Origin of the sequence: Castellaniella daejeonensis (genome assembly GCF_039523555.1) — a bacterium.
Lineage (GTDB): Bacteria > Pseudomonadota > Gammaproteobacteria > Burkholderiales > Burkholderiaceae_B > Castellaniella > Castellaniella daejeonensis.
In genome coordinates this window covers 1-109,795 of sequence record NZ_BAAAFN010000009.1, presented here as the reverse complement: position 1 = coordinate 109,795, position 109,795 = coordinate 1, and the positions used below count along the sequence as shown (strand labels likewise).

Sequence of the window (109,795 nt, the reverse complement as noted above, 5' to 3'; positions counted from 1 at the left end):
TCTTCTTTGGCTGCATCGGCTTACACCGCCGCCTGGCCTTCTTGCTACGCTGTCCGTGTCCGTACAACAAGGAGAACGAGATGCGTACAGCAACGCAACGGGCCGCCCTGTCGGCGGCGATCGGCAGCCTGGCGCTCCTGACGGCCTGCGCCAACATGACGCCCCAGGGCCAGAACACGGCGGTCGGTGCCGGAGCAGGCGCCGCGATCGGCGCGGGGCTGGGGGTGCTGATCGGCGACAGCAGTCAGGCGGCCCTGATCGGCGCTGGCATCGGCACCGTGGTGGGCAGCGTCGTCGGCTACAACTGGAAGACCGTCAAGCAGGACGTCGAGAAATCCGGCGCATCGGATCTGGGGATCGCCGTGATCGAAATGCCCGACGGCACCCTGAAGGTCAACATCCCCAGCAACGTATCGTTCGACACCAACAAGGCCGTGCTGAAGCCTGAACTGCTGCCGGTCCTGGACAGCGTGGCCCGGGCCCTGAGCCAGCATCCTGAACTGCGCGCCAAGGCGATCGGCTATACGGATTCCACCGGGACCGATGCGATCAACGTACCCCTGTCCCAGCGCCGGGCCGGCGCGGTGACGCAGTACCTGGCGGGGCAGGGCGTGGCTGCCGACCGGCTCATGGCCGAAGGCCGCGGCGCCGCCAATCCGGTGGGCGACAACGGCACGGCCCAGGGCCGCGCCCTGAACCGCCGGGTGGAATTGTTCCTGTACGCAGTGAAATAGGCGCGGGCCGCGTCCGGGCGGCCCGGCGGCGCCCCGGATTTCATCCGGGGCGAGCCGGCATCCCGCGCCCGGGGCCTCATGCCTTCTGGTAGATCTCCGCGCCCTGGCTGATGAATTCGGCCGACTTCGCCGCCATCCCCTGTTCCAGGGCCGCGGCTTCGTCCAGCCCGTTTTCCCGGGCATAGTCGCGCACGTCCTGCGAGATCTTCATGCTGCAGAACTTGGGTCCGCACATGGAGCAGAAGTGCGCCACCTTCATCGAATCCTTGGGCAGGGTCTCGTCATGGAAGGCGCGCGCCGTGTCGGGGTCCAGGCCCAGGTTGAACTGGTCTTCCCAGCGGAACTCGAACCGCGCCTTGGACAGCGCGTTGTCGCGGATCGCCGCGCCCGGGTGGCCCTTGGCCAGATCGGCCGCGTGGGCGGCGATCTTGTAGGTGATGATGCCGTCCTTCACGTCTTTCTTGTTGGGCAGGCCCAGGTGTTCCTTGGGGGTCACGTAGCACAGCATGGCCGTGCCGTACCAGCCGATCAGGGCCGCGCCGATGCCCGAGGTGATGTGGTCGTAGCCCGGCGCGATATCCGTGGTCAGCGGCCCCAGGGTGTAGAACGGCGCCTCGTGGCAGTGCTTGAGCTGCAGGTCCATGTTTTCGCGGATCATCTGCATGGGCACGTGGCCCGGCCCTTCGATCATCACCTGCACGTCGTGCTTCCAGGCGACCTGTGTCAGCTCGCCCAGCGTGCGCAGTTCGGCGAACTGGGCCTCGTCGTTGGCATCGTAGCCCGAACCCGGCCGCAGGCCGTCGCCCAGCGAGAAGCTGACGTCATAGGCCTTCATGATCTCGCAGATGTCCTCGAAGCGTTCGTAGAGGAAGCTTTCCTTGTGGTGCGCCAGGCACCACTTGGCCATGATCGAGCCGCCGCGCGACACGATCCCCGTCATGCGGCTGGCCGTCATGGGGACGAACGGCAGGCGCACCCCCGCATGGATGGTGAAGTAGTCCACACCCTGTTCGGCCTGCTCGATCAGCGTATCGCGGAAGATTTCCCAGTTCAGTTCCTCGGCGATGCCGCCGACCTTTTCCAGCGCCTGGTAGATCGGCACGGTGCCGATGGGCACCGGCGAGTTGCGGATGATCCATTCGCGCGTCTCGTGGATGTGCTTGCCGGTGGACAGGTCCATCACGGTGTCGCCGCCCCAGCGGATCGCCCAGGTCATCTTCTCGACTTCCTCGCTGATGTCCGAACGGATGGCGGAATTGCCGATGTTGGCGTTCACCTTGACCAGGAAGTTGCGCCCGATGGCCATGGGCTCGACTTCGGGGTGGTTGATGTTGGCCGGGATGATGGCGCGGCCCCGGGCGACTTCGTCGCGTACGAACTCGGGGGTGATCCGCTCGGGGATGGCGGCGCCGAAGGACTGGCCGGGATGCTGGCGGGTCAGGCGTTCGGCCAGGCGGTCGCCGTCGGGGCCGCTCCGGCGCAGCGATTCGATGTACTGCTCGCGGCGCAGGTTCTCGCGGATCGCGACGAATTCCATTTCGGGCGTGACGATGCCCCGGCGGGCATAGTGCATCTGCGTCACGTTCGCGCCGGCGCGGGCGCGGCGCGGGGGGCGCTTCGTGTCGAAGCGCAGCGCATCCAGCTCGGGGTCGGCCAGCCTGGCGCGGCCGTACTGGCTGGTGAGCCCGGACAGTTCTTCGGTGTCGCCGCGTTCCAGTATCCAGGGCAGGCGTGGGGCAGGCAGGCCCTTGCGGATGTCGATGGCGGCATCGGGATCGGTGTACGGGCCGCTGGTGTCGTAGACGGTCAGCGGGGGATTCGATTCGCCGCCGAACAGGGTGGGCGTGTCGTCCTGCCGGATTTCCCGGAATGGCACGCGGATGTCGGGCCGGGAGCCGGTTTCGTAGATTTTCCGGGATTGCGGCAGCGGTTCGACGGCGGCCAGGTCGACGGTGGCTCGGGCGGCCAGGAATTGCGGATTGGTGTTCAAGGTATAGCTCCAGGTTCGAAAAGGATTTCGGAAGTGGAGCCGAGTCGGGGAGGGAAAAAAGCGCGTTCCGGGGGATGGTTCCGGTATGGATTGAAACCGCGGTGGAAACAGCGCACGCTCCCAGCATCGGCATTATCCGTACTGGTACGAAGGGCCTCTCTCAACACGCCGGCCAGGCCGGCGAGTACCCCTGCGTGTGGAAGCAGTATACCGCCTGCGCAGCGTGGAGGCGGACTATCCTTTCGAAGTCAGCAGGCTGTCGATCAGGGCGCCGACGGCTCTTTCCACCATCAGGCGGTCCTTGCGGGTCAGGGACCAGAATTGCCGGGGCTCGATCGAAGGAAATGGCCAGGCGTGTTCTGCCGGCGCCCCGGCGGCGGGGGACGGCGCCATGCCGCCGGTGCCCCGGCTCAGCCAGTAGATGTCCACTCCCAGGGCCTGGGCCAGGTTCAGCAGTTTCGTCGGCGATTGGCGGGTGCTGTTCTCGTAGCTGGAGATGGCGCTTTGCGACAGGCCGCAGGCGCGTGCCAGGGCCTCCTGCGACAGGCCGCGCAGGAGCCGGGCATGCCGGAGGCGTTGTGCAAAGGTTTCCACGCGCCCATTGGACTAAAAATGATGATCACTATGGTGTTTATGAAATAATACTTTCGTGATATCAAGGGGTTCGCCGGGGGAAGTACATGCGAGACCGCCTGCTCTGGGCGTTGGCGCCGAACGACAATGCCGACCTGATGTACCTGCGGAAGGTGGGGTGCCGTGTGCGGCGCTATGCATCCATCGAGCACGCCGATCGGGATACGATCCGCGCAGACATGCTGGCGTGCGACGCAGCGCTCCTGATGGCGGATCCGGCCGCCAACTGCCGGGCGGCCTGGCTGGCGCGCGACATGGGCCAGCCCCTGGACCTGGTGGCTATCGTGGATTCCCCGCGCCATGGCGAATTGATGGCGCTGCTGCAGGTCGGGGTGGATTGGATCATGCAGCAGGACGATCCGCCGGCCATGCTGGCTTCCGCCCTGCGGGCCCTGCGCCTGCGCCGCCTGGAATACATCGATGACGCGGCAAGCCCGGTGCATGGCATCGGCCCCTGGGTGCTGGAGGCCGAGTGCTGGATCCTGCGGCACCGCGACGGCGCCTCGCTGCGCCTGTCGGTTTCCGAGCGCGCGATCCTGACCTGCCTGTTCGAGGCCCCCGGTCATGTCGCCAGCCACGACATGCTGGACCAGGCCCTGTTCCATGCCTGGCGGCATGTCTCCGAGCGTGCTTCGCACGATCCCAGGCCGTCCGGCATCATCAGCCGCCTGCGCCGGCGGGGGCGGCAGGCCGGCATGGACCTGCCGCTCGAGCCCCTGCGCGGCTACGGCTATGTCTGGGAAATCTGAACCGGCCGCAGCTCAGCGGTAGCGCTGGACGCCCAGGTCGTCGTGGCGGATGTCGGTCGGCTTTCCGGACACGATGTCGGCGATCAGCCGGCCGCTGCCGCAGGACATGGTCCAGCCCAGCGTGCCGTGACCCGTGTTCAGGAACAGGTTGCCCAGCCGGGTCGGCCCCACGATCGGCGTGCTGTCGGGCGTCTTGGGCCGCAGTCCCGTCCAGAAATGCACGTCGCCCGGCGCGTAGCTGCCGGGGAACAGGTCGTTCAGCACCATTTCCAGGGTTCGCTGGCGGCGTGTATCCAGGGCCGTGTCGTAGCCCACGACCTCGGCCATCCCGCCCACGCGGATGCGTTCATCGAAACGGGTCAGGGCAATCTTGTAGGTTTCGTCCAGCAGGGTCGATACCGGGGCGCGTTCCGGATCGGCGATGTCCACCGTGATGGAATAGCCTTTCATGGGGTAGACCGGGATATCGACCACGTCGCGCAGCAACAGCGGCGAATACGATCCCAGGGCGACCACGTAGGCATCGGCCTGCCGCAGCCCCGAGACGCATTGCACGCCCGTGACCCGGTCGCCCGCGATCTGCAGGGCCTGGATCGTCTCGCCGTACTGGAATCGCACGCCTTCGGCTTCGGCCAGCCGGGCCAGGGCCTGGGTGAACAGGCGGCAGTCGCCGGTTTCGTCATCCGGCGTGCGCAGGCCGCCGACCAGCTTGTGGCGCACCTGGGCCAGCGCGGGCTCGTATTGGGCCAGGCGGTCGCCATCGACCAGCTCGTGGGCGATGCCGGCGTCGCTCAGGGCCTGTACGTCGCGCTGTGCGTCGTCCATCTGCTTCTGGGTGCGAAAGACCTGCAGCGTGCCTTGCCGCCGGCCTTCGAACTGGATGCCGGTATCGGCCTGCAGCGCATGCAGGCACTGGCGGCTGTAGGCCGACAGACGCAGCATGCGTTCCTTGTTGACGGCGTAGCGGGCCGGCGTGCAGTTGCGCCACATGTCCAGCATCCAGCGCAGCTGGAACAGACTGCCGTCGGGCCGGATCGTCAGTGGCGCGTGCGGCGTGAACAGCCATTTGAGGGCCTTCAGCGGGATGCCGGGCGCGGCCCAGGGCGAGGAATAGCCGAAGGACAGCTGGCCTGCGTTGCCGAAGCTCGTTTCCTCCGCCGTGCCGTTCTCGCGGTCGATCACGGTGACTTCATGCCCTTGTCGGGCCAGGTAATAGGCGCTCGTGACGCCCACGACGCCCGCCCCTAGAACCAGAACCTTCATGATGAATTCCCAGCGAATTAATTTTTCATGATGATAGGCAATATACCCAGATAAATTTTTATGAAAAAATAAGATTTTCGTGAAAATATACGATCAATGGCTGGCACGGATCCAGGCGCGCAGGACAAAATCCTGGTGCGCCGCATCGAATCCGCGCCACCCGGCAAATCAGCGGGTTTTACGCGGGCGGCATGGCGTTCGATCGTCGGGCAGGCTGCCCGCCCGGGGCGCCGTCACCCAGGAGAATGATCATGCGCGTGCAGAAGGAATCCGTCCATGCCCTGGACAAGATCGACCGCCGCATCCTCGATCTATTGCAGCAGAACGGCCGCCTGTCGATGACCGAACTGGCCGACGAGGTGGGGCTGACCGTGACGCCCTGCATCGAGCGGGTGCGCCGCCTGGAGCGTGACGGCGTGATCATGGGCTACCACGCGCGCGTGTCGCCCGTCGCCCTGGACGCCGGCCTGCTGGTGTTCGTGGAAATCAGCATGTCCAGCAAGTCCGGCCGCACTTTCGAGGAGTTCCGCCGGGAAGTGCTGTGCGTGCCGCAGGTGCTCGAATGCCACCTGGTGTCCGGGGACTTCGACTACATGATCAAGGCGCGGATCAAGGAAATCAGCCAGTATCGCAGCCTGCTGGGCGAGATCCTGCTGCGCCTGCCGGGAGTGACGCAGACCAAGAGCTGCGTGGTGATGGAGGAAGTCAAGGAAACCCAGTTCATCCCGGCGCAGCGCTAGGACGCGGGCGGCCCGGCCTGCGGGCCGCCCGCCACGCGGTTCATTCGGGCGCGCGCTGGGCGCGGGGCCGCGCCACGATCATGTTGTCGCGGTGAATCAGTTCGGGATCGGACAGATGGCCCAGGATTTCCGCGATGCGGGCGCTGGGCTGGCGCAGGATGCGTGCCGTGTCGGCGGACGAATAGTTGATCAGGCCGCGGCCGCATTCCACCCCGTGTTCGTCGACGCAGGCGACCACGTCGCCGCGCTCGAACTCGCCCTCGACGGCGATCACGCCGATGGGCAGCAGGCTGCGGTGTCCCTGGGTCAGTGCGCGCACGGCGCCGGCATCCAGGGTGACGCGCCCACGCAGGCGCAGGTGGTTGGCCAGCCAGCGCTGCCGGGCCGAGCGCACCGGCATGCCGGCGCGCAGTTCGGTGCCGATCGGCTCGCCTGCCGCCAGGCGCTGCAGCACGGCGGGCTCGCGGCCGGAAGCGATGATGGTGTGGCCGCCGCTGTTGGCGGCGCGCCGCGCAGCCAGCACCTTGGTCAGCATGCCGCCGGTGCCGATGGCGCTGCCCGAGCCGCCGGCCATGGCTTCCAGCGCGGGGTCGCCCGCCTGGCCCTGGTGGATGAAGCGCGCGTCCGGATGCTTGCGCGGATCCGCGCTGTACAGGCCCGACTGGTCGGTCAGGATGATCAGCACGTCGGCCTCGATCAGGTTGGTCACCAGGGCGCCCAGGGTGTCGTTGTCGCCCACGCGAATCTCGTCGGTGACGACCGTATCGTTTTCATTGACGATGGGCACCACGCCCAGGGCCAGCAGCGTGTTCAGCGTGCTGCGCGCGTTCAGGTAGCGGCGCCGGTCGGCCAGGTCTTCGTGCGTCAGCAGGATCTGGGCGGTGCGCACGCCGTGGCGGGCGAAGGCAGCCTCGTAGGCCTGGATCAGCCCCATCTGGCCCACGGCGGCGGCGGCCTGCAGCTCGGACATGAGCTTGGGCCGCCGGGGCCACCCCAGGCGCGCCATGCCTTCGGCGATGGCGCCGCTGGACACCAGCACCAGTTGACGCCCCGAGGCATGCAGGCCGGCGATCTGTTCGGCCCATTGCGCGACGGCGTCCAGATCGATGCCCCGGCCTTCGTTGGTGACCAGGGAAGAACCGACCTTGAGGACGAGGCGCTGGGCGTCCTGGGCGACGGAAGGAGAAAGATCCGGACGGGTCATGATGTGGCGGGCGGGACGGGGAACGGGGCGGCGTCCTCAGCGTGCGAAACGCGGGTCGTCCGGCTCATCGGCATCCGGCGCGTGCCCGGCCGTGTCCGCGCCGGGGGATGCGCCATCACGCGTGAAGCGGGGGTCTTCGTCGTGGGCGTGGGCGCTGCGCCGCTGCTCGTCGAGCCAGGACTGCAGCGCGCCGGTCAGGGCCTGGGTGCCGTCTCCGGTCAGGGCGGAAATGCCGAAGACAGGGCCGGTCCAGCCGAGTTCGCGGCACACGCGGTCCTGGACGGCGGCGGGATCCTCGACCATGTCCAGCTTGTTCAGCACCAGCCAGCGCGGCTTGGCGGCCAGGTCCGGGCTGTAGCGTTCGAGTTCGCGCACGATGGCCCGGGCATCTTCCACGGCCTGGGCGCAGGCGTCGATGTCGGGGTCGGGCGAATGCACGTCCAGCAGATGCAGCAGCACGCGGGTGCGGCTGAGATGGCGCAGGAACAGATGGCCCAGGCCGGCGCCTTCCGAGGCGCCTTCGATCAGGCCGGGAATGTCGGCGATGACGAAGCTGTGCGACGGCGAAGTGCGCACCACGCCCAGGTTCGGATGCAGGGTGGTGAAGGGGTAATCGGCGATTTTCGGGCGGGCGTTGGATACGCGCGTGATCAGGGTGGACTTGCCCGCGTTGGGCATGCCGAGCAGGCCCACGTCGGCCAGCACCTTCAGTTCCAGGCGCAGGCGGCGTTGCTCGCCTTCGCGGCCGGGGGTGCACTGGCGCGGTGCGCGGTTGGTGCTGGATTTGAAGTGCAGGTTGCCCAGGCCGCCCGCGCCGCCGGCTGCCAGCGTGACCTGCATGCCGTGGCGGTCCAGGTCGAACAGCATCTCGCCGGTGTCGGCATCGTGGATCATGGTGCCCACCGGCATGCGCAGGACGATGTCGGGTGCGCCCGCGCCGTACTGGTCGGAGCCCCTGCCGTTTTCGCCATTCTTTGCCCGGTGCAGCCGGGCGTAGCGGAAGTCGATCAGGGTGTTGATGTTGCGGTCGGCCACGGCCAGGACCGATCCACCACGGCCGCCATCGCCGCCGTCGGGACCGCCCTTGGGGATGAATTTTTCCCGGCGGAAGCTGGCGACGCCATTGCCGCCCTTGCCGGCGATGACCTCGATGGTGGCTTCGTCTACAAATTTCATGGTGGATACATTCTAATGAAAAAAAAGACCCTGCTGGAAAGCAGGGCCTTTTGCGGATTGCGCAGCGATCAGCTTGCCGCGTTCACCGATACGGTGCGCTTGTTCTGCGCGCCCTTGATGGAGAACTGCACGACGCCATCCACCAGGGAATACAGCGTGTGGTCCTTGCCGATGCCGACGTTGACGCCGGGGTGGAACTGGGTGCCGCGCTGACGGACGATGATGCCGCCGGCCAGGATCTGCTGGCCGCCGTAGACTTTCACGCCCAGTCGTTTCGATTCGGAATCGCGGCCGTTGCGAGTCGAGCCGCCGCCCTTTTTGTGTGCCATGATGAGCTCCTAAATACGATGACCGGATCAGGCCGCAACGGCGTCGATGCGGATCTCGGTGTAGTTCTGGCGATGGCCCTGGCGCTTCTGGTAGTGCTTGCGACGGCGCATCTTGAAGATCTTGACCTTGTCGTGACGGCCTTGTGCAAGAACGGTGGCTTTGACCGCGGCACCTTCGACGAAGGGCGTGCCGATCTTCAGCGTTTCGCCTTCGCCGACGGAAAGAACCTGGTCGAGCGAGATTTCTTGCCCAATGTCAGCCGGTATCTGTTCGATTTTCAGTTTTTGGCCGGCGCAAACGCGATACTGCTTGCCGCCGGTTTTTATGACCGCGTACATGGGGATTTCCTGTGAGAATGCCCGGCGTGGGATGGGATCGGGGGCGGGCAAAAGCCATGCACCGAAAGGCCCCAAAAAGCCCTGGCCGGGTATGCCAAAAAAGGCCAAATCCAATACGGATAAGGCCAAGCCACACATTTTACGCAGAAATCCTTTTGTAAATCAAGTGGTTTCTGTGCGGCAGCCCGTTACGACCGGTAGTCCGCATTGATGCTGACGTATTCGTGCGAGAAATCGCAGGTATAGACCGTGTCGGCCACGTCGCCCCGGCCCAGGGCGACTCGTACCAGGATTTCGGGTTCCGCCATCACGCGCTGGCCGTCTTCCTCGCGGTAGCCGGGATCGCGGCCGCCCTGGGATGCCACGCGCACGTCGCCCAGCCACAGCGTCAGCCTGGAGACGTCCAGGTCTTCGATCCCCGCATAGCCGATGGCCGCCAGGATGCGGCCCAGGTTGGGGTCGGAAGCATAGAAGGCGGTCTTCACCAGCGGCGAATGGGCGATCGCGTAGGCGACCTTCAGGGCTTCGTCCGTCGAGGCGGCCTGTTCGACGCGGATGGTCATGAATTTTGTCGCGCCTTCGGCGTCGCGCACGATCTTCTGCGCCAGATCGCGAGCGGCGGCCGTCAGGGCTTCGGCCAGGGCGGCGAAGCGCGGGTCCTGCTCGGATTCGATGTGCGCGCCGCTGGCGCCGGTCGCGATGAGGATGAAGGAGTCGTTGGTGGATGTGTCGCCGTCCACCGTGATCCGGTTGAAGGACTGGTCGGCGATGCGCCTGGCCAGGCTGCGCAGCAGCGTGGGCGGCAGGCCGGCGTCGGTGCCCAGGAATCCCAGCATGGTGGCCATGTTGGGGCGGATCATGCCGGCGCCCTTGCTGATGCCGGTGATCGTGACCGGGGTGCCGTCCAGGTCGATCCGGGTGGAGTGGATCTTGGGCTGGGTGTCGGTGGTCATGATGCTGTGGGCGGCCTGGAACCAGTGGTCCGGGCGGGCGTCGTCCAGGGCGGCCGGCAGGCCGGCGATCAGGCGGTCCACGGGCAGCGGTTCCAGGATGACGCCCGTGGAGAACGGCAGGATCTGTTCCGGTGCGACGCCCAGGTGGCCGGCCAGCGCGCTGCAGGTGCCGCGGGCGGCCTGCAGGCCGGGCTCGCCGGTACCCGCGTTGGCGTTGCCGGTGTTGATGACCAGGGCGCGGATGCCGGCGCCAGCGGCCAGGTGCGCTTCGCAGACCTGGACCGGCGCGGCGCGGAACCGGTTGCGCGTGAAGACGCCCGCCACCGACGCGCCTTCGTCCAGCAGGATGACGGTCAGGTCGCGTCGTCCCGCCTTGCGGATGCCCGCTTCGGCCGTGCCGATACGAATGCCGGAGACCGGGTGGATGGCGTCTTGCGCCGGGATGATCAGGTTGATGGCCATGGCGGGCGGATCCGTAGCAAAAAAACAGCCCCCATTCTATGCCGAATGGGGGCGTGAAGGAGGGCGCGGACCGGGTGTCAGGTTGCCGGCAGGCGCGCGTAGGCGGATTGCTTCAGGTCGCCCAGCAGGTCGAACAGCGCGGTGCGTGCGGACGGGGCCATGCCGCCCAGCAGGGACTGGATCCATGAGGCGTGCGCGCGCTGCATGCGGCGGTGGTAGCGGCGGCCTTTCAGGGTGAGGCGGATCAGCGAGCTGCGGCGGTCGGCGTCGTCTTTCAGGCGCTCGACCAGGCCGTCTTTTTCCAGCTGGTCGGTGATGCCGGTGATGTTGCCGTTGGTGACCATCATCAGGCGCGACAGTTCGCTCATTTTCAGGCCCTTGGGGGCGTGGGTGAGCTGGGACATCAGGTCGAAGCGCGGCAGCGTGGTCTGGAATTCGGCGCGCAGACGGCTGCGCAATTCGTTTTCGATCAGCGTGCAGCAGCTGAGCATGCGCAGCCACAGGCGCAGATCCTGGGGTTCCTGGCCGGTGACCTGGGTTTCGAGATCCGGCACCGGAGGGGTGACGGAAGGGTGCTGGGTAGCGGCGTATTGGGTGTAGTCGGTCATGACGCGCCTCCTGGCGGACTTGATCAGAGCGTACCCAGTGTAGGAAACCGGTGCAGGCCTGTCCTTGTCCTGCGTCAAGAAACTTGAAGTCCGGATTATTGAGGCCGTGGGGGACTTTGGGCCGGGGCCGCGCGGAACCCGGCCGGGCCCCGCGCGGCGCGCACGCGCTACAGGTGGGCGAAGACCCGGTCGGCCGCGTCCAGCGTGGCCTGGATGACGGCGTCGTCGTGGGTGGCCGAGACGAAACCGGCCTCGAAGGCGGATGGCGCGAAATGCACGCCTTCGGACAGCATGCCGTGGAAGAAGCGCTTGAAGGCTTCGGTATCGCTGGCGGAGACCTCGGCCAGGGTGGTCGGCACGGTGTCGCGGAAATACAGGCCGAACAGGCCGCCCTGCCAATCCCCGCTGAAGGCCACGCCATGGCGCCGCGCGCGTTCGACCAGCCCCTGGATGAGCAGGCCGGTCTGCCGGTGCAGCGAATCATAGAAGCCCGGCTCGGCCAGCCGCCGCAGCGTGACGCGCCCCGCGGCGACGGCCACCGGGTTGCCCGACAGCGTGCCCGCCTGGTAGACCGCGCCCAGCGGCGCGATGCCGGCCATGATGTCGGTGCGGCCGCCGAATGCGCCCACCGGCATGCCCCCGCCGATGATCTTGGCCAGCGTCGTCATGTCGGGCGTGACGCCGCACAGGCCCTGCATGCCCTGCGGGCCGACGCGCAGCCCGGTCATGACCTCGTCGAAGATCAGGATGGCGCCGTGGCGGGAGCACAGGGCGCGCAGGCCTTCGAGGAAGCCGGGCGCCGGGCGCACCATGTTCATGTTGCCCGCGATCGGCTCGACGATGATGCAGGCGATGTCCTCGGGGTAGCGGGCGAAGGCGGCCTCGACGGCGGGCAGGTCGTTGTAGTCCAGCACCAGGGTGTGCTGGACGAATTCGGGCGGCACCCCGGCCGAAGTGGGGTTGCCGAAGGTGAGCATGCCCGAACCGGCCTTGACCAGCAGGCTGTCGGCGTGGCCGTGATAGCAGCCTTCGAACTTGATGATCCTGGAGCGGCCGGTATGGCCGCGCGCCAGCCGGATCGCCGACATGGTGGCCTCGGTGCCGGAACTGACCAGGCGCACCTGCTCGATCGAGGGGATGCGCTCGATGATGGCTTCGGCCAGATCGATCTCGGCCTCGGTCGGCGCGCCGAAGGACAGGCCGTCCGTGGCGGCGGCCTGCACGGCGGCGACGACTTCGGGGTCGGCGTGCCCCAGGATGGCGGGCCCCCAGGAACCGATGTAGTCGATGTAGCGGGTGCCTTCGGCATCCCACAGATAGGGGCCCTGCGCGCGCTGGATGAAGGGCGGCGTGCCACCCACGGAGCGGAAGGCGCGCACGGGCGAGTTGACGCCGCCCGGGATGGCGCGGCAGGCGCGTTCGAAGAGTTCGGTGTTGCGGGACATGACGGAATTCCGGTTGCTGCGGGGTTCAGGAAAGCCCGGTGCAGGTGCATCCGGGCGGGAAGCGTGGCCCCCGCGCCGCGCCTTCGGCTGTCGTGCCTGGGGCGGCCCGGCGGCGAAAAGGGCTCATGGTGGCGCTGCGTCGAACAGGGCGGTGCAGCGCTGCGCGGCGGCGCGGATGTCATCGGCCTCGAACAGGGCGCTGATGACGGCGATGCTGTCGGCGCCCGCCCGGATCACGGGGGCGGCGTTGCCGGGGGTGATGCCGCCGATGGCGACCACTGCCGCGCGCGGATGCCGGATTTCCCCGGCCGGACCATCGGCGGCCCGGCCTTCGGCCAGACGCCGGCCATCGCGGACATGGTCCAGCGTGGCGCGCACGGCATCGGGCTTGACGCTGGAAGGATACATGGCGCCGAAGGCGATGTAGTCGGCGCCTTCGCGCAGCCGGCGGGCGGCCAGTTCGGGCCGGTCGTAGCAGGAACAGCCGATCAGCTTGCCGGCGCCCAGCGCCAGTCGCGCCTGGGCGATGGAGCCGTCTTCCAGGCCCAGGTGGGCGCCGTCGGCGTCCAGGTCGGCCGCCAGGCGCCAGTCGTCGTTGATGATCAGGGCCAGGCCCAGCCGCAGGCACAGGTCGCGGACCGCCTGCGCCTGGACGCGCAGGCCGGCCGGGGCGCCGTGCTTGCGGCGCCACTGCAGGGCGGTCATGCCGCCCGCGTGAGCCAGCTCGATGGCCGCCAGCAGGCGATCGGTATCGGCCCAGTCCGGCGTGACGCCATACAGGCCGCGTGGGAAGCGGGGTGTGTCCGGCGTGCTCATGGCTGGGCGTGCAGCAGGATGCGCTGCCCCATGCCGGGGTGGAAGTGCCGTTCCAGCAGGGCGGAAGAGGCCGCCACAGCCTGGGGGATGGCCTGGTCCGGGTCGAGGCCACGCGCCAGCAGGCAGCACAGCACCGTGGCCAGCAGGCTTTCGGCGTCGCCCGTGCGCACGCGCGGAGCCGGCCAGGGCCAGCGGCGACCGGCCTGGTCGCGCGCATGCAGCACCAGGCCGTTCAGGCCCGTGCCGAGCGCCGCGTTGCAGCACAGGACGAGCGGCGCGCCGAATTCATGCAGGGCGCCGATCGGGTCGTCGGCCCGGGCGGAGGACAGCAGGCCCTGGCTCGCCCATTGCTCGGGCAGGCCGGCATCCACGACGACCAGGTGCGCCTGCGGCACCAGCAGTTCGAGCAGCGCGCCGATGGTTTCCTCGGGGTCCAGGTCTTCCAGGTCGGGTACGGGCGGGGGCGCGCACAGCTGCAGCACCAGGGGCAGGGAGCTGTAGTCGGCCGCGATCTGCGCCAGTGTCGAGATGGTTTCGGGGTCGTACTGCGGACCGATCTTCAGGGCGCCGATGGCCATGTCTTCCAGCAGGCAGCGGGCCTGGTCGTCGATCAGTTCCGGGGACAGCCGCTGGATGGTCTCGGTGCCGGCGGTGTCCTGGACATGGATGGCGGTGGCCACGGATCCCGCGTGCGCGCCCAGGCCCGCGCAAATGACCGCGTCGATCGGCAGGTGACTGGCCCCGCTGGGGTCGAACGGGCCGAAAATCAGGGGCAGGGGAACGGCAGGTGACTGGGGCGCGGGCATGATGGCGGAAAGGAAAGCCGGTCGCCATGGCCGGCGGTTTGTGTACTATAAGCATCCATTCTAATGGATGAGGCAGGACACAGGTCAGTCCCTGCGGATTGACCTGTGTCCTGCCTCAGCCGAGTGCCTTGCAAGGCACGAGGTGGAAATATTAGGGAATTTCATTGTCATGCGAACCTGGATGTGCCTGATCTGCGGCTGGATCTATGACGAGGCGACCGGCTTCCCGGAAGACGGCATCGCGCCCGGCACGCGCTGGGAAGATGTGCCGCCGAACTGGGTCTGCCCCGAATGCGGCGCCCGGAAGGAAGACTTCGAGCTGGTCGAGATCTGAACCCCGCCGGATCGTTCGTGATTCGGCCCGTTTCTGATACTCTAGCGTCATGGGCCACTGGGCCGGACTACAGGAGATTGCCATGACGAAAGTGCCGCATGCCGACGACACCGGTTCGCGCATCGACTTGTCCCGGCAGTTCCTGCTGGCCATGCCGGGAATGGTGTCGGGTGAACTGGCCAATACCGTGATCTATGTCTGCGAGCACACCGAGCACGGCGCGCTGGGGCTGGTGATCAACAGGCCCACCGATCTCACGATCGGCGACCTGCTGCAGCGCATCGACCTGCCCTTGTCGCTGGAAATCGGTCCGGTGCGCGAATCGCCGGTTTTCTTCGGCGGTCCGGTGCAGACCGACCGCGGCTTCGTGCTGCACGTGCCGCGCGGCAAGTACAGCTCCAGCATCGAGCTCGGAGACGACGTGGCGCTGACCACGTCCCGCGATGTGCTGCAGGACGTCGCGGCCGGCCATGGCCCGGCGCGGCTGCTGGTGACGCTGGGCTATGCCGGCTGGGGTGCCGGGCAGCTGGAAGACGAACTCGCCCGCAATGCGTGGCTGAACGTCCTGTCGTCCAACGACATCCTGTTCGATACGCCCGCCGAGGACCGCTACGACGCCGCCCTGGCCCAGCTGGGCATCCGCGCCTCGATGCTGGCCAGCGACGCGGGCCATGCCTGAAACCGAGCAGACGCTGCTGGCCTTCGATTTCGGCCTGAAGAAGATCGGCGTGGCGCTGGGCAACACCCTGACGAACCAGGCGCGTCCGCTGTGCATCCTGACGCCGGCCACGCGCGAACAGCGCTTCGCCCAGGTCGGCGCCCTGCTGGCCGAATGGCAACCCGACCGGGTGATCGTGGGCCTGCCGCTGACCTCCGACGGGGGCGAGCAGCCGGCCTCGGGGCATAGCCGCCGGTTCGCGCACCAGCTCGAGGGCCGTTTCCGCGTACGCGTCGTGCTGGTGGACGAACGCGGTTCCAGCCTCGAGGCCCAGCGCATCCTGGGCACCCACGCCCCCGATGATGCGGTGGCCGCCGCCGTGATCCTGCAGCGCTATCTCGACGACCCTGCTGGCGCGGTCGTGGCCGCCCCGGGCTGAACCCGGGGGCACCGGCCACCTGCCCGCCGGCCGGGTATGATGGGCGCCATTGCCCATGCCGCGCGGAGGATGTCGGTGGCGCTGTTTCTCTTCCTGTTTCGTTCCGTCTTCGTGTCGGCCTGGATCCTGCTGGGTCTCGCGATCGAGCTGCTCGTGTTTCCGCTCCTGAGCCGTGCGGGCAGGCGCCGGGTCGTGGGCGGATGGTCGCGCGGGCTGCTGCGGCTGTGCGGGGTCCGCGTGCGCTGCATGGGCGAGCCGGTGAAGCGGGGGGCCGTCCTGTGGGTGGCCAATCATGTGTCCTGGGTCGACATCTTCGTGCTCAACAGTGTGCGCACGACCTCCTTCGTGGCCAAGAGCGATATCCGCCGCTGGCCGGTGATCGGGCTGCTGGTGGCCTGGGCCGGCACGCTGTTCATCGACCGGCACCACCGGCACGCGGTGCGTGATGCCGGCCGCCAGATGCGCGGCTGCTTCGACCAGGGCGATGCGGTGGGGCTGTTTCCCGAAGGCACCACCACGGACGGCTCGGACGTGCGGCCTTTCCATGCGGGGTTGTTCGATGCCGCGGTGCGGGCGGGCGTACGGACCCAGCCGGTGGCCCTGCGGTTCCTGAAACGCGGCCGGCCGGCGCCTGAACTGGCTTTCGTCGGCGAGCAGACCCTGGTGGCGAACCTGTGGTTCCTGCTCGGTGCCCGGGGCGTGTCGGTGGAATGCATCTATCTGCCCCCGATCCCGGTGGCGGCCGTCCAGGCGCGGGGCGAACTGGCGCAGCGCGCGCATGCCGCCATCCGGGCGGCCGTGCGCGGCGAATGATTCCGGGCCGGTCCCGGATGAGCCAGGGCCGTGTCGTCCCCAGAGTTCAACGGCAGGCGGTGCAGTCCTGCTGGATGATGCGGCGGTCGCGCAGCCGCAGCGCAGTCAGCGACCGGCCCCAGACGCAGCCGGTGTCCAGGCAGATGACGTCCGGCCGGATGTGCAGCCCCAGGGCGGACCAGTGGCCGAAGACCACCGGCTCGGCCGGATCGCGCCGCCCGGGCAGCTCGAACCAGGGCACCAGGCCCGGCGTGGCGTAGGGTTCGCCTTTGTGGTGGAAGTCCATGCGGCCGTCTTCGGCATGGCAGACCCGCATGCGGGTCATGGCGTTGACGATCACCCGCATGCGGTCGCGTCCCTGCAGGGCGTCGTCCCATTGCAGGGGTTCTTCGCCGTACAGGTCGTGCAGGGCGGAGTGCCAGTCGGGGCGGCGCAGGGCGGTCTCGATTTCGCCCGCCAGGGCCTGGGCCAGGTCCAGTGTCCAGGCGGGCAGGATGCCGGCATGCACCATGACATGGCCACGGTCGCGCACCATCATCGGCCGGTGACGCAGCCAGTCGATCAGCTCGGCGGCGTCGGGCGCGGCAAGGATGTCCTGGAATGTGTCCGATTTGCCGGGCGGGCGCACCCCGGCCACCACCGCCAGCAGGTGCAGGTCGTGGTTGCCCAGGATGGCGCGGGCGCGGGAGCCCAGGGACTGGATCAGGCGCAGTGCGCCCAGGGAATCGGGGCCACGGTTGATCAGGTCGCCGGCGAACCACAGCTCGGTATCGGGGCGGGAGAGCTCGGGATGGGCCAGCAGTGCACGCAGGGCGCCGGCGCAGCCCTGGACGTCGCCGATGACCCAGACATCGTTCGATGGCGCTTCCGGAAGGGTCATGCGGGACTCCGCTGGAGCCGGCGCTGGCGCAGCCACAGGGACAGCGGATGACGGTGCTCCATGCCCACCAGGGCCAGCAGGGCAGCCGCCTGGCCGACCAGGCTGGGCACCAGGGCGGTGGCCCAGGGCGGCCAGTCGCCCAGCATGCCGGCATTCAGGGCCAGCTGGTTGAGCATGAAGAAGCCCACCCCCAGGATGATGCCGGCGAAGACCTTCAGGCCGACCCCGCCCCGGCGCGTCTGCATGAAGCCGATCGGCGCGGCGATGGTGACCATCACCAGCAGGGTGAAGGGATAGGCGATCTTGCGCCACAGGGCGACTTCCTGGCGGTCGGCTTCCAGCTGGTTGTTCTTCAGGTAGCGTATGTAGTCCAGCAGGTCCGAGATCGCCATGCGCTCGGGCGTCAGGATGCGGGCGATCAGGCGTTCGGGCGTGAGCGAGGTGGGGACGCTGCGCTGGTCCAGGTGGACGAGTTCGCTGATGGGCGCATCGGGGATGCGGGCATCGGCCAGGGCGTTGGCGGATTGTGGATGGATGCGGGTTTCGGTCAGGTCGCGCAGCACCAGGCGGCCCTGTTCGAACTGGCCGTTGGCGGCCTGGACGACGTCGCGCAGCGTGGCGTCGGGCGCGAATTCGTAGAGAACCACGTCGTCGACGCGGCCCTGGCCGGTGAGCTGGCCGATGTTGATGATGCGGGTGCCACCCTGCTCGTCGGCTTCCTTGAACCAGTAGCCGCTGGACAGGCGGCCGCCGTCGGTTCGGCCCAGCAGCGCCAGGCGGGATTCGCTGCCGCGCAGTTCGGCTGCAGGCGTGATGAATTCCGACAGGATGAAGGCGCCCAGCACCAGGGGAATCGTGATCAGCCACAGGGCGCCCAGCAGGCGCATGCCGCTGACGCCCGAAGCCCGCAGGATGGTGAGTTCATTGCGTTGCGCCAGGCCGGCGAGCGCCAGCACCGCGCCGATCAGCAGGCCGATGGGCAGCAGTTCGTACAGGTGGTTGGGCAGGTCCAGCGCCTGCAGGTAGAACAGGTTCAGCAGGGTCAGGCGCTGGCCGACCTTGTCCAGGCCTTCGATGAGCGCGAAGAACATGAAAAGGCCCACCAGGGCCACCAGGACGACGGCGGTAGAGCGGTAGATTTCGCGGGCGATGTAGCGTCGTGCCGTGCGCATGAGGGGCAATGCGGGGAAAACCTCAATAGTACCTCGAACGGCGGCGAAGGCCGGCGGCGCGGGCTGGTGGCCCCGCGCGCGCGCCGGCTAGGGCACCGCGACCTGGCTCATGCGGGCGCGCACCGTGGCTGCGTGGGATTGCAGGTAGGTGGTGACGCCATGGCGGTCGTAGTAGGCCGGATTGGGCAGCATGGCCGCCAGGCGCGCGGCCTGGCTGGACGACAGGCGTGCCGCGTCCGTGCGGAAGTAGTGGCGGGCCGCGGCCTGGGCGCCGAAAGTGGCGGTGCCCCATTGGGCCACGTTCAGGTAGAGCTCCAGGATGCGGCGCTTGCTCATGACCGCCTCGATCATGTAGGTGAGGATCAGCTCCTGGCCTTTGCGCAGATAGTTGCGTGAATTCGACAGGAACAGGTTCTTGGCGAGCTGCTGGGTGATCGTGGAACCGCCGCGCCGCCGCGAGCGCCCCAGGTCGGCCTGCCGCTGGTTGTAGCTCCAGGCCTTGCGGATGGCGTCCCATTCGACCCCGTCGTGGTCGACGAAGCCACTGTCCTCGGAGGCGATGACGGCGCGCTTCAGGTGGGTGCTGATGCGTTCGTAGGGCACCCATTCGTACGCCAGCCTGGCATCGGGGTCTTCGGCGCGCAGGGCATTGAGCGTGTCCTGCATGATGGGTGTGTTGGACGGGTCGCGGAAATTGAACCAGACCACCATGCCCAGCAGGCCGATCTGATACAGGAAGGCGGCGCACAGCGCCACCAGCAGGGCGGTCGTGATCAGCCTGCGGCCCGGCACGCTCATGATGCCCCCTTGGCGCTGCGCGCCGTCCCCCCGGGGGGGGGCATGAGCGTTTGGGATCGGCCCGGCACGCTCATGGCTTCCCCATATCCAGGCCGCCGCGGGTGAAGTGCCAGGTCCGGGTGATGGCCAGGATGTCGGTGTGACGCGCCAGTTCCGGGGGCAGCGGGTCGAAGGGCGCGGCGAGTTCGACGATGCGGCGGGCGGCGCTGTTCAGCACAGCCTTGTCCGAGGGCCGGTCGAACTGGATGTGGTCCAGGCTGCCGTCGCGCCGGATGTAGACGGTCAGCTGCAGGTCGCCGTAGATGCGGCCGCGCGCCTCGGGCGGGTAGTGCTGCGTGCCGATCAGCTCGATGCGCTGGCGCCAGGCCTCTACGTACTGGGCGTCGTCGGATGCCCGGGCGGAAGGCGCCGTGAAGGTTTGCCGGGGCAGGGCGTTGTAGCGTTCGATGCGTTCCTTCAGGGCCGCGATGCGGGCGCTGAGCACCAGGCTGTCCTGCTGGCGGTCGTCATCGCCGGGGTCGGCGCTGCGGCCCAGCAGTTCCTGAGACGGCCGGGCCGCCCGGACTGTGTCCAGGGATTCCAGCTGGGCCAGCAGGCGGCGCTGTTCGGCTTCGAGTTCGGCCTGCCGCCGCCGCAGCGCGGCCAGCACGGTTTCTTCGGCGCTGCCTTCGGTGGTGCGGGGCAGGGGAGACGAGGCCATGCCGCGCACCTGGTCGCCGCCGCCGTCCAGGTTCTGCTGGGCCAGCGCCTGGGGATTCAGGGGCGCCTGTTCGCTGCGGCTGTTGACCAGGGTGACTTCGAGCGTGGATGTCCGGGTTGCCGGCTGCGGGGGCAGGAAGCGCCAGGCCAGCAGCGCCGCATGCGCCGCCAGGGACAGCAGCAGGGCCACCGCCATGCGGCTCCGGCCTTCGGGCCGAGGCTCCAGCAGTTGCAGCGGCAGCGTGTCCATGCACTCTCCTCAGCCTGTTTCCCGCAGGCGGAAATCGACTTCCAGGCCGATCTCGTCGTAGCCCAGGATGTCCAGCCGCACCTCGGCGCCGCGCTCGAGTTCGGGCAGGCCGTTGATGCGGGTGACGAAGGGGGCGCAGGCCAGCCTGACCAGGTTTTCCCGCAGCACGTGGGCGCTGACTTCCTTCAGGCCCTGCTGTTGCAGCCAGCGGATGCACCAGTAGCGTTCCATGGCGGACTGGAATTCGCCCCACAACGTGTATTGTGAATCGAAGGCGCCGATCAATGCGTACAAGTCCGCGTCCTTGGGCTTGAAGGGCGCTGCCAGGCGGGCGGAGACGCCGTGTTCGGCGGCGGCCAGGATCTGGCCCTGGTTGATCAGGTCGACGTAGCGGCGCAGGGGCGAGGTCGACCAGATGTACTGCGGCACGGCGATGGATTCATGCGGCAGCGCCTGCGTGGACATGCGGGTGCGGCCCATCTGCTGGGACCGGTAGATGCCGGGCACGCCGTGGCGGGCCAGCAGCGCGCCCCATTGCGTGTTGGCCAGGATCATGTATTCGGCCACCAGCCGGTCCAGCGGGGCGTTGCGCTGGCGGGGCACCAGGCGGACGATCGAGTCCGGGTCGTCGGGCGGGCCGTCGATCTCGAAGCCGTATTCGATGCGGTCGTTGTTTTCCGGCTTGCCGCGCGCGCGGTCGCGCACGGCGCACAGCGCCTGGGCGAACTGCCACAGGGGGCGCATCCAGTGGCCATACTGCAAGGGCGCGGCCGGATCGGCCAGGATGGCTTCGGTGACTTCGCCGATCTGTCCGTGCCGCAGATTGGCAGTCACGCGGATGCGTTCCAGGCGGGTCTCGGTGTCCAGGATCTCGCCGTCGGCGAGGCGTCCGGTGACGTACAGGGACAGGGCCGGGCGCCACTGGCCCTCATCCAGGGAAAATGCGGCGATCAGGCCGGGCGCCAGCATGGGGATCTTGTCGCCCGGCATGTAGACGGTGGACATGCGCGCGCGAGCGAGTTCGTCCAGGGTGCTGCCGCGCGTCACGGCCAGGGCGGGCGCGGCGATGTGGATGCCGACGCGGATCGTATCGGGCGTGGGGGTCGAGACCGACAGGGCGTCGTCGATCTCGATGGTGCTGGCGTCGTCCAGCGAGTAGGCCTCGATCTCGGCCTGCGGCAGGTCTGCCCCCCAGTCCTGGATGTCCACCGGCGGCCAGTCCGTGCCGCGGGGGAAATGGGTCGCCAGGAAACGCTCGCGCATCATGGCCAGGGGATGCGGCCAGACGCCCAGCGACAGCAGCAGCCGTTCGGGACTGGTGCCCGACTGCTGCACGGCGGCATCGAAGGCCTTCCATTCCAGGGTGTTCTTGTCGGGCCTGTCCAGGAAGGTCGAGGCAACGGGGCGCAGGGCCTCGGGCAGCGTGCCCGCCAGCATGGCCTCGGTCCATTCGCCCTGCAGCTCGGCCTGGCGGCGTTTCTTTTCGATGGCGGCCAGGGCGGCCTTCAGGATGTCGGGCGGGGCGGGGCGGAAGGCACCCTTGCCGCGCCGGTGGAAGTAGGCCGGCGCTGCCGACAGGGCCAGGATGGTGGCGGTCTTTTCCACTGCGTCGGGCGCGTGGCCGAAGTAGTCTTCGGCCAGGGCGGCGGCCTCGAATTCCTGTTGCGGCGCGCATTCCCACAGGAATCCCGCATCCAGCGTGGCCGCCAGGGTCTCGGCCGCGGGCAGAAGATTCTCGGGGGCAGGCTGCTCGAAGGTGAACAGCACGGCGTTGCGCTTGATCTTGCTGCGCTTGCCGCTGGCCGATTCGACCTGCAGCGAGGTGTCGGCTTCGGAAAAAATGGTTTCGGCCTTGAGCTTGCCGGCGTCTTCGTAGAGAACGTGCATACAGGAAATGGGGCAGCGGGTTCAGTGAGGGGACCGGGGGCGTCGGCGCGCCAGCCGGTCGAGCAGGGTCTGGTGGATGCCGCCGAAGCTGCCGTTGCTCATGACGAGCACCTGGTCGCCGGGCTGCGCGGCGTCGCAGACGGCGTCGGCCAGCGCGTCCAGGTCATCGCCTGCCCACAGGCGTTCGCCCAGGGAAGCCAGCACCTGGCCGGGGTTCCAGCCCAGGGCGTGCCGGCCCCGGGTGGCGCCGTAGCAGAATACCCGGTCGGCGCCGGCCAGCGCTTCCGGCAGCCGGGCGGCCATCGTGCCCAGCTTCATGGTGTTGGATCGCGGCTCGATCACCGCCAGGATCCGGGTCTGCGGGCCGACGCGTCGGCGCAGGCCGTCCAGGGTGGTGGCGATGGCGCTGGGATGGTGGGCGAAATCGTCGTAGACGGCCACCCCATCCTGCGTGCCGCGCAGTTCCAGGCGGCGGCGCACTCCCTGGAAGCGGTTCAGGGCCGCAATGCCATCTGCCGGCGCGATGCCTGCGTGCCCGGCGGCCGCCAGGGCGGCCAGGGCGTTGGCCTGGTTGTGGGCTCCGGCGAGCGACCAGTCCAGTATCCCGACCGGCTGGCCGCGCAGCAGGATGCGGCAGCGCCGGCCGTCGTCCGTTTCGGGTTCCGCTCGCCAGTCGCCGCCGGGACCGAAAGTTTCGACCGGCGTCCAGCAGCCGCGCGCCAGGACACGGTCCAGGGCGTCGCTGGCCGCCGGCCGGACAAGATGGCCCGCCGCCGGGACGGTGCGCACAAGGTGGTGGAACTGGGTTTCGATCGCGGCCAGGTCGGGGAAGATGTCGGCGTGGTCGTATTCGAGGTTGTTCAGGATGGCGGTGCGGGGCCGGTAGTGGACGAATTTCGAGCGCTTGTCGAAGAAAGCCGTGTCGTATTCGTCGGCCTCGATCACGAAATGGCGGCGTGCCGGGTCGTAGCGGGCCGACACGCCCAGGTCCGGCGCCACGCCACCGATCAGGAAGTTGGCCGGCTTGCCGGACTGCTCGAAGATCCAGGCCAGCATGGCGCTGGTCGTGGTCTTGCCGTGGGTGCCCGCCACGGCCAGGACATGCTGTCCGCCCAGGACATGGTCGGACAGCCACTGCGGGCCGGACGTATAGGGCAGCCCGAGATCCAGGATGGCTTCCATCAGCGGGTTGCCCCGGCTGACGACGTTGCCGACCACGTACAGGTCCGCGCCCAGGCCGGTCTGGCTGGCGTCGAAGCCTTCGATCAGGTCGATGCCTTGTTCGCGCAGCTGCGTGCTCATGGGCGGGTAGACGCCCGCGTCGCAGCCGGTGACCTTGTGGCCCGCCGCGCGGGCGATCAGGGCGAGACCGCCCATGAACGTGCCACAGATTCCCAATATATGTACGTGCATCGCATCCTCCGGCCTGTATTGTAAGGAACCTCTGGACGCGCCGTCGCGCCGTGCGCATCCGCCGATGTCCGGAGACTGGCTCCCCGGGTCCGATGCTATGATGGCCGATGGGTAAGGTCAGCTGGATGGACGGCGTTTCACATGGATAGGCGGAATTTCTTGCGCACGGCTTCCCTGGCGGCGCTGGGGCTTGCGGCTGCGGCGCGCGGCGCGGGGGCCTCGATCCTGCCGGCCAATCCGGTGTTCGGCCGCACGTTCACCGACCTGCAGGGCCGTGACCAGGCCCTGTCGGCCTATGTGGGGCGGCCGGTGCTGATGAATTTCTGGGCCAGCTGGTGCGCGCCCTGCGTGCGCGAGATGCCCCTGCTCGAAACCCTGCACCAGCGCTATCCCGATCTGGCCCTGCTCGGGCTGGCGATCGACACCCAGGCCAACGTCGAGCGGTTCCTCCAGAAAGTCCAGGTGTCCTACACCCTGCTGCTGACCGGCACCCAGGGGATTCCGCTGATGCGCGAACTGGGCAACAAGGGCGGCGGCCTGCCGTTCACCCTGCTGTTCGACCGCAGCGGACGTGTGGCCGATTCGATCATGGGTGAACTCGATCCGGACGATATCGAGCGGCGCCTGGGGCAGATACTTTAAGTTTCAAAAATAGCCCCACCGGCTCTTTCCGAGCCCATTTTTATGGACAAATCGGCGGTTTTAGCGTAAAAAGGCGCTTTGAAGGGTACCCCCTCATACCCAGGATCAGGCGGCTTCGGGCAGCACCGAGAGCTGCCCGCTGGCAGCAGCATCACATGTGGCCGTCGTGGATTCTCCCCGCAGCGTCGGGGCCGGACCGACGGCGCATTTGTTTCTGCCGTCCGGATCCGATCATCGAACGGCCCCTCACGATTGGGCCAGCACACAGGAATTTATCGTCATGGATCTCCGAAAACTGAAAACGCTGATCGACCTGGTGGCCGATTCGGGCATCGCCGAACTGGAAATCACCGAGGGTGAAGGCAAGGTCCGCATCGTGAAGTTTTCCCAGGTTGCCGCGCCCGCCCCGGTCGCCGCTGCCGCTGCCCCCGCCCAGGTCGTGGCTGCGCCCGCCGCCGCGCCCGCTGCCGCTGCCGCCCCGGCGCCCGCCGTTCCGCAGGGTCACCAGGTCAAGGCGCCGATGGTCGGCACCTTCTACCGCGCGCCCAACCCGAACGCCCCCGCCTTCGTCGAAGTCGGCCAGGCCGTCAAGGAAGGCGATCCCCTGTGCATCATCGAGGCGATGAAGCTGCTGAACGAGATCGAGGCCGACAAGTCCGGCGTGATCAAGGAAATCCTCGTCGAAAACGGCGAACCGGTCGAATACGGCCAGCCTCTGTTCATCATCGCCTGAACGCCATGTTCGAAAAAATCCTGATCGCCAATCGCGGCGAAATCGCCCTTCGGATCCTGCGTGCCTGCCGCGAACTGGGCGTCAAGACCGTGGTCGTGCATTCCGAGGCCGACCGCGAGGCCAAGTACGTGCGCCTGGCCGATGAATCCGTCTGCATCGGGCCCGCCACGCCGCGCGACAGCTATCTGAACATGCCCGCGCTGATCTCGGCCGCCGAAGTCACAGACGCCGAGGCCATCCACCCCGGCTACGGCTTCCTGTCGGAAAACGCCGATTTCGCGGAACGGGTGGAAAAGAGCGGTTTCGTCTTCATCGGACCGCGTCCCGAAAGCATACGCACCATGGGCGACAAGGTCAGCGCCAAGCAGGCGATGATCGCCGCGGGTGTGCCGGTCGTGCCGGGCTCGGGCGGCGCGCTGCCCGACGACCCCAAGGAAATCATGCGCATCGCCGCCGACGTCGGCTATCCGGTCATCATCAAGGCCGCGGGCGGTGGCGGCGGGCGCGGCATGCGGGTGGTCTATACCGAGGCCGCCCTGCTCAACGCGGTGGCCATGACGCGCACCGAAGCCGGTGCCGCCTTCAACAACCCCGAGGTCTATCTCGAGAAGTTCCTGGAAAACCCCCGGCACATCGAGATCCAGGTGCTGGCCGACGGCGAGGGCAAGGCTGTCTGGCTGGGCGAGCGCGACTGCTCCATGCAGCGCCGCCACCAGAAGATCATCGAAGAAGCGCCCGCGCCCGGCATCGACCGCGCGCTGGTCGAGCGCATCGGCGAGCGCTGCGCCGAAGCCTGCCGCCAGATGCGCTATCGCGGCGCCGGCACCTTCGAATTCCTGTACGAAAACGGGGAATTCTTCTTCATCGAGATGAACACCCGTATCCAGGTCGAGCACACGATCACCGAAATGATCACCGGCATCGACCTGGTCCAGCAGCAGCTGCGCATCGCAGCCGGCGAGAAATTCACCCTGCGCCAGCGCGACATCCATCTGCACGGCCATGCGATCGAATGCCGGATCAATGCCGAGGACCCCTACAAGTTCACGCCCAGCCCGGGCAAGATCACCAACTGGCACACGCCGGGCGGCCCGGGCGTGCGCATGGACTCGCACGTGTTCACCGGCTACACCGTGCCGCCTTTCTATGACTCGATGATCGCCAAGCTCATCGCTTACGGCGACGACCGCCACCAGGCGATCATGCGCATGGACATCGCCCTGTCCGAAATGATCGTCGAGGGGGTGCATACCAACATTCCGCTGCATCGCGAGTTGATGCAGGATGCCCGGTTCGTCGCAGGCGGCACCAGCATCCACTATCTCGAACAGAAACTCGCTGCGCGCACCTGAGGTCCGGCATGCGAGAGTTGGTGCTCAACTGCGTGGAAAGCCAGGCCGAGGCCTGGTCGGACGCGCTCCTGGAAGCCGGCGCCCTGTCGGTGTCGGTCGAGGATGCCGACGGCGATACCGAACACGAGCAGGCGCTGTTCGGCGAACCCGGCACGGAACCCGAGGTCCAGGCCTGGCGGCGCAACCGCCTGGTGGCCCTGCTGGCCGACGGCGACGATCCGGCCCATCTGCTGGCCTCGCTGGACGGCCTGGCCGGACCGGCGCCCGGGCAGGACGACTGGTTCCTGCGCGACGTGCCCGATGCCGACTGGGTGCGCCTGACGCAGTCCCAGTTCGGTCCCATCGTGGTCAGCGAACGCATCTGGATCGTGCCGAGCTGGCACCGGGACGACGCCGGGCTGCCCCCGGCCGGCGCCCGCGACGGCATCGTGCGCATCGAGCTCGACCCCGGCCTGGCCTTCGGCACCGGCAGCCATCCCACCACGCACCTGTGCCTGGAATGGCTGGCGGCCCATCTGCAGGGCGGCGAGACCGTGCTGGACTACGGCTGCGGTTCCGGCATCCTGGCGATCGCCGCGCGCCTGCTGGGGGCCGGACCGACCCAGGGCGTGGACATCGACGAGCAGGCGGTGCTGGCCACGGCCCGCAACGCGGCCGCCAATGGCGTGGACGTGCAGGCCTGCCTGCCCGACGACCTGCCCGCCGGCACCAGCCGGGTGGTGGTCGCCAACATCCTGTCCAACCCGCTCAAGATCCTGGCCCCGATGCTGGCCGCCCGCGTGGCGCCCGGCGGCTGGCTGGCGCTGTCCGGCGTGCTGGAACGCCAGGCGGATGAGGTCTGCCAGGCCTACGCACCGTACCTGCCCTTGCGCGTCTGGGAGGCCCGCGACGGCTGGGTCTGCCTGACGGGACGCAAGGCCTGACGGAGCGCGGCGGTGATGGACCTGACCACGCGCTGCCCGAAATGCGGGACCGTGTTCCAGGCGGGCCTGTCGGATCTGCAATTGCGCAAGGGCTACATCCGTTGCGTGCAGTGCGCCCATATCTTCGATGGCTATGCCGAGGTGGTCTCGGATGCCTCCGCCGCCCCGGCCGCCGCTCCGCCGCCACCGCCCGCCAACGTCCCCGAACCGCCGGCCGCTCCCGCGCCCCAGGTGATCCGCCCCGGCCGGTCCCCGGCCCCGCCGTCCGAGTTCACGCCCGCGTTCCGCATCGGCGTGGCGCCCTGGCCAGACGATCGGCCCGAGCCCCGCATCGGGGAACCGGCCGTCCGCGCGGGTACGCGTCCCGTCGAGGAAATCCTGGCCGATGAAGGGTGGGTGCCCGATGCAGGCGGTGCACCCGATGATGCGGGCATGGACGATCCGCCCGCCCAGGAGGCCCCCTTCGTGGTCGAACCCAGGCCGGGACATCGCAGCCAGGGCGGGTCCGCGGCGCCCCTGCTGCGCGACGAGGACGCCTACGGCTGGTGGGATGCCCTGCTGAGGTTCTGTGCCCGGCTGCTGTTCGTCCTGCTGCTGATCCTGCTGGCCGCGCAGGCCGTCTATGTCTATCGGGCCGACATCGCCCGCATGGTGCCGGCCCTGAGACCCGCGCTCGAGCGGGCCTGCGAGCCGCTGCGTTGCCAGGTGCCCTATGCCAGGGACATCGCCCGGATCGCCATCACGGGGTCTTCGCTGAAGGCGGCCGATGACGGCGCCATGGCCGACAGGCCCGCCGACCAGGAACCTTCCGAGCAGCATTTCGTGCTGCACGTGACCCTGCGCAACCTGGCCGAACAGCCCCAGGAATGGCCCACCCTGATCCTCGACCTGAAGGATGCGGCCGGCACCCTGCTGGTGCGCCGCAATCTTTCGCCGGCCGAATACCTGGGGGCGGCGCGCGCCGCCCAGCCCTTTGCCGCCCGCGGCGAAGTCCTGGTGCGCGTGCCCCTCACCCTGAGCGGTATCCGCATCAACGGCTACCAGCTCGATCTCTTCTATCCCTGAAGGAATTCCATCCCCATGTCCAAGGACGTCCTGATCTGCGGTTCCATCGCCTTCGACACCATTGCCGTGTTCGAGGGCCGCTTCCGCGACCACATCCTGGCCGACAGCATCAAGTCTCTCAGCGTCTCGTTCTTCGCGCCTTCGCTGCGCAAGGAATACGGCGGCTGCGCGGGCAATATCGCCTACAGCCTGAAGCTGCTGGGCGGCCAGCCCGTGCCTGTCGGCACCGTGGGCCAGGATGCCGACGGCTATCTGCAGCGCCTGCGCGACCTGGGCATCGATACCCGCCTGGTGCGCGTGCTGCCGGATACCTACACGGCGCAGTGCCACATCATCACGGACCAGGAAAACAACCAGATCGCCTCGTTCCACCCCGGCGCGATGCTGCGTTCGGCCGAAAACGACCTGAGCGGCAACGCCGCATGCTGGGCCATCGTCTCGCCCGATTCCAAGGACGGCATGTTCAGCCATGCCGAGCGCCTGCGGGCCGAAGGCATCCCCTTCATCTTCGACCTGGGGCAGGCCATGCCCCTGTTCGACGGCGGCGATCTGCAGCGCATGCTGGGCATGGCCAGCATCCTGACCGCCAACGACTATGAAGCCAGCGTGATCGAAGAGCGCATGGGGCGGTCCGTCCAGGAACTTGCTGCCGGCCTGCAGGCCGTGGTGGTGACCCGGGGCGGCGAAGGTGCCTCGCTGTTCGTCGGCGATGAGCGCACCGACATCCCGGCCCCGCCCGTTGAGCGGGTCGTGGACCCGACCGGATGCGGCGACGCGCACCGCGCCGGCCTGCTGTACGGCCTGGCGAATGGCTGGTCACTGCGGGATGCCTGTTGCTTGGCGAACGTCATGGGGGGCTTTAAAATCGCCCATAGAGGTCCGCAGAATCACAGCCCGTCGCGTACCGACATCGCGGCGGCGCTGCAACAGCATTACGGCATCGATGCGGGCATGCTCGCCTGATCCGGATACGGCCCCCCTTTTTCACTCCAGGAGTCCAGCCATGGCGATCCTCACGCATGCTCTTTCTTCCCGCGCGGCGCGCCTGACCGCCGCCGCCGGTGTTTCCCTTTCGCTGCTCGTCCTGGCCGGCTGCGCCAGCCAGTCCGCTTCCAGCTCCGTCTACACCTACGGCCAGGCCCAGCAAGAACAGATCGTGCGCTACGGCACCGTGGTGTCCGTGCGGCCCGTGGTCATCCAGTCCGACAAGTCCTCCGGGGTCGGCGCGATCGGCGGCGCGGCGCTGGGCGGGGTGGCCGGCAGCGCCATCGGCGGCGGCCGCGGTCAGATCCTCACCTCGATCGGCGGCGCCCTGCTTGGCGGCCTGGCCGGCAATGCGGTCGAAAACCAGGTCAACAAGACCAACGGCCTGGAAATCACGGTACGCCTGGACAACGGCGAGACCCGCGTGATCGCCCAGGCGGCCGACGTGGCGCTCAGTTCCGGCCAGCGCGTCCAGGTCATCAGCGGCGGCGGTCCCACCCGCGTGGTGCCGATGTAATCGATCCGGATTCCGGATGCACAAAGGCCCGGCGAATGCCGGGCCTTTGTCTTGGTGCCGCGGCGCCGGATCGGCATTCAGTCCGATCACAGCGTTGGTTCGCCTCGCCGTGCAACAGCACTGTCTTCGGCTTCCCGCCTTGTGATCGGACTGAATGCCGATCCGGTCAGGCGCCGAAGGTCGTGAACACCAGGTGGTTCAGCACCATCATGGCGATCTGCGCCAGCACCAGAAGCACCAGGGGCGACAGGTCCAGCCCGCCCATGCGCGGCAGCAGCCGGCGGATGGGATCGAGCAGCGGCGCGGTCAGGGTGTAGAGCACCGGCATGATGGGCGACAGGGGGTTGATCCAGGACAGGATGGCCTGGATCAGCGTCACCCAGACGATCACGTTGAACAGCCACTTCAGGCCGACCAGCAAGCCGGACAGCAGCAGGGGGCCGATGGTCGAGGCGGAAGGCATCAGGCCGCCCATGGCGACCAGCCAGGTCAGCAGCAGGTACAGGACCGCCGTGATCCAGCAGGCCAGGATGCTGGGCCAGTCGAACCGGCCGCTGCCGGGCACGATGCGCCGGATCGGCTGCACCAGCCAGTCGGTGGCGCGCAGGATGGCCTGCGAGAACGGGTTGAATGGATGCAGGCGGATGGCGAACATCCAGGCCCGCAGGATCAGGCCGATGCCGAAGAGCTGGAAAACAATGTCGATCAGGAATTGCAGGATGTCTTGGGCCATGCGGTGCTCGTGAACTGCGGAAAAGAAGCGGTCATTGTCGCATCAAGCGCCCTCGTCTGGCGAATGCAAGACCGGCGAATGAACAGGCCCGGCGGATACCGCCGGGCCTGAGGTGTGGAAGGCCGTTCCCGCCCCGGGCGGGGCGGGTGCGATGCGCTCAGGGGCGCTTCGCGGTGGGGAACGGCCAGGAGCCTGCCGGGTTGACGTCCGTGCGGGCTTCGGGTGCCGGAGCGGCAGGCTTGCTCGGGGCAGGCTCGGGCTTGGCGGCTGCAGGCTTCGGCGCTTTTTTTGCAGGCGCCTTGGGCGCGGCCTTTGCGGGCGACTTCTTGGCGGTGGCTTTTTTCGCCGGCGCCTTTTTCGCGGCGGCGGTTTTCACCGTGGCTTTCTTGGCGGCCTTTTTCGCCGGTGCCGCCTTTTTCGCGGGCGCGGCTTTTTTGGCTGCTGCCTTCTTGGCCGGTGCCGCTTTTTTGGCGGGCGCCTTTTTCGCCGGTGCCGCCTTTTTGGCTACGGCCTTTTTGGCTACGGCCTTTTTAGCCGCGGCCTTTTTGGCGGGTGCTGCTTTTTTTGCCGGTGCCGCTTTCTTTGCGACCGCCGTCTTGGGCGCCGCTTTCTTGGCTGCAGTCTTCACGGCGGTTTTCTTGGCCGGTGCGGCTTTCTTGGCCGGTGCGGCTTTCTTCACGACCGCCTTTTTCGCGGGTGCTGCTTTCTTGGCAGCGGCCTTCACGGGCGCGGCTTTCTTGGCAGCGGCCTTCTTGGCGGGAGCGGCTTTCTTTGCGGGGGAGGTTTTCTTGGTGGCCGGGGCGGACTTCTTGGCGGCCGGTTTGGATGCGGACTTCGGGGCTGCGGTTTTCTTGGCCGGTGTGACAGAGGCCTTTTTGGCGGTTGCCATCGTCATGCTCCTTGGGATCGAAGAGAGTGTCCACCCATTTGATATGACCCCCGCCGGATGCGCGGCTCATCTCAAATGGCGCAGGCGTGCAATATCACGAATAATGCACGCCTTCAAGTCTAGCGTAAGCCATGTCGCGTTCCAAGCATTATTCCCGGTGCGGCGCGCAGCGGGATCGATATTCGATCGTGCCTGTCTCGAAAAAGACGCGTTCTTTTTACTGGCGACGTGCCTACCAGTGCAGGTAGAACATGGCTTTGGCGAGGAATACGATCAGGATGACGTGGCAGAAAACACTCAGGTGAATGATCTGAAAATGGCGGGACTTCAGTTTGCCGGTGCCGCTGAGTGTCATTGCGGTAATGAAATGCCCCAGCACGCTGAAGGCCAGGATGATCTTGATCCACAGCAGCGTGGCGAAGCTGCTGGCGAAGGGATGCGCGAGCGCTTCGCGGAATTGCCAGGCCATGCCCAGGCCTGCGCCGAACAGCACGATCATGGCAAAGGGCATGATGCGCCGCGCCCGGCGTCCGATCGCCAACTCGACGTTGCGCATGGCTTCGCGGCCGAGCGGCTTGCGGATGCCTTCGAGGATGAGGACTTCGAAGAACACCGTGCCGACGAACAGGATGGCGGCAAACAGGTGCAGCGTAACGAGTAGTGAGTGGCTCATGTCGGTAGAATGGTGACTTGCCCGCGGAACGCGTGCGCACCGGGAAATTGTAGGCCTGAAGTCCGGCACGCCGGCCTGCGCCCCTGCGCCGATCCCGGGTATCAAATGACATTTGTCATGGATGGGAATCAAGCAATGGATCGCATTCGTATTCATGCCTGGGCCGCGTGCGCGGCCGTTCTGGGCACTCTGGCCGCCTGCGCGCCGATCAAGCCTGCCCAGCCGCCGGCCGAACCGGCGACCGCACGACCTTCCTGCGTGGCGGCGGTGGCGGGGGATCCTCTGGTCGGCAACTGGCTGTCGGTCAGTTCGCAGAAAGGCGTTGCGGGCGCACTGCGCACGCTTTACACGCTGAATCCCGACGGAACCATGAGCTATGTCGAGCAGATCAAGCGTCCGCGCGCGCCATCGCAGGGGCTGTATGAATCCGGCTGCTGGTCGCGCGACGGGCAGACGCTGATCCTGCGCACGCTGGAATCGAACGGCTCGCCCGTCAACCTGGATGATCCGATCTACACCAACCGCTATCGCGTGGACCGGGCCAATGCGACGGAACTGCGCCTGCAGGGCCCGGACGGCGCCGTGAAGGCGCGGCGCATGTCGCCGGGCTACCGGCTGCCTTTCTAGGTCTCAGGGCCGGTCCAGGCGGCCCAGCACGGTTTCCCGGCCCAGTAGCGCCAGCACGGCGCCGATGGATGGTGTGTGCTTGTGGCCGGTGACCGCCACTCGCAGGGGGATCGCCAGCTTGGGCATCTTGGCCCCGTGGTCCTTCAGGATGGCCTTGATCAGGCCATCGAGTTCGGCCTCGGTCCAGTCCGGCAGGGCACCGGCCCGCTGGCGGAAGTCGTCCAGCAAGGTCTTCGCCGTGTCGTCCATGACTTCCGCGCGCAAGGCATCGTCGGCCGGCGTGTAGGGGCCGCAGAACAGCATGGCGCCTTCGGCCAGTTCTTCCAGTGTCTCGCAGCGGTCGCGCAGCAGCGACACGATGGCCGGCAGATCGGCCGATGCGGGATCGCCGCCCCGGCGAACGATGCGCGGCGCGACGCGGCCGGCCAGGTCGGCCAGGTCCAGCGTGCGCATCGCGTGGGCGTTGACCCAGTTCAGTTTCTTCGGATCCCACTGGGCTGCCGAGCGGCTGAGATTGCGCGGATCGAACCATTCCACGAATTGCTCGCGCGTGAAGAGCTCGTCGTTGCCGTGGCTCCAGCCCAGCCGCGCCAGGTAGTTGACCATGGCCTCGGGCAGGTAGCCCATGCGGTCGTATTCCATGACGCTGACGGCGCCGTGGCGCTTGGACAGTTTTTCGCCGTCCGGGCCCAGGATCATCGGCACGTGGCCGTAGCGGGGCAGTTCGCCACCCAGGGCGCGCAGGATGTTGATCTGGCGCGGCGTGTTGTTGACGTGGTCGTCGCCGCGGATGACGTGGGTGATGCGCATGTCCCAGTCGTCGACCACGACGCAGAAGTTGTAGGTGGGCGTGCCGTCGGGGCGGGCGATGACCAGGTCGTCGAGCTCGCCGTTGTCGAAGCTGATGGGGCCCTTGACCAGGTCGTCCCAGGCGGTGACGCCGTCCTGCGGACTGCGGAAGCGCACCACGGGCTTCACGCCGGCCGGGATCGGCGGCAGGGTCTTGCCGGGCTCGGGGCGCCAGGTGCCGTCGTAGCGCGGCTTGGCGCCGATGGCACGCGCACGCTCGCGCATGGCCTCGACTTCCTCGGGCGTGCTGTAGCAATAGTAGGCCGTGCCCTTTTCGAGCATGTCGGCGATCACCTCGCGGTAGCGGTCCATGCGCTGCATCTGGTAGAACGGCCCCTCGTCGGCCTTGAGATCCAGCCATTGCATGCCGTCCAGGATGGCCTGCACGGCTTCGGGCGTGGAGCGTTCCAGGTCCGTGTCCTCGATGCGCAGCACGAAGGTGCCGCCGTAGTGGCGGGCGAAGGCCCAGGAAAACAGGGCGGTGCGGGCGCCGCCCAGGTGCAGGTAGCCGGTGGGAGACGGGGCAAAGCGTGTGCGCACGGGGCGCGAGGAAGATGCGGTCATGGCGATGTATCGGATGGGGTTGGTGCAGTGCAACAAAATGCCGGGGAACCCCTGTAGAATCGGAAGGTCGATATGCTATTTTAAGGGACGACCCATTCGGGGGCGTCCGGAGCCTTTTCCATGCTGCGCCACCGCCTGGCGGCTTTGTTCGAGCCGCGTTCACTGCTGATCCTGAGTTCCCGCGAACTGCCCGTCGTGCGGACACCACCGGCCCTGCTCAAGGGACGGATCGCCGACGTGCGGATCGGGGACGACGGCCGTTGGCAGATGCCCGGCCGTCTTGATTTCCTGCAGGAAGACCAGCGCCTGGACATGGCGTTGCTGTGCCTGGACCCGGCCCATCTGCCGGCTGCCCTGGGGGCGCTCAAGCAGCACCGGCCGCGCGCCCTGGTGCTGTTGCCGCACCCGACGCCGGCCGACGATCCCATCGAAACCCGCGCCTACTGCCAGTCCTGGGGGCGGATGAACGGTTGCCTGGTGCTCGGTCCGGGCGCCCTGGGCGTCCAGCGCCCGCACCTGGGGCTGAATCTCGGACTCGATCCGAACGGGGCGCCCGTGGGCCGGGTTGCCCTGGTGGCCCAGTCCCGCATGGTGGCCGCCGCCGTACTGGACTGGGCGGGCGACATCCAGCTCGGCTTTTCCGCCGTGGTGTCGGCCGGCGACGCCGACGGCGTCACCGTGGCCGAGGTCCTGGAATACCTGTCGATGGATCCGCGCACGGACAGCATCGTGCTGTACCTCGAAGAGGCCGATTCCTCGCGGCGCTTCACCAGCGCGCTGATGGCGGCCGCGAGCGTCAAGCCGGTCATCCTGCTGAAGGCCGGCCGCTCGGACAAGGACCCGGCTGCCGATGCGGTGTTCGACGCGCTGGTGCGGCGCACCGGCGCGGTGCGGATCCGGTTCTTCGTGCAGCTCTTTTCGGCACTGAAGGTACTCGTCCATGCCAAGCGCCAGCGGGGGCGCCGCATCGCGCTGTTTTCCAATGGCTACGGCGCAGCCCACCTGGCGCTGGATGTGGTCGGCGGCAGCGGCCCGGTGTCTCGGGCCGAGCTGTCCATGCAGACGCGGCGCGACCTGGCCGCGATCCTCGAGCCGGGCGCGGCCCTGGGCAATCCCGTCATCAGCCATGCGCCGCTGGATCCGGCGCGGCTGCAGCAGGCCCTGGGCGTGCTGGCGGGCGACACCAATGTGGACGGCGTGCTGGTGCTGATCGCGCCCGATGCCCTGTCGGACATGGATGGCGCCGCCGAAGCCCTGGCCCGGTTTTCCGAGGCTTCCGCCAAGCCCATCATCTCCTGTTTCCTGGGCGATGCCTCGATGCGTTCCCAGCGCCATCGGCTGGATTCGGTCGGGCTGCCAGCCTTCCGCACGCCGGAATCGGCCGCCAATGCCTTCGGCATCATGGCGTCCTATCAGTACAACCAGACCATGGCGCAGCAGACGCTGCCGCCGGAAATGCTCAGCCGGCCCCCGCGGCTGGACGAGGCGCGGGCGCTGCTCAACGACGCCATCATGTCGGGCCGCTCCGAACTGGACCAGTCCAGCTGCCGCTGGCTGCTGGACTGCTTCCATGTGCCGATCCGGCTGGACGAACAGCCTGTGCCCGACGACGCCCGCGAACGTGTGCCCATGGCCATCCACGTGCGCCAGGACGCCCGTTTCGGTCCGTACATGCAGTTCGGCCCGGGCGGCGATGCCGCGCGGCTGGCATCCCCCCACCGGGAAATCGAGCTGCCGCCGTTGAACAACTACCTGGCGCGCCAGCTGATCCAGCGGGGCAAGTTCTGGTCGCGCGTGCTGGAGCGCGACCTCAGCCCGGCCGCCTTCGAGCAGTTGCGCGAAGCGCTGGAGCGGATCTCCGAGATCGTCAGCGAACTGCCCGGCATCCGCACGCTGTCGATCGATCCGATCTGGTGGGATGACACCAGCCTGTATGTCGGCGGCATCCGGGTCGGGCTGGATCCGAACTACGATGGCGAGCGCCCCGAGAACCGCGCCTATCGCCACATGGCGATCCATCCCTACCCGCGCCGCCTGGTCCAGCCGATGGTCCGGAACGACGGGCAGGAATGGCTGCTGCGGCCCATCCGTCCCGAGGACGCCGTGCTGCTGCAGGAATTCGTGCGAGACCTGTCCGACGAATCTCGCTACATGCGGTTCGTGTCGATGCTGCGCGAACTGACCCCGCGCATGCTGGCGCGCTACACCCGCATCGACTACGACCGGGAAGTCGCGCTGGTTGCCACCACGCAGGTGTCCAATCCGGAAAACCGCGGCCTGCTGCGCGAGCGCATCGTGGGTTTCGCGCACTACCTGCGCAACGCAGACGGCCAGGGCGCGGAATACGCCCTGGTGATTGCCGACGACTGGCAGCGGCGAGGCGTCGGCGCGGCGTTGATGCACAGCCTGCTCGACGTCGCGCGCCGCCAGGGCCTGGGTTACCTGGAAGGCATCGTGCTGGCGACCAACCGGCCCATGCTGGGCCTGATGACGTCCCTGGGCATGCGCAACGATCCCGACGAGTCGGATCCCGGCATGCGCCGGCTCTGGATGCCGCTGGACGCCTGAACGCCGTTGCGGCGCCTGAAGCGTCCGGTTCTGACGGACGTCTCAGGCGCCTGTCACCCGTGACAGGAATGCCCGGGTGTCGTCGAGTTCCTGCGGGTGCAGGCCATGCGGCATCGGATAGGTGTGCCATTCCACCTGCTGTCCCTGCGCGGTCATCGCATCGCGGCTGGTTTCGGCATAGGTGATGGGCACCACCATGTCCATCGTGCCGTGCGCCATGAAGACCGGCGTGTCCGCATTGGCGGGGTGGCGTTCCGCGGGCAGGGTGTTGCGCAGCGGCAGATAGCCCGACAGGCCGATCAGGCCGGCCAGGCGCTCCGGATGGCGCAGGCCGGTGTACAGGGCCATTGCGCAGCCTTGCGAGAAGCCCGCCAGCACGATGCGTTCGGCGGGAACGCCGCGCCGGTTCTCGCGTTCGATCAGCTCGGTGACTGCATGGCGGGCGGCCCGCAGGCCGTCGATGTCTTCGCGCGCGTCGCGGTCCAGGCCGTACAGGTCGTACCAGGCGCGCATCGGCAGGCCCTGGTTCAGCGTCACCGGCCGCACCGGCGCGTGTGGGAACACGAAGCGCAGCGCCGGCAGCCCCGGAGGGGAGAACTCCGGCACGATGGGCTCGAAGTCATGGCCATCGGCACCCAGGCCATGCAGCCAGATCACGCTGTGCGTGGGTTCGGGCCCTGTCGTGCGTTCGACGGTTTCCAGTTCCGGGGCCGTGGTCATCGTGCGGTCTCATCCTCGAAATTCAGGGTTTTCAGGGTCTGGAACAGGGCGCGGTAGTGCTTGCGCGCCGGTTCGCGGCCCTGGGGCAGGGCGGCGTTGTCGCGGGCTTCCTTGCGCGCGGAGCGGATCTGGGCGCGCAGGGCCTGGATGTCCAGGCCGGGAAAGCGTTCCAGCAACTGGGTCAGGGCGTCGTCGCTGTCGATCAGGCGGTCGCGCAGATCCTCGAGCCGGTGCATGGCGCGGGTTTCCTCGCGCGATCCGTTGGCCCATGCGTCGAGCTGGGCGCGCAGGGCCTGGGCGTCGGCCTGGCGCATCAGCTTGCCGACGTAGTGCACCTGGCGGCGGCGTCCTTCGTTGCTGTGGATGCGCTGCGCCAGGGCGATGGCCTCGCGCAGCGGCTCTTCCAGCGGCAGCTGGGCCAGCTTGGCGGGGGGCAGGGCGATCAGTTCGCGGCCCAGGTCCAACAGGGCGTGCATGTCGCGCTTGATCTGGGATTTGCTGGGCCGCCGGCTGTCGGAAAAGTCGTCCGGCGGGGCGGACAGGGGCGTGTCGTCCATGGGTTCGGGCATAAAATGGTCCGTGATTGTCTATGATAACCGTCTCGAATAACCGTCTCGACCCCAGCGGATTTTGCATGAACCAACGACCCGACGATTTCCTCGATGTCCCCGCCCAGCAGGCCCAGTTCCGCGAGCTGGTCGGCGATGCGCTGCGCCACGCGAAACAGGCCGGCGCCACGGATGCCGCCGTGGAAATCTCCGAAAGCAGGGGGCTGTCGGTTTCGGTCCGCCATCGGTCGATCGAAACCATCGAGCAGACCCGCGACCGGTCGATGGCCGTCACGGTCTTCGCCGGCCAGCGCCGGGGATCGGCCTCGACGTCCGATTTTTCGCCCGATGCCCTGCGGCGCACCGTGGACGCGGCCTGGCACATTGCCCGCTACACGGCCGAAGACCCGGCCGCCGGCCTGCCCGAGCCCGAGCTCTTCGCCCTGCATTATCCGGATCTGGACCTGCATCACCCCTGGTCCATTGATGCCCAGGGGGCGGCCCGCCTGGCGATCCAGGCGGAACGCGCCGCACTGGCGACCAGCCGGCAGATCACCAATTCCGAGGGCGCTTCCCTGGACACCATGGAAGGCCACTTCGTCCTGGGCAATTCGCGCGGCTTCCTCGGGGGCTATCCCTATTCGCGCCACAGCCTCTCGGTGGCGCCCATCGCCGGCAGCGGCGATGGCATGCAGCGGGACTACTGGTACACATCCGCGCGCCGGTCCGGCGATCTGGCCGCCCCGGCCGAGGTCGGCCGCTACGCGGCGGAACGCGCCCTGTCGCGCCTGGGTGCGCGCCCGGTCAAGACCGGTCAGTACCCGGTGCTGTTCGAGGCACCCCTGGCCGTCGGCCTGCTGGGCGCGCTGGTCCAGGCCGCCAGCGGCGGCGCGCTCTACCGCAAGGCCAGCTTCCTGCTGGATGCCTTGGGCAAGCCCGTCCTGGCCGATCACCTGGACGTGGTCGAGAATCCCTACATTCCCGGTGCCCTGGGCAGCTCGCCGTTCGATGCCGAAGGCATCCGCCCGCAGGCCCGCCGGGTAGTGGACCAAGGCGTGCTGACGGGCTATTTCCTGTCCACCTACACGGCGCGCAAGCTGGGCCTGTCGACCACCGGCAACGCGGGCGGCTCGCACAACCTCAGCCTGCGCTCGCGCCTGACCCGGCCCGACGACGACCTGCCCGCGATGCTGCGCCGGATGGGCACTGGCCTGCTGGTCACCGAGCTCATCGGTCAGGGGGTCAATTACGTCACCGGCGATTATTCGCGCGGGGCCTTCGGCTACTGGGTGCAGGATGGCGTCATCAGCCACCCCGTCCAGGAAATCACCATCGCCGGCAACCTGGCCGAGATGTTCCGCCAGATCGTCGCCGTGGGTGCCGATGTCCATGCGCGGGGCGCCAAATCCACCGGCTCGGTGCTGATCGAGCGCATGTCCGTCGCCGGGCTTTAGACCACGCGGTTTTCCGTGCGGTGCCGCGTGCAGCGCGGGGGCGCGCAGTGTAATATCCAGGGGCTGGGTAGCACTCGATACCAAATATTCCAACAGACAGGAGATCCTTCATCATGCAGCGTCGCGCATTTCTGAAAAAGGCGGGTCTGGGCGCGGTGGCAGGCACGGCGGCAGTGGCCGCCCCGGCCATCGCCCAGTCGGCCCCCCAGATCAACTGGAAGATGACCTCGACCTACGGACCGTCGCTGCCGCCGCTCTTCTCGACGGCCCAGATGTTCTGCGACATGGTCAAGGAAATCACCGACGGGAACTTCAACATCCGGCTGTACCCGGCCGGCGAGCTGGTGCCGGGCTATGGCGTGATGGATGCCGTCGGCAACCGCACCGTGGAATGCGGCCAGACCGCGTCCTACTACTACTATGGCAAGGACCCCTCCTTCTGCTTCGACACGGCGGTGCCCTTCGGGCTGAACGTGCGCCAGATGAACGCCTGGATGTACGAAGGCGACGGCCTGAAGCTGATGCGCGAACTCTTCGCGCCGCGCGGCATCGTCAACTTCCCCCTGGGCAATACCGGCACCCAGATGGGAGGCTGGTACCGCAAGGAAATCAAGTCGGTCGAAGACCTGAAGGGCCTGAAGATGCGCACGGCCGGCTTTGCGGGCGAAGTCCTTTCTCGCCTGGGCGTGATTCCCCAGCAGATTCCCCCCGGCGATATCTACCCGTCCCTGGAAAAGGGAGCGCTGGATGCCGTGGAATTCGTCGGCCCCGTGGATGACGAAAAGCTGGGCTTCCAGAAGGTCGCCAAATACTATTACTACCCGGGCTGGTGGGAAGGCTCGGCCCAGGTGTCGCTGTACGTCAACGACAAGGCCTATGCCGAACTGCCCAAGGCCTACCAGCGTGTCATCGACGTCGCCTCGCGCGCCGCGGGCGCGAAGATGGTCCAGGACTACGACGCCCACAACCCCGAAGCCCTGCGCCGTCTGATCGCTGGGGGCGCCGTGCTCAAGAGCTTCCCGCGCGAAGTCATGGACGCGTCGTTCGAGGCCTCCAACCAGGTCTACAAGGAATTCTGCGACAAGGATCCCGGATTCAAGAAGATCTTCGACAACTACATGGCCTTCCGCGACAACATCGTGCCCTGGTTCCGTGTGGCCGAAGGTTCCTACGACAACTACCTGGGCGCGGCCCTGGCCCGGAAGAAGTAATCCTCTCCGGCTGCCCGGAAAAGGGGGGGGCTCCGCTGGGAGCGCCCCCTTTTTTCATCTTCGCGAAGCTGCGGGTGCCGGCGTCTCATCCAGCCGGCCCGCCCCTGGGCCTGGCGATCCGGATCCCGGCGGGTTTGTATGCACTGCCCGGTCCGTGTACAATGGTAGGATTTTCGTTTTGGTTCATCACCGTACGGGCTACGGATCCGGTCTTTTCCGGGCTCTTCATAAAGCCTTGGCGGGTCAAGCGAAAATCCTTTCATTCATTTCATCAGGAACACCATCATGAAGACCTTTGTGGCCAAGCCGCATGAAGTCAAGCGTGACTGGTTTGTGATCGACGCCAAGGGCAAGGTCCTGGGCCGTGTGGCCAGCGAAGTCGCACGCCGCCTGCGTGGCAAGCACAAACCGGAATTCACGCCGCACGTGGATACGGGCGATTACATCGTCGTCATCAATGCCGCCGATATCGTCGTCACGGGCGCCAAGGCGCAAGACAAGCGCTACTACCGTCACTCCACCTATCCGGGCGGGATCACGGAAACCAACTTCCAGAAGATGCAGCAGCGCTTCCCCGGCCGTGCCCTGCAGAAGGCAGTCAAGGGCATGCTGCCCAAGGGTCCTCTGGGCTACGCCATGGCAAAGAAGCTGAAGGTCTATGCCGGTGCCGAGCACCCGCACACCGCGCAGCAGCCGCAACCCCTGGACTTCTGAGGATAGGCCATCATGATCGGTAACTGGAATTACGGCACTGGCCGCCGCAAGACGTCTGTGGCGCGGGTGTTCCTGAAAAAAGGCACGGGCAAGATCATCGTCAACGGTCGCCCCGTCGATGAATACTTCGCGCGCGAAACCGGCCGCATGGTCGTGCGTCAGCCGCTCGAAGTCACCAACCACCTGGAATCGTTCGACTTCCACGTCAACGTCCATGGCGGTGGCGAATCCGGACAGGCCGGTGCCGTGCGTCACGGCATCACGCGTGCCCTGATCGACTACGACGAAACCCTGAAGTCGCCGCTGAAGCAGGCGGGTCTGGTCACCCGCGACGCCCGCGAAGTCGAGCGCAAGAAGGTCGGCTTCCACAAGGCTCGTCGGCGCAAGCAGTTCAGCAAGCGCTGATCCGGCATCCGGGCGGCTTGCCGCTCGGCATGCAGTGCAGGAAACCCTGGCCTCGGGCCGGGGTTTTTTGCTTGGCGCGCCGGCATGCCGGGCCCCGGACCGCTATCGGGGCCGCAGCGTGCGTGCGCGTGCCATAATTCAGGGAAATCCCCCAGTCCGCCTTGCGGCCGGCGGATCATTTTCCGGATAGTCAACAGGATTCCATCGCATGACCACGAATTCCGCATCGCGCATCAAGGCCGGCATCGTCGGCGGGACCGGCTACACGGGCGTGGAACTGCTGCGCTTGCTGTCGCAGCATCCCGGCGTCCAGCTGCATGCCATCACGTCCCGCAAGGAATCGGGGATGCCGGTGGCCGACATGTTCCCCAATCTGCGGGGGCACGTGGACTTGCGCTTCCAGACGCCCGAAGAAGCCGCGCTGGACCAGTGCGACGTGGTGTTCTTCGCCACGCCGCATGGCGTGGCCATGGAACAGGCGCACGGCCTGCTGGAACACGGCGTGCGGGTGATCGACCTAGCGGCCGATTTCCGCCTGCAGGACGTCGATACCTTCCAGCAGTGGTACAAGATGCCTCACAGCAGCCCCGACGTGCTCAAGGAAGCCGTCTACGGCCTGCCCGAACTGGACCGCGACCGCATCCGCCAGGCGCGTGTCGTGGGCAATCCCGGCTGCTATCCGACCACGGTCCTGCTCGGGCTGGCCCCGGTGCTGCAGGCCGGCCGGCCCCTGGTCGACACCACGCACGTCATCGCCGACTCCAAGTCCGGCGTGTCGGGGGCGGGGCGCAAGACGCAGGTCGGCTCCCTGTTTTCCGAGGCCGCCGACAACTTCGCGGCCTACGGGGTGGCCGGACACCGCCATCATCCCGAAATTTCCGAGTGCCTCGCCCGTATCGCGGGCGCGCCGGTGGGCCTGACTTTCGTGCCGCACCTGGTGCCCATGATCCGCGGCATGTTCTCCACCCTGTACCTGCGCATCCTGCCGGAAGCCCTGGACACCGATTTCCAGGCACTGTACGAGCAGCGCTACGCCGGCGAGCCCTTCGTGGACGTCATGCCGGCGGGCAGCCTGCCGCAGACGCGCTCGGTGCGTGCCTCGAACATGCTGCGCATCGCCGTGCACCGGCCTGCCGGCGGCGACACGCTGGTTGTCCTGGTGGTCCAGGACAACCTCGTCAAGGGCGCTGCAGGCCAGGCCGTGCAGAACATGAACCTGATGTTCGGCCTGCCGGAAACCACCGGCCTGCAGCACGTGGCGGTGCTGCCCTGACCTTCCCGGAGATGCCCGCATGACGCAATCCTCTGCGGCGCGCGGCGGCTTCAGCTTCTGGCTGGTGCGCGTCCTTTCCCGGCTCATGCTGCTGGCGGTGGTGTTCGTCATTGGCGCGCTGGCCATGCATTTCGGCATGCATTCCGGGGATCGCGAGGCGCTCGTAGCCCTGCGGTCCCAGGTCGAATCCCTGCAGGCCGATCTGGTCGGGGCGCAGACCGATCTGGCGGCCCTGCGCAGCCAGGCCGAGGTCCAGGCAGGCACCCAGCGCGTGCTCCAGGACAAGAACGCCGAACTGCAGCAGGAGCTGGGCCGCACCCGCAACCAGCTGGCCTTCTACGAGCAGTTGATTCCCCCGGGTCCGGCGGGCGCCGTGGCGGTGCGGGCCTTCGATATCCAGGCCGATGGCGAATTCCTGCGCTATCGGGTGCTGCTGACGCGCAACGCCGCGCCCCAGGCCGAGCCCTTCAAAGGCCGCATGCGATTCGTGGCCAATGGCCGTTCGCAGGGCAAAGCCGTTAAAATCGAATTGAGCCCGCCGGTGGCCCCTGCCGCCGGCGAGACCACAGCATCCGCCCCGGGGGCGGATCCGCTGGCCCTGGTCTTCGACCAGTTCCAGCGCAGCACGGGCGTCCTGCAGCGTGTGCCGGATCTCGCCATCCAGTCGGTCCGCCTCGAAATCCTCGAAGGCGACACGGTCCGGGCTTCCCAGGATGCCGACTTGAATCGCGCGCCACCCGAACGCGCAGGAGTTTTGCCTTGAGCACCATCGAACACGCGGATCTCGACGTTCCGCCCAGCCCTCTGATCTTCACCGACGCCGCCGCCGCCAAGGTCCGCGAACTGCTGATCGAGGAAAACAACCCCGGTCTGAAGCTGCGGGTCTTCGTCCAGGGTGGCGGCTGCTCGGGATTCCAGTACGGCTTCACCTTCGACGAGGATGTCGCCGAAGACGACACCACCATCGAGCGCAACGGCGTCCAGCTGCTGGTGGACCCCATGAGCTTCCAGTACCTGGTCGGTTCCGAAATCGACTACAAGGACGACCTGGAAGGCTCGCAGTTCGTCATCCGCAATCCCAACGCCAACACCACCTGCGGCTGCGGTTCCTCGTTCTCGCCCTGACCCGGCCCGCCGCGGCGGCTTTTCAGGCGGGATACAGGCAGCCTGCGATGGTTGCGTGCCGCGCCCCCGTGACGGCCGGCAGGCAGGCGGGGCGCCCCTGGATGTGCGCTTGCGCCAGCCAGGCGAACGCCAGCGCCTCGACGTCCTGGGCAGGCACGCCATAGGCGTCCGTGGTCGTCAGGCGGCAGGGCAGGGCCCGCGACAGGGCGGCCATGAAAACCGGGTTCCGGGCGCCACCGCCGCAAGCCAGGATTTCCCGCGTGTCCGGCGCATGGCGGCGCACGGCGCCGGCGATCGAATCCACCGACAGGCGCAGCAGGGTGGCCTGGATGTCGGCCGGCTGCGGCCGGTCGCCGTCGGGCATCCGACTGATCCGGTCATCCAGCCATTCCAGGCTGAACAGATCGCGCCCGGTCGATTTCGGCGGCGCGAGTTCCAGCCAGGGTTCGGCCAGCAGGCTGGCCAGCAGGCCATCGTGGCAGCGGCCCTGCGCGGCCCAGGCGCCATCCTGGTCGTAAGGCCGGCCCTGGTGGCGCCGGATCCAGGCGTCCATCAGCATGTTGGCCGGCCCGGTATCGAAGCCGCGCACCGGCTCGGCCAGTACGGTCAGATTGGCGATGCCGCCCAGGTTCAGGACGGCGCGGCCTTCACCCTGGCCGAAGCGCGCGGCATGGAAGGCCGGCACCAGCGGGGCGCCTTGGCCGCCGGCCGCCACGTCGCGGCTGCGGAAATCCGCAACGACCGCGATGCCGGCCCGTTCCGCCAGCCGCGCCGGCGCGTTGATCTGAATGGTATAGCCGGACTCGGGCGCATGGCGCACTGTCTGCCCGTGGGCACCGATCGCGCGGATGCGGCCGGCGCGCAGGCCGGCTTGCGCCAGCAGGTCGCGCACGACGTCTTCATAGCAATCGGCCAGGGCATTGGCGGCCCGCGCCGCCCGAGCCAGTTCGTCGGGGCCGGGGGCGTTCAGGGCCAGGAGTTCCTGGCGCAGGGTGTCCGGCAAGGGGCGGCCGGCACTGGCCAGCACCCGGATGGCGTCGCCGGTCAGGTCCGCCAGCACGCCGTCCACGCCGTCGGTGCTGGTGCCCGACATCAGGCCGATATAGATCTCGGCCGGCCGGTCGGGAGCCATGGGGCGGCGTCCCTTATTGCTGGGCGATCTGGATGCGGCTGTCCTGCAGCCGCGCCATCAGTTCGATCTGCGGACGGTAGAGGGCAACCACGTCCTGGAAGGCCTTGCGATCGGCCGGCTCCAGCGTGCGCGCCACCGGCAGGTCCACCGCAAGCGGGTCGACCGGTCGATTGTCGATGCGGAACTCGTAGTGCAGGTGCGGCCCGGTGGCCCAGCCCGTCGAGCCCACGTAGCCGATCAACTGGCCCTGCTGGACGCGGTCGCCCTTTTTCAGGCCCTTGGCGAAACGGCTCTGGTGGGCGTACAGCGTGGAATATTTGCCGAAGTTCTTCAGGATGATGACGTTGCCGTAGCCGTTCTGGCGGCCGATGAATTCGACCGTGCCGTCGGCCGTCGCATGGATCGGCGTGCCGGAGGGCGCGGCATAGTCCACGCCCTTGTGGCCGGTCCAGTGCTTGTGGATCGGGTGCATGCGCATGCCGAAGCGCGAGCTGATGCGGGTGAACTTGATGGCGGTGCGCAGGAAGGCGCCTTTCAGGCTGGCTCCCGAGAAATCGTAGTAGCCGCCGGATTCCTGGCCTTTCTGGAACCAGACGGCGCTGTAGGTCTTGCCGCGGTTGATGAATTCCAGCGCGCGGATGTGGCCGGTGCCGACTTCTTCGCCGTCGTGCATGTAGGCGTCGTAGACGATGCGGAAACGGTCGCCCTTGCGCAGGTCTTTCAGGAAGTCGATGCGGCTGCCCAGGATGTCCACCATTTCCATGGTGATCGCATCCGGGATCTGGGCCTGGTCGGCAGCGCCGAACAGGGAGCTGGTGATTTCGCCTTCGGCGATGCGGGTTTCGCGGATGGCGGCGGTGGTGCGTTCCTGGGCGGAGAAACCACCGTCGGCGGGCCGGACTTCGAGCCAGGCGGAAACGAGGCCGGATTTTTCGGTGGTGCCCGGCGTATGGGTATAGCGCAGCCACACCATCCGGCCCTGTTCGTCCAGGGCGGCCTGCACGGTGCGGCCGGGGTAGAGCTTGTAGATGGACCGTGCCCGCTCGTCGTGCGTCAGGAAGGCCAGCAGGCCGTCTTCGTGCACCCCCAGGCGGTTCAGCAGGTCGGACACCGTGTCGCCGCGGCGGATGCGGGTCGAGGCGATGTAGGGCGCGGCCTTTTGGTCGCCCGCGACATGCTGGGGCGGCAGGTCGAGCGTCTGGCGGGCCTGGAAGATGGGTTCGGGAGGCGTGGAAGGCTGGACGACGGCCAGTGCAGCGGCAGTCAGGAACAGGCCGCCGGCGGCGAACAACAGACTGCGGGTGACGTGATGGCGGCGTTGTTGCGGGGTGGCCTCAGGCATCATGGGTGGAATGGGTCCGGTGGATTCGGGCTGTGCGCATCCTGGGCGAGAGAGGGGTTCTGCTAACATGAGACCCCGCCGCCCGGATTGGCGTCGAATGTGTTGTACAGAAGCTGCGATGGCACGTTATGCTAGCGCATACCTGTCGTTTTTTCGAGCAGTTTTTCATTTTTCTCTGGTAAAAGCGTATATCATGTCGTCCCCCTCCGACCCCGTCGACCCCCGGATCGCCGAAGATCTGCGCGTGGCCCAGCGGGGTTGCGACGAATTGCTCGTCGTTTCCGAATTCGCCACCAAACTGGCGCGCAGCCGCGCAAGCGGCACGCCCCTGCGCATCAAGCTCGGCCTGGACCCCACCGCGCCCGACATCCACCTGGGCCATACCGTGGTGCTCAACAAGATGCGCCAGCTGCAGGATCTGGGCCATACCGTGATCTTCCTGATCGGTGACTTCACCGCGCAGATCGGCGACCCCAGCGGTCGCAACGCCACCCGCCCGCCGCTCACGCCCGAGCAGATCCGCGAAAACGCCAAGACCTACTACGCCCAGGCCAGCCTGGTGCTGGACCCCGACCGCACCGAGATCCGCTACAACTCCGAATGGTGCGATCCGCTCGGCACCCGCGGCCTGATCCAGCTGGCCTCGCGCTACACCGTCGCCCGCATGATGGAACGCGACGACTTCACCCGCCGCTTCAAGGGCGGTGTGCCGATCTCCGTGCATGAATTCCTGTATCCGCTGCTGCAGGGCTACGATTCCGTGGCCCTGAAGGCCGATCTCGAGCTCGGCGGCACCGACCAGAAATTCAACCTGCTGGTGGGCCGGGAACTGCAGAAGGAATACGGCCAGGAACCCCAGTGCGTCCTGACGATGCCGCTGCTGGAAGGCACCGACGGGGTCGAGAAGATGTCCAAGTCCAAGGGCAACTACATCGGCATCACCGAGTCGCCCGACTCCATGTTCGGCAAGCTGATGTCGATCTCCGACACGCTGATGTGGCGCTATTTCGAGCTGCTGTCCTTCAAGTCCCTGCAGGAAATCGGCGCCTTGCAGGCAGAAGTCTCGGCCGGGCGCAATCCGCGCGACGCCAAGGTCCTGCTGGCCCGCGAGATCGTCGACCGGTTCCATGGCGCCGGTGCGGGCGAGCGCGCCCTGGAGCAGTTCAATGCCCGGTTCCGCGACGGCGCGATCCCCGACGACATGCCCGAAATCACCGCCGGCGCCGCGCCCATGGGCATCCTGAAGGTGCTGCGCGAATCGGGGCTGGCGGCTTCGGCATCCGAAGCGCAGCGCAATATCGAGCAGGGCGGCGTGCGCATCGATGGCGACCGCATCGAAGACAAATCCCTGCTGCTGCCGGCAGGCACCTATGTCATGCAGGTCGGCAAACGCAAGTTCGCTCGGGTCACGCTGACCTGAGCCCGAGGCACCCACGGAGGACCCCATGAAACTGCACAGCGAATCCTTCCCCGACCAGGGGGTCATTCCCGAACGCAACGCCTTCGCGCGGGTCGATCCGCAAACCCACGTCACCCTGGCCGGCAACCGCAACCCGCACCTGGCCTGGTCCGACGTGCCCGATGGCACGCGGTCCTTCGCGGTTCTGTGCGTCGATCCCGACGTGCCGACGCGGCCCGACGACGTCAACCAGGAAGGCCGCGAAGTCCCGGCCGACCTGCCGCGCACCGACTTCTTCCACTGGGTCCTGGTCGACGTGTCGCCCGATACGCGCGCCATCGCCGAGGGTGACTATTCCAACGGCATCACCCCGCGCGGCAAGGCCGGCCCCCTGGCCCTGGACGGCACGCGCCAGGGCCTGAACGACTACACCGGCTGGTTCGCGTCCGACCGCGACATGAACGGCGATTATTTCGGCTACGACGGCCCCTGCCCGCCCTGGAACGACGCGCTCGTCCACCGCTACGTCTTCACGGTCTACGCGCTGGATGTCGCCGAGCTGGGCGTGTCCGGCCGCTTCACCGGCGCGCAGGCCCTGGAGGCCATGCGCGGCCACGTGCTGGCCCAGGCGTCCCTGACCGGAACCTACACCCTGAATCCCCGCCTGCACGCCCTGTAGGCGCATGCATGTAGGCTGGCGGGGGTTCGCGCTAGAATGACCCGATTTCCCCGATCTTTCTGATCTTTCTGCCTCCAGGACTATTACTTCCCATGTTTGACCGTTCCCGCACCCTCGATCAGGCCGACCCGGACATCTGGGCCGCCATTCAGCAGGAAAACGCCCGCCAGGAACAGCACATCGAGCTGATCGCCTCGGAAAACTATGCCAGCCCGGCCGTCATGCAGGCCCAGGGCACGCAGCTGACCAACAAGTACGCCGAAGGCTATCCCGGCAAGCGCTATTACGGCGGTTGCGAATACGTGGATGTGGTCGAACAGCTGGCCATCGACCGCCTGAAGGCGATCTTCGGCGCCGAGGCCGCCAACGTGCAGCCGAATTCCGGTTCCCAGGCCAACCAGGGCGTGTACATGGCCGTGCTCAAGCCGGGCGATACCGTGCTGGGCATGAGCCTGGCCGAAGGCGGCCACCTGACGCACGGTTCGCCGGTGAATGCTTCCGGCAAGCTGTACGACTTCCATTCCTACGGCCTGGACGCCAACGAAGTCCTGGACTACGACAAGCTCGAGGAACTCGCGCGCACTCTCAAGCCAAAGCTGATCGTCGGCGGTGCCTCGGCCTATTCGCTGCGCATCGACTTCGAACGCATGGCGCGCATCGCCCACGACAACGGCGCCCTGTTCATGGTGGACATCGCCCACTATGCGGGCCTGGTGGCCGGCGGCGTCTACCCGAACCCCGTGCCGCATGCCGATTTCGTCACCTCGACCACGCACAAATCCCTGCGCGGTCCGCGCGGCGGCGTGATCATGATGAAGGCCGAATTCGAAAAGGCCATCAATTCCGCCATCTTCCCGGGCATCCAGGGCGGTCCGCTGATGCACGTCATCGCCGCCAAGGCCGTGGCCTTCGGCGAAGCCCTGCAGCCCGAATTCAAGGCCTATGCCGCCCAGGTGGCGGCCAATGCCCGCGTGCTGGCCGACACCCTGGTCAAGCGCGGCCTGCGCATCGTGTCGGGCCGCACCGAAAGCCACGTGATGCTGGTCGACCTGCGTGCCAAGGGCATCACCGGCAAGGCCGCCGAGGCGGTCCTGGGCCAGGCCCACATCACGGTCAACAAGAACGCCATCCCGAACGACCCGGAAAAGCCCTTCGTCACCAGCGGCATCCGCCTAGGCACGCCGGCCATGACCACGCGCGGCTTCAAGGAAGCCGAAGCCGAACTCACCGGCAACCTGATCGCGGATGTGCTCGACAATCCGAACGATGCCGACAACATCGCCCGGGTGCGCGCACGGGTCAACGAGCTGACCGCGCGCTTGCCGGTCTATCGTTAAACCAACCGGAACGGGCGCCTGCGGGCGCCCGCAGCGCAGATGAAGTGTCCGTTCTGCAGTTGTGCCGATACGCAGGTCGTGGATTCCCGGGTCTCCGAGGAAGGTGACACGATCCGGCGCCGCCGACGCTGTACGGCATGCGATCGCCGTTTCACCACCTACGAGCGGGTCGACCTGATGATGCCCGCCATCGTCAAGCGCAACGGCACCCGGGTCGATTTCGATCCGGCCAAGTTGCGCGACAGCATGGCCCTGGCGCTGCGCAAGCGCCCGGTCAGCGCCTCGGCGGTGGATGCGGCCGCCGCGCGCGTCCAGGAACGCCTTCTCACCAGCGGCCGTCGCGAGGTTCCATCGGATTACATCGGCGAGCTGGTCATGTCCGAATTGCGCCAGCTCGATCCGGTGGCGTATGTGCGCTTCGCCTCGGTCTACCGCAGTTTCGAGAACATCCGTGAATTCGTCCATGCGATCGACGAATTCCGCCGCGCGGACGATGCCGATGACAAGGACTGATTCTTCCCTTGATTTGCCGGGCCGCCCCGACGCAGCGGGCGGCGTGCCGCAAGCGCATCGCGGGGGGGCTTTCCCGTCCACCGAGGATCATCGCTGGATGCGGCGCGCCCTCCGGGTGGCCGAGCAGGCGCAGTTCGTCAGCAGCCCCAACCCGCGCGTCGGCTGCGTGCTGGTGCGCGACGGCCGCTGGCTGGCCGAAGGCAGCACCCAGCGGGCGGGCGGCCGCCACGCCGAGGCCCAGGCCCTGCACGAGGCCGCACTCCTGGGGGTGGACGTGCGTGGCGCCACGGCCTACGTCACCCTGGAACCCTGCAGCCATACGGGCCGCACGCCGCCGTGCGCCGATGCGCTGGTCGCGGCGGGCGTTGCCCGGGTCGTGGTCGGGCTCCAGGATCCCAATCCCAAGGTGGCTGGCCGCGGAATCGAACGTCTGCGCGCCGCCGGCATCCAGGTCGACGTGGGCCTGTTCGCCGAAGACGTCCTGGCCCAGAATCCCGGCTTTTGCGCCAGGATGACGCGCGGCACGCCCTGGCTTTGGCTGAAGTCGGCGTCGTCCTTCGACGGGCGCATGGCCTTGCCCGACGGGCGCTCGCAGTGGATCACGGGGGATGCCGCCCGCGACGACGGGCACCGCTGGCGTGCCAGGGCCTGCATGGTGCTGACCGGCATCGGCACGGTGCTGGCCGACGACCCCATGCTGGATGTGCGTGCGGTCGAGACGCCGCGTCAGCCGGTCCGCGCCGTGCTGGACACGCAATTCGTGCTGGGCGAGCAGGCCCGGATCATCAACGGCGATCCGGTGTGGGTCTTCACCACGCGCCCCGATGCGGGCAAGGCAGCCCGCCTGGCGGCCCGCAACGTGCGCGTCATCGTGCTGCCCGCCGACGAATACGGCGGCCTGTCCCTGCAGGCCCTGGTGCGCTGGCTGGGAGACCACGAAATCAACGAGGTCCACGTCGAGGCCGGCGCCCGCTTGCAGGGGGCGCTGGTCCAGGCCCGGCTGGTCGACGAATGGGTGAGCTATCTGGCGCCCAGCGTCCTGGGCGACGGCCAGAGCCTGGCGGCACTGCCCACGCCCGTGGCCAGCCTGGACCAGGCCTACCGGTACGAATTCCTCGACGTCCTGCAGCTGGGCCGGGACATGCGCCTGCGGCTGCGGGATCCGGCACGCTGGCAGGCGTTGGTCGAAGCCTGCGGTTTGAAAATAGGATAGCCCCATGTTCACTGGTATCGTCGCGGCCGTGGGCCGCATCACCGAAGTCCGCCCCCTCGGGAATAGCGAAGACGCGGGCGTGCGCCTGTCCATCCAGGCCGGCGGCCTGCCGCTGGCGGCGACACGCCTGGGCGATTCGATCGCCATCCAGGGGGCCTGCATGACGGTCGTCGCCCTGCATGGGGATGCGTTCGAAGTCGATGTCTCGCGCGAAAGCCTGGATCGCACCTGCGGCCTGGACCGTCCCGGCGAGGTCAACCTGGAGCATGCCCTGCGGCTGGGCGACAGCCTGGACGGACACCTGGTTTCCGGCCACGTCGACGGTGTGGGCCGCGTGACCTGCTTCGATGCGGTCGAGGAATCGACGGAACTGCGCATCATCGTCCCGGCCCACCTGTCGAAGTATCTGGCCTACAAGGGCTCGATCACGGTCAACGGCGTCAGCCTGACGGTCAACCGCGTGGACGACCAGGAAGAAGGCACGGAAATCTCCATCAACCTGATCCCCCATACCGTGCAGGTCACGACGCTGCGCAACCTGGAAGTCGGCTCGCCCGTCAACCTGGAGATCGACCTGATCGCCCGCTATGTCGAGCGCATGGTGGGCGGCATGGGGGTGGCCGTTCCCGTGGGCCTGGGCGCCGCCTGATCCGTCGGGCGGGACACGGTTTACCGGCGCATGCCGGCCCGTGCGGGCGCGCTGTCGAATCTTGCATTCTTCTGTTAGAATAGCGGACTTCGCCTGCCGCCATGGCGTGCAGGCATGCAGGACAGGTGGCCGAGTGGTTGAAGGCGCACGCCTGGAAAGCGTGTATACGTGAATAGCGTATCGGGGGTTCGAATCCCCCCTTGTCCGCCAAGATTCAAGCCCCTGGTTCCGTCCGGAACCAGGGGCTTTTTCAATGGCGACGTCTCTGGGCCGGGCCCGGGCGCCGACGGCGGCATCCGGGCCGGGGCCGCGCGGGCGGATCTCAGTCCATGCCCGGCACGGTGTTGGAAAAGCCGCAGTCCACGTGCAGGATCTCACCGGTGATGCCGCTGGCCAGGTCCGACAGCAGGAAGGCGGCGGCGTTGCCGACCTCTTCGATGGTGACGTTGCGTCCCAGGGGAGATTGGGATTCGACGTACTTCAGCATGTTGGAGAAGTCGCGGATGCCGCTGGCCGCCAGGGTCTTGATCGGGCCGGCGGAAATGCCATTGGCGCGCAGGCCCTTGCGGCCCATGGAACGGGCCAGGTAGCGCACGCTGGCTTCCAGGGATGCCTTGGCCAGGCCCATCATGTTGTAGTTGGGGATGGCCTTTTCCGCGCCCAGGTAGGTCAGGGTGAGGACTGAGCCGTTGCGGCCTTCCAGCATCGGCAGCGCGGCCTTGGCCAGCGCGGGGAAGCTGTAGGCGGAAATGTCGTGGGCGATGCGGAAGTTCTCGCGCGTCATGCCGTCCAGGAAGTCGCCTTCCAGGGCTTCGCGCGGGGCAAAGCCGATCGAGTGGACCAGTCCGTCCAGGCCGTCCCAGTGCTCGCGCAGGGCGGTGAATGTCGCCTCGATCTGGGCGTCGTCGGAAACGTCGCAGGGAATGACGATGTTGCTGCCGAGTTCTTCGGCGAAGCCGCGCACGCGGCCTTCAAAGCGTTCGCCGACATAGGTGAATGCCAGTTCGGCGCCCTGGGCGCGGCAGGCATGCGCGATGCCGTAGGCGATGGATCGGTTCGAAAGTACGCCGGTGATCAGGAGGCGTTTGCCGTTCAGAAAGCCCATGTTGTGTCCTGTTGATGAAATTTTTACCCTTGCACCTCGGTCCCCGGCACGCGCAGTCGCTGGCCGGTGGATAGCGAGGAATTCTTCAGGTTGTTGAGCTTGCGCAGGGCGTCCACCGAGGTGTTGTAGCGCCGCGCCAGCGAATAAAGGGTGTCGCCCTTCTTGATGGTATGGGTGCGGATGCTGGGCTTGGGCCGCAGATCGGTTGCGTTCAGCCGCGAAGAAACGCGCGCCGGGGTGCCCGCCTGGCTGGTTTCGGGACGGGCGTAGGGCTCGCCGGCGGGCGCCTGGTAGGACGCCAGCATCAGGCCGCCCGACGGGGCCTCGCGGGCGGGAAGCAGCAGGGCGGCCGTGGTTGCGCGGGTCTGCTTCGATCCCAGCTTGTTGGCCTGGCGCAATTGGTCCAGCGTGATGCCGTGCGCCTTCGCGATGCTGGCCAGGGACTGGCCCTTCTTCGGGTGGTAGATCTGCCAGGATGACAGGCGGCCCGTATAGGATTCCAGGTTTTCGTTGAAGACCCCGACCTTGTCCAGCGGCAGGTGCAGGGCCGGGTTGTGGGCGGCCAGGATGATGGGCCGGTTGTACGAAGGATTCAGCGCCTGGAAATCTTCGAGCGGCATTTCCGCCAGGGCCGCGGCCACGGCGATGTCCATGTCGCGCGATTTGTGCACCGTGGTGAAGTAGGGTGTGTTGCTGACGTTGGGCAGGGTGATGCCGTATTTTTCCGGCCGGGCGATGATGTTCTTGATCGCCTGCAGCTTGGGAACGTAGTTGCGAGTCTCGTCGGGCATGTCCAGGGCCGTGTAGCCGGTCGGCTTGCCGGCCTCGGCGGCCTTGTCCATGGCGCGCTTCACGGCGCCTTCGCCCCAGTTGTACGAAGCCAGCGCCAGGTACCAGTCGCCCTGGAAATCGTACAGATAGCTCAGGTAGTCAAGCGCTGCCTGGGTGGAAGCCACGGGGTCGCGCCGCTGGTCGCGCCACCAGTTCTGCTCCAGCTTGTAGTGCAGGCCGGTGCTGGGGATGAACTGCCACAGGCCGGATGCCTGGGACCGCGACAGGGCGTTGGGGTTGTAGGCGGATTCCACGAAAGGCAGCAGCGCCAGTTCGGTGGGCAGGCCGCGGCGGTTGAGTTCGTCGACGATGTAGTACAGGTACTTGCCTGCCCGCTGGCTCATGAGCAGCACCGACTGCGGGTGCGAGGCGTAGTAGTCCGTCCAGTAGTCGACCCGCTCGTTGCGCAGATTGGGAATGGCGAAGCCGCGCCGGATGCGGTCCCACATGTCGCGGGGCGGGTGAGTCAGGTCGACTGTGCGCGAGGTGTCTTCCGCCACATAGGCCTGGCGCTGATCGGCCGCTTGGTGACGGGTGGCACAGCCAGCCAGCACCACCAGGATCAGCGGCAGGAGAAGTCGCAGGATTTTCATGGGTGGATCATTGGGGGGGTAGGGGGGCGCGAATTGCCCGATTTTACCCAATGAATCACACGTTTGTGCGAAGCACTTGAGAAAACGCCCGAATCGCCGTCACGGTCCGGCGTCGGGCGGCAGTCCTGTACCCCGATCGGGCGGGCGTTCTAGCGGAAGTCGTTCTTCCATTGCCGCAGGGCGGCGAAGACCTGCTGGGGCGTGTCCAGCGGGGCCTGGGCATGCCGGCCGGCCGCCGCGCGGATGCCGGCCAGGCCGGTGCGCAGGAACGGGTTGGTTTCCCGTTCCAGGCTGATGGTGGAAGGCAGGGTGGGCAGGCCCTGGGCCCGCAGCCGGGCCGCGTCGTGGGCACGTGCCTGCAGGGCGGCATTGCCGGGCTCGACCTGCAGGGCCCAGCGGATGTTGGATTCGGTGTATTCGTGCGCGCAGCACACCAGGGTGTCCGGCGGCAGCCTGGCGAGCTTGTCCAGGGAATCGAGCATCTGGGCCGGTGTGCCTTCAAACAGGCGGCCGCAACCCGCGGCGAACAGGGTGTCGCCGCAGAAGACGGCCGACCGGCCCAGGCCGAGCAGGCCGGCATAGGCGATGTGCCCCGCCGTATGGCCTGGGATGTCCAGCACATGGAACCGCAGCCCGGTCCCGGGCAGGTCCACGGTATCGCCTTCGGACAGGGCCACGTCCAGGGCCACGTCCAGGGCCGGGATGTTTTCATGGCGCGGCCCGTAGACGCGCGCCCCGGTTCGCTGTTGTAATGCACGCACCCCGCCGACGTGGTCGCCGTGATGGTGCGTGATCAGGATGGCTTCCAGGGTCGGCCCGTTGCGCAGCAGATCTTCGACGGGGCCGGATTCCCCGGGGTCCACGACGAGCGCGTGGCCGTTTTTCTGTACCATCCAGATGTAGTTGTCCGACAGGGCCGGGATGGGCGTCAGGATGGCCTGCGCGGCTTGGGAAGGGACGGACGGGTTCATGGCAAGGGAGTCAGGGTGGCACCGCAGCGCGAAATGCCGATCGAATTGGCCGAATGGCTGGAAACCCCGGCGGGGCGGTACGTGCGCGCCTGGGAACAGCGCCAGGTCGATGCCATGGTCAGCAATGCGTTCGGTTATCATGCCATACAAATCGGGCTGCCGCACTGGAACCTGCTGCAGGCCAACCGCATTCCCTACAAGGCCTGGGCACATAGCCCCAGCGCACCTTTCGGGACGCGGGCCGGACGCCTGGTCTGCGAACCCGAGCAATTGCCTTTCGACACGCAGAGCATCGACCTGATCGTCATGCCGCACACCCTGGAATGGTGCGCGGATCCGCACCAGGTGCTGCGCGAGGTCGAGCGGGTGCTGATGCCCGAGGGCCGCGTGGTGCTCACGGGCTTCAATCCATACAGCCTGTGGGGCCTGCGCGAATCCCTGCCGGGACTGGACTTGCGCCTGCCGGTGTCGGTGCCGTCCCAGGTCTCGCCGGCACGCCTGAAGGACTGGTTCAGGCTGCTGTCCTTCGAATTAGACCGGGGCCGTTTCGGCTGCTATGCCCCCCTGTGCTCCACCCAGGCCTGGCTGCATCGCTGGCGCTTCATGGAGCATGCGGGCGACCGCTGGTGGCCCGCCGGCGGCGCCGTGTACGCGATTGCGGCGGTCAAGCGGGTGGCGGGCATGCGCCTGGTGGGGCCGGCCTGGCGCCAGTCGCGCCGCCGCCGCGTGCGCCGTGGCGCAGTGGCCCCCGTTGCCAACCGCATCAATGAGGATACACATGTCTGACCCCTCGGACGGTCTGAAGAACAATGGCGCCGGCCCCCGGGTGGATGCCTGGACCGACGGCGCCTGCAAGGGCAATCCCGGCCCCGGCGGTTGGGGGGTGCTGCTGCGCCAGGGACCGCACGAAAAATCCCTGCACGGCGGCGAGCCGGACACGACCAACAACCGCATGGAGCTGATGGCCGTGATCCAGGCCCTGCGGGCGCTCAAGCGCCGCTGCGTGGTGACGGTGCATACCGATTCCTCCTACGTCCAGAAAGGCATGACCGAATGGCTGCCCAACTGGAAGCGGCGCGGCTGGCGTACGGCCGACAAGAAGCCGGTGAAGAACGCCGACCTGTGGCGGATCCTGGACGAGCTGGCGGCCGGGCATGAATTACACTGGCGGTGGGTCAAGGGCCATGCCGGCGACCCGGGCAACGAGCGGGCGGATGCCCTGGCCAATCTCGGCGTCGAAGACCCGCAGGGCACACGCACTCTCTGAATTTCGCCATATGGCCGGCCCCTGAAGGCCGGCAAGGAACCCCATGCGCCAAATCATTCTGGATACCGAAACCACGGGCCTGGAGCCCGAGCAGGGCCACCGTGTGGTGGAACTGGCCTGCGTCGAGATCCTCAACCGGCGGGTCACCGACCGCCACCTGCACCTGTACCTGAACCCGGACCGCGACAGCGATCCCGAGGCGCTGCAGGTGCACGGCCTGACGACCGAGTTCCTGTCCGGCCATCCGCGTTTCCCGGAAGTCGCCCAGCAGCTGGTGGATTTCGTGCGAGACGCCGAGGTGATCATCCACAACGCGGCCTTCGACGTGAAGTTTCTCAACGCCGAACTGCGCCGCGCCAACCTGCCGCCTTTCACCGAGCTGTGCGCCAAGATCACCGATTCGCTGATGGTGGCCCGCGAGATGTTCCCGGGCAAGCGCAACAACCTGGACGCACTGTGCGAGCGGTTCGGCATTTCCAACGCGCACCGGACGCTGCATGGCGCCTTGCTCGACTCGGAATTGCTGGGCGAGGTGTGGCTGGCCATGACGCGCGGCCAGGATTCCCTGCTGGACGAAGCCGCCGACGATGCGTCGGGCGGGGCCGGCGCCAGCGCGGCCGGCGCGCTGGGCCGGTTCGATGCGTCCCGCCTGCCGGTCATCCAGATCGACGAACAGGCCCTGCAGGCCCACGAGGCCTACCTCGACGGGCTCGACAAGGCTGCGGGCAAGCCTTGCCTGTGGCGGCAGATCGAGCATCCCGAGGCGGCCCAGCTGGATGAGGCGGCGGGTTGATGCGGCAGGCAGGCCCCGCGTCTGCCGCATCCGTAAAAACCATGTATAATTGCCGTCTTTCCAGTCGGCTGTTCCCGCGCGTCACGCGCAATTCCTGAACGGCCCGATTGGGCGGTTAGCTCAGTGGTAGAGCACTGCCTTCACACGGCAGGGGTCACTGGTTCGAACCCAGTACCGCCCACCATCCGCATCCTCTCGCGGTTCACCCCATCTTCCCGGGCTCTTCCCCATAATCGGGGGAAGGGCACTCATCAAGTACGGTGCATCACACCATCCCAACCGCACAGGGCCAAGACCCTAAGCCGGTAATTTTCAAAGTTCCTAAACCCATACGCCCGGCGCGAGATCATTTCCATCTTGGTATGGAAGCCCTCTGTGATGCCGTTGGACTTGGTGAAGCGCCACATCCTGACGATGGGTTCTAGCCAGGATTTTAATGTGGCCGCCAGCGCTCTGGCCGGGCTTTGCTCGAACTGTGCGATCAGTGCAAGGAACTGTGGCAACATCCGCCGGGCTCGCTTTCGCTTCAAGCTCTTCATCCCTAGAAACCCATTCAATTGCTGCTTGGCGAAGTACAACGCCTGAAGGGTCGGTGACTGGGCCAGATACTGATGCAGGCGCTCTTTCTGCACCGCAGAGAGCTTCCAGTGATGCCGGCGCATCAAGCTCAGTAAACCTCGGTTCTTTCGCCCTTCGGGATCATGTTGCTGCCACAGTTTCAAAAAGTGCTGATTCACCAGACGCACCACATGGAATCGATCAGCCACGATCATGGCGTTAGGGAAGTACTGCTGGGCAATGCGGCGATAGGTCTCCGATAAGTCCATCACGATAACGCGCACGTTCTCCTTGCCTGGCAAACGCTTCAGATAGCTGCGTAGACTCGGCTCAGAACGCCCTAACACCACGTCGAACACCTTGTGGTTCTTCAGATCGACCAGCGTGGTCGCGTAGCCTCGCTTGCGCGTAAAGAAGTGCTCATCGATACCCAGCACCTGAGGGCAGCTCCTGCCCGAGAGCTCGGAGACGCGACGGCGCACATACGACTGATACCAGCGCTCAACCGTCGCGCTGCCGATCCTGTGAGTCCTGGTCAGGCGCTTTTGACTGACACCGCCCTCATGCGCCTCAAAGACCTCCAGCCGATACGACTCGGTGGCTCGATAACGCGGGCGAATGCCAGGGAATCGATGACGGAAGAACCGATTGCACTGTTTGCAGTGATACTTAGGCACCCTCAAGTGCAGCACCATTAAACGGTCGCCCACACGGGTGTGCTTGACTGTGCGCAGGTACGTGGCCTTGATCCGTACTGCGGTCTCGTTGCAGTACACACATGCCGGACGGTGCTTAGGCTTGGCCCACACGTGAATGTCCTCTCGACGCTGAACGCGTTCAATCGCCAAGCCGCCAAAGCCTAAGATAGAATCAACTGGGGACATCGGTATTTCCTCTCATTATTCCTGTTCGTCGCAACAACAAGTTTAATGATGAGTACCGCTTGTCCCCCTTTTATGATGAAGAGCCTCTTCCCGCATGCTTCGCAACGGCTCTTGGCTCTTCCCCATAATCGGGGGAAGGGCACTCATCAAGTACGGTGCATCACACCATCCGACGCCGCCCCGTGCACCGTACGAAGGCGGCGGGCGGGGCGGACAGACCGGCTGCAGGGGCGCGGGGCGCCGCCTTGGGGTGGCCGGGGATTACAGCGGATAGTGCTCGTTTTCGCCGATGATCAGCGAGCCGTCGGCGCGCGCGGCGGCCAGTTCGGCCAGGACCTCGGCGCGTGTCCTGGAGGCGCTTTCGGAGCCGATCAGGGGGTAGTCCGCCTGTTCACCGAACTCGACCTGGCCCTGGGCCTGGGCCAGGCGCAGGGCATTGACCACTTCCGCGCGGCTCAGGGTGCTGGGCGTGCTTTCGACCGGGTAGTTCCCGTGTTCGCCGATGGTCACGAGCCCCTGGGCCTGGGCTTCGTGCAGTTGCTGGACGACTTCGGCGCGGGTCAGATCGGCTGCCTGGGCCAGGCCGGCGGAGGCCAGGCCGAGCGTGAGAGCGGCGAGGGTAGCGGTGACTTTCATGATGGTTTCCTTCAATCAAAGTGTTAAATGAGGCAGGGCGCTGCGGGCTTTCCGTTTTGCGCGCTATGTCCTGCCCCTGTGAAACGTATTCTCCGCCGTTGCTGCTCTGCAATAAATAGGTTGGAAGTGAATTCAGTTTTCCATTGTTGAAGGCAATGCGTCCCGGAATGCGGGACAATGCCATGCCCGGTCTCAGGGCCTCGCCCAGGAAAGAAGCCATGTCTCCTTCGTTGAACGATATCGAGCTGTTCGTGGAAGTGGCGCGCGGCAGCAGCTTTACGCGCGCAGGCGACGTGCTGGACATGCCGGCCTCCACCGTCTCGCGGCGGATCTCCGCCCTGGAAAAGTCGATAGGCGTGCGGCTGCTGAACCGCTCCACCCGCAAGGTGAGCCTGACCGAGGCGGGCGCCGCTTATTTCGCGCGCTGCCGGCACATCGTGGAAGAAGCCCGGCTCGCCCATGAAATGCTGATGGACGAGGCAGGCAGCCCGCGGGGGCGCCTGAAGGTGTCGATGCCGTCCACGCTGGCCATGTCGCTGCTCTCGGATGCCTTGCGGGAGTTTTCCATGCGCTATCCGGAAATCGAATGTGAATACGATCTCAGCGTGCGCCCGATCAATCTGCTGTCGGATCCCTACGATGTGGTGATCCGGATCGGGGAGCCGCCCGATTCCGGCATCGTGTCGCGGCTGCTGGGCACCCTGGTCCTGGGCCTGTTCGCATCGCGCGAATACCTGGATGCACGGGGCATCCCTGAACGGCCGGAGGATCTGGACCGCCATGAGTGCCTGCGCTCCAGCACCGAACGAGGGGATTCGCTCTGGAGGCTGTTCTCCGAGGACGGCAAGGAACGGCAGGTTCGGGTCAAGGGCAGGATCGCGCTGAACCAGGTGCTGATGCTGCGCCGCATGGGCGAATTGGGCATGGGCATCGTGCCCCTGTCCATCCAGGCCATGACGGGCGGCAGCCTGGTGCGCGTGCTGCCGGAGTGGTCGTTCGCCCCCATCCCGATGGCGGCCCTGTTTCCATCCCGCATGATGCCGGCCCGGGCGCGGGTCTTCATCGATTTCGTCAAGGAACAACTGGCAGGCGTGCCCCTGCTGATGGGCAACCCGCGCTTTCCGGCCGGGTGAAGTCCCGCGCGGGTGCAGCTAGGGCCGCTGCGCGGCCGGGTCCTGCTGATGCGTGGTGCCCGGTTCCGGCGTGCGGATGCGTTGCGAGAATTCCAGGGCGGGTCCCGGGTGTGAAGCGCGGCGCGTGATGTCGGCGCGGGCCCGCAGGACATCCAGCGGCAGGCTCGTGTCCAGGCCGCCGTGGCCATACAGGTATTCGGGCAGGTAGCCCGACAGGATCAGGCGGATGTCCAGCGGCAGGCCGGGAACCAGCGGGCGGACCATGTCGTAGACCAGCGTGGTGCAGTTGGCCGTCAGCGTGTGGTAGAAGCGCGGCTCGATCGTGAGCTGGTTGGCGCGCGCCACATAGGACTTGAACAGGGCGCGCATGGCCGGCACGGGCATCCGGACCGGATACAGGAAAACCTGCTCGCCCCGGGGGCCGGCGCGCACGTACAGGATGTCGCGCTCTTCGGCGGCCACGATGGCCAGCTCGAATTGCTTGAAGAAGCCGCCCAGGGAAGAAAACGCCTCGTCGCGTTCCCTGCGGACCTCGACGGAGAACACGACGTGGCGTCCGTCCTCGAAGCCGAAGGACACCAGGGTATGCGCGATGGCCGGTCCCATCCAGTAGGACAGCGCCATGTCCACTGAGGTCAGGGTGTCCAGGTCGTAGGTGCCGTCGTGCCAGCGCGCGGTGTAGTCGGTGTCGCTGCGCCAGTCGAAGTCCCGGATATCGTGCAGTGTGACCAAGGCCCCTTGCACGCTGCCGCGCAGGGGGCGGGAGACCTCGTCGGCCCAGTCGCGGTCGTTCGATGGCTTCAGGCTCAGCCACCAGAACGCCAGCACGATGAGTGCCAGGACGCAGGCGGCGAGAACCCAGCGGACCATGGTGGTCCTAGGACGCGTCCGGCCCGCGCACGCGCGGACGGACGATCACCTGTTCGGCCGGGCCATCCGCCACCAGGGTCTCGTCGTCTTCGTCCTCGGAGAAGGCGGGCATGGGGAAGTCTTCCTCGTCGAAGGCGCGGTCGCCGTCGGCATCGGCCCTACCCGTGGGGCGCAGGTTGGCGAAATCCATCAGCGCGGGGTCCATCAGGTGCGAGGGCACCACGTGCGACAGGGCGCGGAAGATGTTCCAGGTGCGGTTGGTGAAGTGGCGGTCCCATTCTTCCAGCATGCGGCCCACTTCCTTGCGCTTCAGGTTTTCCTGGGAGCCGCACAGATTGCAGGGGATGATCGGGAATTCACGCAGCTTGGCGTAGGCGGCCAGGTCTTTCTCGCGCACGTAGGCCAGCGGCCGGATGATGACGTGCTCGCCGTTGTCGGACACCAGCTTGGGCGGCATGGCCTTCATGCGCCCGCCGTAGAACAGGTTCAGGAAGAAGGTTGCCAGGATGTCGTTGCGGTGGTGGCCCAGGGCGATCTTGGTGGCCCCCAGTTCGCGGGCGACGCGGTACAGGATGCCGCGCCGCAGGCGCGAGCACAGAGAGCAGGTGGTCTTGCCTTCGGGGATCAGCCGCTTGACGACCGAGTAGGTGTCCTGGTTCTCGATGTGGAACGGTATGCCGCGCGCGCTCAGGTAGTCGGGCAGGACATGCTCCGGGAACCCGGGCTGCTTCTGGTCCAGGTTGACGGCGATGATCTCGAAATCGATGGGCGCGCGCTCGCGCAGGGTGAGCAGGATGTCGAGCAGACCGTAGGAGTCCTTGCCGCCCGACAGGCAGACCATGACGCGGTCGCCGTCCTCGATCATGCCGTAGTCGCTGATCGCCTTGCCGGTTTCGCGCAGCAGCCGCTTGACGAGTTTGTTCTCGTTGACGCTGCGGCGTTGCGGGTGCGCTGCAGGGGCAGAGGCCGGGTCGGTGTCGAGGGCCGCCTCGGGCGGCACCGGAAGGGAAGTGTTCATGGATGGGACGGATTCAGCGGCGGCGGGATTGTTCTACACAGACGGTGCAGTCGTCGAAGGCCGCCGGTTTGCAGATGCGGATTTTAACGCCCAGCACGCCGGGGAAATCGCGCAGGATGCGGTCCAGCGTGCGGTCCACCAGGGTTTCCAGCAAATCGGTGTGGGAGCGGGTGGCTTCCTCGATCAGGGCGGCACGCAGCAGGCGGTAGTCCAGCACCGAGCCGATGTCGGCATCGTCCACGGGGCGCGAGGCGTCGGTGTCGAATTCTGCCCGGATCACCAGCGGCTGCGCGGCGCGGCGCTCGTGATCCAGCATCCCGATCGGCGCCTGGACGCGCAGTTCGTCCAGGATCACGCGCCGGGTGTTCATGTGTTCCCCGTGGCGGCGCGGGCCGGCCCCGGGTGAGCGACCCGCTTCAGCTGGTGGCGCAGGGCGGCCGGCTTGCCCAGCCGTACCGTGTACTGGCGCAGTTCGTCGCGCCGGAAGACATGCAGGGTCAGGCGTTCGCCGGGGCGTCGCGCATCCAGCAGGCGGTCCAGGCCGGCGGCATCGGTGATGCGCAATCCGTCGGCGGCGATCAGCAGGTCGCCGGCCGACAGGCCGGCGCGGTGCGCGGGGCCATGCTCGTAGACGGTTGCCAGGCGCAGGCCTGCCGGATCGGCCTGCGTGCGTACGTCCAGCGTGGGCCGCGTGCTGTCGGGTTGCACGGACAGCTCGATGCCGGCGCGCGCCAGGGCGGCCTTCAGGGGCACGTCCTCGCAACCCAGGGCATGGCGGGCGATGAAGTCGCCCACGTCGGCCCCGGTGGCGGCGTGGATCAGGCCGGGCATGGCGTCTTCGGCCACGCCCCGCGGGCGGCCCTGGTAGAAGTCGCGGCCGTAGCGTCGCCACAGCAGGCGCATCACATCGTCCAGGCTGCGTGTCCCACCGGACTGGCGGCGGATTTCCAGGTCCAGCCCCAAGGCGACCAGCGCGCCCTTGGTGTAGTAGCTGACCAGGGCGTTGGGCGAGTTTTCGTCCTGCTTGTAGTAGCGCGTCCAGGCATCGAAGGAGCTTTCGGCCACGGATTGCTTCAGGCGGCCTCCGGCGCGCAGCACCTGGTCCAGCGTGCGGCCGACCAGTTTCAGGTAGGCGGGCTCGTCGATCACGCCGGCGCGCAGCAGCATCAGATCGTCGTAATAGGACGTGAAGCCTTCGAACACCCACAGCAGTTTCGTATGGTTCGGGCGGCTCAGGTCGTAGGGGGCGAAGGCGGCGGGCTTGATGCGCTTGACGTTCCAGGTATGGAAGTATTCGTGGCTGAGCAGGCCGAGGAAGGTCACGTAGCCCTCGGGGGCTTCGCGGCCCTGCGCGGGCAGGTCGGCGCGGCGGGTGATCAGGGCCGTCGAGGCGCGATGTTCCAGGCCGCCGTAGCCATCGCCCGTGACCGTCACCAGGAAGACATAGCGCTCCGCGCTGTCCAGGAACGGTGCGCGTCGGGTGGCAGGCTCGAACAGCTCGATCTGGGCCGCGCAGATCTTCTGCGCATCGGCGGCGATGCGTTCCAGGTCCAGGCCGGGAATCCGCCCGGTGAACACCAGGTCGTGGACCGCTCCGTGGGTCTCGAAGCTGATGCACTGGGGGGTGCCGATCTCGACGGGGTGGTCGATCAGCGCGTCGTAGTCGCGGGCCCGATAGAGGCCGAAACCGCGCAGGGCGGCCGCTTCCGGATGACCGGCGGCCGGCGGCAGGCTGGTGTAGACCTGCCAGCCGCGCGCGTGGGCGGGCGGCCGCAGATCCAGCAGGCAGGGTTGCGATTCCTGGCCGACCACCGCCAGGAACAGGCTGCAGCCGTTGAAGAAGGCGTGGCTTTCGTCGAAATGCGCGCCGCGCACGGACAGGTCCCAGGCGTAGACCTGATAGTCCACGGTCAGCGGCCCGGCGCAGGGGGCGCAGCGCCAGGTGTGGCTGTCGGTCTTGCGCACGGCGACCGGCGATCCGCCGGAAGAAACCTGCAAAGTTTCGATCTGTCGGGCAAAATCACGGATCAGGTAGCTGCCGGGAATCCAGGCGGGCAGGCGCAGGCTCTGTCCGGCCGGATCGGGGCACGGAACCGTCAGGCGGATGGCATAGCGGTGTCCGGCCGGATCGGCCAGGGATACCCTGTATCGGATCATCTGTTCATCATTCATGTTCGATAGTTTACTTTGGAGGCACCATGAGCGAATCGTTCGTCAAGGTCGAAGTCAGGGGGCGTGTCGGCCTGCTGACCCTGAACCGCCCGCAGGTCCTGAACGCCCTGAGCAACGAGGTCATCGATGAGTTGTCGGCCGCCGTGCGCGCCTTCGAGGCCGACGACGGCATCGGCGCCATGGTGCTGACAGGCAGCCAGAAGGCCTTTGCCGCCGGGGCGGACATCTCCGCCATGTCCGACTGGACCTACATGGACGTCTACAAGGCCGACTACCTGGGCGGCAACTGGGACGCGCTGCGCCGCATCCGCAAGCCCATCATCGCGGCCGTGTCGGGCTATGCGCTGGGCGGGGGCTGCGAACTGGCCATGCTGTGCGATTTCATCATCGCCGCCGAAAACGCCAAGTTCGGCCAGCCGGAAATCAAGCTGGGCGTCATTCCCGGCTATGGCGGCACCCAGCGGCTGCCGCGCGCGGTGGGCAAGGCCAAGGCCATGGACCTGGTGCTGACGGCCCGCATGATGGATGCCGCCGAGGCCGAACGCGCCGGGCTGGTGTCCCGCGTCGTGCCGGTCGAACGCCTGCTGGACGAGGCGCTCGAAGCCGCCGGGACGATCGCCTCGATGTCCCTGCCTGCCGTGATGATGGCCAAGGAATGCGTCAATCGCGCCTACGAGGCCTCGCTGGACGAAGGGCTGCTGTTCGAACGGCGCAATTTCCATGCCCTGTTCTCCACCGAGGACCAGAAGGAAGGCATGCGCGCCTTCGTGGAAAAGCGCAAGCCGGAATTCAAGCACCGCTAGCGCGCCATCGGCTCGCCCCGGACTGGCCATCCTGCGGATGGATGGTCTAGTCCGAATGGCCGATCAGCCATTCGTCCCTTACGGGTAGGCTGGAAAGTCCTTATCGTCATCAGATACAGAATGTTGTGAATGTTCTGATCCTGGTTACGGAGGGAGGGCGCGATGGCTGAAGCGCAACCGACACATGGCCGCGGCGATGCCGCGGCCTCTTCGCGCGTGGTCGATCGGACCGTGGCAGACCGCAGGGCGTTCCAGAAGGCGCTGGCGCATTGGCCGCTGCTTGCCGAGATGGATCGCTACCTGGCCTGGCACCGGCGGGCTTCGTCCACCCGGGGCGATCGCCCGGATGTGCCGCAATGAACATCCTGACCTTGACGGGCGTGCGCGGCGGCGGAGGCACCACGACGATTGCGGGGATGCTGGGAGATGCCCTGCACGGGCTGGGCCAGCGGGTGCTGCTGGTGGACCTGAACGCTTCGGACCTGCTGCGCCTGCATTTCGATGTCGCGCATGGGGACGAGCATGGCTGGGTCGCCGCCGGATTTCCCTTCGAGTGGCGGCGCCAGGCGTTCGAACTGGCGCCCGGCCTGATGCTGGTGCCTTTCGGGCGTGCGGCCGTCGAAGATGCCGGGGTGTCGCCCTTGCTGCATGGCGATGACTTCTGGGTGCGCGCCCTGCCCAGCCTGGCGGGGGATTTCGACTGGGTGCTGTTCGATTGCCCGTCCTACCCCGGTCGTCCGGTGCCCGGCCTGAGATTCCACAGCACGCTGGACGTGCTGATCGCCCGCCCGGACGTCGCCGCGCATGTGCTGCTGGCACAGATCGGGCTCGACGTCAGCAGCCATCTGCTGGTCAATGATTATGATCCGTCCCGTCCGCTGGAACGCGCCATCGTGCGGGACTGGCGTCACCACTACGGCGCGCGCGTGCTGCCGCAGGCCATCTGCCGCGACGAGCGCCTGCACGAGGCACTGGCGTGCAAGCAGCCGATCACGCGCTACCGGCCAGATGCCGCCGCGAGCCGGGCTGCCCGGTCGATTGCGCAATGGTGTCTGTCGCCTGTCTAGGCGGCCGTATCGCTGTGCAAGGTGGCGCTCTGCGTCGCCGGGTCGTGCCAACCCAATGTCGCGCCGCGCGACACGGCAGCGTAGACCGCCGCGTTGCGGCTGTTGACCGACAGGCGCTGGTAGAGTGCTTCGGTGTGGGTTTTGGCGGTGGCCACCGAGATGTTCAGTTCCCGGCTGATCTTTTTCAGCGGGTAGCCCTTGGCCAGGAGCACCAGCACTTCGTACTGGCGGGGTGTCAGTCGAAGCAGGCCGGCTTCCCGGGAAATGAGTTCCTGGGTGAGCGCCTGGTCCTCGCCCTGCGGCGCGGCCGGCATGGGCGCGGCCTTCGGAAGATGCAGCAGGTTGTCGGGGCGTGGCGGTTCGTCCTGGATTGCACAGGGCGGAGCCTGCCGGTCGTACCAGCGCCGCCTGGGCGGCTCGTGGTTTTCTTGCTGCTGCGCATCGTCGCGCATGTCGGGGGGCGGGAAACAGCTGCCGCCGGCCAGGACGAGCATGATGGAGGTCTTCAGCACTTCCTGCGAGGCAAGCTTGGAAATGTATCCGGCCAGCATGGGGGGCAGCTTGAGCAGCGAATAGGGCAGTGTCGGAGCTTCGGACAGCAGCAGGATACGGCGCGGCGCGTAGTGTTCCTGTGCTGCCGTGACCAGTTCGATCATCCGGTCGTAGGTGTCCGGCACCGACAGCAGCATCAGGTCGATGCTGGCCCGTCGGGGCGTGCCGTGAAAGAGCTGTGAATAATCGATACCGGTTGTGGCAAGACCGCAATCCAGCGTCCTCAGCAGCGTCAAGAGGCCCATGCGCGACAGTGCGTTGGGCTCCACTACAGTGACGTTCACCATTGTGAAGCTCCTTTCTCAGAACCCCGGGCCGCACAAAATGTGCGGCAGATGTTCATTTTTTATGTCTACGTACGTTTTGGCAATCCTTGATTTGCCATTTGTGACTTATTTTTCTGTTCATGATCATTCTATGTGCATCATTGTTTCATTTGTATTGAATCGCAGACGGCATCTGCGTCATGGGCAAAGTCGATCATGCTGATCCTGCCTTCATCGGTATGGTGGAACAGGATCGTCCGGCTGGACCGCAGAACCTGGAGCTGCATGGGGCTGATGCCGAAGTGGCTCGCCATCTCGGCGGGCAGCGTGTCGCCCAGGGGCTTGCGCCGGTCGATGCCGCTGAAGCGCACGGCGTTGTAGCAGGCCCAGGCGGCCAGCAGCAGCCCGATCCAGGCCGCCACCAGCGTGTACGCCAGCAGAGCCTGCGCATCGGGCAGCAGCCTGGACACGACGGGGTCGGCTGCAGGCGCCGGGCCCACCAGCAGGGATTGGACGCCGGATGCAAACAGGAAACAGAATGCGGCCCAGGCCAGCGCCGTGAGCAGGCAGTCGAGTGCGGCTACGAGGGTGGAGCGGGGGGTTTTGACGATCATCATGGTGTGGGCGCCTTGATGCCGCGGTCGGGACTTTCCCAGCGGGCCCTGGCGCGGTGGCGCCTGAGCATGACGCGGGGAAAGGCCCACAGCGTGGTGAGCAGGCTGATCAGCCAGTAGGCCAGGGGATACCAGATCACCCAGTACAGCGAGCGAAACAGGCCGCGCTCGTAGCGGTGGTCGATGAAGATGCTGATGCAGAACTGCAGCAGGCAGGCCACGGCCAGCACCATGCCGGTAAAGGCGGGCGGCATCAGTGTCTCGACCTGGATGCGGTCGGGCAGCTGCACCAGCAGGCCGGCCCCCCACAGCACCAGGGACAATGCCAGGGCGAAGGACCAGACCGTCGAGATGCAGTATTCCAGCGCCATCGGCCAGAGGCGGTGGTAATGCCAGGCCCGGATGCCGGGGAGATTCTTCAGGAAGACCTCGGCACCGCCCTGCGCCCAACGCAGCCGCTGCTTCCACAGGCCGCGCAGCGTTTCGGGCATCAGGATCCAGCACAGGGCGCGCGGCTCGAAGAAGATCGACCAGTGGTCGCGCTGCAGCTTCCAGCTGATGTCGATGTCCTCGGTCACCATGTCCAGGCTCCAGTAGCCGACCCGATCCAGCGCCTTGCGCCGGAAGGCTGCCACCACCCCGGATACGGTGAACACCTGGCCGTAGACGCGCTGGGTGCGCTTGATCAGGCCCACGATGGAAGAGAATTCGCCGACCTGGACGCGGCCGATCAGCGTGGACCGGGTGCGCACGCGCGGGTTGCCGGTGACTGCGCCGACCCGCGGGTGGCGGACCATGGGCGCCACCAGGTAGGCTGCTGCATCGCGTTCCAGGATGGCGTCGCCGTCGATGCAGACCAGATATTCGCCCCGGGCCGCCAGTGCGCCCATGCGCAAGGCCATTGCCTTGCCCTGATTGCGGGCAAGGTGGATCACGCGCAGCCGCGGGTGGGACTCGGCCAGTTGGTCCAGCATGTCGCCCGTGCCGTCTGTGGAGCCATCGTCGATGGCGAGCACTTCTATCCGTGGATAGCGTTGGCCCAGGGCCGACAGCACGGTGTCGGCGCCGTGCTGGACCTCATTGTGGCAAGGGATCAGGATGGAAATCCAGGGCAGTCCCGGCAGGTAAGGAGGGGGGGTTCCGGGCCCCCAGGGCCAGCGCCGTTCCCAGTGCAGCCAGTAGTACAGCCCGCCGAACATCCACAGGCCCGACATGAACAGGGGGTAGAAGAAGACGAAGTCCAGGATCAGGTTGCCCGTCCACAGCAGGGCAGCGCCCACGGGCGCGCCGGCGACCAGGCACAGGATCAGGAAGGCGAGCAGTCGGTCCGTCATCGCAGCTTCTCCTCAGCGGTGGGGATACCAGGCCGTCGAGATCGCGGGCCGGATGGTTTCGAGTTTCGGCCGATCCTGCGCGAAATCGTCCGGGTAGTAGCCGAAATTCGGGGCACCGGCGCGTTGCAGGCGCTGCATCCATCCGGCCAGGACCGAGCCGCTCACGTGGGGGCTGCCCGGCCGGTTCCAGTCGCGTGTCTGGAGTTCGAACACGGTGCGCTCCAGCGCCTCCGGGCGCTGCCGGACCGTTGCGACCAGGCGGTCGAGCCAGGCATCGGCCCGCGCGGCGGGAACCCGCTCCATCAGCGGCATCGCCATGGGCACGGTCCAGTCATAGGCCGCGAGGAAATCGTCCAGGTTTTGCGCGAACCAGGCTTCGCTGGCCGGGTTCAGGATCGGCTCGGCATAGATGTTGCGGGCCGTTTTGACCTGGATGCCGCGGATGGCGCGGACATGCGCCGCCAGCTGCTCCGTCAGCTCGATCAGGCTGCGGCTCTTGAAGCGCGTCCAGCGTTGCCATGTGTCCGGATCGGCGCGCAGCGCTGCGATCGAATCCGGCAGGCCCGCGGCACGGTAGGCGGCGAGCGCGGGCGGGCTCGCATCCTCGTAGTCGCTCAGGATTGCATCGTCATGGAAGAGGATGCCGTCCACCGGCGCGCTGCGCGCCATGTCCTCGTAGAGCTCGGTGATGGCCTGGCGCGCCTGGGAGTCGAACGGAGACAGCCGGCGATATTGACCCGGATCCGGCTGTGCCGGGGCGGCCGCGTCGGCCGGGTTCCATCGGTCAATCCGTGCGATGCCGTCGGGCAGGTCGAAACTCAGGACGGGCATCCAGGCGTAGACCTCGACATGGGCGCGGGTCCTGAGCTGCCAGACCGCCCGGTTGAACAGGTCGGCCCGCACCGGCAGCCAGCGGTTGGGAAAGTAGACCGCGCGGGCGAGGCCGTCGCCCTCCGGGTCGGCGAAGGCCTGCAGGTAGACCGTGCTGATCTCGAGATCGGCGATGCGCTGCACCAGTGTGCCCAGGTTCCGATCCATCTGCAGGGGATCGGGATCGTAGACGTAATCGAGGTCGACCTGGGCGACCCGCTGGATTCCCCGCGACTCCAGGGCGAGCACGGACCGGGCAAACGCTTCCATGTCGGGTGAGCCGTTGATGAGCAGGCGCGGCATGGCGCTCAGGTGATCCGTGCTGGCCAGGCCGTCGTTCAGGGTCAGGCCGATCCGGTAGCCGTGCTGCTGGATGATGCCCATTGCCTCGCCGCTGGCGGCGCCGTACGGCCAGATCCATACCCGGGGAGACTTGCCGGCTGCTTTCCCGATCTTGTGCGTGATGTTTTGCACGTCGGTGTCGATCCGCTGGCGATAGGCCGTGTTGCTTTCGTAGGTCTGCGTCGCGGGATCGTAGCGGTGCGTGGCGGCGGCCGGCTCCATATTGCCCTGGGGGTTGGCGATGATGCCGTGATGCAGGTCATCCGTATGAGAGGCGATCTCCACCAGGCCCGATGCCGCGACGCGTGTGACCTCGTCCCAGGTGGCGAACCGTTCCCTGGGGACGCGGATCGTGCCGAACATGACGGGTTCGGTTGCCGGGGTGTCCAGCCATTTGCCCACGGGCGCCCAGACCGCGGGCCAGTTCATGGCCTTCAGAATGGGAAACGCGCGGTTGTAGAAGCTGCGGTAGCCGTCGTCGAAGGTCAGCAGTACCGCTTTTTCGGGCAACGGCGCCCCGCCGTCATGCGCCTGCAGTATCTGGTCCACCGAGACGGCCTGGTAGCCGTGCGTCTTCAGCCATTCCATCTGCGCGACGAAGAGATCGGTCCGGACCGACAGGAAGCGCTGGTCGGGATCGGTGTCCTCGATGTCGTGGTAGGCCAGGATGAGGACATGGTTCTTCGGCCAGGGCTGGTCCAGCGCAGGCACGGGCCGCTCGTTCACCGGCGTGAGCCGGGGTGCGCTACCGGCGCAGGCGCTCAGGAGCAGGCAGCAGGCGAGCGCGATGCATTGAAAGACGGAGACATGAACGCGTGGCATGGATCGCTCCGGTTTCAGAATCGGTAGGTCATGGAAACGAGGACGCGGAAGTCGCGCTCCCTTTGACCGTCGTACGGGCGGGATGTGCCGGTCAGCAGCACGCCGAAATCGAGGTTCCTGGCGTACTGGAAGTGCTGGCCGTATCCGATCTGGAAGATGGCGCCGCTGCCATGATCCTGTTGCGAATACAGGCCGGCACCCGCCAGGAACCGCTGTTCCCACCGCGTGTCGTACCGCTGGTACAGCGTGTGGACGACCTCGAGCATCGGCAGGGCGGTGAAATCGGATTTCGGGTTGAAGTAGGGCGCATCGTCCGCGCTGTTGTGCGATCCGGAAAGCTCCAGCAGGGCATCCATCCGGACGCGCGGAGTCGTGTACAGCCGTTGCCGGCCCGATACTTCCACTTCGATGCGGCGGTTGCCGTCCGAAAAATAGCTGGGGAATACGGCCAGCGACCATTCCCGGCGCTCGTCGCCGTGCCAGCGGACCGCTACGCCGAACCGGTTGGACGTGATGTCGTGCCGTAGCGCCTTCAGGGGTGTGTCGCGTGACTTGAGGGCTGCTTCCGCACCGATCTGCCAGTGATCGTCCAGCGCATACTGAGCGGACACCGCGGCGCCGGCGAGAGTGCCGAATCCGAATCGGTTGGCGGACACTTCGGCCTGCGCGGTGATGTCGCGGCTGCGCCACTGCGCGCCCGCGCGCGCCCAGGCAAGGTGCGCGTTGCCGTCCTCGAATTCCGCCTGCGAATAGCCCGTCCCGGCAAAGACCCGCCAATGATCGGTGACCGGCGGGGAATACAGCGTCGACTCGATGCTCAGTTCGTGGCTGCCCAGCACCGGGCTGTCGTTGGTGGCGCCGTAGCCGCCGGTAACCTGCAGTTCGGCTTTCCGGGCGATGTCGCGGTCCTCGGCCAGCCGCTGCACGGCGGGGTCTTCGGGGGCGCGCGCCAGCAGGTCGTCGATCAGCGGGTCGGCTTCGTTCGGTTCGTTCAGCATCAGGGCGGTGCTGGCCTGTTCCTGCACGACGCGGATCGAACGGGGATCCTGCGTCTGGGCGATCTGCAGGTCCGCCTCGGCATGCCGGGGCAGTCCGCGGGCGCGATAGACCTGGGCACGCGCGGTGCGCAGCTGGGAATTGTTGGGGGCGAGCTCGACCATGGCGTCGAGCTGTTCCTGCGCCTGCCGCGTCCGGCCGGAATACAACGTTGCCATGGCGCCAGCCAGCGCCGCATCCAGCTTGACGGCATTCGGATATCGGACCGGATCGCCCTTGTGGTAGATCCAGACCGGGATGGACTCCGCCTCCTGGTTGAACTGCTGCTGCTTGTCGAGCGTGGGGTCGGATTCGGTCAGCGCATAGAACAGGCCGATTTCGCTCTGGAGATGAGCGGCGGTCTGCGGCTGGACCGCCTGGGATTCGAGCGACTGCCGGAACAGGGGTTCGGCCTTTTCCGGCTGGCGCAGCGCCAGATAGGCCGAGGCCACGTCGTCCAGTACGTAGGCGGGCACCGGGCGGCCTTCGGCCCGCATGGTTTCGTATGCCGCCACCAGTTCCCGCGGGCGCCGGCGGGCGCTCAGGGCCTGCAGCCGGTCGGCCCGGGCGCGGTCCGCGTCGGCGCGGGCCGGCGGGCCCAGGGCATCCCATTCGGGGATCAGTTTCTCGTACGTTGCCAGGGCCTGGTCGGCCAGCGCATAGCGGTTGGCTTCGCCGCGAGACGCCGTCATGGCCGCGCGCACGAGCTGTGCGGCGGCGTCGGCCTGCAGCGACCGCGTCTGCGCGGGATTCATCAGGCCCGGATGCGCGTCGGCCAGCCGCAGGGCGCTCTGCGGCAGTCCCGCGTCCTGCTGGGCGAGCACATAGGCGCGCACGACGTAGGGGCGTTCCGGAGCCAGAGAGTAGGCCTGGGAGGCCTGTTCCAGGGCTGCGTACGGCTGCCCGTTGCGGCCGTGCGCATAGGCCAGCGCCAGGTGCGCATCGGGGTCGTCGGGGCGGCCTGTGGCGAGTGCCTGGCCGCGTTCGATCGCCTCGGCCGAACGCCCTGCGTCCGCCAGGGTCATGACATGCCCGTAGGCGAACATCGCCTGGTCGGGGAAACGGCGCTCACCCTGGCTGAACAGATCGATGGCCGTGGGCCACTGCTGCGCATCCCGGTACGCGCGTGCGACCGCGTTCAATGCGGGTGCGGGCAGCGCTGCAGGCGAGCCAGCCCGTTCGTAGGCCTGCAGGACGGCCGTGTGATTGCCGGACCATCCGGCGATCACCAGGTAGTCGGCCAGGGCCCGGCCGTCCTTGGGATTGCGGTCCAGCCGCTGTTCCAGCATCTGCAGCGCGGGGGCGTAGTCGCCCGCGCGGGCTTCGCGGATGAGCGCCTGGTAATCGGAAGTTGCCGCTTGCGCGCTGATGGCAGGAAGTGCCAGGAGCGTACAAAAAGTAAATGCGGCGAGGGGCAGGGTGTCGTTCACGGTGGATCTCGTGGTGTGGAGATGTCAGTGAGCGCGGGGGCAAGTGAAGCGATAGGTCCCCGCCTGGACGCCCTGGGAGAAGATGAGCAGCTCGATCTGGCATTGATCGTGCGTCCCGAGCGACATGGAGAACCGCGTCAGCGCGGTAGGTTGGTTGGCCTGCAGGGCGACCGAGCCGCTCTGGGTGATCTGCGAAGTGCCCGAAGGTCCTTGCTTGGTGGCCTGGAGCCGGTAGTCGATGGCACGATCTTCCGGGCTCTGGACGTAGGGCACGACCGTGCCGGCTTGCGCGCCGGTACCGCTGTCCAGCCAAACCTGGAGATTCAGATCTGCCGCCATCATGATCGTGCTCCGGAGAAAGGGGGAGGAATCTCCGGCGAGGCATGGCTGCCCCGCCGGGGATCCTGGCGCGAAGGCCTGCGGGCTTACCAACCCGTCTGGTTGAATGTCGCCGTGTTCCCGAACCCGATCTGCACGGCCGTGGCATTGAGATTGGACCCGGTCTGCATCACGGATGCCGAGTTCAACCATCCCTCCTGATAGAGGTCGGCATGCTGGTTGTAGCCGAACTGCTGCTTCACCGTGCTGGTGTTCATGAAGCCGGCCTGGACGATCTTGGCGTCGGCATTGGAGGTCCATTTCTGCTGGACATCGGCGGAGTTGTTGAACCCGTCCTGATAGATGTCGGAGCTCACGTTGGTGCTGTACTCCTGGTTGGTCTCCGCCACGTTCTTCAGGCCTTTCTGGACGATCTTGCTGCTGGCACCCCAGGTCCAGGATTGATTGACGTCAGCCGTATTGTTGACCCCCTCCTGGTAGATATCGGACATGGCGACGGTATTGTGGTTCTGGTTCGTTTCGGCCACGTTCTTCGCGCCCTTCTGGACGATGTTGGAAGTGGCGCCCGCGTTGTGCGACTGCTGCGCGTCGGCATAGTTGTTGTATCCCTTCTGATAGATATCGATCAGGGCGGTGCCGAAGTAGTTGTGGGACTGGTTGGCCTTGGCCACGTTGAGCGCCTCGAACTGGGTGATGGTCGAGGTGGCGTCGCCATTGAATGCCTGGGTGATGTCGGCGTCGTTGTTGAAGCCGTTCTGGTAGACATTGCCGGTGCTGTCCGCAAATGCCGCCGTTCCGGCGAAGGCCAAGGCAAGACCGGACGCCAGTGCGCAAAGAGAATGTTTCATGTTGAAGCTCCTTGAGTCGACAAGACCAGTGGGAAAAAAACGCTGTCCGGCGGTCTTGAAACCGGGCGTCGTCGAAAAGAAAACCGTGCCGTCAGCGATAGACGGAAAGCTTCAGGCCGCTGCCGAGCTGGATGATGGGCGCCAGCGGGCCCGGCGTGGTGAGCTTCACCGTCAGCTGGTTGAAATTGCCGATCTGACTCAGGTTGGCGGAGTTGTCGCCGGCGTATTGCTCCAGCCGGCCGCGATTGGCCACGCCGTACTGATGAATCTCGCCCAGGAGTCCCATTCCGGCCTGGATGATCTGGGCCTCGTTGTTGACGCCGGCCTGCTGGATCACGGCCGTGTTGCCCACGCCGGATTGCGATGTATTCGCGCGGTTGTGGACGCCGTCCTGAAGGATGGATGCGGTCGAATCGGCGCCTTTCTGGGTGATCTCGCCGGTGTTCAGGCCGCCCCGCTGGACGATTTGCGACTGCACGCCGCCGCCGAGCAGTTCCAGAGGCGGCAGTTCGCCGGGCATCGAAAGATCGGGGCTGGCGCCGTAGCCGGCCGGGGCGATGGCGCCCAGCAGGACGGCCAGGCCCAGGCGCCGGCAGGCGCGAGCGATGGGTAGCCGGGCGCGTGCAAGGGAAGATGTGTTCATGGCGCACTCCTGCGGACAAGGCCGCATTCAAGGCGTTTATTGGGTTTGGGTCAGTGTGGCTTCGGTGTCCATGTCGACCGCCTGGCGCGGCGTCACCGTCACCACCTCGTTCTTCTCGGCGGCCAGGTAGCGCTGGATCAGCGGGCTGTCCCAGTCCGCCGGGTTCCGCAGGCGCCACAGGTTGTTCTTGATGCCGTTGATGGTCAGGTGCATGACGGCGGCATCGATGGCTTCTTTCACGGCCAACTGGGCGGGCTCGTTGTGTGTGTAGCCTCCTTCGATCTCCAGGAGGTCGTAGTAATTGACGAAGCGGAAGTAGCTCGGGTGGATCTCGTGCGAGAAGATCGTCTTGGTGGTCGAGACGCTGTCCAGGACTTCCCCGGTCGTGACGTCCACGGCCCGCAGGTTGACCGTGACCTGGTCGACGCTGTATTGCGTGCTCAGGCCGATGCCCAGGAACTTCGCCCCCAGGCCGCCGGTTCGCGTGTTGGTGTCGTAGGCGATCACGCCGCCCTCCAGGATGATGGAGGCGGGCAGCAGGTTCGGCACCCCGTTGTTGCCGTTTTGCGAACCCTCGGCCAGGGCGCGCAGCACGCGGCGCTCGGTCAGCAGGGATTGCAGGCCCTCGCGTTCGACGGGGATGTACCAGCCCGAATCCTTCAGGGCCTTCATCAGCATCGACGCGGCGCCCTGGGTCACGGCCGTCGAGAAGGCGCTGCTGGGTGACGGTTTGTATTGACCGGTTTCATCCCTGAAACCATAGACGGCGGCCACGATCTTTTTCTGCGGGGGAGGCAGCTGCAGCAGGGCGGTGGCCGATGGCGTCGGCGGCGTCAGCTGCGCCTCATTGGAGACATTGGCTGGTTTCTGGAGTGCGCATGCGGACAGAGTCAGCGCCAGTACCGGAGCGATCCAGGCACCGCGTACCGATGCGAATGTGCGGGTTCCTAGGGGGGTCGGGATATCCATGACGGGCCTTTCTTATTCTGGATTAGTTGATGGGGGCGTCGCCGCTGCCTGAGCCCTCGAGATCGATGGGATGCGCATTGCCGTTCAGGTCGACCCAGTAAAGCTTGTCGCCTTTCTGGATCAGGAAGCCCTGGTCGGTCTGCAGGATCTGCCCGATGTTGTCCAGGCCGAGATCGTCCATGGGAAAGGGGTAGCGCTTCTGTGCCTGCGCGCTTTGCAGCAGGGTGGGGCCGTTCAGCGGATTGCCGCCGAAGCTGGGATTGACCGGGGTGTAGACCAGTTGCCCCGCCGATGCGGGCAGCGATGTCCACGTCAGCCCGATCAGAGCACCCAGGAGGATGGCGGCGGGCATGCCGGCCCGGGCGCGCAGGTTGCGTTTTGACTGGTTCATTTACATCTCCTCGGGCCCGAGGTCGGCGCTCTGGATGAACTGCCGCTGGGCATTGATGATGTCGATGTTTTCCTTGACGACCTGGACGACCTCCCTGCTCTGGTCCTTGGCCCGCGACCGTGCCGGAGACATGAAGGTATGGAAAACGGTCTGATTCAGGTAGCTGATCCAGATCTCGCTGCCGTATTGCGCAGTGGGGCGTTCGATGACCGTCATCGTGGCCTGGGAATCCGGGTACAGCGCTTGCCACACCTGGCTGAAGTTGCTGTAGAAGTCCCAGCCCATCACGGTGATGGTGCGATTGATGATCAGCCCCCGCAGGGGATCGCTGTTGATCCGCCCTTCGTCGAGGTTGCGCTTGGGGGGTTCGGGCTCCTGTGCTCCGGCCGGCAACGCCGCGGTCAGCGTGACCAGCAGCGGCACCATTGCCAGCGCGAAGCGGAGTCCGTGGTACAACACAGCAATCTCCCCAATGGAACAGGTCTTTTTCTGAACGTATCGAACTGTGATCTGTGGGGAAATGTTAAGAGTCCGCTTGCGCGAGACCTATAGGACGGAAGGGCTAGGCTTTTTGGCGGCAGGACATTCCCCTTCCGCCAAATGGAGTAATCCCTGGCGTTGGAAGTACGGGCACGGGAATGCAAACTGGGTTAAAATGGTGCGCCTTTTGGGGTGGCGTGCTGAACGCCAGGCCAAAAACAGCTATAATTCAACGGTTTGACTGCTATCGCCTTACGCTCTGTGGCGTTGGGCTGCGAACGGGCTTTTATGGGTGATCGGTCCGCATCGGATCCGCGCTGTGGGTTGGATGATGGGTCGTCCGGTTTGCCTGGCACGCTGGTGCTTGGCGATGCGGAACGCGCACTGATTGCCCGTCGTTCGCGGGTCGGCCTGTTTCGGGCGCTGGCGGCGCAGGCATTTACTGGAATGCTGGTGGTGCTGTGCGCCTGGGGGATTGCGGGGAAAAACGCCGGGGCTTCCGCCCTGATCGGAGCGGGAGCCTATTTCGTACCCAACACGCTGTTCGCCTTGCGGCTGCTGCTGGGATACTTCGGGCCGAAACGCCCGGGATCGCTCGCCTTCTTCTGGGGCGAACTCCTCAAGCTGCTGGTCGTGGCGGGGGTGGTGGTCCTGGTGGCGTGGCGGTGGGGCGGCTGGCTGAACTGGCTGGCCTTCCTGCTGGGCCTGCTGGGTGTCATGAAGGGGTACGTGGTGTTGCTGGCCTTGCGCCGCCTGCCATGATTTGAATACGAAAAAGGGTTTCCGATGACCGACGCTGTAACGACGCCTCAGTCCGAATACATCCAGCATCACCTGGTCCACCTGAACAATCTCGGGCACAAGCAGGACATCATCGCCAACTTCGACGTCGTCAACTACGACTCGCTGTTCTGGTCGATCCTGATGGGCGCCGTCGTCATCTTCTTCCTCTGGCGTGCCGCCCGCCGGGCCACCACCGACGTGCCGGGCCGCTTCCAGATGGCCATCGAAATGCTCGTGGGCATGGTCCACGAAGAAGCCAAGGGCATCATCCCCAACGAAAACACGCGCAAGTTCGCCGCGCCGCTGGCGCTCACCGTGTTCCTCTGGATCACGCTGATGAACGCGCTGGACCTGGTCCCCGTCGACCTGGCCGCCTGGATCTTCCGCATCACCGGCCTGGGCACCGAGCACGCCGATCCGCTGTACTACCATCGCATCCTGCCCACCGCCGACCTGAACATCCCCATCGGCATGTCCCTGGGCGTGCTGGTGCTGATGCTGTACTACGGCATCAAGATCAAGCACCCGGGCGGCTTCGTCAAGGAACTCTTCACCGCGCCCTTCCATGCGCACGGCGTTGCCGCGCTGGTCCTGGCGCCCTTCAATTTCCTGCTGAACCTGATCGAATATGCGGCCAAGTGCGTGTCGCTGGGCATGCGGTTGTTCGGCAATATGTATGCGGGCGAACTGCTGTTCATGCTGATCGCCTTGCTGGGTGGTGCCTGGACGGGGGCGAATGCTTCCAGCATCAGTCTTGCGTTCGGACACGTGCTCGCCGGTTCGGCATGGGCGATCTTCCACATCCTGATCGTGCTGCTGCAGGCGTTCATCTTCATGATGCTGACCCTGGTGTATATCGGGCAGGCGCACGAAGGCCACTAAAAATTCGCCCGGGGGTTTCCCGGGCGGGCTCGCGGGGCTTGCCCTGATTTCTGGTTCTTGATTTTTTGACTAAACAACGTTTACTTACCAAGGAGTTGTTATGACCAACGTTGCGTTCGTTGCTCTCGCTTGCGGTCTGATCATCGGTCTGGGCGCCATCGGTGCTTGCATCGGCATCGGCATGATGGGTGGCAAGTACCTGGAAGCCTCCGCTCGCCAGCCCGAACTGATGAACACCCTGCAGACCAAGATGTTCCTGCTGGTCGGTCTGATCGACGCGGCCTTCCTGATCGGCGTGGGTCTGGCCATGCTGTTCGCGTTCGCCAACCCCTTCGTGGGCTGATGACAGCGCAGGCCTGCGCCCATGTCGCAGGCCAGGGGTTCGTCGGCGGCCTGCGGGCCGTGGACGGCCGGATTAGGTGCCTTGCGGAATCGCCGCAAGGCACGAACGGGTAAATTAGGAAAACGACCGTGAATTTAAACGCGACTCTCTTTTTCCAGATGATCGTGTTTTTCGTTCTGGGTTGGTTTACGATGAAATTCATCTGGCCGCCCCTGACGAAGGCAATGGATGATCGTCGCCAGAAAATCGCCGACGGTCTGGCCGCCGCCGAGAAGGGCAAGGCCGATCTGGCCCAGGCCCAGGCCCGCATCAGCCTGATGGAGGCCGCCTCGAAGACGGAAAACCACGCACGTCTGGCCGAAGCCGAAAAGCAGGCCACCGCCCTGATCGATCAGGCCCGCCGCGAGGCCGAAGCCGAAAAGGCCCGGATCGTCGCCCAGGCCCGTCAGGATGCCGCCCAGGAAGTCCAGCGTGCCCGCGAGGCACTGCGCGCCGAAGTGGCCGTGCTGGCCGTCAAGGGCGCCGAACAGATCCTGCGCCGCGAAGTCGATGCCAAGGCGCATGCCGAGCTGCTCGACCAGCTCCAGGCACAACTCTGAATCAGGGCGAGTCATGGCTGAACTGTCTACTATCGCGCGGCCCTACGCCGAGGCTCTGTTCGAATCCGTGCGTAACGACGCGCGCGGACTCGAATACTGGTCCGGCGTGATGTCGCTGCTGGCCCAGGTGTCCGGCATGCCCGACGTGCTCGAGGCCATGGCCGATCCGCGTCTGTCCGACGCACAGCGCACCGAATTGCTGACGGGCCTGGTACCCCAGGAACTTCCCGCGCAGGCGGTCAATCTGGTCGCCCTCGTGGTCGAAAACGGCCGGGTCCAGGCGCTGCCCCAGGTGGCAGAGCAGTTCGAACTGCTGCGCAACCGGCTCGAAGGCACCGCACTGGCACGCATCACCAGCGCCTATCCCCTGAGCGACGCCCAGGTGGCCGGCCTGCTGCAGGGGCTGGAACGCAAGTTCGGCCTCAAGCTCAAGTCCCAGGTGTCGGTCGACCCGGAACTGATCGGCGGGGTGCGCGTCGCCGTCGGCGATCACGTGCTCGACACTTCCGTGCAGGCCCGTCTTTCCGGCCTGCGCGATACGCTGGCCGCGTGATGGCGGGCCAACCAACAGGATTCCAGGAGTCTTACCATGCAACTTAACCCGTCCGAGATCAGCGAACTGCTGAAGAGCCGCATCGAAGGCCTGGGCGCGTCCACCGATGTCCGCACCCAGGGCACGGTCGTGTCGGTCACCGACGGCATCACCCGCATCCACGGCCTGTCCGACGTGATGCAGGGCGAAATGCTCGAATTCCCCAACAACAAGTTCGGCCTGGCCCTGAACCTCGAGCGCGACTCCGTGGGCGCCGTGGTGCTGGGCGACTACGTCGGTGTCTCCGAAGGCGACGCCGTCAAGACCACCGGCCGCATCCTGGCCGTGCCGGTCGGCCCCGAACTGCGCGGCCGCGTGGTCGATGCCCTGGGCAACCCGATCGACGGCAAGGGCCCGATCAATGCCAAGGAAACCGACGTGATCGAAAAGGTCGCGCCGGGCGTGATCGCCCGCCAGTCCGTGTCGCAGCCGCTGCAGACCGGCCAGAAGGCCATCGACTCCATGGTCCCCATCGGGCGCGGCCAGCGTGAGCTGATCATCGGCGACCGCCAGACCGGCAAGACCGCCGTGGCCGTCGACACCATCATCAACCAGAAGGGCAAGGGCGTCACCTGCGTGTACGTCGCCATCGGCCAGAAGGCGTCCACGATCAACAACGTGGTGCGCAAGCTCGAAGAGCACGGCGCCCTGGAATACACCATCGTCGTGGCGGCCGCCGCGTCCGAGTCCGCCGCCATGCAGTACCTGGCTGCCTACTCCGGCTGCACGATGGGCGAATACTTCCGCGATCGCGGCGAAGACGCCCTGATCGTGTACGACGACCTGACCAAGCAGGCCTGGGCCTATCGCCAGGTGTCCCTGCTGCTGCGTCGTCCGCCCGGACGCGAAGCCTATCCCGGCGACGTGTTCTACCTGCACTCCCGCCTGCTGGAACGGGCTGCCCGCGTGAATGCCGAATACGTGGAAAAGTTCACCAACGGCGCCGTCAAGGGCAAGACCGGTTCGCTGACCGCCCTGCCGATCATCGAAACGCAGGCCGGCGACGTGTCCGCCTTCGTGCCGACCAACGTGATTTCCATCACCGACGGCCAGATCTTCCTGGAAACCGACCTGTTCAACGCCGGCATCCGGCCTGCCATCAACGCCGGTATTTCGGTGTCGCGCGTGGGCGGTTCCGCCCAGACCAAGGTCGTCAAGAAGCTGTCGGGCGGCATCCGGACCGACCTGGCCCAGTATCGTGAACTGGCTGCCTTCGCGCAGTTCGCCTCCGACCTGGACGACGCAACCCGCCGCCAGCTGGAACGCGGCAAGCGCGTGGTCGAACTGCTCAAGCAGCCCCAGTACCAGCCGCAACAGGTCTGGGAACTGGCGGTGGCCCTGTACGCCGTGAACAACGGCTACCTGGACGACCTCGAAGTCACCCAGGTGCTGGCCTTCGAAAAGGCCCTGAAGGACTACCTGAAGGCCAAGCACGAAGCCCTGATCCAGCGCATCGAAGACGTGAAGGAACTTTCCAAGGAAGACGACGCCGCTCTGGGCGCCGCCATCCAGGAATTCAAGAAGCACGGCACGTTTTAAGTAGCGCCCGGGACGCGCGGCGCGCGTCCCGGACAGCCCTGACAGGATAGTGGAATGGCCGGAATCAAGGAAATTCGAACCAAGATCAAGAGCGTGCAAAACACGCGCAAGATCACCAAGGCGATGGAAATGGTCGCCGCATCCAAGATGCGCAAGGCGCAGGACCGGATGCGGATGGGCCGTCCCTACGCCACCAAGGTGCGTGCCATCGCGGCCCACCTGATGCAGGCGAACCCGGATTACACCCACCCCTACATGGTGGAACGCCAGAAGCTGTCGGCCGTGGGCGTCGTGCTGGTCACCACCGACAAGGGGCTGTGCGGCGGCCTGAATACCAACATCTCGCGCCTGGTGCTGGCGCGGATCAAGGAATTCGAGCAGCAGGGCGTGCGCGTCCAGGCCACGGCGCTGGGCTCCAAGGGCCTGGGTCTGCTGAACCGCGTCGGTGTCAATGTGGTGTCCTCGGAAGTCCAGCTGGGCGATGCGCCCAACCTGGAACGCCTGATCGGCGCCATCAAGGTCCAGCTCGACGACTTCGTCGACGGCAAGGTGGATGCGGTCTACCTGGCAACCAGCCGGTTCGTGAACACCATGAAGCAGGACCCCAGCTTCATCCGCCTGCTGCCGCTGCCCTCGGGCCTGGAAGATCCCTTCCAGACGGGTTCACAGGATGAAGAAGCCCTGAAGAGCCAGTACGGTTGGGACTACCTGTACGAGCCGGATTCCCAGACCGTGATCGACGAGCTGCTGCTGCGCTACGTCGAAGGCCTGGTCTACCAGGCCGTGGCGGAAAACATGGCCAGCGAGCAGTCTGCCCGGATGGTCGCCATGAAGGCCGCATCGGACAACGCCAAGAAAGTCATCGGCGACCTCCAGCTGGTCTACAACAAGACCCGCCAGGCGGCCATCACCAAGGAAATTTCGGAAATCGTGGGCGGCGCCGCCGCGGTCTGATCGACGCAGGCACCGGCAACCCAGAGATACTTATAGGACTAAACATGAGCAACGGTACCATCGTTCAGTGCATCGGCGCCGTGGTGGACATTCAGTTCCCCCGCGACAGCATCCCCAACATCTACGACGCGCTCACCTTGACCGACGAGTCCTCCGCCTATGCGGAAAAGGGCCTGACGTTCGAGGTCCAGCAGCAACTGGGCGACGGTGTCGTGCGGACCATCGCCATGGGTTCGTCCGACGGCCTGCGCCGCGGCATGGCCGTGGCCAACACCGGCGCACCGATTTCGGTGCCCGTGGGTTCCGGCACCCTGGGCCGCATCATGGACGTGCTGGGCCGCCCGATCGATGAGCGCGGCGACATCCTGTCCGAAGAAAAGCGCGCCATCCACCAGGACGCCCCGAAGTTCGACGAACTGTCGCCTTCGGTCGAGCTGCTCGAAACCGGGATCAAGGTGATCGACCTGGTGTGCCCCTTCGCCAAGGGCGGCAAGGTCGGCCTGTTCGGCGGCGCCGGCGTGGGCAAGACCGTGAACATGCTGGAACTGATCAACAACATCGCCAAGGCACACAGCGGTCTGTCGGTGTTTGCCGGCGTGGGCGAGCGTACCCGCGAGGGCAATGACTTCTACCACGAAATGTCCGACGCGGGCGTCATCAAGCTCGACAACCTGGCGGAATCCAAGGTCGCCATGGTCTTCGGCCAGATGAACGAACCCCCGGGCAACCGTCTGCGCGTGGCCCTGTCCGGCCTGACGATGGCGGAAAAGTTCCGCGACGAAGGCCGCGACGTGCTGTTCTTCGTGGACAACATCTACCGCTACACCCTGGCCGGTACCGAAGTGTCCGCCCTGCTGGGCCGGATGCCGTCCGCCGTGGGTTACCAGCCGACGCTGGCCGAGGAAATGGGCAAGCTGCAGGAACGCATCACGTCCACCAAGACCGGTTCCATCACGTCCATCCAGGCCGTGTACGTGCCGGCCGATGACTTGACCGACCCGTCGCCCGCCACCACCTTCCTGCACCTGGACTCCACCGTGGTGCTGTCGCGTGACATCGCCGCCCTGGGTATCTACCCGGCCGTGGATCCCCTGGATTCGACCAGCCGCCAGCTCGACCCGCAGATCGTCGGCGAAGAACACTACAGCGTGGCCCGCGCCGTGCAGCAGACCCTGCAGCGCTACAAGGAACTGCGCGACATCATCGCCATTCTGGGCATGGACGAACTGTCGCCGGAAGACAAGCAGGCCGTGGCTCGCGCCCGCAAGATCCAGCGCTTCCTGTCGCAGCCCTTCCACGTGGCCGAAGTGTTCACGGGCTCGCCCGGCAAGTACGTGCCGCTGGCCGAGACCCTGCGCGGCTTCAAGATGATCGTCGAGGGCGAATGCGATGCGCTGCCCGAGCAGGCCTTCTACATGGTGGGCGGCATCGACGAGGCCTTCGAGAAGGCCAAAACCCTCCAATAAGGATTGCACATGGCGACTCTTCACATCGAAGTGGTCAGCGCAGAGGCGTCGATCTATTCCGGCGAGGCGGCCTTCGTCGCCCTGCCGGGTGAATCGGGCGACCTCGGCATCCTGCCGGGGCACACTCCGCTGATCTCGCGCGTGCGTCCCGGCACGCTGAAAATCCGGCGTGACGACGGCTCCGAAGAACACATCTTCGTGGCCGGCGGCATCCTGGAAGTCCAGCCGCACGCTGTCACGGTCCTGTCCGATACGGCCATCCGTGCGGCCGACCTGGACGAGGCCAAGGCCGTCGCCGCGCGCGAGCGCGCCGAAGAGGCCTTGCGCAACACCAAGGAAAAGGCCGACATCGCCGTGGTCGAGGCCGAACTCGCGATGCTGGCGGCGCAGGCCGCTGCGGCGCGCAAGTTCAGCCAGAAGCGCAGTTCCCACTGATCGGTCGCCGTCCCGCCGCACCCGGCGGACGGCAGGCAGGCCAAAGCAAGGGCGCCCCTTTCGGGGCGCCCTTGCTTTTCCGGGCGGGCGCGGGGCAGCACCCGGCCCCGAGGCCTATGCGTTGCGCTGCTTCAGCCGGTATCCCGCATACAGCAGGCCCAGCCAGACCGGCAGCACGTAGGCCGCCGGCCGGGTGTCGTCCAGCTGCGTCATCAGCCCCACCAGCAGCACCAGGAAGGCCACGCACAGGTAGTTCGTCCAGGGATAAAAGGGCGCGGGGAACAGCAGCGCGTCCCGAGCATGTGCCTTGCGAAAGCGCAGATGCACCAGCACGATCATCATCCAGGTGATCGCGGCCGCCGCGGTGGCCACGGCCATGATCCGCATGAAGGCGCCCTCGGGCACCAGGAAGTTGATGATCACGATCAGCAGCGTGCAGGCCGACGAGAACAGCACCCCCACCCAGGGCACCCGGCGCCGGCTCAGACGCAGGAAGATGCGCGGCGCATTGCCTTGTTCCGCCAGGCTGCGCAGCATGCGGCCGTTGCTGTACATGCCGCTGTTGTAGACCGAGATGGCGGCGCTCAGCACCACCAGGTTCAGGATGTCCGGCGCCGCAGGGATGCCGAGGCGGGAAAAGATCAGCACGAAGGGGCTGCCGTTCAGGCCGACTTCATTCCAGGGGTACAGAGTGACCAGCACGGCCAGGGCGCCGACGTAGAACAGCAGGATGCGCCAGATCACCTGGTTGATGGCGCGCGGGATGCTGCGCTGCGGGTCGTCTGCTTCTCCCGCGGTGATGCCGATCAATTCCGTGCCGCCGAAGGAAAACATGACCACCACCAGGGACAGCAGCAGGCCGTGCGCGCCATTGGGCAGGAAACCGCCGTGGGCCCAGAGATTGCTCGGCCCCGCGCCGCCGGCGCCGCGAGCGATCAGCACGAGACCCAGCACAATCATGCCGATGATGGCGGCGATCTTGATGAAGGCCAGCCAGAATTCGCTCTCGCCGTACAGCCGCACGTTCAGCAGGTTCAGCGCCGTGACGGCCAGCAGCACCGCCAGGGCGCTGGCCCAGGCGGGAAAGTCCGGCAGCCAGTAATTCACGTAGAGGCCCACGACCGACAGTTCGGCCATGGCGACCAGGATGTACAGCAGCCAGTAGTTCCAGCCCGACAGGAAGCCCGCGAAACCGCCCCAGTAGCGGTAGGCGAAATGGCTGAAGGCGCCGCTGACTGGTTCCTGGGTGGACATCTCTCCCAGGAACCGCAGGATCAGGTAGATCGCCAGGCCGCCGATCAGGTAGGACAGGATGATGCCGGGCCCGACCAGCTGAATCGATGCGGCCGAGCCGTAGAACAGGCCGGTACCGATGGCGCCGCCCAGGGCAATCATCTGGATGTGGCGGTTTTTCAGGCTGCGCGCCAGGGCGGCGGGCTCGGCGCCGGCGGCGGAAGATGTTACGGACATGGCGATGCGGGAAGGGATGTTCGGGTCGGCGCGTGCGTGCCGGTTCAGTGGGCTGTGTCGGGAAGGTCGGCTGCCGGGCCCTGGGCGGACAGAATCCGGTGCAGCTGTTCGATGCGCGGAGCCAGGGATCTGCAGAATTCAGCCCATGCGGCTGCGCGGTCCGGGTCGTGCCGGGACGGCGCCCAGATGGCGTCCGGAAAGCAGGGGTCGTCGCGCCAGCGCGGGATCACGTGCCAGTGCATGTGGGGCACCTGGTTGCCCAGGCTGGCCAGGTTGATCTTGTCGGGCTGCAGGAAAACCCGCTGCAGTCGTTCGACCTGGAATACGGTGCGCATCAGGTGCAGCCGGCCGAGTGCGTCCAGGTCGGTGGCCTCCGCCATGTGGCGGTGCCAGATGACGCGCAGGTAGCCAGGGTGCCGAGGATCGTCCACGCGGACGATCCGCAGCTTGTCATCCTGCCAGAGCAGGGTGTCGCGGTCGATGACGCAGAGCGGGCAGTCGGGGCGAAAGGTCATGGCGGCAGGGGCGTGGGTTCGTCGGCCCGCCGCCCGCGCGCGGCGGCGGGGCGGGGATCAGCGGGCGAAGAACAGTTCGTGCAGCGCGGTACCGGGATCTTCCGCGCGCATGAAGGCCTCGCCGACCAGGAAGGCCTGGACGCCGTGCTCGCGCATGCGGTCCACGTCTTCCGGCAGCAGGATGCCGCTTTCGGTCACGACACGCTTGCCTTCCGGCAGGTCTTCCAGCATCGACAGGGTGGTTTCCAGGCGGGTCTCGAAGGTGCGCAGATTGCGGTTGTTGATGCCGATCAGCGGCGTGTTCAGGGACAGGGCGGCATCCAGTTCCTGGCGGTCGTGGACTTCGACCAGCACGTCCATGCCCAGATCGGCGGCCACGGCTTCGAGTTCGCGCAGTTGCCCGGGTGCCAGGGCCGCGGCGATCAGCAGCACGCAGTCGGCACCCAGCGCCCGGGCGTGGATGACCTGATAGGGATCGATCAGGAAGTCCTTGCGCAGCACGGGCAGGCTGCAGGCCGCGCGCGCCTGGCGCAGGTGGTCGTAGCCGCCCTGGAAATACTGCACGTCGGTCAGGACCGACAGGCAGGCGGCGCCGTGGCAGGCATAGCTGGCGGCGATGTCGGCCGGGCGGAAATCCTCGCGGATCACGCCCTTGGAAGGCGAGGCCTTCTTGATTTCCGCGATCACGGCGGGCTTGCCCTGCGCGATCTTGTCCTCGATCGCGCGCGCGAAGCCGCGGATGTCCTGGCGGCTCTGGGCTTCGCGCAGGACTTCTGATTCGCTGCGCATCTGCCGTGCCGTGGCGACTTCGGTGCGCTTGGTGTCCAGGATCCGGGCCAGGATGTCGTTCATGCGGAGAACCTTTGCGTGTATTGGCGGAATTGTTCCAGCTTGTCGCGTGCCGCGCCCGAGGCGATCAGCTCGAAGGCCTGGCGGATGCCGGCCTCGATCGAGTCGACGCGGTTGCCGGCGTACAGGGCCAGCCCGGCGTTCAGGGCGACGATGTCGCGCGCCGTGCCCGCCGTGTTGTTCAGCGCCGCGCGCACCAGCTGGGCGGATTCGTCGCGGTTGGCGACCTTGATGCTGCGGTTGGACACCATGGACATGCCGAAATCCTCGGGGTGGATTTCGTATTCGCGGACCTCGCCGTCCTTCAGTTCGCCGACCAGGGTGGCGGCGCCCAGCGAGGCTTCGTCCATGCCGTCCTTGCCGTGCACGACCAGCACGTGGCGCGAACCCAGGCGCTGCAGCACGCGGACCAGGATGCCGACCAGGTCGGGGTGGAACACCCCCATGAGCTGGTTGGCCGCCCCGGCCGGGTTGGTGAGCGGACCGAGGATGTTGAAGATCGTGCGCACCCCCAGTTCGCGGCGCACGGCGGCGACGTTCTTCATGGCGCCGTGGTGGGCCGGGGCGAACATGAAGCCGATGCCGGTGGCCTCGATGGACTCGGCGACCTGGGCCGGCGTGGCGGTGACCTGAACGCCCAGGGCTTCCAGCACGTCGGCGCTTCCCGAAGAGGACGAGGCGCTGCGGTTGCCGTGCTTGGCGATCCTGACCCCGCCTGCCGCGGCCACGAACATGGCCGCAGTGGAAATATTGAAGGTATGCGAACCGTCGCCGCCCGTGCCGCACATGTCGAGCAGTTCCTCGGGGTAGGGCGTGTCGACGCCCAGGGCGAATTCGCGCATCACCTGGGCGGCGGCCGTGATTTCGCCGACGGTTTCCTTCTTGACACGCAGGCCCATCAGCAGGGCGCTGGCCAGCTGGGGAGACATGTCTCCGCGCATCAGCATGCGCATCAGTTCCAGCATTTCGTCGTGGAAGATTTCCCGGTGCTCGATGCAGCGGGCCAGGGCCTCGGTGGGAGTGATCGGCGGCATGGATGATTCCTTCTGTCTTCGTGTCTGTCGGATGGTCGGTTCGGCGTGTCAGAGTTCCAGGAAATTGCGCAGCAGGGCGTGGCCATGCTCGCTGAGCACGGATTCCGGATGAAACTGTACGCCATAGACGGGCAGGGTCTTGTGGGCGACGCCCATGATCTCGCCGTCGTCGGTCTCGGCCGTGATGTCCAGGCAGTCGGGCAGGGATGCGCGCTCGATCGCCAGGGAATGGTAGCGGGTGACGGTGTAGGGCGACGGCAGCCCGGCGAAGACGTCGGTGCCCCGGTGCGTGATGGACGAGACCTTGCCGTGCATGATTTCCCGGGCGCGCACGATGCGGCCGCCATAGGCCGCACCGATGGACTGGTGCCCGAGGCAGACGCCCAGGATGGGTTTCTTGCCGGCGAAATGCCGGATCAGCTCGACCGAGATGCCCGCTTCGGCCGGCGAACATGGCCCCGGCGATACGCAGATGCGGTCGGGATCGATGGCCTCGATGCCGGCAAGGTCGATCTGGTCGTTGCGCACGACCTGGACCTGGGCGCCGAGCTCACCGAAATACTGCACCAGGTTGTAGGTGAAGGAATCGTAGTTGTCCAGCATCAGCAGCTTCATGATGGATCCGTCCTGATCAGTATCGGGAAACGCGCGCGCGCGCCGGAATCGGCTGCGAAGGCCGGAAGGTGCGGGAGAGGGAGAGTGATACGGTCATGGTCTTCCTTGGGTCAGGAGCCGCCGCACCGGAGACAGATTCACGAAGATCCTTGCCTGCCAGAACGGCGGCAAGGTGCGATGAATCACGCATGAGGATGCCGCCCCTAAGAGGAGCGCCACCAGGACGAAGCGTGTACGGTCGCGTGTGAAATCATGGGAAGCATTCTACTGTGTGCCGTGGGTGCTGTCGAGCGCCAGGCGTGCCGTGCGATCGGGCTGCAATATCCTCTATTTCCAATATCTTGGAAATAAAAACAATATATTGTTTTGACTGGAAGCCGACACTAGACTGGCTCCCAGTCTTTCCGAAGACCTTTCCGGCCGCTCCGCATCCTGTATTCCGGCGGCCGGGCGGAGGCCGGCCGCGCAGCCGGTCCGGCCGCGGGATCCGGAGAGTGCGCGATGCGCCCCACACCAGGAATCGAATCGATGAATGCCGTCAACCCCCTGCCCGTCGATGCCGCCCAGGCCACACTCGTGGGAAGAGTCTGGCTGCCGGGCCCGCACGCAGGCCCCGGCACCGTGGTCGTCAAGGATGGAATGGTCTTCGACATCTCGGCGCATGCGCCCACCATGGCGGACCTGCTCGATCATGAGGATTGCGCCGGTTTCGCGCGCGGGCTGGCAGGCAAGCCGCTCTGCCCGCTGGACCAGCTGATCCGCGACAGCCTGCACCGGACGCCGGAAAAACCGGTGCCCGTGCTGTGCGCGCCATGCGATGTGCAGGCCGTCAAGGCCTCGGGGGTGACTTTCATCGTCAGCCTGCTCGAGCGCCTCATCGAGGAAAGGGCGGGGGGCGATGCACAAAAAGCGCAGGCCATCCGCGATGCGCTGCAGCAGACGATCGGTGCCGAGCTCACATCGGTGCGGCCCGGTTCCGAAAGCGCGCGGCAGCTGAAGCAGGAACTGGTCCGGCGCGGCGAGTGGTCGCAGTACCTTGAAGTCGCCATCGGCCCGGACGCGGAGATTTTTTCCAAGGCGCTGCCGATGGCCTCGGTGGGCCTGGGCGAACGGATCGGCCTGCACCCGGATTCCCGGTGGAACAACCCCGAGCCGGAAATCGTGCTCGCCATGGACAGCCGCGGCCGGCCCCGGGGCGCGACGCTGGGCAACGATGTCAACCTGCGCGACATCGAGGGCCGCAGCGCGTTGCTGCTGGGCCGGGCCAAGGACAACAACGGGTCGTGCGCCATCGGCCCATTCATCCGCTTGTTCGACGCGCACTACACCCTGGACGACGTCCGCCGTGCCGAAGTTTCGCTGCTGATCGAGGGGCGCGACGGCTTCAGGCTCGAAGCCGTCAGCCGCATGGACCAGATCAGCCGGGATCCCCTGGATCTCGTCAACCAGGCCTACGGCGATCATCACCAGTATCCGGACGGCTTCATGCTGTTCCTGGGCACGATGTTCTCGCCCGTCCAGGACCGGGAAGCACCGGGTGCCGGGTTCACCCACCACCTGGGCGACATCGTGACCATTTCATCGCCGCTGCTGGGCGCCCTGGTCAACGAAGTCAGCCTGTCCACGGAAATTCCGCGCTGGACGTTCGGCGTGCGTGCGCTCTACAGGAACCTGGGCGTGCGCGGGCTGCTGCCGGACTGAGCCGGCCTGGCCCTGGATTTGAGAAAAGCTCGAGGACACGAGCGGCCAAAGGAGAGAAAGGAGGATGATGTTGGAGGACAAAGACAGGCATGCGATCGCGCCGAGGATCCGGGCGCTTTCCGATCTGATGTTCGCAGTGCTGACCGCCGGACTGGCTCTGTGCGTCTTCGCCATGCTGGTGCTGGTGTTCGGCAATGTGGTGCTGCGCTATGCATTCAATTCCGGGATCAACGTTTCCAGTGAAATCGCGCGCCTGGCCTTCGTCTGGCTGACGTTCGGCGGCGCCGTGCTCGCCTTCAGGGCGCGGGAACACCTGGCCATCAACATGGGGATCGAGCGCTTCTCTCCCAGGGTGCAGAAATTCGTGCACCTGGTCCGGCAACTGCTGATTCTCTGGGTGCTGTGGCTGATCATCACGGGCGGCTGGGAGCAGACCGTGATCAGCATGCGCACGGTGACTCCCGTGGTGGGCATGCCGATCGCCGTCTTCAGCGGCGCCGTCCTGTTCTCGGCGGTGGCGATGGCCCTGATGGTGGTCCTGGATCTGTTCGTGGCCTGGCGCACCCCCGCGACGCCCGAAAATGCGGGGGCGTTCCGCACCTCGGTGGACAGCGTGGAGGATATCTGACCATGGATGTCCTCATCTTCGTCGGGACGCTGCTGGGCTTCATGGCCTTCGGCATGCCCATCGCCTTCGCGCTGATCCTGGGCGCCATCGGCCTGATGTTCCACCTGTCGTTTTTCGACCCGCAGATCATCGTGCAGAACATGCTCACCGGGGCCGATAACTTTTCGCTGATGGCGGTGCCGCTGTTCATCCTGGCCGGTGAAATCATGAATGCGGGCGGCATGTCCAGGCGCATGGTCTTCATGGCCACCACGCTGGTCGGCCACATCAAAGGGGGTGTGGGCTATGTGGCCATCATGGCCAGCATCCTGCTGGCGGCCCTGTCCGGGTCGGCCGTGGCCGATGCGGCGGCGCTGGCCGCGCTGCTGGTGCCCATGCTGCGCAAGCAGGGCTACGACATGGGCCAGTCCACAGGCCTGATCGCCGCGGGCGGGATCATCGCGCCCATCATCCCCCCCTCGATCTCCTTCATCATCTTCGGCGTGGCCGCCAACATCTCGGTCACCAAGCTGTTCATCGCGGGGATCGTGCCGGGCCTGCTCATGGGCCTGTCCCTGACGGCGGTGTGGGCGTATTCGGCGCGCCGTTCCACCGGCATCACGATGGCCCCCAAGGAAAGCGGCGCCGTCCGGCTCAAGGCATTCCGGGATTCGCTCTGGGCGCTCTTCCTGCCGATCATCATCATCGGCGGGCTGCGCGGCGGCATTTTCACGCCGACCGAAGCGGGGGCGGTCGCCGCGGCCTATGCCCTGCTGATCAGCGTGTTCGTGTACCGCGAGATCGGCCTCAGGTTGCTGTTCCGGGTGCTGGTCAACACGGCCAGGACGACCAGCATCGTGATGTACCTGGTGGCGGCCTCGCTCGTGGCTTCCTACATGATCACGCTGGCCGATCTTCCCGATCAGCTGATCGACCTGCTGGGTCCGCTGACCGACTCGCCCACCCTGCTGATGCTGTTGATCGTCGTGCTGCTGACGCTCATCGGCACGGCCATGGACCTGACGCCCACCATTCTCATCCTGGCTCCGGTGATGATGCCGGTCATCCAGAAGGCGGGCATCGATCCGACCTATTTCGGGGTCATCTTCGTCATCGTCGGCTGCGCGGGCCTGCTGACACCCCCCGTGGGCACGGTGCTGAACGTCGTGTGCAGCGTGGCGCGCGTGCGGATGGAGGACGTCATCAAGGGCGTCATGCCGTATGTCATCACCTACACGCTGCTGGTCATGCTGATGGTGATTTTTCCGCAAATCGTACTGGTCCCCCTGGACTGGTTTTATTAAAGGCCGGAACGCGATGACCGCGGCCATGGGCCGCGGCGGGCAAACCGGTGATTACTCTGGAGGAAGGGCAAATGTCTGTTGATCTGAAAAAAAGGCTGGGTCTCAAGACGGCGGTGATGGGCCTGGCGGCCGCCATGGCCATGGGCCTGGCCGGCCACGATGCCATGGCCAAGGACATCAATTCGCGGATCATCCGCTTCGGCTACGGCCTCGCGGATTCGAGCCCGTCGGGGCATGCCGTGCGCTTCTTCGCCGAAGAAGTCGCCAAGCTCAGCGACGGCAAGATGAAGGTCAAGACCTACGGTAACGGCTCCCTGGGCTCCGACGAGCAGATGCAGAATGCGCTCATCGGCGGATCGCAGGAACTCACGTTCGTCTCCACCGCGCCCCTGGCGGGCATGGTCAAGGGCTACGGCGTCTTCGACCTGCCTTTCCTGTTCGACAACGAAAAAGTCGCCGATGCGGTGCTGGACGGGCCCGAAGGTCGGAAGCTGCTGGACGCCCTGCCCGAAAAGGGGCTGATCGGGCTGCTGTACTGGGAAAACGGCTTCCGCAACATCACGAACTCGCGCCGCACGATCGACTCGGTGGAAGACATCAAGGGCATCAAGCTGCGCGTCATGCAGAACGAAGTGGCGCTGGCGGTGTTCAACGGGCTGGGAGCCAATGCGATTCCCATGCCGTTCACCGAGCTGTTCACGGCCCTGGAAACCAAGACCGTCGACGGCCAGGAAAATCCCCTGAGCACGATCAAGACCAGCAAGTTCTACGAAGTCCAGTCGCACCTGACGATTTCCAACCACGTCTATACGCCGTTCGTCCTGCTGGCGTCCAAGCGCTGGTGGGACACCCTGACGCCCGATGAACGCGACGTCATCACCCAGGCGGCCAAGACTTCCCAGGCCTACCAGCGCAAGATCAGCCGCGAGGCCGACAGCGCGGCGCTGCAATACATCAAGGACCAGGGCGTGGAGGTTTCCCGCTTCTCCACCGCGGAAAAAGAGAAGATCAGGGAAACGCTGGAGCCCATCGTCGCCAAACTGCGCGTGGAAATCGGACCCGAGACGGTGGATGGCATCATGAAGGCCGCGCAGCAGGCGGCACAGCAATAGGTCCACCCGCGAAATCCTGGTGCGGCGCATGCCGCCCGGCGTACTTGAAGGCGTTTTATGTCTGATTCTGAAAAAACCAAATTGCGCAGCCGCCGCTGGTTCGACGATCCCGCCGATCCGGGGATGACGGCCATGTATGTCGAACGCTACATGAACTACGGGATTACCCGGGCGGAATTGCAGTCCGGGAAACCCATCATCGGCATCGCGCAGACCGGCTCCGACCTGTGTCCCTGCAACCGCCACCACATCGAACTGGCCAAGCGCGTCCGGGACGGCATCCGGGATGCCGGGGGGATCCCCCTGGAATTCCCGATGCACCCGATCCAGGAAACGGGCAAACGCCCGACCGCTGCCATCGACCGGAATCTGGCCTACCTGGGCCTGGTGGAAGTCCTGCATGGCTATCCGATTGACGGCGTCGTCCTGACCACCGGGTGCGACAAGACGACCCCGGCGTGCCTGATGGGCGCGGCCACCGTCAACATCCCCGCCATCGTCCTGTCGGGCGGCCCGATGCTGGACGGCTGGTGGGATGGCAAGCTGGCGGGTTCGGGCACGGTGATCTGGGAGGCCCGCCGCCGTCTTGCGGTCGGGGAAATGGACTATGACGACTTCATGGATGCCGCGGCCGCTTCGGCGCCGTCGATCGGCCACTGCAATACCATGGGCACGGCCTTGTCCATGAACTCGCTGGCGGAAGTCGTGGGCATGTCGCTGCCGGGGTGCGCCGCCATCCCGGCGCCGTACCGGGAGCGCGGCTGGATGGCGTACGAGACGGGCCGCCGCATCGTCGGCATGGTGCATGAGAACCTGCGGCCATCGGACATCCTGACCCGGGCCGCCTTCGAGAACGCCGTCGTCGCGGCGGCGGCGCTGGGCGCCTCGTCCAACTGCCCGATCCACATGATCGCCATCGCGCGCCACATGGGCGTGGACCATACGCTGGACGATTGGCAGCGGCTCGGGCCGGAGATCCCCCTGCTGGTGGACTGCCAGCCGGCCGGGCGGTACCTGGGCGAGGCATTCCATCGGGCCGGCGGCGTGCCGGGCGTGCTGCGGGAATTGATGCTCGCCGGCAAGCTGAATACGGATGTCATGACGGTCACGGGCAAGACGCTGGCCGAAAACCTGGCGCCGGTGGGCGAGCCGGACCGCGAGGTCATCCGGGCCTATTCCAGCCCGCTCAAGCACAACGCGGGCTACGTGGTGCTTGGCGGCAACCTGTTCGACAGCGCCATCATCAAGACCTGCGTCATCGACGACAAGTTCCGCGCGCGGTTCCTGTCCGATCCCGGGCATCCGAACGTGGCGGAATTGACGGCGGTCGTCTTCGAGGGGCCGGAGGACTACCACGCCAGGATCGACGACCCCGCGCTCGGAATCGATGAGCACACCCTGCTGGTCATCCGCAATGTGGGTCCCGTGGGCTATCCGGGCGGATCGGAGGTGGTCAACATGCAGCCGCCGGCGGCCCTGCTCGCACGGGGCATCGACACGCTGCCCACCATGGGCGACGGCCGGCAGAGCGGGACGTCGGCCAGTCCGTCGATCCTCAATGTGTCGCCCGAGGCGGCCATCGGCGGCGGCCTGGCGCTGTTGAGAACGGGCGACAAGGTGCGCCTGGACCTGAATGCGCGCCGGGTCGATGTGCTGATTCCGGAAGAGGAACTCGCCCAGCGGCGCGCGGCATGGCAGCCGGCCGAGCGGGTCAGCCAGACGCCTTGGGAAGAAATCTACCGCAGCATGATCGGCCAGCACGGGACCGGCGCCTGCCTGGAGCCCGCGACGCTCTACCTGAATATCCTGGAGACGCGTGGAGAGTCCCGCCACAACCATTGAACTTCGGGTGCCGGCCGCCGGCCGGGGACAGGCAGCGTCGCGGGGCGGACCCGGCATGGGGTGGAGATAGATGAACAGCGGTTTTGCAAATCTTCCTCGGCGCAGCCTGCCGGAGCAGGGCGTTGCCGAATTCAGGGAAGCCTTCGGGGATCGATTCGTCACGGCCGAGGCCGTGCGGCGGCACCATAGCAGGGACGAGTCGCCTTATCCCGAATGCCTGCCCGATGCGGTTGTCTTTCCGCACGACGAGGCCGAAGTCGCACATGCGGTCAGGCTGTGCGACCGGTACCGGGTGCCGATCGTGCCGTTTGGCGTCGGGTCGTCGCTCGAAGGGCATGTATTGCCGATCGAGGGCGGGATCACGTTGTCGATGGCCGGGATGGACCGGATCATCGCCCTGCAGCCCGAGGACTTCACGGTGACCGTGCAGCCGGGCGTGACGCGTACCCAGGTGAACGACGCCCTGCGCGACACCGGCCTGTTCTTTCCCATCGATCCGGGGGCGGACGCATCGATCGGCGGCATGGCGGCGACACGCGCCTCGGGTACCAATGCGGTGCGTTACGGCACCATGCGCGAGAACGTCGTGTCGCTCAAGGTGGTGACGGCCAGCGGCGAAATCATCCGCACGGGCAGCCGGGCGCGCAAGTCGTCCGCCGGCTACGACCTGACGCGGTTGTTCGTCGGCAGCGAGGGCACCCTGGGCGTCATCGTGGAAGCGACGCTGCGGGTCTATCCGCGGCCCGAAGCCGTGACGGCGGCGGTCTGCAGTTTCCCCGACCTGGCCGATGCCGTGCAGGCGGTGGTGGACATCATGCAGAGCGGCATCGCCATTGCCCGGATCGAATTCATGGACCAGCGCGCGGTCCGCGCGGTCAACCGCCACAGCCGGCTGGGACTTCCGGAAACACCGCTGCTGCTGTTCGAGTTCCACGGCAGCGCCAGCGGCGTGCAGGAACAGGCCGGGATCGTGCGGGAAATCACGGGCGATCACGGCGGCTCGGGCTTCGACTGGGCGGAAAAGCCGGAAGACCGCGCGCGCCTGTGGGCGGCCCGGCATCAATCCCACTTCGCAGGCCTGCAATTGCGGCCCGGAGCGCGCAGCATCGCCACGGATGTCTGCGTGCCCATTTCGCGGCTGGTCGATTGCGTCACGCAGACGGTGGCAGACCTGGAGTCGGTCGATTTCCCCTATACCATCGTGGGCCATGTCGGGGATGGGAATTTCCATGTCCAGATGCTGATCGATCCCGACAGTCCCACCGAATGGCAGGAGGCCGAGTCCATCAACCGCAGTCTGGTCCACCGGGCGATCGGCATGGAGGGCACCTGTTCGGGCGAACATGGCGTCGGCATTCATAAAATGGAATTCCTGCAGGCCGAGCATGGCGCGGCCGGCCTCGAACTCATGCGGGTGCTGAAGCACGCCTACGATCCCCACAATATCTTCAATCCGGGCAAGGTGGTCGCCTGGGATGCGCAGTCTTGAGACTTTTTCCTTGCAATTGAACGAGATGAACGATTCGAATTCCGCAGTGCCCGCGGTGGACCGGGCCGATGCCGTGCTGCAGATCCTGGCTTCGAGCAGCGAGCCGGTGAACACGACGGAACTGGCCCGGCAGACCGGCTTTGCCAAGAGCACGCTGTATCTGCTGCTCGCTTCGCTGGAGCAGCGGCGCTGGATCGAGAAGAAGGGGGGCGGCTATGTCATCGGCCTCGGGCTCTACATGCTGGGCTGCGCCTATGTCCATTTCGACAATCTGCAGCATATCTTCCGGACTGCCGCAGCCGAGTACGTCGCCATGCACAATGAAGTCGTCCAGCTCGCCGTGCTGCAGGGCGGGGAAGTGGTCTACCTGGCCCGCGAGGATGCCCATCGCCCGGTCCGGCTGGTGTCCGACATGGGGACAAGGCTGCCCGCGCACGCCTGCGCACTGGGCAAGGCGCTGCTGGCGCAGCTTTCCGACGAAGAGGTCCTGAAGCTGCTGCCGACTGAACTGGTCGCCATCACCGACCGCACCATCACCCGGCACGAGGCTCTGCTGGCGGAACTCGCCGCGGTGCGCCGGTCCGGGCTGGCGCTCGACCAGGAAGAGGTGGCCGCCGGCCTGAACTGCTTCGCGGTCTATGCCGGTGAAACCCCGACGGGCCGCCGGATCGCTGTCAGCACCTCCATCCCCACCGACAGGCTGGACGGGGAACGGGAAAAAGCCATCGTCCAGGCCATCGTACGGGTGGCCGGACAGATCCGGCAGCGCTTGTCGGCGCATGCCTGATACAGTGGAATCCCGATCGATAGGTCTTACCAATATGAGTGACCTGGACGATGGAAAACGGCTTCATTCCTAGCGTATTGACCGGACAGGAGTTCGCGCCGTAAACTGGCCAGCACTATCCCGTTAAAATGGTCTGTCCAATATACGTGTCTGCGGCAGGCCATCCCCTTGTGCATGCGCCTTTCCGACCGACTTGCGAAACAGCTGCGGGACCTGATCGATGAGCAGGGCCTGAAACCCGGCGACCGCCTGCCGGCGGAGCGCCAGCTGGCCGTCGAATTGGGCGCCTCGCGGCCTTCGATCCGCGAGGCCATCCGCCAGTTGTCCAGCCAGGGGCTGCTGCGCAGTCGGCAGGGCGGGGGCACGTATGTGCAGGCGCTGGAGCCGGCCGCGGGCGACTGGCCCGAACGGCACTTGGTGCGCCCCCTGGACGAGCTGGTTTCCGATGACCCGGAATACCGCTACGACGTGCTCGAAGCCCGGCACGCCCTGGAAGGCGGCACCGCATGGCACGCGGCACTGCGCGCCACCCCCCAGGACCGCCAGGCGATCCAGCAGCGTTTCGAGGACATCGTGCGCTTCCAGAGCCGCGGCGATCCGGGCCTGTCGGCCCAGGCCGACGCCCGGTTTCACCTGGCCATCGCCGAGGCGGCCCACAATGCGGTCCTGCTGCAGATGATGCGCGGTGTGTTCGAGCTGCTGCGCTCGACCGTCACCGAGAACCGCCATCGCATGTACCTGATCCAGCATACCCAGGAACAGCTCACGGCCCAGCACCAGGCGCTGATGGAAGCCATTCTGCGCGGCGACGCCGAAGCGGCCCGGGCCACCGTCTGGCAGCACCTGGAGTTCGTGCACGGCAGCGTGCGCAAGCTCGACGAAGACGAGGCGCGGCGTGCCCGCTCCTCCCGCCTACCCCCCTTCAAATACTGACTCACATCATGATCATTTCAGCCTCCACGGATTACCGCGAAGCCGCCCGGCGCCGTCTGCCCCCCTTCCTTTTCCACTACGGCGACGGCGGCGCGTATGCCGAATACACGCTGCAGCACAACGTCAGCGACCTGTCGGGTGTCGCGCTGCGCCAGCGGGTGCTGAACGACATGTCGCAGCTGGACCTGTCCACGCGCCTGTTCGGCGAGACGCTGTCCATGCCCGTGGCCCTGGCGCCGGTGGGCCTGACGGGGATGTACGCACGCCGGGGCGAAGTCCAGGCGGCGCGGGCGGCGGACCGCAAGGGCGTCCCGTACACCCTGTCCACCGTGTCGGTCTGCCCGATCGAAGAAGTCGCGCCCGCCATCAGCCGGCCCATGTGGTTCCAGTTGTATGTCCTGAAGGACCGGGGTTTCATGAAGAGCGTGCTGGAGCGCGCCCAGGCGGCCGGGGTGTCGACGCTGGTATTCACCGTGGACATGCCGGTGCCGGGCGCGCGCTACCGCGATGCCCATTCGGGCATGAGCGGGCCCTATGCCGCCCTGCGCCGCTACGTCCAGGCGGTCCTGCATCCGCGCTGGGCCTGGGACGTGGGCCTGTGGGGCCGTCCGCACGACCTGGGCAATGTGTCCAGGTATCTGGGCAAGCCCACCGGCCTGGAAGACTACATCGGCTGGCTGGGCGCCAATTTCGATCCCTCGATATCCTGGAAGGACCTGGAGTGGATCCGCGATTTCTGGAAGGGTCCGATGATCATCAAGGGCATTCTCGATCCGGACGACGCGCGCGATGCGGTGCGCTTCGGCGCCGACGGGATCGTGGTGTCCAACCACGGCGGCCGGCAACTGGACGGGGTGCTGTCCACGGCGCGCGCATTGCCGGCGATCGCCGATGCGGTCAAGGGGCAGATCACGCTGCTGGCGGATTCGGGGGTGCGCACCGGGCTGGACGTGGTGCGCATGCTGGCGCTGGGCGCCGATACCGTGCTGCTGGGCCGGGCCTGGCTGTACGCCCTGGCGGTGGGGGGCGAAGCGGGCGTGGCCAACCTGCTGGATTTGATCGAGAAGGAAATGCGCGTGGCCATGACGCTGACCGGTGCGCGCACCGTCGCCGACATCACGCGGGACTTGCTGGTCCGGACCTGAATCCGGATGCGGGGCGGTCCGTCGGACCGCCCTGTGCCGGGCCCCGCGCCTGATCCGGCGGGGGCCCGGTCCGTGCCTAGATGGGCTCGTCCAGCCCGAATTGCACCTGTTCGGCGGCGCGCAGCAGGGCGCGGGCCTTGGCCTCGGTTTCCTGCCATTCCTTTTCGGGATCGGAGTCCGCGACGATGCCGGCCGCGGCCTGGACGTACAGCATGCCGTCCCGGACGATGCCGGTGCGGATGGCGATGGCCAGGTCCATCTCGCCGCCGTAGCTCATGTAGCCGGCGGCGCCGCCGTAGATGCCGCGGCGCACGGGTTCCAGCTCGTCGATGATTTCCATGGCGCGGACCTTGGGCGCGCCGGTCAGCGTGCCGGCCGGGAAAGTCGCCCGCAGCACGTCGATGTTGCTCATGCCGTCGTTCAGTTCGCCGCGCACGTTGGACACCAGGTGCATGACGTGGGAATAGCGCTCGATGGTCATGGTGTCCGTGACCTCGACCGTGCCGGGCTTGGAAACGCGGCCGATGTCGTTGCGGGCCAGGTCGATGAGCATGACGTGTTCGGCGCGCTCCTTCGGGTCGGCCAGCAGCTCCTGTTCCAGGCGCAGATCTTCTTCCTGGGTGGTGCCGCGCTTGCGCGTGCCGGCCAGGGGGCGGATGGTGACGGTTTCGCAGGCGCGGCCGTCCTGGAATTCGCGGTCCTGGCGCACCAGGATTTCCGGCGAGGCGCCCACGACGTGGAACGTGTCGAAGTTCCAGTAGTACATGTAGGGCGAAGGGTTCAGGGATCGCAGCGCCCGGTACAGCGACAGCGGCGAATCGCGGAACGGCTTGGCGATCACCTGGCCGATCTGCACCTGCATCAGGTCGCCGGCGGCGATGTAGTCCTTGGCCTTGAGCACGGCGGCCAGGTAGTCTTCTTTCTTGAAATCGCGCTCCGTGGGCGTCTGCATGCTGGCGTAGGCATAGGGAATGACCACGGGCGTGCGCAGCTTTTCGCGCAGGGCCTTCAGGCGGCGGCGGGCCAGGGCGTAGGCTTCGGGCTGCTGGGGATCGGCGTAGACGATCAGGTAGGTGCGGCCGGCCAGGTTGTCGACGATGACCAGTTCGTCGATCTGCAGCAGCATGATGTCGGGCGTGCCCGGCTGCTGTCCGGCCGGACGCGGCTTGACGCAGGGCCCCAGGCGCGGCTCGATGTGGCGCACGGTGTCGTAGCCGAAGTAACCCGCCAGGCCGCCGGCGAAGCGCGGCATGCCGGGGCGCAGCGCCACGCGGAAGCGCTGCTGGAAAGACTCGATGAAGGCCAGCGGATCGCCTTCGTGGGTTTCCACGACCTGGCCGCGGGTGACGACCTCGGTGGTGGTGCCGGTGGCCCGGATCAGTGTCTTGGCCGGCAGCCCGATGAAGGAATAACGGCCGAAACGCTCGCCGCCCACCACCGATTCGAGCAGGCAGCTGTTGCGCCCGGCTTCGGGGCCGGCGTGCGCCAGCTTCAGGTAGATCGCCAGGGGCGTGTCCAGGTCGGCGTAGGTTTCCGCGATCAGCGGGATCCGGTTGTAGCCTTGGGCGGCCAGTGCGTTGAATTCGATTTCCGTCATGTTGGTCTCTGGGTGGAGTATGGACCGGGACAGAATTGAGACAGCCCGGCCGATGAAGGTCCGGGCTGTGGGACGGGCGCTGCGGGCAGAACCGCGCGCCGGGTGACCGTCATTACCCGGAACATGAGCACCACCAGCGCCAATAGGCGCCGGCGGTGATCGGGTAATAGCGGATGATGTTCATGCGTGTTCGGTTTGTGAAGTCGCGTCGGCGGCCCATTGTGCGGCCTCGACGATGGAGTCAACTATAGCATCCACCGGCAGGCTCTGCACGGGGTGCCCCTCGTTGTAGCCGTAGGGCAGGGCCAGCACGCGCATGCCGGCGGCGTTGGCGGCCAGGGCGTCGTTGATCGAATCGCCGATGAACAGGGCCTGGGCGGGCGTGATGCCCAGCAGGTCGCAGGCATGGAACAGGGGCATGGGGTCGGGCTTCTTGCGTTCGCAGGTGTCGCCGCAGACCACGGCGTCGAAGTAGCCGTCCAGGGACATCTGGCGCAGCAGCGGAATGGCGAATTCGGTGCCCTTGTTGGTGACCACGGCCAGGCGCGCGCCCTGCTCGCGGAAGGCTTCCAGGCCGGCCAGCACGCCGGGATACAGGCGGCTGCGCTGGCCGTTCAGGGCGCGGTAGTGATCCTGGTAGCGGGCCAGGCCGCGCATGACCATGTCCACGCTGGCGGGGGTGCCTTCGTGACCCAGCGTGCGGATGACCAACTGTTCCACGCCCTTGCCGACGTAGGTGGCGATGATGTCCTGGGCGAGCGGCGCCAGCCCCATGTCCTGGCGCATGGCGTTGGCGGCGTCCGCCAGGTCGGGGATCGTGTCCAGCAGGGTGCCGTCCAGGTCGAACAGAATTCCGGGAAAATGCATGGTGTCGCGCGCCGGGGAAAGCGGCCGCACCGGATCGGCGGCCGGGTGAATCGTGAAATTGCCGGGGCGGGTACGGGTGCCCCAGGCGGGCGTCATCGTATCATCATTGTCGCGCAGGAGCGCCGGCCCGCCCGGCGGACTGTTACGAATCCCGGCCCGCCGCCTCGCGCCGCCGCGCATCGCCCCGGGCGATGCCGTCGCGCAGTTCGGCAATCACGCGCGGGTAATCCGGCCGGCCGAAAATGGCCGAGCCCGCCACGAACGCATCCGCCCCGGCGGCGCGGATGTCGGCGATGTTGTCGGCCTTGACGCCGCCGTCGACTTCCAGGTCGATGGCCTGCCCGCCCCCGGCTTGCCAGCGGTCGATGCGGGCGCGGGCCTGGGCGAGCTTGTCCAGGGTGTGCGGAATGAACGACTGGCCGCCGAACCCCGGGTTGACCGACATCAGCAGGATCAGGTCGAGTCGTTCCATGACGTGGTCCAGCCATTCCAGCGGCGTGGCCGGGTTGAACACCAGGCCGGCGCGGCAGCCGTGGTCGCGGATCAGGGCCAGCGTGCGGTCGACATGGCGCGAGGCTTCGGGGTGGAAGCTGATGATGTCCGCGCCGGCCTTGGCGAAGGCGGGCACGAGCGCGTCGACGGGCTCGACCATCAGGTGCACGTCGATGGGCGCGGTGGTGTGGGGGCGCAGGGCGGCGCACACCATGGGTCCCATGGTCAGGTTGGGCACGTAATGGTTGTCCATGACGTCGAAGTGGATCCAGTCGGCGCCGGCGGCCACCACCGCGGCGACTTCCTCGCCCAGCCGGGCGAAGTCGGCGGACAGCAGGCTGGGGGCGATGCGGGCGGCGGGCAGATCGGTCATGGCGAAGGAAGGTCCGGATATGTCATGATGACGGTTTTGCAGCCTTCATTTTAGTGCACCCCGGGGTGCCCGATCCGGCATGAGAAAAAGCCACCACGCCAGCCTTCGCACTGGGGCCATCCTGCGATGAGAATCCGTTGCCTGTCCGTGGCCGCGCTGCTTGTCCTGAGCGCCTGTTCCACGGTGCCCCTGGAAGAACCCGCCCCGGGCGGCGAATCGGCGCCCCCCGTCTCGGTCGAGCAGCCCCTGTCCGTGCCGCCGTTGTCCGCCCTGCCGGAAACGCCCGTGCGGCCGCTGCAGGGGCGCTACACGGCGGTTTCCTGGGACAGCCTGCCGGGTTGGTCGAATGACGACCTGCATCATGTCTGGAAGGCGCTGCTGAACGATTGCCAGGGCCTGATGCGGCCCGTGTCGGGCTCGCTGGCGCTGCCGGCGCGCGCAGCGCCCAGGGCCTGGCAGCCGGTCTGCCAGGCGGCGGCGCAATCCGGCCTGGGTGCCGATGCCGGCGGCCCCGCGGTGCGCAGGTTCCTGCAGGAACACCTGCGCCCCTGGCGGCTGGACGATGCTTCCGGACAGGCCGCGAGCGGCACCGTGACGGGGTACTACGAGCCTCTTATCCGTGCCTCCCGCACGCGCGAAGGCGCCTACCAGTGGCCGCTCTACGCCACGCCCGACGATCTGCTGATCGTCGACCTGGGATCGGTCTACCCCGAGCTCGCGGGAAAGCGGGTGCGCGGCAAGCTCGAAGGCCGCCGGGTGGTGCCTTACGACACGCGGGCGCAGATCACGTCCGACCCGGCCCGACAGCCGGCCGTGATCGTCTGGGCCGATGATCCGGTCGAGGCCTTCTTCCTGCAGATCCAGGGATCGGGGCGGGCCGTCCTGCCCGACGGCGGGGTGCTGCGGCTGGCCTACGCCGACCATAACGGCAGGCCCTATGTCTCCATCGGCCAGTGGCTCGCCCGGCAGGGCGAAATGCCGCTTGCCCAGACATCCATGCAGAACATCAAGGCCTGGGCGCGCGCGCATCCCGATCGCGTGCCTGAATTGCTGAACGTGAATCCGGCCATGGTGTTCTTTCGCGAGGAACCCATCGTCGATCCGGAACTCGGTCCCCGGGGTGCCTACGGCGTGCCGCTGCTGCCGCAGCGCGCGATTGCGGTCGACCCGGCCTACGTGCCGCTGGGCACGCCCGTCTTCCTGGAAACCGGCTCCCAGGGTGGCGCCCGGCCGCTGCAGCGGCTTGTGTTCGCCCAGGACACGGGCGCGGCGATCAAAGGCCCGGCCCGGGCCGATTTCTACTGGGGCACCGGCGACGAAGCCGGTGCGCGCGCCGGACGCATGAAGCAATCCGGCCGGATGTGGCTGCTGTGGCCCGCGCGGGCCGGCGCGCCGTCCGCGCGCTGAACGGGTGAAACCCCGTTTTCCCAGGCCTCGAAATGACGCGCGCGGCGATGCGGCGCGGTAAGATGATCGGATGATGAATCAGGAACCCATACTCGTCTGCGGTACCGGTATTGCCGGCCTGGCCTGTGCGCTGGGCCTGGCCAGGGCGGGGCTGCCCGCCGCCCTGCTGGGGCCGCGTCAGGTCCCGGCCCAGCGCTCGGCAGACGACTACCACCCGCGCGTCTACGCGATTTCACCGGCCAGCCGCGACCTGCTCGATCGCCTGGGGGCGTGGCGGCTGATGGACGCGCGCCGGATCACCGCCGTCGAGACCATGGAAATCCAGGGTGATGCCGACGGCCGGCTGGATCTGTCCGCCTGGCAGGATGCGCGCGACACCCTGGCCTGGACCGTCGAGTCCGGCGAGATCGAACGTGCGCTGCAGCAGGCTGTGCAGGTCATGGGGATCGCCTGGCACGAGGACCGCTTCGAGCGCCTGGAAACCCGGGGACTGGGCGTGCGGGTAACGACCGGACAGGGCCGCGTGATGGATACGCCCCTGCTGGTGGGCGCGGATGGCGCGCGTTCCCCGGTGCGGCTGGCGTCCGGCATCGAACACCACTACACGCCGTATGGCGACATGGGCGTGGTGGCGCACCTGGACATCGGCGTGCCCCATCAGAACCGCGCCTGCCAGTGGTTCACGGGCGACAGCGTATTTGCCCTGCTGCCCATGCCGGACACGGCCGACGGCCCGCAGGCATCGCTGGTGTGGTCGATGCCCGAAGGCCGGGCGCGTGAATGGCTGGCGCTGGACGCCGATGCCCAGCAGGCATTTTTCGCCGGACACGCGCAGGCCATCACGGGTGGCCGGCTGGGCGCGCTGCGCCTGCGCACGCGTCCCCAGGGGTTTTCGCTGACGCTCGAACGCAGCGCCATGGTCGCCCCGGGCATCGCCCTGGTGGGCGACTCCGCCCACCGGGTCCATCCGCTCGCCGGGCAGGGCCTGAACCTGGGGCTGGGCGATGTGCGGGATCTGGTGGAAGTCCTGCGCACCCGGGAACCGCATCGCGCACCGGGCGATCCTCGGATCCTGGCGCGCTACCGCCGCCGCCGGGCCGAGCCGGTCTGGGCCATGAGCCTGGTCACCGACGGCCTGCACCGCCTCTTCGGCGCCTCGAACGCCCCGACAGCCTGGGCGCGCAACCAGGGCATGCGTTGCGTCGATGGCCTGCCTTTCCTGAAACGCCGCCTGATACGCGCGGCCGCCGGCCACTGACTGCCGGCCCGTCTTCCGAGGTTCTTCCCATGAAATTCTCCTTGAGCCTGGCCGCGCTGCTGCTGTGCGGCAGTCTGCCCGCCCTGGCGCAGCCGCCCGCGGACCAGATCCTGAGCACCCAGCCGTCTTCCAGCCAGGCCGCGCCGGCCGAAACGCCCGCGCGTGATGGTACGGCCGACCGCGTCCTGTCCACGGCGCCTGCGCAGGCCGATTCGGCGCAGGCCGTCAGCCGCGTGTTCGAGCAGCGTTTTCCAGGTATCCACGTCGACGCCGTCCGCGTGACGCCCATGGCCGGGATCTTCGAGATCCAGGTCGGCATGGACCTGCTCTACACCGATGCCCAGGTGGACTACGTGCTGCAGGGGTCGATGATCGATGCCCGCGCGCGCCGCGACCTGACGGCCGAACGGCTCGAGGCCCTGCAGCAGGTGGCCTTCGGCAGCCTGCCGCTGGATCATGCGATCAAGCAGGTGAAGGGCACCGGCGCGCGCAAGGTCGCCGTGTTCGAGGATCCCAACTGCGGCTATTGCAAGCAGTTGCACCGTACCCTGGAAGACGTCGACAACGTCACGGTCTATACCTTCCTGTTCCCCATCCTGACGCCGGATTCCGCCACCCGTTCGCGCGACATCTGGTGCGCAGCCGACCCGGCCAAGGCCTGGAAATCCTGGATGCTGGAAGGCAAGGATCCCGCCAAGGCCGAATGCGACACGCCGATCCAGGACAATCTGGCCCTGGGCCGCAAGCTGAACGTGCAGGGCACCCCGGCCCTGTTCTTCGCCGACGGCACCCGCGTCAACGGCGCCCTGCCGCTCGAAGCCCTGAAACAAAAACTAGCCGCGCAGGGATGAGCCAGGACACAGGTCAGTCCCTGCGGACTGACCTGTGCCTGGCGAATCGGAGCGGCTTGCAAGCCGCGACGTGGGGAGCTGCCCCGGCTGGAGACTGACCTGTGCCTGGCGAATCGGAGCGGCTTGCAAGCCGCGACGTGGGGAGCTGCCCCGGCTGGAGACTGACCTGTGCCTGGCGAATCGGAGCGGCTTGCAAGCCGCGACGTGGGGAGCTGCTCCGGCTGGAGACTGACCTGTGCCTGGCGAATCGGAGCGGCTTGCAAGCCGCGACGTGGGGAGCTGCCCCGGCTGGAGACTGACCTGTGCCTGGCGAATCGGAGCGGCTTGCAAGCCGCGACCCATTACTTCAGTAGTGTCCAGGCGCCGTCCTTGACGGTGATCAGCTCGCGCCCGCGTTCGTCGAAGCCGCTGTGGTCTTCCGGCGTCATGGTGTACACCCCCTGGGTGGCCACCAGTTCGCGCGTTTGCTCCAGGGCGTCGCGCAGGGCGCTGCGGAACTCGGGCGTGCCCGGCTTGGCGGATTTCAGGGCAGCGGGAATGGCATGCTGCAGCAGCAGGCCGGCATCGTAGACATTGGCGCCGAAAGTGGCCGGCTTTTCACCGTACATGGCCTGGTAGCGCTGGATGTAGTCCTGGACGATGGGTTTGGACGGGTTGCTGTCGGGGATTTCAGGCAGCACGAGCATCAGGCCGGCAGCCAGGATGGTGCCTTCGGCCGACTTGCCGGCGAACTTCAGGAAGGCGGGCAGGGCCGCGCCGTGGGTCTGGTAGAAGCGGCCCTTGTAGCCTTGCTGCGCCAGCGTGGTCTGGGGCAGGGCGGCAGCACCGCCGGTGCCGGCGATCAGGATGGCATCGGGCTTGGCGGCCAGCAGCTTCAGGGCCTGCCCGGTGACGGAGCTGTCGGTGCGCTGGTAGCGTTCGACCACGGTCAGGTCCAGGCCGTTGTCCTTGGCCATGCGGCTGAAGACCTGGTACCAGTCGTCGCCATAGGCGTCGGCAAAGCCGATGAAGCCGACGGTCTTGATGCCGCGCCCGACCATGTCCTGGACCAGGGCCTGGGCGATGATGTCGGTGTTCTGGGTGGTCTTGAAGGCCCACTTCTTCTGTTCGGTCATGGGCAGCACCACCGAGGCCGCCCCCACGGGAGCCAGCATCGGCGTGCCCGATTCAGCGGCGAACTGCAGCACGCTCATGGCGTTGGGAGAACCGGTGGGGCCGATCAGGGCGTCGACATGGGCCTCGCTGATCAGCTTCTTGAAGGCGGTGACAGTCTGCGTCGGATCGCTGGCATCGTCCAGGGTGATGTACTCGATGTCCTGGTCGCCCGCCTTGGTCGGCAGCAGCGGCACGGTGTTCTTCTGGGGAATCCCGACCAGGGCGGTCGGGCCGGTCGCGGACACGACCACGCCGATTTTCACCTGGGCATGGGCGTGGAACGGCATGGCCAGGGCCAGTGCGGCGGCCAGGGCGGCGCCGGGGATGCGGATGTTCACGGCGGTTGTCTCCTAATGAGGCACGGCCCGCGATTGCGGGCCGTGCACGAATCACGCTCGATTGTAATATCAGAACTCGGTCCACTCCTCGGTGTCGGCCGTGGCCGGCGCGGGCTTGCCGGGGGCGCGCAGGGCGGCCCTGGGCTCGGGATGGACGGCCGTCGCATCGGCTTGCGCGCTCTTGCGGGGGCGCTGCGGCGCGGGGCTGACGACCTTCTCGGGCGCAGCCGAGGGCAGGCGCGGCGGCTGTGCCGGCCGCGCGGCACCCGCTTCGGCACCCTGGGCGGACGTTGCCGAGGCGCCCGCCTGGGCACGGGCGTTCGCGCCGGTGCCGGCGTTCTCTTCCTGGCTCAGGGTGAAGGTGGCGACCAGGCGGGCCAGGGTGTCGGCCTGCGCCTGCAG

Annotated in this window: 112 protein-coding genes, 2 tRNA genes and 1 pseudogene; 59 read left to right on the top strand and 56 right to left on the bottom strand. The window is 66.8% G+C overall.

Annotated elements, in window-relative coordinates; genetic code table 11:
• Positions 1-80: 80 nt before the first annotated feature.
• Positions 81-734, top strand: a complete 654-nt coding sequence (locus ABD022_RS06400) for a YiaD family glycine zipper/OmpA-like lipoprotein (RefSeq protein ID WP_325126657.1) — start codon at positions 81-83, stop codon at positions 732-734.
• Positions 735-810: 76 nt separating this feature from the next.
• Here ABD022_RS06400 and thiC read toward each other — a convergent pair whose 3' ends face one another.
• Both thiC and ABD022_RS06390 read right to left on the bottom strand, forming a co-directional pair.
• Entirely contained in the window at positions 811-2,724 is a 1,914-nt protein-coding gene (gene thiC / locus ABD022_RS06395) for a phosphomethylpyrimidine synthase ThiC (protein ID WP_325126659.1), read from the bottom strand.
• A 234-nt stretch (positions 2,725-2,958) separates the two neighbouring features.
• Positions 2,959-3,318 carry a helix-turn-helix domain-containing protein gene (locus ABD022_RS06390; RefSeq protein ID WP_325126661.1) on the bottom strand — a complete coding sequence of 120 codons (360 nt, stop codon included), beginning with the start codon at positions 3,316-3,318 and terminating at the stop codon, positions 2,959-2,961.
• Between the two features lie 86 nt (positions 3,319-3,404).
• On the opposite strand from ABD022_RS06390, the gene ABD022_RS06385 reads away from it, so the two are divergent.
• Positions 3,405-4,106 (top strand): hypothetical protein, encoded by a 702-nt coding sequence (locus tag ABD022_RS06385; protein WP_343820505.1) that lies wholly within the window; start codon positions 3,405-3,407, stop codon positions 4,104-4,106.
• Between the two features lie 12 nt (positions 4,107-4,118).
• On the opposite strand, the gene ABD022_RS06380 is transcribed toward ABD022_RS06385, so the two are convergent.
• A complete protein-coding gene (locus ABD022_RS06380; RefSeq protein ID WP_325126665.1) occupies positions 4,119-5,369 on the bottom strand; it encodes a D-amino acid dehydrogenase in 1,251 nt (416 codons plus the stop codon).
• 251 nt (positions 5,370-5,620) lie between these two features.
• Here ABD022_RS06380 and ABD022_RS06375 point away from each other — a divergent pair, with 251 nt between their 5' ends.
• Entirely contained in the window at positions 5,621-6,109 is a 489-nt protein-coding gene (locus ABD022_RS06375; RefSeq protein ID WP_325126667.1) for a winged helix-turn-helix transcriptional regulator, read from the top strand.
• Positions 6,110-6,149: 40 nt separating this feature from the next.
• Here ABD022_RS06375 and proB read toward each other — a convergent pair whose 3' ends face one another.
• The 9 genes from proB to thiD all read right to left on the bottom strand — a co-directional run bounded on the left by proB (position 6,150) and on the right by thiD (position 14,247).
• On the bottom strand, positions 6,150-7,313 hold the full coding sequence (gene proB, locus ABD022_RS06370) for a glutamate 5-kinase (RefSeq protein ID WP_325126669.1): 1,164 nt from the start codon (positions 7,311-7,313) through the stop codon (positions 6,150-6,152).
• A 36-nt stretch (positions 7,314-7,349) separates the two neighbouring features.
• Positions 7,350-8,489 (bottom strand): GTPase ObgE, encoded by a 1,140-nt coding sequence (gene obgE, locus ABD022_RS06365; RefSeq protein ID WP_325126671.1) that lies wholly within the window; start codon positions 8,487-8,489, stop codon positions 7,350-7,352.
• 68 nt (positions 8,490-8,557) lie between these two features.
• Positions 8,558-8,818, bottom strand: a complete 261-nt coding sequence (gene rpmA, locus ABD022_RS06360; RefSeq protein ID WP_325126672.1) for a 50S ribosomal protein L27 — start codon at positions 8,816-8,818, stop codon at positions 8,558-8,560.
• Between the two features lie 27 nt (positions 8,819-8,845).
• Positions 8,846-9,157: a 50S ribosomal protein L21 gene (rplU, locus tag ABD022_RS06355; RefSeq protein ID WP_325126675.1), complete on the bottom strand. Its 312-nt coding sequence runs from the start codon at positions 9,155-9,157 to the stop codon at positions 8,846-8,848.
• Between the two features lie 188 nt (positions 9,158-9,345).
• On the bottom strand, positions 9,346-10,572 hold the full coding sequence (gene argJ / locus ABD022_RS06350; RefSeq protein ID WP_343820502.1) for a bifunctional glutamate N-acetyltransferase/amino-acid acetyltransferase ArgJ: 1,227 nt from the start codon (positions 10,570-10,572) through the stop codon (positions 9,346-9,348).
• 77 nt (positions 10,573-10,649) lie between these two features.
• Positions 10,650-11,180, bottom strand: coding sequence for a MarR family winged helix-turn-helix transcriptional regulator (locus ABD022_RS06345; RefSeq protein ID WP_325126679.1), 531 nt, complete (start codon positions 11,178-11,180; stop codon positions 10,650-10,652).
• 167 nt (positions 11,181-11,347) lie between these two features.
• Positions 11,348-12,625 (bottom strand): glutamate-1-semialdehyde 2,1-aminomutase, encoded by a 1,278-nt coding sequence (hemL, locus tag ABD022_RS06340; protein ID WP_343820500.1) that lies wholly within the window; start codon positions 12,623-12,625, stop codon positions 11,348-11,350.
• 123 nt (positions 12,626-12,748) lie between these two features.
• Entirely contained in the window at positions 12,749-13,441 is a 693-nt protein-coding gene (gene thiE, locus ABD022_RS06335; protein WP_325126683.1) for a thiamine phosphate synthase, read from the bottom strand.
• On the bottom strand, positions 13,438-14,247 hold the full coding sequence (gene thiD, locus ABD022_RS06330) for a bifunctional hydroxymethylpyrimidine kinase/phosphomethylpyrimidine kinase (protein WP_325126685.1): 810 nt from the start codon (positions 14,245-14,247) through the stop codon (positions 13,438-13,440). The genes thiE and thiD overlap by 4 nt, the downstream gene beginning before the upstream one ends.
• A 169-nt stretch (positions 14,248-14,416) precedes the next feature.
• Here thiD and ABD022_RS06325 point away from each other — a divergent pair, with 169 nt between their 5' ends.
• The 4 genes from ABD022_RS06325 (at position 14,417) to ABD022_RS06310 (ending at position 16,491) form a co-directional block, all read left to right on the top strand.
• Complete coding sequence (locus tag ABD022_RS06325) at positions 14,417-14,581, top strand: rubredoxin (protein ID WP_325126687.1); 165 nt, start codon at positions 14,417-14,419, stop codon at positions 14,579-14,581.
• An 82-nt stretch (positions 14,582-14,663) separates the two neighbouring features.
• Positions 14,664-15,260, top strand: coding sequence for a YqgE/AlgH family protein (locus ABD022_RS06320; protein WP_343820497.1), 597 nt, complete (start codon positions 14,664-14,666; stop codon positions 15,258-15,260).
• On the top strand, positions 15,253-15,678 hold the full coding sequence (gene ruvX, locus ABD022_RS06315; protein ID WP_325126692.1) for a Holliday junction resolvase RuvX: 426 nt from the start codon (positions 15,253-15,255) through the stop codon (positions 15,676-15,678). The genes ABD022_RS06320 and ruvX overlap by 8 nt, the downstream gene beginning before the upstream one ends.
• 75 nt (positions 15,679-15,753) lie before the next feature.
• A complete protein-coding gene (locus ABD022_RS06310) occupies positions 15,754-16,491 on the top strand; it encodes a lysophospholipid acyltransferase family protein (RefSeq protein WP_325126693.1) in 738 nt (245 codons plus the stop codon).
• Positions 16,492-16,537: 46 nt separating this feature from the next.
• On the opposite strand, the gene ABD022_RS06305 is transcribed toward ABD022_RS06310, so the two are convergent.
• The 6 genes from ABD022_RS06305 to mpl form a co-directional block, all read right to left on the bottom strand.
• On the bottom strand, positions 16,538-17,371 hold the full coding sequence (locus ABD022_RS06305; RefSeq protein ID WP_343820495.1) for a symmetrical bis(5'-nucleosyl)-tetraphosphatase: 834 nt from the start codon (positions 17,369-17,371) through the stop codon (positions 16,538-16,540).
• Positions 17,368-18,543 (bottom strand): LPS export ABC transporter permease LptG, encoded by a 1,176-nt coding sequence (lptG, locus tag ABD022_RS06300; RefSeq protein WP_325126697.1) that lies wholly within the window; start codon positions 18,541-18,543, stop codon positions 17,368-17,370. Before lptG ends, ABD022_RS06305 begins: the two co-directional genes overlap by 4 nt.
• 87 nt (positions 18,544-18,630) lie before the next feature.
• Positions 18,631-19,341 (bottom strand): monofunctional biosynthetic peptidoglycan transglycosylase, encoded by a 711-nt coding sequence (gene mtgA / locus ABD022_RS06295; protein ID WP_325126698.1) that lies wholly within the window; start codon positions 19,339-19,341, stop codon positions 18,631-18,633.
• 70 nt (positions 19,342-19,411) lie between these two features.
• Positions 19,412-20,290, bottom strand: a complete 879-nt coding sequence (locus tag ABD022_RS06290; protein ID WP_325126700.1) for an energy transducer TonB — start codon at positions 20,288-20,290, stop codon at positions 19,412-19,414.
• 9 nt (positions 20,291-20,299) lie between these two features.
• Complete coding sequence (locus ABD022_RS06285; protein WP_343820492.1) at positions 20,300-22,177, bottom strand: ribonuclease catalytic domain-containing protein; 1,878 nt, start codon at positions 22,175-22,177, stop codon at positions 20,300-20,302.
• A gap of 21 nt (positions 22,178-22,198) precedes the next feature.
• Positions 22,199-23,590: a UDP-N-acetylmuramate:L-alanyl-gamma-D-glutamyl-meso-diaminopimelate ligase gene (mpl, locus tag ABD022_RS06280; RefSeq protein WP_325126704.1), complete on the bottom strand. Its 1,392-nt coding sequence runs from the start codon at positions 23,588-23,590 to the stop codon at positions 22,199-22,201.
• A 159-nt stretch (positions 23,591-23,749) separates the two neighbouring features.
• Here mpl and ABD022_RS06275 point away from each other — a divergent pair, with 159 nt between their 5' ends.
• The 7 genes from ABD022_RS06275 (at position 23,750) to ABD022_RS06245 (ending at position 29,806) form a co-directional block, all read left to right on the top strand.
• The gene (locus tag ABD022_RS06275; protein ID WP_343820490.1) at positions 23,750-24,232 is read left to right on the top strand and encodes a TlpA family protein disulfide reductase; all 483 of its coding nucleotides are present in this window, start codon (positions 23,750-23,752) and stop codon (positions 24,230-24,232) included.
• 280 nt (positions 24,233-24,512) lie between these two features.
• The gene (gene accB, locus ABD022_RS06270; RefSeq protein ID WP_325126708.1) at positions 24,513-24,965 is read left to right on the top strand and encodes an acetyl-CoA carboxylase biotin carboxyl carrier protein; all 453 of its coding nucleotides are present in this window, start codon (positions 24,513-24,515) and stop codon (positions 24,963-24,965) included.
• A 5-nt stretch (positions 24,966-24,970) separates the two neighbouring features.
• The gene (gene accC, locus ABD022_RS06265; protein WP_325126711.1) at positions 24,971-26,317 is read left to right on the top strand and encodes an acetyl-CoA carboxylase biotin carboxylase subunit; all 1,347 of its coding nucleotides are present in this window, start codon (positions 24,971-24,973) and stop codon (positions 26,315-26,317) included.
• An 8-nt stretch (positions 26,318-26,325) separates the two neighbouring features.
• On the top strand, positions 26,326-27,240 hold the full coding sequence (prmA, locus tag ABD022_RS06260) for a 50S ribosomal protein L11 methyltransferase (protein ID WP_325126713.1): 915 nt from the start codon (positions 26,326-26,328) through the stop codon (positions 27,238-27,240).
• A gap of 15 nt (positions 27,241-27,255) precedes the next feature.
• Positions 27,256-28,305, top strand: a complete 1,050-nt coding sequence (locus ABD022_RS06255) for a zinc-ribbon and DUF3426 domain-containing protein (protein WP_325126716.1) — start codon at positions 27,256-27,258, stop codon at positions 28,303-28,305.
• Between the two features lie 15 nt (positions 28,306-28,320).
• Entirely contained in the window at positions 28,321-29,268 is a 948-nt protein-coding gene (locus tag ABD022_RS06250; RefSeq protein ID WP_325126719.1) for a carbohydrate kinase family protein, read from the top strand.
• A 40-nt stretch (positions 29,269-29,308) separates the two neighbouring features.
• Positions 29,309-29,806, top strand: a complete 498-nt coding sequence (locus ABD022_RS06245; RefSeq protein ID WP_325126721.1) for an outer membrane lipoprotein — start codon at positions 29,309-29,311, stop codon at positions 29,804-29,806.
• A 166-nt stretch (positions 29,807-29,972) separates the two neighbouring features.
• On the opposite strand, the gene ABD022_RS06240 is transcribed toward ABD022_RS06245, so the two are convergent.
• The 3 genes from ABD022_RS06240 to ABD022_RS06230 all read right to left on the bottom strand — a co-directional run bounded on the left by ABD022_RS06240 (position 29,973) and on the right by ABD022_RS06230 (position 32,101).
• Complete coding sequence (locus tag ABD022_RS06240; RefSeq protein WP_325126723.1) at positions 29,973-30,539, bottom strand: YggT family protein; 567 nt, start codon at positions 30,537-30,539, stop codon at positions 29,973-29,975.
• Positions 30,540-30,696: 157 nt separating this feature from the next.
• Positions 30,697-31,428, bottom strand: a complete 732-nt coding sequence (locus ABD022_RS06235; RefSeq protein WP_343820488.1) for a histone H1-like DNA-binding protein — start codon at positions 31,426-31,428, stop codon at positions 30,697-30,699.
• Between the two features lie 232 nt (positions 31,429-31,660).
• Complete coding sequence (locus tag ABD022_RS06230) at positions 31,661-32,101, bottom strand: CopD family copper resistance protein (protein ID WP_325126727.1); 441 nt, start codon at positions 32,099-32,101, stop codon at positions 31,661-31,663.
• A gap of 135 nt (positions 32,102-32,236) precedes the next feature.
• Here ABD022_RS06230 and ABD022_RS06225 point away from each other — a divergent pair, with 135 nt between their 5' ends.
• Positions 32,237-32,728, top strand: coding sequence for a hypothetical protein (locus tag ABD022_RS06225; RefSeq protein WP_325126729.1), 492 nt, complete (start codon positions 32,237-32,239; stop codon positions 32,726-32,728).
• A 3-nt stretch (positions 32,729-32,731) separates the two neighbouring features.
• On the opposite strand, the gene gltX is transcribed toward ABD022_RS06225, so the two are convergent.
• On the bottom strand, positions 32,732-34,141 hold the full coding sequence (gene gltX / locus ABD022_RS06220; protein WP_325126731.1) for a glutamate--tRNA ligase: 1,410 nt from the start codon (positions 34,139-34,141) through the stop codon (positions 32,732-32,734).
• 120 nt (positions 34,142-34,261) lie between these two features.
• Between gltX and ABD022_RS06215 the strand changes: the two genes are divergently transcribed.
• Positions 34,262-36,709: a bifunctional acetate--CoA ligase family protein/GNAT family N-acetyltransferase gene (locus tag ABD022_RS06215; protein WP_325126733.1), complete on the top strand. Its 2,448-nt coding sequence runs from the start codon at positions 34,262-34,264 to the stop codon at positions 36,707-36,709.
• A 42-nt stretch (positions 36,710-36,751) separates the two neighbouring features.
• Here ABD022_RS06215 and ABD022_RS06210 read toward each other — a convergent pair whose 3' ends face one another.
• Together ABD022_RS06210 and yjgA are read right to left on the bottom strand one after the other, a co-directional pair.
• Positions 36,752-37,429: an alpha/beta hydrolase gene (locus ABD022_RS06210; RefSeq protein ID WP_343820486.1), complete on the bottom strand. Its 678-nt coding sequence runs from the start codon at positions 37,427-37,429 to the stop codon at positions 36,752-36,754.
• Entirely contained in the window at positions 37,426-37,986 is a 561-nt protein-coding gene (gene yjgA / locus ABD022_RS06205; protein ID WP_325126822.1) for a ribosome biogenesis factor YjgA, read from the bottom strand. Before yjgA ends, ABD022_RS06210 begins: the two co-directional genes overlap by 4 nt.
• Before the next feature lie 77 nt (positions 37,987-38,063).
• Here yjgA and pmbA point away from each other — a divergent pair, with 77 nt between their 5' ends.
• The 7 genes from pmbA (at position 38,064) to erpA (ending at position 44,159) form a co-directional block, all read left to right on the top strand.
• Positions 38,064-39,431 carry a metalloprotease PmbA gene (gene pmbA, locus ABD022_RS06200; RefSeq protein ID WP_343820485.1) on the top strand — a complete coding sequence of 456 codons (1,368 nt, stop codon included), beginning with the start codon at positions 38,064-38,066 and terminating at the stop codon, positions 39,429-39,431.
• 113 nt (positions 39,432-39,544) lie between these two features.
• A complete protein-coding gene (locus tag ABD022_RS06195) occupies positions 39,545-40,642 on the top strand; it encodes a TRAP transporter substrate-binding protein (RefSeq protein ID WP_325126741.1) in 1,098 nt (365 codons plus the stop codon).
• A gap of 285 nt (positions 40,643-40,927) precedes the next feature.
• Entirely contained in the window at positions 40,928-41,356 is a 429-nt protein-coding gene (rplM, locus tag ABD022_RS06190; protein ID WP_043685031.1) for a 50S ribosomal protein L13, read from the top strand.
• A gap of 12 nt (positions 41,357-41,368) precedes the next feature.
• Positions 41,369-41,761, top strand: coding sequence for a 30S ribosomal protein S9 (gene rpsI, locus ABD022_RS06185; RefSeq protein WP_325126745.1), 393 nt, complete (start codon positions 41,369-41,371; stop codon positions 41,759-41,761).
• Between the two features lie 208 nt (positions 41,762-41,969).
• Positions 41,970-43,034, top strand: a complete 1,065-nt coding sequence (gene argC, locus ABD022_RS06180; protein WP_325126747.1) for an N-acetyl-gamma-glutamyl-phosphate reductase — start codon at positions 41,970-41,972, stop codon at positions 43,032-43,034.
• 19 nt (positions 43,035-43,053) lie between these two features.
• The gene (locus ABD022_RS06175; protein WP_325126748.1) at positions 43,054-43,797 is read left to right on the top strand and encodes a DUF6776 family protein; all 744 of its coding nucleotides are present in this window, start codon (positions 43,054-43,056) and stop codon (positions 43,795-43,797) included.
• Positions 43,794-44,159, top strand: a complete 366-nt coding sequence (gene erpA / locus ABD022_RS06170; protein ID WP_325126749.1) for an iron-sulfur cluster insertion protein ErpA — start codon at positions 43,794-43,796, stop codon at positions 44,157-44,159. The genes ABD022_RS06175 and erpA overlap by 4 nt, the downstream gene beginning before the upstream one ends.
• Before the next feature lie 22 nt (positions 44,160-44,181).
• On the opposite strand, the gene ABD022_RS06165 is transcribed toward erpA, so the two are convergent.
• A complete protein-coding gene (locus tag ABD022_RS06165) occupies positions 44,182-45,291 on the bottom strand; it encodes an anhydro-N-acetylmuramic acid kinase (RefSeq protein ID WP_343820482.1) in 1,110 nt (369 codons plus the stop codon).
• 13 nt (positions 45,292-45,304) lie between these two features.
• A complete protein-coding gene (locus ABD022_RS06160; RefSeq protein WP_414647477.1) occupies positions 45,305-46,636 on the bottom strand; it encodes a M23 family metallopeptidase in 1,332 nt (443 codons plus the stop codon).
• Positions 46,637-46,826: 190 nt separating this feature from the next.
• Here ABD022_RS06160 and tyrS point away from each other — a divergent pair, with 190 nt between their 5' ends.
• The 7 genes from tyrS to ABD022_RS06125 all read left to right on the top strand — a co-directional run bounded on the left by tyrS (position 46,827) and on the right by ABD022_RS06125 (position 52,633).
• The gene (gene tyrS / locus ABD022_RS06155; protein WP_325126751.1) at positions 46,827-48,053 is read left to right on the top strand and encodes a tyrosine--tRNA ligase; all 1,227 of its coding nucleotides are present in this window, start codon (positions 46,827-46,829) and stop codon (positions 48,051-48,053) included.
• A 25-nt stretch (positions 48,054-48,078) separates the two neighbouring features.
• A complete protein-coding gene (locus ABD022_RS06150) occupies positions 48,079-48,711 on the top strand; it encodes a YbhB/YbcL family Raf kinase inhibitor-like protein (protein WP_325126752.1) in 633 nt (210 codons plus the stop codon).
• 92 nt (positions 48,712-48,803) lie between these two features.
• Entirely contained in the window at positions 48,804-50,048 is a 1,245-nt protein-coding gene (gene glyA / locus ABD022_RS06145) for a serine hydroxymethyltransferase (RefSeq protein ID WP_325126753.1), read from the top strand.
• Positions 50,049-50,087: 39 nt separating this feature from the next.
• Positions 50,088-50,561, top strand: coding sequence for a transcriptional regulator NrdR (gene nrdR, locus ABD022_RS06140; protein WP_343820480.1), 474 nt, complete (start codon positions 50,088-50,090; stop codon positions 50,559-50,561).
• 43 nt (positions 50,562-50,604) lie between these two features.
• The gene (ribD, locus tag ABD022_RS06135) at positions 50,605-51,774 is read left to right on the top strand and encodes a bifunctional diaminohydroxyphosphoribosylaminopyrimidine deaminase/5-amino-6-(5-phosphoribosylamino)uracil reductase RibD (RefSeq protein WP_325126828.1); all 1,170 of its coding nucleotides are present in this window, start codon (positions 50,605-50,607) and stop codon (positions 51,772-51,774) included.
• Between the two features lie 4 nt (positions 51,775-51,778).
• The gene (locus tag ABD022_RS06130; RefSeq protein ID WP_343820478.1) at positions 51,779-52,423 is read left to right on the top strand and encodes a riboflavin synthase; all 645 of its coding nucleotides are present in this window, start codon (positions 51,779-51,781) and stop codon (positions 52,421-52,423) included.
• Between the two features lie 119 nt (positions 52,424-52,542).
• Positions 52,543-52,633, top strand: a tRNA-Ser gene (locus ABD022_RS06125).
• Between the two features lie 112 nt (positions 52,634-52,745).
• On the opposite strand, the gene fabI is transcribed toward ABD022_RS06125, so the two are convergent.
• From fabI to gloB, 3 genes are all read right to left on the bottom strand, one after another.
• Positions 52,746-53,528: an enoyl-ACP reductase FabI gene (gene fabI, locus ABD022_RS06120; RefSeq protein ID WP_343820476.1), complete on the bottom strand. Its 783-nt coding sequence runs from the start codon at positions 53,526-53,528 to the stop codon at positions 52,746-52,748.
• Positions 53,529-53,551: 23 nt separating this feature from the next.
• Positions 53,552-54,952 (bottom strand): transglycosylase SLT domain-containing protein, encoded by a 1,401-nt coding sequence (locus ABD022_RS06115; RefSeq protein WP_343820474.1) that lies wholly within the window; start codon positions 54,950-54,952, stop codon positions 53,552-53,554.
• 149 nt (positions 54,953-55,101) lie between these two features.
• Positions 55,102-55,923 carry a hydroxyacylglutathione hydrolase gene (gene gloB, locus ABD022_RS06110; RefSeq protein WP_343820472.1) on the bottom strand — a complete coding sequence of 274 codons (822 nt, stop codon included), beginning with the start codon at positions 55,921-55,923 and terminating at the stop codon, positions 55,102-55,104.
• A 15-nt stretch (positions 55,924-55,938) separates the two neighbouring features.
• Here gloB and ABD022_RS06105 point away from each other — a divergent pair, with 15 nt between their 5' ends.
• The 4 genes from ABD022_RS06105 (at position 55,939) to ABD022_RS06090 (ending at position 58,167) form a co-directional block, all read left to right on the top strand.
• On the top strand, positions 55,939-56,709 hold the full coding sequence (locus tag ABD022_RS06105) for a class I SAM-dependent methyltransferase (RefSeq protein ID WP_414647478.1): 771 nt from the start codon (positions 55,939-55,941) through the stop codon (positions 56,707-56,709).
• Positions 56,702-57,190: a ribonuclease HI gene (rnhA, locus tag ABD022_RS06100; protein ID WP_325126760.1), complete on the top strand. Its 489-nt coding sequence runs from the start codon at positions 56,702-56,704 to the stop codon at positions 57,188-57,190. Before ABD022_RS06105 ends, rnhA begins: the two co-directional genes overlap by 8 nt.
• Before the next feature lie 43 nt (positions 57,191-57,233).
• On the top strand, positions 57,234-57,983 hold the full coding sequence (dnaQ, locus tag ABD022_RS06095) for a DNA polymerase III subunit epsilon (RefSeq protein WP_343820469.1): 750 nt from the start codon (positions 57,234-57,236) through the stop codon (positions 57,981-57,983).
• 109 nt (positions 57,984-58,092) lie between these two features.
• A tRNA-Val gene (locus ABD022_RS06090) sits at positions 58,093-58,167 on the top strand.
• 67 nt (positions 58,168-58,234) lie between these two features.
• Here ABD022_RS06090 and ABD022_RS06085 read toward each other — a convergent pair.
• Together ABD022_RS06085 and ABD022_RS06080 are read right to left on the bottom strand one after the other, a co-directional pair.
• A complete protein-coding gene (locus ABD022_RS06085; RefSeq protein ID WP_343820468.1) occupies positions 58,235-59,425 on the bottom strand; it encodes an ISL3 family transposase in 1,191 nt (396 codons plus the stop codon).
• A 261-nt stretch (positions 59,426-59,686) separates the two neighbouring features.
• Positions 59,687-60,061, bottom strand: coding sequence for a DUF4148 domain-containing protein (locus tag ABD022_RS06080; protein WP_325126764.1), 375 nt, complete (start codon positions 60,059-60,061; stop codon positions 59,687-59,689).
• A gap of 218 nt (positions 60,062-60,279) precedes the next feature.
• Between ABD022_RS06080 and ABD022_RS06075 the strand changes: the two genes are divergently transcribed.
• Positions 60,280-61,194, top strand: coding sequence for a LysR family transcriptional regulator (locus tag ABD022_RS06075; RefSeq protein WP_325126766.1), 915 nt, complete (start codon positions 60,280-60,282; stop codon positions 61,192-61,194).
• A gap of 18 nt (positions 61,195-61,212) precedes the next feature.
• On the opposite strand, the gene ABD022_RS06070 is transcribed toward ABD022_RS06075, so the two are convergent.
• Genes ABD022_RS06070 through ABD022_RS06055 form a run of 4 tightly spaced genes read right to left on the bottom strand, consistent with a single transcriptional unit; the run spans position 61,213 to position 65,254 of the window.
• Complete coding sequence (locus tag ABD022_RS06070) at positions 61,213-62,064, bottom strand: Lnb N-terminal periplasmic domain-containing protein (RefSeq protein ID WP_343820466.1); 852 nt, start codon at positions 62,062-62,064, stop codon at positions 61,213-61,215.
• Positions 62,065-62,071: 7 nt separating this feature from the next.
• Entirely contained in the window at positions 62,072-63,082 is a 1,011-nt protein-coding gene (ttcA, locus tag ABD022_RS06065) for a tRNA 2-thiocytidine(32) synthetase TtcA (RefSeq protein WP_414647479.1), read from the bottom strand.
• A gap of 13 nt (positions 63,083-63,095) precedes the next feature.
• Positions 63,096-63,452: a dihydroneopterin aldolase gene (locus tag ABD022_RS06060; RefSeq protein ID WP_325126785.1), complete on the bottom strand. Its 357-nt coding sequence runs from the start codon at positions 63,450-63,452 to the stop codon at positions 63,096-63,098.
• Complete coding sequence (locus ABD022_RS06055) at positions 63,449-65,254, bottom strand: M61 family metallopeptidase (protein ID WP_343820465.1); 1,806 nt, start codon at positions 65,252-65,254, stop codon at positions 63,449-63,451. The genes ABD022_RS06060 and ABD022_RS06055 overlap by 4 nt, the downstream gene beginning before the upstream one ends.
• Before the next feature lie 26 nt (positions 65,255-65,280).
• Between ABD022_RS06055 and ABD022_RS06050 the strand changes: the two genes are divergently transcribed.
• From ABD022_RS06050 to ABD022_RS06040, 3 genes are all read left to right on the top strand, one after another.
• A complete protein-coding gene (locus ABD022_RS06050; protein ID WP_325126789.1) occupies positions 65,281-66,057 on the top strand; it encodes an enoyl-CoA hydratase in 777 nt (258 codons plus the stop codon).
• A 162-nt stretch (positions 66,058-66,219) separates the two neighbouring features.
• Positions 66,220-66,417, top strand: coding sequence for a hypothetical protein (locus ABD022_RS06045; protein WP_343820464.1), 198 nt, complete (start codon positions 66,220-66,222; stop codon positions 66,415-66,417).
• Positions 66,414-67,124: a cellulose synthase operon protein YhjQ/BcsQ gene (locus ABD022_RS06040; RefSeq protein WP_325126793.1), complete on the top strand. Its 711-nt coding sequence runs from the start codon at positions 66,414-66,416 to the stop codon at positions 67,122-67,124. Before ABD022_RS06045 ends, ABD022_RS06040 begins: the two co-directional genes overlap by 4 nt.
• Here the strand turns inward: ABD022_RS06040 and ABD022_RS06035 are convergent.
• The 11 genes from ABD022_RS06035 to ABD022_RS05985 all read right to left on the bottom strand — a co-directional run bounded on the left by ABD022_RS06035 (position 67,121) and on the right by ABD022_RS05985 (position 78,035).
• A complete protein-coding gene (locus tag ABD022_RS06035) occupies positions 67,121-67,963 on the bottom strand; it encodes a response regulator transcription factor (protein WP_325126795.1) in 843 nt (280 codons plus the stop codon). The two genes, ABD022_RS06040 and ABD022_RS06035, sit on opposite strands and share 4 nt — an antisense overlap.
• Before the next feature lie 137 nt (positions 67,964-68,100).
• The gene (pgaD, locus tag ABD022_RS06030) at positions 68,101-68,559 is read right to left on the bottom strand and encodes a poly-beta-1,6-N-acetyl-D-glucosamine biosynthesis protein PgaD (RefSeq protein ID WP_325126797.1); all 459 of its coding nucleotides are present in this window, start codon (positions 68,557-68,559) and stop codon (positions 68,101-68,103) included.
• A complete protein-coding gene (gene pgaC / locus ABD022_RS06025; RefSeq protein ID WP_325126798.1) occupies positions 68,556-69,890 on the bottom strand; it encodes a poly-beta-1,6-N-acetyl-D-glucosamine synthase in 1,335 nt (444 codons plus the stop codon). Before pgaC ends, pgaD begins: the two co-directional genes overlap by 4 nt.
• A 12-nt stretch (positions 69,891-69,902) precedes the next feature.
• Entirely contained in the window at positions 69,903-71,924 is a 2,022-nt protein-coding gene (pgaB, locus tag ABD022_RS06020; protein ID WP_343820461.1) for a poly-beta-1,6-N-acetyl-D-glucosamine N-deacetylase PgaB, read from the bottom strand.
• A 14-nt stretch (positions 71,925-71,938) separates the two neighbouring features.
• Positions 71,939-74,389 (bottom strand): poly-beta-1,6 N-acetyl-D-glucosamine export porin PgaA, encoded by a 2,451-nt coding sequence (gene pgaA, locus ABD022_RS06015; RefSeq protein ID WP_325126801.1) that lies wholly within the window; start codon positions 74,387-74,389, stop codon positions 71,939-71,941.
• Positions 74,390-74,413: 24 nt separating this feature from the next.
• Entirely contained in the window at positions 74,414-74,731 is a 318-nt protein-coding gene (gene csgH / locus ABD022_RS06010; protein WP_343820459.1) for a curli-like amyloid fiber formation chaperone CsgH, read from the bottom strand.
• Between the two features lie 83 nt (positions 74,732-74,814).
• Complete coding sequence (locus ABD022_RS06005) at positions 74,815-75,576, bottom strand: hypothetical protein (protein WP_325126805.1); 762 nt, start codon at positions 75,574-75,576, stop codon at positions 74,815-74,817.
• Between the two features lie 91 nt (positions 75,577-75,667).
• Positions 75,668-76,219 (bottom strand): hypothetical protein, encoded by a 552-nt coding sequence (locus ABD022_RS06000; RefSeq protein WP_343820456.1) that lies wholly within the window; start codon positions 76,217-76,219, stop codon positions 75,668-75,670.
• A 36-nt stretch (positions 76,220-76,255) separates the two neighbouring features.
• Positions 76,256-77,188 carry a CsgG/HfaB family protein gene (locus ABD022_RS05995; RefSeq protein ID WP_343820454.1) on the bottom strand — a complete coding sequence of 311 codons (933 nt, stop codon included), beginning with the start codon at positions 77,186-77,188 and terminating at the stop codon, positions 76,256-76,258.
• Positions 77,189-77,210: 22 nt separating this feature from the next.
• A complete protein-coding gene (locus tag ABD022_RS05990) occupies positions 77,211-77,579 on the bottom strand; it encodes a curli assembly protein CsgF (RefSeq protein ID WP_325126809.1) in 369 nt (122 codons plus the stop codon).
• The gene (locus ABD022_RS05985) at positions 77,580-78,035 is read right to left on the bottom strand and encodes a CsgE family curli-type amyloid fiber assembly protein (protein ID WP_325126811.1); all 456 of its coding nucleotides are present in this window, start codon (positions 78,033-78,035) and stop codon (positions 77,580-77,582) included.
• A 369-nt stretch (positions 78,036-78,404) separates the two neighbouring features.
• Here ABD022_RS05985 and ABD022_RS05980 point away from each other — a divergent pair, with 369 nt between their 5' ends.
• The 9 genes from ABD022_RS05980 (at position 78,405) to ABD022_RS05940 (ending at position 85,652) form a co-directional block, all read left to right on the top strand.
• Positions 78,405-78,821: an ATP synthase subunit I gene (locus ABD022_RS05980; RefSeq protein ID WP_325126813.1), complete on the top strand. Its 417-nt coding sequence runs from the start codon at positions 78,405-78,407 to the stop codon at positions 78,819-78,821.
• 24 nt (positions 78,822-78,845) lie between these two features.
• Entirely contained in the window at positions 78,846-79,724 is an 879-nt protein-coding gene (gene atpB, locus ABD022_RS05975; protein ID WP_325126815.1) for a F0F1 ATP synthase subunit A, read from the top strand.
• A gap of 100 nt (positions 79,725-79,824) precedes the next feature.
• Positions 79,825-80,067, top strand: a complete 243-nt coding sequence (gene atpE / locus ABD022_RS05970; protein WP_043684944.1) for a F0F1 ATP synthase subunit C — start codon at positions 79,825-79,827, stop codon at positions 80,065-80,067.
• A gap of 128 nt (positions 80,068-80,195) precedes the next feature.
• Positions 80,196-80,666, top strand: coding sequence for a F0F1 ATP synthase subunit B (locus ABD022_RS05965; protein ID WP_343820449.1), 471 nt, complete (start codon positions 80,196-80,198; stop codon positions 80,664-80,666).
• A gap of 13 nt (positions 80,667-80,679) precedes the next feature.
• On the top strand, positions 80,680-81,219 hold the full coding sequence (locus ABD022_RS05960; protein ID WP_343820448.1) for a F0F1 ATP synthase subunit delta: 540 nt from the start codon (positions 80,680-80,682) through the stop codon (positions 81,217-81,219).
• Between the two features lie 36 nt (positions 81,220-81,255).
• A complete protein-coding gene (atpA, locus tag ABD022_RS05955) occupies positions 81,256-82,797 on the top strand; it encodes a F0F1 ATP synthase subunit alpha (protein ID WP_343820446.1) in 1,542 nt (513 codons plus the stop codon).
• Positions 82,798-82,851: 54 nt separating this feature from the next.
• Complete coding sequence (gene atpG / locus ABD022_RS05950) at positions 82,852-83,751, top strand: F0F1 ATP synthase subunit gamma (protein WP_325126061.1); 900 nt, start codon at positions 82,852-82,854, stop codon at positions 83,749-83,751.
• A gap of 44 nt (positions 83,752-83,795) precedes the next feature.
• Entirely contained in the window at positions 83,796-85,217 is a 1,422-nt protein-coding gene (atpD, locus tag ABD022_RS05945) for a F0F1 ATP synthase subunit beta (protein WP_325123760.1), read from the top strand.
• 9 nt (positions 85,218-85,226) lie between these two features.
• Positions 85,227-85,652: a F0F1 ATP synthase subunit epsilon gene (locus tag ABD022_RS05940; protein ID WP_325123759.1), complete on the top strand. Its 426-nt coding sequence runs from the start codon at positions 85,227-85,229 to the stop codon at positions 85,650-85,652.
• 114 nt (positions 85,653-85,766) lie between these two features.
• On the opposite strand, the gene ABD022_RS05935 is transcribed toward ABD022_RS05940, so the two are convergent.
• From ABD022_RS05935 to ABD022_RS05915, 5 genes are read right to left on the bottom strand one after another with little or no spacing between them, the layout of a single operon-like run.
• The gene (locus tag ABD022_RS05935) at positions 85,767-87,122 is read right to left on the bottom strand and encodes an amino acid permease (protein ID WP_343820444.1); all 1,356 of its coding nucleotides are present in this window, start codon (positions 87,120-87,122) and stop codon (positions 85,767-85,769) included.
• A 44-nt stretch (positions 87,123-87,166) separates the two neighbouring features.
• Positions 87,167-87,637 carry an HIT family protein gene (locus ABD022_RS05930; RefSeq protein ID WP_325123757.1) on the bottom strand — a complete coding sequence of 157 codons (471 nt, stop codon included), beginning with the start codon at positions 87,635-87,637 and terminating at the stop codon, positions 87,167-87,169.
• Positions 87,638-87,694: 57 nt separating this feature from the next.
• The gene (gene trpC / locus ABD022_RS05925; protein WP_325123756.1) at positions 87,695-88,489 is read right to left on the bottom strand and encodes an indole-3-glycerol phosphate synthase TrpC; all 795 of its coding nucleotides are present in this window, start codon (positions 88,487-88,489) and stop codon (positions 87,695-87,697) included.
• Entirely contained in the window at positions 88,486-89,520 is a 1,035-nt protein-coding gene (trpD, locus tag ABD022_RS05920) for an anthranilate phosphoribosyltransferase (protein ID WP_325123755.1), read from the bottom strand. Before trpD ends, trpC begins: the two co-directional genes overlap by 4 nt.
• A gap of 48 nt (positions 89,521-89,568) precedes the next feature.
• Entirely contained in the window at positions 89,569-90,135 is a 567-nt protein-coding gene (locus tag ABD022_RS05915; protein ID WP_325123754.1) for an anthranilate synthase component II, read from the bottom strand.
• 528 nt (positions 90,136-90,663) lie between these two features.
• Here ABD022_RS05915 and ABD022_RS05910 point away from each other — a divergent pair.
• The 9 genes from ABD022_RS05910 to lldD all read left to right on the top strand — a co-directional run bounded on the left by ABD022_RS05910 (position 90,664) and on the right by lldD (position 101,055).
• A complete protein-coding gene (locus ABD022_RS05910; protein ID WP_325123753.1) occupies positions 90,664-91,836 on the top strand; it encodes a fumarylacetoacetate hydrolase family protein in 1,173 nt (390 codons plus the stop codon).
• 64 nt (positions 91,837-91,900) lie between these two features.
• Positions 91,901-92,464 (top strand): TRAP transporter small permease, encoded by a 564-nt coding sequence (locus ABD022_RS05905; RefSeq protein ID WP_343820441.1) that lies wholly within the window; start codon positions 91,901-91,903, stop codon positions 92,462-92,464.
• Positions 92,465-92,466: 2 nt separating this feature from the next.
• Positions 92,467-93,747, top strand: coding sequence for a TRAP transporter large permease subunit (locus tag ABD022_RS05900; protein ID WP_325123751.1), 1,281 nt, complete (start codon positions 92,467-92,469; stop codon positions 93,745-93,747).
• Between the two features lie 71 nt (positions 93,748-93,818).
• A complete protein-coding gene (locus ABD022_RS05895) occupies positions 93,819-94,859 on the top strand; it encodes a TRAP transporter substrate-binding protein (protein WP_325123750.1) in 1,041 nt (346 codons plus the stop codon).
• Between the two features lie 57 nt (positions 94,860-94,916).
• Positions 94,917-96,701, top strand: a complete 1,785-nt coding sequence (locus ABD022_RS05890; RefSeq protein WP_325123749.1) for an IlvD/Edd family dehydratase — start codon at positions 94,917-94,919, stop codon at positions 96,699-96,701.
• Positions 96,702-96,771: 70 nt separating this feature from the next.
• A complete protein-coding gene (locus ABD022_RS05885) occupies positions 96,772-98,190 on the top strand; it encodes an FAD-binding oxidoreductase (RefSeq protein WP_343820437.1) in 1,419 nt (472 codons plus the stop codon).
• 25 nt (positions 98,191-98,215) lie between these two features.
• Positions 98,216-98,977, top strand: coding sequence for an IclR family transcriptional regulator (locus ABD022_RS05880; protein ID WP_325123747.1), 762 nt, complete (start codon positions 98,216-98,218; stop codon positions 98,975-98,977).
• 174 nt (positions 98,978-99,151) lie between these two features.
• Positions 99,152-99,910 carry a transcriptional regulator LldR gene (gene lldR, locus ABD022_RS05875; RefSeq protein WP_325123746.1) on the top strand — a complete coding sequence of 253 codons (759 nt, stop codon included), beginning with the start codon at positions 99,152-99,154 and terminating at the stop codon, positions 99,908-99,910.
• 8 nt (positions 99,911-99,918) lie between these two features.
• Positions 99,919-101,055 carry an FMN-dependent L-lactate dehydrogenase LldD gene (gene lldD / locus ABD022_RS05870; RefSeq protein WP_325123745.1) on the top strand — a complete coding sequence of 379 codons (1,137 nt, stop codon included), beginning with the start codon at positions 99,919-99,921 and terminating at the stop codon, positions 101,053-101,055.
• Positions 101,056-101,131: 76 nt separating this feature from the next.
• Here lldD and trpE read toward each other — a convergent pair whose 3' ends face one another.
• The 3 genes from trpE to rpe form a co-directional block, all read right to left on the bottom strand.
• Complete coding sequence (gene trpE, locus ABD022_RS05865) at positions 101,132-102,652, bottom strand: anthranilate synthase component I (protein WP_325123744.1); 1,521 nt, start codon at positions 102,650-102,652, stop codon at positions 101,132-101,134.
• 180 nt (positions 102,653-102,832) lie between these two features.
• The gene (locus tag ABD022_RS05860) at positions 102,833-103,519 is read right to left on the bottom strand and encodes a phosphoglycolate phosphatase (protein WP_325123762.1); all 687 of its coding nucleotides are present in this window, start codon (positions 103,517-103,519) and stop codon (positions 102,833-102,835) included.
• 142 nt (positions 103,520-103,661) lie between these two features.
• Entirely contained in the window at positions 103,662-104,384 is a 723-nt protein-coding gene (gene rpe, locus ABD022_RS05855; protein ID WP_325123743.1) for a ribulose-phosphate 3-epimerase, read from the bottom strand.
• Positions 104,385-104,510: 126 nt separating this feature from the next.
• Here rpe and mltA point away from each other — a divergent pair, with 126 nt between their 5' ends.
• The 3 genes from mltA (at position 104,511) to ABD022_RS05840 (ending at position 107,900) form a co-directional block, all read left to right on the top strand.
• On the top strand, positions 104,511-105,791 hold the full coding sequence (gene mltA, locus ABD022_RS05850) for a murein transglycosylase A (RefSeq protein ID WP_325123742.1): 1,281 nt from the start codon (positions 104,511-104,513) through the stop codon (positions 105,789-105,791).
• A gap of 73 nt (positions 105,792-105,864) precedes the next feature.
• Positions 105,865-107,049 (top strand): FAD-dependent monooxygenase, encoded by a 1,185-nt coding sequence (locus ABD022_RS05845; protein ID WP_325123741.1) that lies wholly within the window; start codon positions 105,865-105,867, stop codon positions 107,047-107,049.
• A 29-nt stretch (positions 107,050-107,078) separates the two neighbouring features.
• Complete coding sequence (locus tag ABD022_RS05840) at positions 107,079-107,900, top strand: DsbC family protein (RefSeq protein WP_325123740.1); 822 nt, start codon at positions 107,079-107,081, stop codon at positions 107,898-107,900.
• Positions 107,901-108,241: 341 nt separating this feature from the next.
• Here ABD022_RS05840 and ABD022_RS05835 read toward each other — a convergent pair whose 3' ends face one another.
• Positions 108,242-109,342: an ABC transporter substrate-binding protein gene (locus tag ABD022_RS05835; RefSeq protein WP_325123761.1), complete on the bottom strand. Its 1,101-nt coding sequence runs from the start codon at positions 109,340-109,342 to the stop codon at positions 108,242-108,244.
• Between the two features lie 120 nt (positions 109,343-109,462).
• A pseudogene (locus tag ABD022_RS05830) lies at positions 109,463-109,795 on the bottom strand (hypothetical protein); the annotation flags it as partial.

Bases quoted from the DNA above. Each gene is read 5' to 3' on its own strand.
- atpE (WP_043684944.1), top strand. From the start codon at position 79,825: ATGACCAACGTTGCGTTCGTTGCTCTCGCTTGCGGTCTGATCATCGGT.
- rplM (WP_043685031.1), top strand. From the start codon at position 40,928: ATGAAGACCTTTGTGGCCAAGCCGCATGAAGTCAAGCGTGACTGGTTT.
- yjgA (WP_325126822.1), bottom strand. From the start codon at position 37,986: ATGGACGACACGCCCCTGTCCGCCCCGCCGGACGACTTTTCCGACAGC.
- ABD022_RS06000 (WP_343820456.1), bottom strand. From the start codon at position 76,219: ATGAACACATCTTCCCTTGCACGCGCCCGGCTACCCATCGCTCGCGCC.
- ABD022_RS05910 (WP_325123753.1), top strand. From the start codon at position 90,664: ATGAATGCCGTCAACCCCCTGCCCGTCGATGCCGCCCAGGCCACACTC.
- argC (WP_325126747.1), top strand. From the start codon at position 41,970: ATGACCACGAATTCCGCATCGCGCATCAAGGCCGGCATCGTCGGCGGG.
- rpmA (WP_325126672.1), bottom strand. From the start codon at position 8,818: ATGGCACACAAAAAGGGCGGCGGCTCGACTCGCAACGGCCGCGATTCC.
- ABD022_RS06235 (WP_343820488.1), bottom strand. From the start codon at position 31,428: ATGGCAACCGCCAAAAAGGCCTCTGTCACACCGGCCAAGAAAACCGCA.
- rnhA (WP_325126760.1), top strand. From the start codon at position 56,702: ATGTCTGACCCCTCGGACGGTCTGAAGAACAATGGCGCCGGCCCCCGG.
- prmA (WP_325126713.1), top strand. From the start codon at position 26,326: ATGCGAGAGTTGGTGCTCAACTGCGTGGAAAGCCAGGCCGAGGCCTGG.
- glyA (WP_325126753.1), top strand. From the start codon at position 48,804: ATGTTTGACCGTTCCCGCACCCTCGATCAGGCCGACCCGGACATCTGG.
- ABD022_RS05900 (WP_325123751.1), top strand. From the start codon at position 92,467: ATGGATGTCCTCATCTTCGTCGGGACGCTGCTGGGCTTCATGGCCTTC.
- ABD022_RS05990 (WP_325126809.1), bottom strand. From the start codon at position 77,579: ATGAACCAGTCAAAACGCAACCTGCGCGCCCGGGCCGGCATGCCCGCC.
- ABD022_RS06285 (WP_343820492.1), bottom strand. From the start codon at position 22,177: ATGCACGTTCTCTACGAAGACGCCGGCAAGCTCAAGGCCGAAACCATT.
- ttcA (WP_414647479.1), bottom strand. From the start codon at position 63,082: ATGAACACTTCCCTTCCGGTGCCGCCCGAGGCGGCCCTCGACACCGAC.
- ABD022_RS06255 (WP_325126716.1), top strand. From the start codon at position 27,256: ATGGACCTGACCACGCGCTGCCCGAAATGCGGGACCGTGTTCCAGGCG.
- hemL (WP_343820500.1), bottom strand. From the start codon at position 12,625: ATGTCCCGCAACACCGAACTCTTCGAACGCGCCTGCCGCGCCATCCCG.
- thiE (WP_325126683.1), bottom strand. From the start codon at position 13,441: ATGAGCACGCCGGACACACCCCGCTTCCCACGCGGCCTGTATGGCGTC.
- rpsI (WP_325126745.1), top strand. From the start codon at position 41,369: ATGATCGGTAACTGGAATTACGGCACTGGCCGCCGCAAGACGTCTGTG.
- ABD022_RS05835 (WP_325123761.1), bottom strand. From the start codon at position 109,342: ATGCCGTTCCACGCCCATGCCCAGGTGAAAATCGGCGTGGTCGTGTCC.
- gltX (WP_325126731.1), bottom strand. From the start codon at position 34,141: ATGACCGCATCTTCCTCGCGCCCCGTGCGCACACGCTTTGCCCCGTCT.
- ABD022_RS06060 (WP_325126785.1), bottom strand. From the start codon at position 63,452: ATGAACACCCGGCGCGTGATCCTGGACGAACTGCGCGTCCAGGCGCCG.
- lptG (WP_325126697.1), bottom strand. From the start codon at position 18,543: ATGCGCACGGCACGACGCTACATCGCCCGCGAAATCTACCGCTCTACC.
- atpB (WP_325126815.1), top strand. From the start codon at position 78,846: ATGACCGACGCTGTAACGACGCCTCAGTCCGAATACATCCAGCATCAC.
- ABD022_RS05905 (WP_343820441.1), top strand. From the start codon at position 91,901: ATGATGTTGGAGGACAAAGACAGGCATGCGATCGCGCCGAGGATCCGG.
- lldD (WP_325123745.1), top strand. From the start codon at position 99,919: ATGATCATTTCAGCCTCCACGGATTACCGCGAAGCCGCCCGGCGCCGT.
- mltA (WP_325123742.1), top strand. From the start codon at position 104,511: ATGAGAATCCGTTGCCTGTCCGTGGCCGCGCTGCTTGTCCTGAGCGCC.
- ABD022_RS05845 (WP_325123741.1), top strand. From the start codon at position 105,865: ATGAATCAGGAACCCATACTCGTCTGCGGTACCGGTATTGCCGGCCTG.
- rpe (WP_325123743.1), bottom strand. From the start codon at position 104,384: ATGACCGATCTGCCCGCCGCCCGCATCGCCCCCAGCCTGCTGTCCGCC.
- mtgA (WP_325126698.1), bottom strand. From the start codon at position 19,341: ATGAGCGTGCCGGGCCGCAGGCTGATCACGACCGCCCTGCTGGTGGCG.
- accC (WP_325126711.1), top strand. From the start codon at position 24,971: ATGTTCGAAAAAATCCTGATCGCCAATCGCGGCGAAATCGCCCTTCGG.
- thiD (WP_325126685.1), bottom strand. From the start codon at position 14,247: ATGCCCGCGCCCCAGTCACCTGCCGTTCCCCTGCCCCTGATTTTCGGC.
- nrdR (WP_343820480.1), top strand. From the start codon at position 50,088: ATGAAGTGTCCGTTCTGCAGTTGTGCCGATACGCAGGTCGTGGATTCC.
- ABD022_RS06085 (WP_343820468.1), bottom strand. From the start codon at position 59,425: ATGTCCCCAGTTGATTCTATCTTAGGCTTTGGCGGCTTGGCGATTGAA.
- ABD022_RS06225 (WP_325126729.1), top strand. From the start codon at position 32,237: ATGGATCGCATTCGTATTCATGCCTGGGCCGCGTGCGCGGCCGTTCTG.
- ABD022_RS06055 (WP_343820465.1), bottom strand. From the start codon at position 65,254: ATGAATGATGAACAGATGATCCGATACAGGGTATCCCTGGCCGATCCG.
- ABD022_RS05880 (WP_325123747.1), top strand. From the start codon at position 98,216: ATGAACGATTCGAATTCCGCAGTGCCCGCGGTGGACCGGGCCGATGCC.
- ABD022_RS06400 (WP_325126657.1), top strand. From the start codon at position 81: ATGCGTACAGCAACGCAACGGGCCGCCCTGTCGGCGGCGATCGGCAGC.
- ABD022_RS06150 (WP_325126752.1), top strand. From the start codon at position 48,079: ATGAAACTGCACAGCGAATCCTTCCCCGACCAGGGGGTCATTCCCGAA.
- gloB (WP_343820472.1), bottom strand. From the start codon at position 55,923: ATGAACCCGTCCGTCCCTTCCCAAGCCGCGCAGGCCATCCTGACGCCC.
- ABD022_RS05935 (WP_343820444.1), bottom strand. From the start codon at position 87,122: ATGTCCGTAACATCTTCCGCCGCCGGCGCCGAGCCCGCCGCCCTGGCG.
- ABD022_RS06230 (WP_325126727.1), bottom strand. From the start codon at position 32,101: ATGAGCCACTCACTACTCGTTACGCTGCACCTGTTTGCCGCCATCCTG.
- trpD (WP_325123755.1), bottom strand. From the start codon at position 89,520: ATGCCGCCGATCACTCCCACCGAGGCCCTGGCCCGCTGCATCGAGCAC.
- lldR (WP_325123746.1), top strand. From the start codon at position 99,152: ATGCGCCTTTCCGACCGACTTGCGAAACAGCTGCGGGACCTGATCGAT.
- proB (WP_325126669.1), bottom strand. From the start codon at position 7,313: ATGACCCGTCCGGATCTTTCTCCTTCCGTCGCCCAGGACGCCCAGCGC.
- obgE (WP_325126671.1), bottom strand. From the start codon at position 8,489: ATGAAATTTGTAGACGAAGCCACCATCGAGGTCATCGCCGGCAAGGGC.
- trpE (WP_325123744.1), bottom strand. From the start codon at position 102,652: ATGACGGAAATCGAATTCAACGCACTGGCCGCCCAAGGCTACAACCGG.
- tyrS (WP_325126751.1), top strand. From the start codon at position 46,827: ATGTCGTCCCCCTCCGACCCCGTCGACCCCCGGATCGCCGAAGATCTG.
- fabI (WP_343820476.1), bottom strand. From the start codon at position 53,528: ATGGGCTTTCTGAACGGCAAACGCCTCCTGATCACCGGCGTACTTTCG.
- ABD022_RS06320 (WP_343820497.1), top strand. From the start codon at position 14,664: ATGACGAAAGTGCCGCATGCCGACGACACCGGTTCGCGCATCGACTTG.
- csgH (WP_343820459.1), bottom strand. From the start codon at position 74,731: ATGATGGCGGCAGATCTGAATCTCCAGGTTTGGCTGGACAGCGGTACC.
- ABD022_RS05915 (WP_325123754.1), bottom strand. From the start codon at position 90,135: ATGAAGCTGCTGATGCTGGACAACTACGATTCCTTCACCTACAACCTG.
- ABD022_RS06240 (WP_325126723.1), bottom strand. From the start codon at position 30,539: ATGGCCCAAGACATCCTGCAATTCCTGATCGACATTGTTTTCCAGCTC.
- ABD022_RS06195 (WP_325126741.1), top strand. From the start codon at position 39,545: ATGCAGCGTCGCGCATTTCTGAAAAAGGCGGGTCTGGGCGCGGTGGCA.
- dnaQ (WP_343820469.1), top strand. From the start codon at position 57,234: ATGCGCCAAATCATTCTGGATACCGAAACCACGGGCCTGGAGCCCGAG.
- ABD022_RS05860 (WP_325123762.1), bottom strand. From the start codon at position 103,519: ATGCATTTTCCCGGAATTCTGTTCGACCTGGACGGCACCCTGCTGGAC.
- ABD022_RS05840 (WP_325123740.1), top strand. From the start codon at position 107,079: ATGAAATTCTCCTTGAGCCTGGCCGCGCTGCTGCTGTGCGGCAGTCTG.
- pgaC (WP_325126798.1), bottom strand. From the start codon at position 69,890: ATGACGGACCGACTGCTCGCCTTCCTGATCCTGTGCCTGGTCGCCGGC.
- rplU (WP_325126675.1), bottom strand. From the start codon at position 9,157: ATGTACGCGGTCATAAAAACCGGCGGCAAGCAGTATCGCGTTTGCGCC.
- ABD022_RS06005 (WP_325126805.1), bottom strand. From the start codon at position 75,576: ATGAAACATTCTCTTTGCGCACTGGCGTCCGGTCTTGCCTTGGCCTTC.
- atpD (WP_325123760.1), top strand. From the start codon at position 83,796: ATGAGCAACGGTACCATCGTTCAGTGCATCGGCGCCGTGGTGGACATT.
- ABD022_RS06075 (WP_325126766.1), top strand. From the start codon at position 60,280: ATGTCTCCTTCGTTGAACGATATCGAGCTGTTCGTGGAAGTGGCGCGC.
- ruvX (WP_325126692.1), top strand. From the start codon at position 15,253: ATGCCTGAAACCGAGCAGACGCTGCTGGCCTTCGATTTCGGCCTGAAG.
- ABD022_RS06080 (WP_325126764.1), bottom strand. From the start codon at position 60,061: ATGAAAGTCACCGCTACCCTCGCCGCTCTCACGCTCGGCCTGGCCTCC.
- ABD022_RS06245 (WP_325126721.1), top strand. From the start codon at position 29,309: ATGGCGATCCTCACGCATGCTCTTTCTTCCCGCGCGGCGCGCCTGACC.
- ABD022_RS06375 (WP_325126667.1), top strand. From the start codon at position 5,621: ATGCGCGTGCAGAAGGAATCCGTCCATGCCCTGGACAAGATCGACCGC.
- ABD022_RS06115 (WP_343820474.1), bottom strand. From the start codon at position 54,952: ATGAAAATCCTGCGACTTCTCCTGCCGCTGATCCTGGTGGTGCTGGCT.
- atpG (WP_325126061.1), top strand. From the start codon at position 82,852: ATGGCCGGAATCAAGGAAATTCGAACCAAGATCAAGAGCGTGCAAAAC.
- pgaB (WP_343820461.1), bottom strand. From the start codon at position 71,924: ATGCCACGCGTTCATGTCTCCGTCTTTCAATGCATCGCGCTCGCCTGC.
- ABD022_RS05885 (WP_343820437.1), top strand. From the start codon at position 96,772: ATGAACAGCGGTTTTGCAAATCTTCCTCGGCGCAGCCTGCCGGAGCAG.
- ABD022_RS06040 (WP_325126793.1), top strand. From the start codon at position 66,414: ATGAACATCCTGACCTTGACGGGCGTGCGCGGCGGCGGAGGCACCACG.
- ABD022_RS05940 (WP_325123759.1), top strand. From the start codon at position 85,227: ATGGCGACTCTTCACATCGAAGTGGTCAGCGCAGAGGCGTCGATCTAT.
- accB (WP_325126708.1), top strand. From the start codon at position 24,513: ATGGATCTCCGAAAACTGAAAACGCTGATCGACCTGGTGGCCGATTCG.
- ABD022_RS06210 (WP_343820486.1), bottom strand. From the start codon at position 37,429: ATGACCACGGCCCCGGAACTGGAAACCGTCGAACGCACGACAGGGCCC.
- ABD022_RS06175 (WP_325126748.1), top strand. From the start codon at position 43,054: ATGACGCAATCCTCTGCGGCGCGCGGCGGCTTCAGCTTCTGGCTGGTG.
- ABD022_RS05960 (WP_343820448.1), top strand. From the start codon at position 80,680: ATGGCTGAACTGTCTACTATCGCGCGGCCCTACGCCGAGGCTCTGTTC.
- ABD022_RS06165 (WP_343820482.1), bottom strand. From the start codon at position 45,291: ATGGCTCCCGACCGGCCGGCCGAGATCTATATCGGCCTGATGTCGGGC.
- pgaD (WP_325126797.1), bottom strand. From the start codon at position 68,559: ATGATGATCGTCAAAACCCCCCGCTCCACCCTCGTAGCCGCACTCGAC.
- trpC (WP_325123756.1), bottom strand. From the start codon at position 88,489: ATGAACGACATCCTGGCCCGGATCCTGGACACCAAGCGCACCGAAGTC.
- ABD022_RS06325 (WP_325126687.1), top strand. From the start codon at position 14,417: ATGCGAACCTGGATGTGCCTGATCTGCGGCTGGATCTATGACGAGGCG.
- pmbA (WP_343820485.1), top strand. From the start codon at position 38,064: ATGAACCAACGACCCGACGATTTCCTCGATGTCCCCGCCCAGCAGGCC.
- ABD022_RS06385 (WP_343820505.1), top strand. From the start codon at position 3,405: ATGCGAGACCGCCTGCTCTGGGCGTTGGCGCCGAACGACAATGCCGAC.
- ABD022_RS06345 (WP_325126679.1), bottom strand. From the start codon at position 11,180: ATGACCGACTACACCCAATACGCCGCTACCCAGCACCCTTCCGTCACC.
- argJ (WP_343820502.1), bottom strand. From the start codon at position 10,572: ATGGCCATCAACCTGATCATCCCGGCGCAAGACGCCATCCACCCGGTC.
- mpl (WP_325126704.1), bottom strand. From the start codon at position 23,590: ATGCACGTACATATATTGGGAATCTGTGGCACGTTCATGGGCGGTCTC.
- ABD022_RS06045 (WP_343820464.1), top strand. From the start codon at position 66,220: ATGGCTGAAGCGCAACCGACACATGGCCGCGGCGATGCCGCGGCCTCT.
- ABD022_RS06070 (WP_343820466.1), bottom strand. From the start codon at position 62,064: ATGGTCCGCTGGGTTCTCGCCGCCTGCGTCCTGGCACTCATCGTGCTG.
- atpA (WP_343820446.1), top strand. From the start codon at position 81,256: ATGCAACTTAACCCGTCCGAGATCAGCGAACTGCTGAAGAGCCGCATC.
- ABD022_RS05930 (WP_325123757.1), bottom strand. From the start codon at position 87,637: ATGACCTTTCGCCCCGACTGCCCGCTCTGCGTCATCGACCGCGACACC.
- ABD022_RS06035 (WP_325126795.1), bottom strand. From the start codon at position 67,963: ATGGTGAACGTCACTGTAGTGGAGCCCAACGCACTGTCGCGCATGGGC.
- ABD022_RS06380 (WP_325126665.1), bottom strand. From the start codon at position 5,369: ATGAAGGTTCTGGTTCTAGGGGCGGGCGTCGTGGGCGTCACGAGCGCC.
- ABD022_RS06305 (WP_343820495.1), bottom strand. From the start codon at position 17,371: ATGACCCTTCCGGAAGCGCCATCGAACGATGTCTGGGTCATCGGCGAC.
- ABD022_RS05890 (WP_325123749.1), top strand. From the start codon at position 94,917: ATGTCTGATTCTGAAAAAACCAAATTGCGCAGCCGCCGCTGGTTCGAC.
- ABD022_RS05995 (WP_343820454.1), bottom strand. From the start codon at position 77,188: ATGGATATCCCGACCCCCCTAGGAACCCGCACATTCGCATCGGTACGC.
- ABD022_RS06050 (WP_325126789.1), top strand. From the start codon at position 65,281: ATGAGCGAATCGTTCGTCAAGGTCGAAGTCAGGGGGCGTGTCGGCCTG.
- ABD022_RS06215 (WP_325126733.1), top strand. From the start codon at position 34,262: ATGCTGCGCCACCGCCTGGCGGCTTTGTTCGAGCCGCGTTCACTGCTG.
- ABD022_RS06250 (WP_325126719.1), top strand. From the start codon at position 28,321: ATGTCCAAGGACGTCCTGATCTGCGGTTCCATCGCCTTCGACACCATT.
- ABD022_RS05895 (WP_325123750.1), top strand. From the start codon at position 93,819: ATGTCTGTTGATCTGAAAAAAAGGCTGGGTCTCAAGACGGCGGTGATG.
- ABD022_RS06130 (WP_343820478.1), top strand. From the start codon at position 51,779: ATGTTCACTGGTATCGTCGCGGCCGTGGGCCGCATCACCGAAGTCCGC.
- ABD022_RS06290 (WP_325126700.1), bottom strand. From the start codon at position 20,290: ATGGACACGCTGCCGCTGCAACTGCTGGAGCCTCGGCCCGAAGGCCGG.
- ABD022_RS06160 (WP_414647477.1), bottom strand. From the start codon at position 46,636: ATGATGCCTGAGGCCACCCCGCAACAACGCCGCCATCACGTCACCCGC.